Source organism: Pseudomonas sp. TH15 (assembly GCF_016651105.1).
Taxonomy (GTDB): Bacteria; Pseudomonadota; Gammaproteobacteria; order Pseudomonadales; family Pseudomonadaceae; genus Aquipseudomonas.
In genome coordinates this window covers 2,763,350-2,878,692 of the sequence record NZ_JAEKEL010000001.1, presented here as the reverse complement: position 1 = coordinate 2,878,692, position 115,343 = coordinate 2,763,350, and the positions used below count along the sequence as shown (strand labels likewise).

The 115,343-nt window shown below is 59.5% G+C and carries 111 protein-coding genes and 3 pseudogenes (2 of these 114 running past the window's edge); 26 read left to right on the top strand and 88 right to left on the bottom strand.

The window, feature by feature from the left end; genetic code table 11:
* Positions 1-230, bottom strand: the 5' portion of a protein-coding gene (locus tag JFT87_RS13100; protein WP_201201862.1) for an efflux RND transporter periplasmic adaptor subunit. 898 nt of this gene lie to the left of the window's left edge; only the first 230 of its 1,128 coding nucleotides appear in the window; its start codon is at positions 228-230; its stop codon lies beyond the left edge, outside the window.
* 193 nt (positions 231-423) lie between these two features.
* Between JFT87_RS13100 and JFT87_RS13095 the strand changes: the two genes are divergently transcribed.
* On the top strand, positions 424-1,029 hold the full coding sequence (locus JFT87_RS13095; RefSeq protein ID WP_201201861.1) for a TetR/AcrR family transcriptional regulator: 606 nt from the start codon (positions 424-426) through the stop codon (positions 1,027-1,029).
* A 116-nt stretch (positions 1,030-1,145) separates the two neighbouring features.
* Here the strand turns inward: JFT87_RS13095 and JFT87_RS13090 are convergent, their stop codons facing one another.
* From JFT87_RS13090 to JFT87_RS13080, 3 genes are all read right to left on the bottom strand, one after another.
* A complete protein-coding gene (locus JFT87_RS13090) occupies positions 1,146-1,604 on the bottom strand; it encodes an REP-associated tyrosine transposase (protein WP_201201859.1) in 459 nt (152 codons plus the stop codon).
* A gap of 269 nt (positions 1,605-1,873) precedes the next feature.
* Entirely contained in the window at positions 1,874-2,944 is a 1,071-nt protein-coding gene (locus tag JFT87_RS13085; protein WP_201201853.1) for a hypothetical protein, read from the bottom strand.
* A 99-nt stretch (positions 2,945-3,043) separates the two neighbouring features.
* Positions 3,044-3,484: a GlcG/HbpS family heme-binding protein gene (locus JFT87_RS13080; protein WP_201201852.1), complete on the bottom strand. Its 441-nt coding sequence runs from the start codon at positions 3,482-3,484 to the stop codon at positions 3,044-3,046.
* Positions 3,485-3,752: 268 nt separating this feature from the next.
* On the opposite strand from JFT87_RS13080, the gene gcl reads away from it, so the two are divergent.
* The 8 genes from gcl (at position 3,753) to JFT87_RS13040 (ending at position 13,574) form a co-directional block, all read left to right on the top strand.
* Positions 3,753-5,528, top strand: coding sequence for a glyoxylate carboligase (gene gcl / locus JFT87_RS13075; RefSeq protein WP_201201851.1), 1,776 nt, complete (start codon positions 3,753-3,755; stop codon positions 5,526-5,528).
* Between the two features lie 177 nt (positions 5,529-5,705).
* On the top strand, positions 5,706-6,488 hold the full coding sequence (hyi, locus tag JFT87_RS13070; protein WP_054049422.1) for a hydroxypyruvate isomerase: 783 nt from the start codon (positions 5,706-5,708) through the stop codon (positions 6,486-6,488).
* Between the two features lie 210 nt (positions 6,489-6,698).
* Positions 6,699-7,592 (top strand): 2-hydroxy-3-oxopropionate reductase, encoded by an 894-nt coding sequence (locus tag JFT87_RS13065; protein WP_201201850.1) that lies wholly within the window; start codon positions 6,699-6,701, stop codon positions 7,590-7,592.
* A 221-nt stretch (positions 7,593-7,813) separates the two neighbouring features.
* On the top strand, positions 7,814-9,094 hold the full coding sequence (locus tag JFT87_RS13060; protein ID WP_201201845.1) for a glycerate kinase type-2 family protein: 1,281 nt from the start codon (positions 7,814-7,816) through the stop codon (positions 9,092-9,094).
* Positions 9,084-10,499, top strand: coding sequence for a pyruvate kinase (pyk, locus tag JFT87_RS13055; protein WP_201201844.1), 1,416 nt, complete (start codon positions 9,084-9,086; stop codon positions 10,497-10,499). The genes JFT87_RS13060 and pyk overlap by 11 nt, the downstream gene beginning before the upstream one ends.
* A 175-nt stretch (positions 10,500-10,674) precedes the next feature.
* Complete coding sequence (locus JFT87_RS13050; protein ID WP_201201843.1) at positions 10,675-11,589, top strand: urea transporter; 915 nt, start codon at positions 10,675-10,677, stop codon at positions 11,587-11,589.
* 23 nt (positions 11,590-11,612) lie between these two features.
* Positions 11,613-12,437, top strand: a complete 825-nt coding sequence (locus JFT87_RS13045; RefSeq protein ID WP_201201842.1) for an ion transporter — start codon at positions 11,613-11,615, stop codon at positions 12,435-12,437.
* Positions 12,438-12,578: 141 nt separating this feature from the next.
* Complete coding sequence (locus JFT87_RS13040) at positions 12,579-13,574, top strand: sulfate ABC transporter substrate-binding protein (RefSeq protein ID WP_201194961.1); 996 nt, start codon at positions 12,579-12,581, stop codon at positions 13,572-13,574.
* A gap of 192 nt (positions 13,575-13,766) precedes the next feature.
* On the opposite strand, the gene JFT87_RS13035 is transcribed toward JFT87_RS13040, so the two are convergent.
* Positions 13,767-14,396 carry a DUF5666 domain-containing protein gene (locus tag JFT87_RS13035; protein WP_201201841.1) on the bottom strand — a complete coding sequence of 210 codons (630 nt, stop codon included), beginning with the start codon at positions 14,394-14,396 and terminating at the stop codon, positions 13,767-13,769.
* 233 nt (positions 14,397-14,629) lie between these two features.
* Here JFT87_RS13035 and JFT87_RS13030 point away from each other — a divergent pair, with 233 nt between their 5' ends.
* On the top strand, positions 14,630-15,835 hold the full coding sequence (locus tag JFT87_RS13030; protein ID WP_201201839.1) for an MFS transporter: 1,206 nt from the start codon (positions 14,630-14,632) through the stop codon (positions 15,833-15,835).
* A gap of 78 nt (positions 15,836-15,913) precedes the next feature.
* Here JFT87_RS13030 and JFT87_RS13025 read toward each other — a convergent pair whose 3' ends face one another.
* A complete protein-coding gene (locus tag JFT87_RS13025; protein WP_201201838.1) occupies positions 15,914-16,318 on the bottom strand; it encodes a type II toxin-antitoxin system HicB family antitoxin in 405 nt (134 codons plus the stop codon).
* Positions 16,319-16,679: 361 nt separating this feature from the next.
* Between JFT87_RS13025 and JFT87_RS13020 the strand changes: the two genes are divergently transcribed.
* From JFT87_RS13020 to JFT87_RS13000, 5 genes are all read left to right on the top strand, one after another.
* Positions 16,680-17,336 carry a peroxiredoxin-like family protein gene (locus tag JFT87_RS13020; protein WP_201201836.1) on the top strand — a complete coding sequence of 219 codons (657 nt, stop codon included), beginning with the start codon at positions 16,680-16,682 and terminating at the stop codon, positions 17,334-17,336.
* A gap of 49 nt (positions 17,337-17,385) precedes the next feature.
* Positions 17,386-18,105 carry an SDR family oxidoreductase gene (locus JFT87_RS13015; RefSeq protein ID WP_201201834.1) on the top strand — a complete coding sequence of 240 codons (720 nt, stop codon included), beginning with the start codon at positions 17,386-17,388 and terminating at the stop codon, positions 18,103-18,105.
* A gap of 141 nt (positions 18,106-18,246) precedes the next feature.
* Positions 18,247-19,134 carry a LysR family transcriptional regulator gene (locus JFT87_RS13010; protein ID WP_201201832.1) on the top strand — a complete coding sequence of 296 codons (888 nt, stop codon included), beginning with the start codon at positions 18,247-18,249 and terminating at the stop codon, positions 19,132-19,134.
* A gap of 84 nt (positions 19,135-19,218) precedes the next feature.
* The gene (locus tag JFT87_RS13005; RefSeq protein ID WP_201201831.1) at positions 19,219-19,686 is read left to right on the top strand and encodes a helix-turn-helix domain-containing protein; all 468 of its coding nucleotides are present in this window, start codon (positions 19,219-19,221) and stop codon (positions 19,684-19,686) included.
* Positions 19,683-20,237 carry a PIN domain-containing protein gene (locus JFT87_RS13000; RefSeq protein WP_201201829.1) on the top strand — a complete coding sequence of 185 codons (555 nt, stop codon included), beginning with the start codon at positions 19,683-19,685 and terminating at the stop codon, positions 20,235-20,237. The genes JFT87_RS13005 and JFT87_RS13000 overlap by 4 nt, the downstream gene beginning before the upstream one ends.
* A 71-nt stretch (positions 20,238-20,308) precedes the next feature.
* Here the strand turns inward: JFT87_RS13000 and JFT87_RS12995 are convergent, their stop codons facing one another.
* From JFT87_RS12995 to ccmA, 10 genes are all read right to left on the bottom strand, one after another.
* Positions 20,309-20,713 (bottom strand): hypothetical protein, encoded by a 405-nt coding sequence (locus JFT87_RS12995; RefSeq protein WP_201201827.1) that lies wholly within the window; start codon positions 20,711-20,713, stop codon positions 20,309-20,311.
* 14 nt (positions 20,714-20,727) lie between these two features.
* Complete coding sequence (gene ccmI, locus JFT87_RS12990; protein ID WP_201201825.1) at positions 20,728-21,930, bottom strand: c-type cytochrome biogenesis protein CcmI; 1,203 nt, start codon at positions 21,928-21,930, stop codon at positions 20,728-20,730.
* Positions 21,927-22,397, bottom strand: coding sequence for a cytochrome c-type biogenesis protein (locus tag JFT87_RS12985; RefSeq protein WP_201201819.1), 471 nt, complete (start codon positions 22,395-22,397; stop codon positions 21,927-21,929). Before JFT87_RS12985 ends, ccmI begins: the two co-directional genes overlap by 4 nt.
* Positions 22,394-22,930: a DsbE family thiol:disulfide interchange protein gene (locus JFT87_RS12980; RefSeq protein ID WP_201201817.1), complete on the bottom strand. Its 537-nt coding sequence runs from the start codon at positions 22,928-22,930 to the stop codon at positions 22,394-22,396. Before JFT87_RS12980 ends, JFT87_RS12985 begins: the two co-directional genes overlap by 4 nt.
* On the bottom strand, positions 22,927-24,930 hold the full coding sequence (locus JFT87_RS12975) for a heme lyase CcmF/NrfE family subunit (RefSeq protein ID WP_201201815.1): 2,004 nt from the start codon (positions 24,928-24,930) through the stop codon (positions 22,927-22,929). The genes JFT87_RS12980 and JFT87_RS12975 overlap by 4 nt, the downstream gene beginning before the upstream one ends.
* Before the next feature lie 4 nt (positions 24,931-24,934).
* Entirely contained in the window at positions 24,935-25,390 is a 456-nt protein-coding gene (ccmE, locus tag JFT87_RS12970) for a cytochrome c maturation protein CcmE (RefSeq protein ID WP_201201813.1), read from the bottom strand.
* Positions 25,387-25,563, bottom strand: a complete 177-nt coding sequence (ccmD, locus tag JFT87_RS12965) for a heme exporter protein CcmD (protein WP_008145547.1) — start codon at positions 25,561-25,563, stop codon at positions 25,387-25,389. The genes ccmE and ccmD overlap by 4 nt, the downstream gene beginning before the upstream one ends.
* The gene (locus JFT87_RS12960; protein ID WP_201201812.1) at positions 25,560-26,315 is read right to left on the bottom strand and encodes a heme ABC transporter permease; all 756 of its coding nucleotides are present in this window, start codon (positions 26,313-26,315) and stop codon (positions 25,560-25,562) included. The genes ccmD and JFT87_RS12960 overlap by 4 nt, the downstream gene beginning before the upstream one ends.
* Positions 26,316-26,391: 76 nt before the next feature.
* Positions 26,392-27,060 carry a heme exporter protein CcmB gene (ccmB, locus tag JFT87_RS12955; protein ID WP_201194979.1) on the bottom strand — a complete coding sequence of 223 codons (669 nt, stop codon included), beginning with the start codon at positions 27,058-27,060 and terminating at the stop codon, positions 26,392-26,394.
* Complete coding sequence (gene ccmA, locus JFT87_RS12950) at positions 27,057-27,692, bottom strand: cytochrome c biogenesis heme-transporting ATPase CcmA (RefSeq protein WP_201201811.1); 636 nt, start codon at positions 27,690-27,692, stop codon at positions 27,057-27,059. The genes ccmB and ccmA overlap by 4 nt, the downstream gene beginning before the upstream one ends.
* Positions 27,693-27,915: 223 nt before the next feature.
* Here ccmA and fliK point away from each other — a divergent pair, with 223 nt between their 5' ends.
* Positions 27,916-29,481, top strand: coding sequence for a flagellar hook-length control protein FliK (fliK, locus tag JFT87_RS12945; RefSeq protein WP_201201810.1), 1,566 nt, complete (start codon positions 27,916-27,918; stop codon positions 29,479-29,481).
* On the top strand, positions 29,478-29,807 hold the full coding sequence (locus JFT87_RS12940) for an EscU/YscU/HrcU family type III secretion system export apparatus switch protein (protein ID WP_201201809.1): 330 nt from the start codon (positions 29,478-29,480) through the stop codon (positions 29,805-29,807). The genes fliK and JFT87_RS12940 overlap by 4 nt, the downstream gene beginning before the upstream one ends.
* An 87-nt stretch (positions 29,808-29,894) precedes the next feature.
* Here JFT87_RS12940 and JFT87_RS12935 read toward each other — a convergent pair whose 3' ends face one another.
* The 14 genes from JFT87_RS12935 to flhA all read right to left on the bottom strand — a co-directional run bounded on the left by JFT87_RS12935 (position 29,895) and on the right by flhA (position 44,350).
* On the bottom strand, positions 29,895-30,287 hold the full coding sequence (locus JFT87_RS12935) for a DUF2802 domain-containing protein (RefSeq protein ID WP_201201808.1): 393 nt from the start codon (positions 30,285-30,287) through the stop codon (positions 29,895-29,897).
* On the bottom strand, positions 30,288-30,773 hold the full coding sequence (locus JFT87_RS12930; RefSeq protein WP_010456928.1) for a chemotaxis protein CheW: 486 nt from the start codon (positions 30,771-30,773) through the stop codon (positions 30,288-30,290).
* A gap of 86 nt (positions 30,774-30,859) precedes the next feature.
* Positions 30,860-31,747: a CheW domain-containing protein gene (locus JFT87_RS12925; RefSeq protein WP_201201807.1), complete on the bottom strand. Its 888-nt coding sequence runs from the start codon at positions 31,745-31,747 to the stop codon at positions 30,860-30,862.
* Positions 31,748-31,864: 117 nt separating this feature from the next.
* Positions 31,865-32,653 (bottom strand): ParA family protein, encoded by a 789-nt coding sequence (locus JFT87_RS12920; protein ID WP_201201806.1) that lies wholly within the window; start codon positions 32,651-32,653, stop codon positions 31,865-31,867.
* A 42-nt stretch (positions 32,654-32,695) separates the two neighbouring features.
* Positions 32,696-33,586, bottom strand: a complete 891-nt coding sequence (gene motD, locus JFT87_RS12915; RefSeq protein WP_201201804.1) for a flagellar motor protein MotD — start codon at positions 33,584-33,586, stop codon at positions 32,696-32,698.
* Between the two features lie 15 nt (positions 33,587-33,601).
* The gene (locus JFT87_RS12910; protein ID WP_201201803.1) at positions 33,602-34,342 is read right to left on the bottom strand and encodes a flagellar motor protein; all 741 of its coding nucleotides are present in this window, start codon (positions 34,340-34,342) and stop codon (positions 33,602-33,604) included.
* Positions 34,342-35,481: a protein-glutamate methylesterase/protein-glutamine glutaminase gene (locus JFT87_RS12905; RefSeq protein WP_201201802.1), complete on the bottom strand. Its 1,140-nt coding sequence runs from the start codon at positions 35,479-35,481 to the stop codon at positions 34,342-34,344. Before JFT87_RS12905 ends, JFT87_RS12910 begins: the two co-directional genes overlap by 1 nt.
* Before the next feature lie 49 nt (positions 35,482-35,530).
* Entirely contained in the window at positions 35,531-37,786 is a 2,256-nt protein-coding gene (locus tag JFT87_RS12900) for a chemotaxis protein CheA (RefSeq protein WP_201201801.1), read from the bottom strand.
* Positions 37,787-37,839: 53 nt separating this feature from the next.
* Positions 37,840-38,628 (bottom strand): protein phosphatase CheZ, encoded by a 789-nt coding sequence (locus JFT87_RS12895; protein WP_201201800.1) that lies wholly within the window; start codon positions 38,626-38,628, stop codon positions 37,840-37,842.
* Positions 38,629-38,650: 22 nt separating this feature from the next.
* Positions 38,651-39,022: a chemotaxis response regulator CheY gene (locus tag JFT87_RS12890; RefSeq protein ID WP_201194993.1), complete on the bottom strand. Its 372-nt coding sequence runs from the start codon at positions 39,020-39,022 to the stop codon at positions 38,651-38,653.
* A 168-nt stretch (positions 39,023-39,190) separates the two neighbouring features.
* A complete protein-coding gene (gene fliA / locus JFT87_RS12885; RefSeq protein WP_085716996.1) occupies positions 39,191-39,931 on the bottom strand; it encodes an RNA polymerase sigma factor FliA in 741 nt (246 codons plus the stop codon).
* On the bottom strand, positions 39,928-40,758 hold the full coding sequence (gene fleN, locus JFT87_RS12880; protein ID WP_003222917.1) for a flagellar synthesis regulator FleN: 831 nt from the start codon (positions 40,756-40,758) through the stop codon (positions 39,928-39,930). The genes fliA and fleN overlap by 4 nt, the downstream gene beginning before the upstream one ends.
* 116 nt (positions 40,759-40,874) lie before the next feature.
* Complete coding sequence (flhF, locus tag JFT87_RS12875) at positions 40,875-42,209, bottom strand: flagellar biosynthesis protein FlhF (protein WP_201201799.1); 1,335 nt, start codon at positions 42,207-42,209, stop codon at positions 40,875-40,877.
* 11 nt (positions 42,210-42,220) lie between these two features.
* Entirely contained in the window at positions 42,221-44,350 is a 2,130-nt protein-coding gene (flhA, locus tag JFT87_RS12870) for a flagellar biosynthesis protein FlhA (RefSeq protein WP_201201798.1), read from the bottom strand.
* A 675-nt stretch (positions 44,351-45,025) separates the two neighbouring features.
* Here flhA and JFT87_RS12865 point away from each other — a divergent pair.
* Positions 45,026-45,391, top strand: a complete 366-nt coding sequence (locus tag JFT87_RS12865) for a DUF6124 family protein (protein WP_201201796.1) — start codon at positions 45,026-45,028, stop codon at positions 45,389-45,391.
* 273 nt (positions 45,392-45,664) lie between these two features.
* Here JFT87_RS12865 and flhB read toward each other — a convergent pair whose 3' ends face one another.
* The 54 genes and pseudogenes from flhB to JFT87_RS12595 all read right to left on the bottom strand — a co-directional run bounded on the left by flhB (position 45,665) and on the right by JFT87_RS12595 (position 104,535).
* Positions 45,665-46,804 carry a flagellar biosynthesis protein FlhB gene (gene flhB, locus JFT87_RS12860; protein ID WP_201201795.1) on the bottom strand — a complete coding sequence of 380 codons (1,140 nt, stop codon included), beginning with the start codon at positions 46,802-46,804 and terminating at the stop codon, positions 45,665-45,667.
* Positions 46,805-46,807: 3 nt separating this feature from the next.
* Positions 46,808-47,590 carry a flagellar biosynthetic protein FliR gene (gene fliR, locus JFT87_RS12855; RefSeq protein WP_201201793.1) on the bottom strand — a complete coding sequence of 261 codons (783 nt, stop codon included), beginning with the start codon at positions 47,588-47,590 and terminating at the stop codon, positions 46,808-46,810.
* A 3-nt stretch (positions 47,591-47,593) separates the two neighbouring features.
* Positions 47,594-47,863, bottom strand: a complete 270-nt coding sequence (gene fliQ, locus JFT87_RS12850; protein ID WP_201201791.1) for a flagellar biosynthesis protein FliQ — start codon at positions 47,861-47,863, stop codon at positions 47,594-47,596.
* The gene (gene fliP, locus JFT87_RS12845; RefSeq protein WP_201201789.1) at positions 47,860-48,618 is read right to left on the bottom strand and encodes a flagellar type III secretion system pore protein FliP; all 759 of its coding nucleotides are present in this window, start codon (positions 48,616-48,618) and stop codon (positions 47,860-47,862) included. Before fliP ends, fliQ begins: the two co-directional genes overlap by 4 nt.
* Positions 48,618-49,097 carry a flagellar biosynthetic protein FliO gene (gene fliO, locus JFT87_RS12840; RefSeq protein WP_201201782.1) on the bottom strand — a complete coding sequence of 160 codons (480 nt, stop codon included), beginning with the start codon at positions 49,095-49,097 and terminating at the stop codon, positions 48,618-48,620. Before fliO ends, fliP begins: the two co-directional genes overlap by 1 nt.
* Complete coding sequence (gene fliN / locus JFT87_RS12835) at positions 49,098-49,556, bottom strand: flagellar motor switch protein FliN (RefSeq protein ID WP_416195329.1); 459 nt, start codon at positions 49,554-49,556, stop codon at positions 49,098-49,100.
* A 68-nt stretch (positions 49,557-49,624) separates the two neighbouring features.
* Positions 49,625-50,593 carry a flagellar motor switch protein FliM gene (gene fliM, locus JFT87_RS12830; protein ID WP_201201780.1) on the bottom strand — a complete coding sequence of 323 codons (969 nt, stop codon included), beginning with the start codon at positions 50,591-50,593 and terminating at the stop codon, positions 49,625-49,627.
* Between the two features lie 9 nt (positions 50,594-50,602).
* Positions 50,603-51,109, bottom strand: coding sequence for a flagellar basal body-associated protein FliL (fliL, locus tag JFT87_RS12825; protein ID WP_201201779.1), 507 nt, complete (start codon positions 51,107-51,109; stop codon positions 50,603-50,605).
* A gap of 219 nt (positions 51,110-51,328) precedes the next feature.
* A complete protein-coding gene (locus JFT87_RS12820; protein ID WP_201201777.1) occupies positions 51,329-52,702 on the bottom strand; it encodes a flagellar hook-length control protein FliK in 1,374 nt (457 codons plus the stop codon).
* A gap of 106 nt (positions 52,703-52,808) precedes the next feature.
* Positions 52,809-53,156 carry an Hpt domain-containing protein gene (locus JFT87_RS12815; RefSeq protein ID WP_201201775.1) on the bottom strand — a complete coding sequence of 116 codons (348 nt, stop codon included), beginning with the start codon at positions 53,154-53,156 and terminating at the stop codon, positions 52,809-52,811.
* Between the two features lie 30 nt (positions 53,157-53,186).
* The gene (locus tag JFT87_RS12810; RefSeq protein WP_201201773.1) at positions 53,187-54,893 is read right to left on the bottom strand and encodes a fused response regulator/phosphatase; all 1,707 of its coding nucleotides are present in this window, start codon (positions 54,891-54,893) and stop codon (positions 53,187-53,189) included.
* A gap of 5 nt (positions 54,894-54,898) precedes the next feature.
* The gene (locus JFT87_RS12805) at positions 54,899-55,204 is read right to left on the bottom strand and encodes an STAS domain-containing protein (protein ID WP_201195011.1); all 306 of its coding nucleotides are present in this window, start codon (positions 55,202-55,204) and stop codon (positions 54,899-54,901) included.
* 231 nt (positions 55,205-55,435) lie between these two features.
* On the bottom strand, positions 55,436-55,885 hold the full coding sequence (fliJ, locus tag JFT87_RS12800) for a flagellar export protein FliJ (RefSeq protein ID WP_201201772.1): 450 nt from the start codon (positions 55,883-55,885) through the stop codon (positions 55,436-55,438).
* 6 nt (positions 55,886-55,891) lie between these two features.
* Entirely contained in the window at positions 55,892-57,250 is a 1,359-nt protein-coding gene (gene fliI, locus JFT87_RS12795) for a flagellar protein export ATPase FliI (protein ID WP_201195013.1), read from the bottom strand.
* On the bottom strand, positions 57,240-58,061 hold the full coding sequence (gene fliH / locus JFT87_RS12790; RefSeq protein ID WP_201201771.1) for a flagellar assembly protein FliH: 822 nt from the start codon (positions 58,059-58,061) through the stop codon (positions 57,240-57,242). The genes fliI and fliH overlap by 11 nt, the downstream gene beginning before the upstream one ends.
* A 4-nt stretch (positions 58,062-58,065) precedes the next feature.
* Complete coding sequence (gene fliG, locus JFT87_RS12785) at positions 58,066-59,085, bottom strand: flagellar motor switch protein FliG (protein WP_003184041.1); 1,020 nt, start codon at positions 59,083-59,085, stop codon at positions 58,066-58,068.
* Entirely contained in the window at positions 59,078-60,865 is a 1,788-nt protein-coding gene (fliF, locus tag JFT87_RS12780) for a flagellar basal-body MS-ring/collar protein FliF (RefSeq protein WP_201201770.1), read from the bottom strand. The genes fliG and fliF overlap by 8 nt, the downstream gene beginning before the upstream one ends.
* Positions 60,866-60,880: 15 nt before the next feature.
* On the bottom strand, positions 60,881-61,210 hold the full coding sequence (gene fliE / locus JFT87_RS12775; RefSeq protein WP_201201769.1) for a flagellar hook-basal body complex protein FliE: 330 nt from the start codon (positions 61,208-61,210) through the stop codon (positions 60,881-60,883).
* Between the two features lie 128 nt (positions 61,211-61,338).
* The gene (locus JFT87_RS12770; protein ID WP_201201768.1) at positions 61,339-62,730 is read right to left on the bottom strand and encodes a sigma-54-dependent transcriptional regulator; all 1,392 of its coding nucleotides are present in this window, start codon (positions 62,728-62,730) and stop codon (positions 61,339-61,341) included.
* A 5-nt stretch (positions 62,731-62,735) separates the two neighbouring features.
* Positions 62,736-63,929: a sensor histidine kinase gene (locus tag JFT87_RS12765; protein WP_201201767.1), complete on the bottom strand. Its 1,194-nt coding sequence runs from the start codon at positions 63,927-63,929 to the stop codon at positions 62,736-62,738.
* A gap of 128 nt (positions 63,930-64,057) precedes the next feature.
* Positions 64,058-65,533 (bottom strand): sigma-54 dependent transcriptional regulator, encoded by a 1,476-nt coding sequence (locus JFT87_RS12760; RefSeq protein ID WP_201201766.1) that lies wholly within the window; start codon positions 65,531-65,533, stop codon positions 64,058-64,060.
* A 169-nt stretch (positions 65,534-65,702) separates the two neighbouring features.
* Complete coding sequence (locus JFT87_RS12755) at positions 65,703-65,999, bottom strand: flagellar protein FliT (protein ID WP_201201764.1); 297 nt, start codon at positions 65,997-65,999, stop codon at positions 65,703-65,705.
* A gap of 10 nt (positions 66,000-66,009) precedes the next feature.
* Positions 66,010-66,405: a flagellar export chaperone FliS gene (gene fliS / locus JFT87_RS12750; protein ID WP_201201763.1), complete on the bottom strand. Its 396-nt coding sequence runs from the start codon at positions 66,403-66,405 to the stop codon at positions 66,010-66,012.
* Positions 66,406-66,534: 129 nt separating this feature from the next.
* Positions 66,535-67,985: pseudogene (gene fliD, locus JFT87_RS12745) on the bottom strand (flagellar filament capping protein FliD).
* A gap of 82 nt (positions 67,986-68,067) precedes the next feature.
* Positions 68,068-68,430 (bottom strand): flagellar protein FlaG, encoded by a 363-nt coding sequence (locus JFT87_RS12740; RefSeq protein WP_201201761.1) that lies wholly within the window; start codon positions 68,428-68,430, stop codon positions 68,068-68,070.
* A 73-nt stretch (positions 68,431-68,503) separates the two neighbouring features.
* Entirely contained in the window at positions 68,504-69,355 is an 852-nt protein-coding gene (locus tag JFT87_RS12735; protein ID WP_201201759.1) for a flagellin domain-containing protein, read from the bottom strand.
* 232 nt (positions 69,356-69,587) lie between these two features.
* Positions 69,588-69,863, bottom strand: a complete 276-nt coding sequence (locus JFT87_RS12730; RefSeq protein ID WP_201201757.1) for a hypothetical protein — start codon at positions 69,861-69,863, stop codon at positions 69,588-69,590.
* Positions 69,860-71,152, bottom strand: coding sequence for a motility associated factor glycosyltransferase family protein (locus JFT87_RS12725; protein ID WP_201201755.1), 1,293 nt, complete (start codon positions 71,150-71,152; stop codon positions 69,860-69,862). The genes JFT87_RS12730 and JFT87_RS12725 overlap by 4 nt, the downstream gene beginning before the upstream one ends.
* 94 nt (positions 71,153-71,246) lie before the next feature.
* Positions 71,247-72,173 (bottom strand): ketoacyl-ACP synthase III, encoded by a 927-nt coding sequence (locus JFT87_RS12720; protein ID WP_201201753.1) that lies wholly within the window; start codon positions 72,171-72,173, stop codon positions 71,247-71,249.
* Positions 72,174-72,402: 229 nt separating this feature from the next.
* Positions 72,403-73,455 carry a pseudaminic acid synthase gene (pseI, locus tag JFT87_RS12715; RefSeq protein WP_201201751.1) on the bottom strand — a complete coding sequence of 351 codons (1,053 nt, stop codon included), beginning with the start codon at positions 73,453-73,455 and terminating at the stop codon, positions 72,403-72,405.
* Entirely contained in the window at positions 73,448-74,881 is a 1,434-nt protein-coding gene (gene pseG, locus JFT87_RS12710; protein ID WP_201201749.1) for a UDP-2,4-diacetamido-2,4,6-trideoxy-beta-L-altropyranose hydrolase, read from the bottom strand. The genes pseI and pseG overlap by 8 nt, the downstream gene beginning before the upstream one ends.
* Complete coding sequence (gene pseF / locus JFT87_RS12705) at positions 74,878-75,585, bottom strand: pseudaminic acid cytidylyltransferase (RefSeq protein ID WP_201201746.1); 708 nt, start codon at positions 75,583-75,585, stop codon at positions 74,878-74,880. The genes pseG and pseF overlap by 4 nt, the downstream gene beginning before the upstream one ends.
* Entirely contained in the window at positions 75,582-76,202 is a 621-nt protein-coding gene (locus JFT87_RS12700) for a pseudaminic acid biosynthesis-associated methylase (protein WP_201201745.1), read from the bottom strand. Before JFT87_RS12700 ends, pseF begins: the two co-directional genes overlap by 4 nt.
* A gap of 28 nt (positions 76,203-76,230) precedes the next feature.
* Positions 76,231-77,388, bottom strand: a complete 1,158-nt coding sequence (gene pseC / locus JFT87_RS12695) for a UDP-4-amino-4,6-dideoxy-N-acetyl-beta-L-altrosamine transaminase (protein WP_201201744.1) — start codon at positions 77,386-77,388, stop codon at positions 76,231-76,233.
* Complete coding sequence (gene pseB, locus JFT87_RS12690) at positions 77,385-78,386, bottom strand: UDP-N-acetylglucosamine 4,6-dehydratase (inverting) (protein WP_201201737.1); 1,002 nt, start codon at positions 78,384-78,386, stop codon at positions 77,385-77,387. Before pseB ends, pseC begins: the two co-directional genes overlap by 4 nt.
* 13 nt (positions 78,387-78,399) lie before the next feature.
* Positions 78,400-81,315 carry a TIGR00180 family glycosyltransferase gene (locus JFT87_RS12685; protein WP_201201729.1) on the bottom strand — a complete coding sequence of 972 codons (2,916 nt, stop codon included), beginning with the start codon at positions 81,313-81,315 and terminating at the stop codon, positions 78,400-78,402.
* Positions 81,316-81,371: 56 nt separating this feature from the next.
* Positions 81,372-82,109 (bottom strand): cephalosporin hydroxylase family protein, encoded by a 738-nt coding sequence (locus JFT87_RS12680; protein WP_201201727.1) that lies wholly within the window; start codon positions 82,107-82,109, stop codon positions 81,372-81,374.
* Between the two features lie 17 nt (positions 82,110-82,126).
* Positions 82,127-83,197, bottom strand: a complete 1,071-nt coding sequence (locus JFT87_RS12675; RefSeq protein ID WP_201201725.1) for a class I SAM-dependent methyltransferase — start codon at positions 83,195-83,197, stop codon at positions 82,127-82,129.
* On the bottom strand, positions 83,187-84,044 hold the full coding sequence (locus JFT87_RS12670; RefSeq protein ID WP_201201724.1) for an NAD-dependent epimerase/dehydratase family protein: 858 nt from the start codon (positions 84,042-84,044) through the stop codon (positions 83,187-83,189). The genes JFT87_RS12675 and JFT87_RS12670 overlap by 11 nt, the downstream gene beginning before the upstream one ends.
* Positions 84,041-85,267 carry a class I SAM-dependent methyltransferase gene (locus tag JFT87_RS12665; RefSeq protein WP_201201722.1) on the bottom strand — a complete coding sequence of 409 codons (1,227 nt, stop codon included), beginning with the start codon at positions 85,265-85,267 and terminating at the stop codon, positions 84,041-84,043. The genes JFT87_RS12670 and JFT87_RS12665 overlap by 4 nt, the downstream gene beginning before the upstream one ends.
* On the bottom strand, positions 85,264-85,824 hold the full coding sequence (locus tag JFT87_RS12660; protein ID WP_201201720.1) for a dTDP-4-dehydrorhamnose 3,5-epimerase family protein: 561 nt from the start codon (positions 85,822-85,824) through the stop codon (positions 85,264-85,266). The genes JFT87_RS12665 and JFT87_RS12660 overlap by 4 nt, the downstream gene beginning before the upstream one ends.
* Positions 85,821-86,903 carry a CDP-glucose 4,6-dehydratase gene (gene rfbG / locus JFT87_RS12655; protein WP_201201718.1) on the bottom strand — a complete coding sequence of 361 codons (1,083 nt, stop codon included), beginning with the start codon at positions 86,901-86,903 and terminating at the stop codon, positions 85,821-85,823. Before rfbG ends, JFT87_RS12660 begins: the two co-directional genes overlap by 4 nt.
* A complete protein-coding gene (gene rfbF, locus JFT87_RS12650; RefSeq protein ID WP_201201716.1) occupies positions 86,885-87,658 on the bottom strand; it encodes a glucose-1-phosphate cytidylyltransferase in 774 nt (257 codons plus the stop codon). Before rfbF ends, rfbG begins: the two co-directional genes overlap by 19 nt.
* 260 nt (positions 87,659-87,918) lie before the next feature.
* Positions 87,919-89,904: a calcium-binding protein gene (locus tag JFT87_RS12645; RefSeq protein ID WP_201201715.1), complete on the bottom strand. Its 1,986-nt coding sequence runs from the start codon at positions 89,902-89,904 to the stop codon at positions 87,919-87,921.
* A gap of 270 nt (positions 89,905-90,174) precedes the next feature.
* Positions 90,175-90,342: a hypothetical protein gene (locus JFT87_RS12640; protein ID WP_201201714.1), complete on the bottom strand. Its 168-nt coding sequence runs from the start codon at positions 90,340-90,342 to the stop codon at positions 90,175-90,177.
* Between the two features lie 160 nt (positions 90,343-90,502).
* Positions 90,503-94,095: pseudogene (locus tag JFT87_RS12635) on the bottom strand (glycosyltransferase).
* A gap of 116 nt (positions 94,096-94,211) precedes the next feature.
* Complete coding sequence (locus tag JFT87_RS12630) at positions 94,212-95,786, bottom strand: flagellar hook-associated protein 3 (RefSeq protein ID WP_201201713.1); 1,575 nt, start codon at positions 95,784-95,786, stop codon at positions 94,212-94,214.
* Positions 95,787-95,799: 13 nt separating this feature from the next.
* Entirely contained in the window at positions 95,800-97,845 is a 2,046-nt protein-coding gene (gene flgK, locus JFT87_RS12625; RefSeq protein ID WP_201201712.1) for a flagellar hook-associated protein FlgK, read from the bottom strand.
* A gap of 23 nt (positions 97,846-97,868) precedes the next feature.
* Positions 97,869-99,158 (bottom strand): flagellar assembly peptidoglycan hydrolase FlgJ, encoded by a 1,290-nt coding sequence (flgJ, locus tag JFT87_RS12620; RefSeq protein ID WP_446739731.1) that lies wholly within the window; start codon positions 99,156-99,158, stop codon positions 97,869-97,871.
* A 20-nt stretch (positions 99,159-99,178) separates the two neighbouring features.
* Positions 99,179-100,267, bottom strand: coding sequence for a flagellar basal body P-ring protein FlgI (locus tag JFT87_RS12615; RefSeq protein WP_201205176.1), 1,089 nt, complete (start codon positions 100,265-100,267; stop codon positions 99,179-99,181).
* 27 nt (positions 100,268-100,294) lie between these two features.
* Positions 100,295-100,990, bottom strand: coding sequence for a flagellar basal body L-ring protein FlgH (flgH, locus tag JFT87_RS12610; protein ID WP_201201710.1), 696 nt, complete (start codon positions 100,988-100,990; stop codon positions 100,295-100,297).
* Positions 100,991-101,041: 51 nt separating this feature from the next.
* Positions 101,042-101,827 (bottom strand): flagellar basal-body rod protein FlgG, encoded by a 786-nt coding sequence (flgG, locus tag JFT87_RS12605; protein WP_201201708.1) that lies wholly within the window; start codon positions 101,825-101,827, stop codon positions 101,042-101,044.
* Positions 101,828-101,873: 46 nt separating this feature from the next.
* Positions 101,874-102,614 carry a flagellar basal body rod protein FlgF gene (locus tag JFT87_RS12600; RefSeq protein WP_201201706.1) on the bottom strand — a complete coding sequence of 247 codons (741 nt, stop codon included), beginning with the start codon at positions 102,612-102,614 and terminating at the stop codon, positions 101,874-101,876.
* 358 nt (positions 102,615-102,972) lie between these two features.
* Positions 102,973-104,535, bottom strand: a complete 1,563-nt coding sequence (locus JFT87_RS12595; RefSeq protein WP_201201705.1) for a sigma-54-dependent transcriptional regulator — start codon at positions 104,533-104,535, stop codon at positions 102,973-102,975.
* Between the two features lie 402 nt (positions 104,536-104,937).
* Here JFT87_RS12595 and phhA point away from each other — a divergent pair, with 402 nt between their 5' ends.
* The 6 genes from phhA to JFT87_RS12570 all read left to right on the top strand — a co-directional run bounded on the left by phhA (position 104,938) and on the right by JFT87_RS12570 (position 109,295).
* Positions 104,938-105,729 carry a phenylalanine 4-monooxygenase gene (gene phhA, locus JFT87_RS12590; RefSeq protein ID WP_201201703.1) on the top strand — a complete coding sequence of 264 codons (792 nt, stop codon included), beginning with the start codon at positions 104,938-104,940 and terminating at the stop codon, positions 105,727-105,729.
* Between the two features lie 70 nt (positions 105,730-105,799).
* A complete protein-coding gene (locus JFT87_RS12585; protein WP_123509107.1) occupies positions 105,800-106,156 on the top strand; it encodes a 4a-hydroxytetrahydrobiopterin dehydratase in 357 nt (118 codons plus the stop codon).
* Positions 106,156-107,349, top strand: a complete 1,194-nt coding sequence (locus tag JFT87_RS12580) for an amino acid aminotransferase (protein ID WP_207202559.1) — start codon at positions 106,156-106,158, stop codon at positions 107,347-107,349. Before JFT87_RS12585 ends, JFT87_RS12580 begins: the two co-directional genes overlap by 1 nt.
* Before the next feature lie 252 nt (positions 107,350-107,601).
* Positions 107,602-107,733: a hypothetical protein gene (locus tag JFT87_RS28605; RefSeq protein WP_274610064.1), complete on the top strand. Its 132-nt coding sequence runs from the start codon at positions 107,602-107,604 to the stop codon at positions 107,731-107,733.
* 76 nt (positions 107,734-107,809) lie between these two features.
* The gene (locus JFT87_RS12575) at positions 107,810-107,992 is read left to right on the top strand and encodes a hypothetical protein (RefSeq protein ID WP_201205171.1); all 183 of its coding nucleotides are present in this window, start codon (positions 107,810-107,812) and stop codon (positions 107,990-107,992) included.
* A 103-nt stretch (positions 107,993-108,095) separates the two neighbouring features.
* Positions 108,096-109,295: an MFS transporter gene (locus JFT87_RS12570; RefSeq protein WP_201201701.1), complete on the top strand. Its 1,200-nt coding sequence runs from the start codon at positions 108,096-108,098 to the stop codon at positions 109,293-109,295.
* Here the strand turns inward: JFT87_RS12570 and arfB are convergent.
* The gene (arfB, locus tag JFT87_RS12565; RefSeq protein ID WP_201201699.1) at positions 109,292-109,705 is read right to left on the bottom strand and encodes an alternative ribosome rescue aminoacyl-tRNA hydrolase ArfB; all 414 of its coding nucleotides are present in this window, start codon (positions 109,703-109,705) and stop codon (positions 109,292-109,294) included. The genes JFT87_RS12570 and arfB overlap by 4 nt on opposite strands.
* A 170-nt stretch (positions 109,706-109,875) precedes the next feature.
* Between arfB and queC the strand changes: the two genes are divergently transcribed.
* Positions 109,876-110,574, top strand: coding sequence for a 7-cyano-7-deazaguanine synthase QueC (queC, locus tag JFT87_RS12560; protein ID WP_201201697.1), 699 nt, complete (start codon positions 109,876-109,878; stop codon positions 110,572-110,574).
* A gap of 65 nt (positions 110,575-110,639) precedes the next feature.
* Here queC and JFT87_RS12555 read toward each other — a convergent pair whose 3' ends face one another.
* Both JFT87_RS12555 and JFT87_RS12550 read right to left on the bottom strand, forming a co-directional pair.
* Positions 110,640-111,518 (bottom strand): queuosine precursor transporter, encoded by an 879-nt coding sequence (locus tag JFT87_RS12555; RefSeq protein WP_201201690.1) that lies wholly within the window; start codon positions 111,516-111,518, stop codon positions 110,640-110,642.
* On the bottom strand, positions 111,502-112,107 hold the full coding sequence (locus JFT87_RS12550; RefSeq protein WP_201201688.1) for a helix-turn-helix transcriptional regulator: 606 nt from the start codon (positions 112,105-112,107) through the stop codon (positions 111,502-111,504). Before JFT87_RS12550 ends, JFT87_RS12555 begins: the two co-directional genes overlap by 17 nt.
* A 548-nt stretch (positions 112,108-112,655) precedes the next feature.
* On the opposite strand from JFT87_RS12550, the pseudogene JFT87_RS12545 reads away from it, so the two are divergent.
* A pseudogene (locus JFT87_RS12545) lies at positions 112,656-114,001 on the top strand (serine hydroxymethyltransferase).
* 69 nt (positions 114,002-114,070) lie between these two features.
* Here JFT87_RS12545 and JFT87_RS12540 read toward each other — a convergent pair.
* Positions 114,071-115,343, bottom strand: partial view of an amino acid permease gene (locus JFT87_RS12540; protein ID WP_201201686.1) — the 3' portion only. 146 nt of this gene lie beyond the right edge of the window; 1,273 of the gene's 1,419 nt are visible here — the last part of the coding sequence; the start codon falls outside the window, past its right edge; its stop codon occupies positions 114,071-114,073.

Below are 115,343 nucleotides of genomic sequence, written 5' to 3'. Positions count from 1 at the left end.
CCATCGACCTGAGTGATCACCGTCACACTGCGGGTCGGCGTGACCGTGCCCAAGGCATCGATGTACACCGGCACGTCCTGCAACTTGACGGCCGCCGCCGCAACGGGCTCGGCGGGGGGCGGCGGTTTGCTGCGGTGTTGTCCCTGGCTCAGGTAAAACCACAGGGCAAGCGCCAGCAACAGCCCGATGCCAAACATCAGCACGAATTTGCCTCGCCTGCGTTTTTCCATGGTCGCCGCCTCGCGCACTTGATCGCTGCCTAGACTCTAGCAGCGCCGCCGCAGTGGGCCTGGCGGATGGAGCATTTGTTCAGGCGGGCGACAGACTGACGCGACGAACGCCCCGGCCGTGCATTCTTGAGCGCCGCGCGAGGCCGGTGCTACCATGCGCAACCGCCAGAACAGGCAAGGAACCCCCTGGTTTATGAGCACTATCCGCGAGCGCAACAAAGAACTGATCCTGCGTGCCGCCAGTGAAGAATTTGCCGACAAGGGCTTCGCTGCGACCAAAACCAGTGATATCGCAGCCAAGGCCGGATTGCCCAAGCCCAACGTCTACTACTACTTCAAATCCAAGGAAAACCTCTACCGCGAGGTCCTGGAAAGCATCATCGAGCCGATCCTGCAGGCCTCGACGCCCTTCAACGCCGATGGCGTGCCCAGCGAAGTGCTGAGCGGCTACATCCGCTCCAAGATCCGCATCTCCCGCGATCTGCCCTTCGCCTCCAAGGTGTTCGCCAGCGAAATCATGCACGGCGCCCCACACCTGAGCGCCGACCTGGTCGAACGACTCAACGGCCAGGCCAAACACAACATCGACTGCATCCAGACCTGGATCGACCGCGGCCAGATCGCCGCCATCGACCCCAACCACCTGATGTTCAGCATCTGGGCCGCGACCCAGACCTATGCCGACTTTGACTGGCAGATCTCGGCGGTGACCGGTAAAGCGAAGCTGGACGAGGCGGATTACGAAGCGGCGGCGCAGACGATTATTCGGTTGGTGTTGAAGGGGTGTGAGCCGGACTGAAAGACCGCGGCGCGGCTATTCGCGAGCAAGCCCGCTCCCACACTCGATCTGCGACACACTGGAGATCCAATGTGGGAGCGGGCTTGCTCGCGAATGGGGCAACTCGGGTCCCGAGACTAAAGCCAAATGGCATCCCACAACGGATAGTCGCCAAGCTTCTCAACCAGTCCCGCCCGCAGCGGGTTAGCCACGACGTACCTCGCCAATTTCACCAGATCCTCTTCCTTGCGAAGTGCGCGGTCATGAAAGCCTTGCTGCCAGAGCCCAACCTTACGGCCGGTGACACGGCTCACAGCCTTGGTGCTGAGTGATTTGGTTCGCTGCATCAATTCACCCAGCGATCCCCTTTTGAGCTCAACCAACCAGTGAAAATGATCAGGCATGACAACCCACGCCAGTGAATCGGCAAATCCCTCTTGTTCTGCGGCTCGAAATTGGCTGACGACCAACCGGCCAAGGATGAAGTCGCTGAACAACGGCTCCCTGCGCAAAGTATTGGTGGTCAGCAGATAGATGCGGTCAGGTTCGGAGTAGCGACCGATACGCAAGCGATGTGAAGCTGATAAATCCGGCATTCCTTTGCCTTTCTCATGTTCAGTTCATGGAAAGGCTAGTCTTGTGAGCGGCATAAGGTGAGGCTAGCTTTTAGCCAAATGTGTATTCAAGTCAGAATTCGCGAGCAGGCTCGCTCCCACAAAGGCCAAAGACATTCAGGCATTTTGTGTCTGCCTGCTACACCTATGGGGGCGAGCCTGCTCGCGAAAGCTACTAGTCAGGCGCCACGATCAAACCGTTCCCAACATCCGAAGCATTGAAGGACATGTGAAAAGCCAGCAATCGTGCTTCACCCCTCTTCCCGCATCACCCAGCGCAGCGCTTGCGGGAACGAAATTTTCCAGTCATCCGGGTAGAAATGCCCACCTTCATGGGTACGGGATTTCACTTCGTTACCTTCACTGAACAGTTGGCGGAAATCGACCGTCATCTGCTGATTGCCCGGCCCTTCTTTTTTGCCGTTGATCACAAACACCCTTTTGCCGTGGGCCTTGCTCACCGTCGGAGTCGGCTGCATGCCGCCGGGGGATACCAGCAGCGCACCCGCGTAATCCTCCGGATGCTGGGCCAGCAAGGCGCCCGCGTGTTGCGAACCTTGAGAGAAGCCCATCAGGTAGACGCGTTTGCGGTCGATGCATTGCTGCGCTTCCAGCTCTTTCAAGCCTTTCTGTACAACCTTGTGCGTGCCTTCGAAACCCGGGCCGATCCAGCGGAAACTGTTGGTGGCATTGATCATTTCCGTGCCATTGATGCCGAGAATGATTGCGCCGGTGTCTGCCAGCGGCTGATCACTTTCATCAAGCTCACCGTTGATGCCGTAACCGTGCAGCCACACCACGACCGGACGGCAGGCTTTGGGCGCGGGAATACTGGCAGACGGGTTGAGGACCGAAATCGCACCGACCTTGCCGACGGCGATTTTCTTGTAGCGCTCCTGAGCATTGGCCAGAACGGTTTTATAGGTCGCCGTGTCGCGCAGCTCGGAGAAATCCTCGTCACCCGCCAGCAAAGGGCCGAACCACAAGCCGCGATCATCGGCCTCTTGAAGAAAGCGCAGAGCCAGCTTGTCATCGCCACGGCGGGCAAACAGTGCAGCGACCTGATAAGGCGCCTTCAGTTGCTTGGGATCTTCACGGCTCGCTGCCAGGTAAACAGCGATCGCCTGCAGGGTATCGGTGTCTTCGAGCTTCTCGGCCCGCTCCATCAGTTCGTCTACATCATCAGCATTGATCAATGCAGAGACCACCGGGCTCAGCGCGTGGAACGCGATCTCTTCGGCGTCGGGTGTTTCCGTCGCGTGCAGGATGGGAGTACAGAGGGTCATGGCCGTGGCCAGAGTCATGGCGAATAGCGTCTTCACGCAGATCTTCCTTGATACATAAACGAGAGGGGCGGCAGTCTATAGACCCCACCCCTCTTCGTCATCATCACGCCTTCAGACGTGCTGATTTATTTCCACTCAGGCCGCCACCCCCGCATCCGCCCGCAACCCCTGCGCCTCAATCGCGCTGATCGCGCACTGTTCATCCACATCCGACAGATCGCCGCTGATCCCCACCGCTCCCAGCACATTCCCGTCCTGATCCCGAATCAATACACCGCCCGGTGCCGGCACGACGCTGCCCTGCCCCAGGCTATTCAATGCAGCAATAAACGCCGGGCGTTGCTGGGCATCCAGTGCCAGCAGCCGCGAGCCTTTGCCCAGCGCAATCGCACCCCAGGCTTTGCCGATGGCGATTTGCGGGCGCAGCAGGCTGGCGCCGTCTTCTCGCTGTAGAGAAAGAAGATGCCCGCCGGCATCCAATACAGCGATGGTCAGCGGAGCTGCGCAGATTGCACGCCCTGCGGCGATGGCCTGACTGGTCAGGCTGACTGCGACTTTCAAGGTTAAAGCGCTCATGGTGCCGTCCTCATTTTGTTTTTGGGAAAGCCGTTGGACTGCTTCGTAATGCCGCAGTCCGATGCAACAAATAGAACACAATAGATTATTTATTTGTATACAATAATTCTCGAAAAGCGCCGCATGCGACGAAAAGCCACAGCAGAACGGGCTTCCGACGAATGAAACAGTCGCTTGAGAAAATGGATTGACCTGCGCCGTCCGCCGTGAATACACTCTGCGCAAAGCCACTTGTATACAATTACAAAACGTAAGAGGCACCAAAACCATGAGCAAAATGAGAGCAATCGAAGCCGCCGTTCTGGTGATGCGCCGCGAAGGGGTTGATACCGCTTTTGGCATCCCGGGCGCCGCGATCAACCCGCTGTACTCCGCCTTGCAGAAGGTCGGTGGCATCGATCACGTCCTCGCACGCCATGTTGAAGGCGCTTCGCACATGGCCGAGGGCTACACCCGCACCAAGGCTGGCAACATCGGCGTGTGCATCGGCACTTCCGGCCCGGCGGGCACTGACATGGTCACCGGGCTTTACAGCGCCTCGGCCGACTCGATCCCGATTCTGTGCATCACCGGCCAGGCACCACGGGCCCGTATGCATAAGGAAGACTTCCAGGCCGTCGACATCACGGCCATCGTCAAGCCAGTGACCAAGTGGTCGACCACCGTCATGGAACCGGGCCAAGTGCCTTACGCGTTCCAGAAAGCTTTCTACGAAATGCGCTCCGGTCGTCCAGGCCCAGTGCTGATCGACCTGCCGTTCGACGTGCAGATGGCTGAAATCGAATTCGACATCGATGCCTACGAACCACTGCCACTGGCCAAGCCCACCGCTAACCGCGTGCAAATCGAGAAGGCCCTGGCCATGCTCGATCAGGCTGAGCGCCCATTGCTGGTCGCCGGTGGCGGCATCATCAACGCCGACGCCAGCGAGTTGCTGGTGGAGTTTGCCGAGTTGACCGGCATTCCAGTGATCCCGACCCTGATGGGCTGGGGCACCATCCCGGACGATCACCCATTGATGGTCGGCATGGTTGGCTTGCAAACTTCGCACCGTTACGGCAACGCAACAATGCTGAAATCGGACGTGGTATTGGGCGTCGGTAACCGTTGGGCCAACCGCCACACCGGCTCGATCGACGTTTACACCGAAGGCCGCAAGTTCATTCACGTTGACATCGAACCGACGCAAATCGGCCGCGTGTTCACCCCGGACCTGGGCATCGTTTCCGACGCCGCTGCCGCGCTGACCGTGTTCATCGAAGTCGCTCGTGAATGGCAAGCTGCTGGCAAGCTGAAAAACCGCAGCGCCTGGCTGCAAGATTGCCAGCAGCGCAAAGCCAGCCTGCATCGCAAGACTCACTTCGACAACGTGCCGGTCAAGCCGCAGCGCGTGTATGAAGAGATGAACCAGGTGTTCGGCAAAGACACCTGCTACGTCAGCACCATCGGTCTGTCGCAGATTGCCGGCGCGCAGTTCCTGCACGTCTACAAACCGCGTCACTGGATCAACTGCGGCCAGGCCGGCCCGTTGGGCTGGACCATTCCGGCAGCGCTGGGCGTGGTCAAGGCTGATCCGACCCGCAAGGTTGTGGCATTGTCGGGCGACTACGACTTCCAGTTCATGATCGAAGAATTGGCGGTGGGCGCGCAGTTCAAACTGCCGTACATCCACGTGGTGGTGAACAACTCGTACCTGGGGCTGATCCGTCAGGCCCAGCGCGGTTTCGACATGGACTACTGCGTGCAGCTGTCCTTCGATAACCTCAACGCTCCGGAACTCAACGGTTACGGTGTTGACCACGTCGCAGTTGCCGAAGGCCTCGGTTGCAAGGCACTGCGCGTGTTCGAGCCGGCTCAGATCCAGCCTGCCCTGCGCAAGGCTCAGGAACTGATGGAAGAGTTCAAGGTGCCGGTGATCGTCGAGATTATCCTGGAGCGCGTGACCAACATTTCCATGGGCACCGAGATCAACGCGGTCAACGAATTCGAAGACCTGGCGTTGGTCGGTAACGATGCGCCAACCGCGATTTCGCTGCTCGATTGATCGTAACTAGCCCCCTCTCCCCTCGGGAGAGGGCTGGGGTGAGGGAAAGGTTTTGCGGTGTTCGCACAATCGGGATCAGACTCAGGATCCCCCTCACCCTAACCCTCTCCCCCAGGAGAGGGGACTGATCGCGTTCAGTCTGACCAACCGTGTCAAATCCGCTTTTAGGAGACCACCATGCCGCGTTTCGCAGCCAACCTGTCCATGCTGTTCACCGAACAGGATTTTCTTGCCCGTTTTGAAGCGGCCGCCAAGGCCGGTTTCAGTGGTGTCGAATACCTGTTCCCTTACGACTTCAGCTCCGCCGAGATCAAGGCCAAGCTCGACGCCAACGGTCTGACTCAGGTGCTGTTCAACCTGCCGGCCGGTGACTGGGCCAAGGGCGAACGCGGTATCGCGTGCCTGCCGGATCGGGTCGAAGAGTTCCGCGCCGGGGTCGACCTGGCAATCGCTTACGCCAAAGTGCTGGGCAACACCCAGATCAACTGCCTGGCCGGGATTCGTCCACAAAACGTCGATGACGCCACCGTGGAAAAAACCTTCGTCAGCAACCTCAAGTACGCGGCCGACAAGCTGCAAGCGGCGGGTATCAAACTGGTGATGGAAGCGATCAACACTCGCGACATCCCGGGTTTCTACCTGAACAACACCGCGCAAGCCCTGTCGATTCGCGAACAGGTCGGCAGCGCCAACCTGTTCCTGCAATACGACATCTACCACATGCAAATCATGGAAGGCGACCTGGCCCGCACCCTGCAATCGCACCTGGGCGAGATCAACCACGTGCAGTTGGCGGACAACCCGGGGCGCAACGAACCGGGCACCGGTGAAATCAACTACCGCTTCCTGTTCGAACACCTGGACCGCATTGGTTATCAGGGTTGGGTTGGCTGCGAATACAAGCCGCTGACCACCACTGAAGCGGGTCTGGGCTGGTTGAAAACCCATAACGCAATTTGACACGAAACCTGTGGGAGCGAGCTTGTGTGGCGAGGGGGCTTGCCCCCGTTCGGCTGCGAAGCAGTCGCAAAACCTGCACATGTGTTCTATCTGACTGACCGCAAAAACACATTTGGGGCCGCTTCGCGACCCAACGGGGGCAAGCCCCCTCGTCACAAAGAGCTCATCGGTCCAGAGCCGGGAGCCAAACAAAAACAAGAGGATTTTCTCATGGCTAAAATCGGATTTATCGGCACCGGCATCATGGGCCACCCAATGGCGTTGAACCTGCAGAAAGCCGGTCACAGCCTGTTCCTGTCGGCGCACCACGACCCCGCCCCGGCTGACCTGGTTGCCGGTGGCGCCATCGCCTTGGCCAACCCGAAAGAAGTCGCCCAGGAAGCCGAATTCATCATCATCATGGTGCCGGATACCCCGCAGGTCGAAGACGTGCTGTTCCGCGCTGACGGCATCGCCACCGGTGTTGGCAAAGGCAAAGTGGTGATCGACATGAGCTCGATCTCGCCAACCGCTACCAAAGCTTTCGCCGCCAAGATCAACGAAAAAGGCGCCCAGTACCTCGACGCGCCAGTGTCCGGCGGTGAAGTGGGCGCCAAGGCTGCGAGCCTGAGCATCATGATCGGCGGCGATGCCGATGCCTTCGAACGCGCCTTGCCGCTGTTCCAGGCCATGGGCAAGAACATCACCCTGGTCGGTGGCAATGGCGACGGTCAAACCGCGAAAGTGGCGAACCAGATCATCGTTGCGCTGAACATCCAGGCTGTCGCTGAAGCCCTGCTGTTCGCCTCGAAAAACGGTGCCGATCCAGCCAAGGTTCGTGAAGCGCTGATGGGCGGTTTTGCTTCGTCGAAGATCCTCGAAGTGCACGGTGATCGCATGATCAAAGGCACCTTCGACCCAGGCTTCCGCATCAGCCTGCACCAGAAGGACCTGAACCTGGCCCTGCAAGGTGCCCGCGAACTGAACATCAACCTGCCGAACACCGCCAACGCCCAGCAAGTGTTCAGCACCTGCGCGGCCATCGGTGGCAGCAACTGGGATCACTCGGCGCTGATCAAAGGCCTGGAACACATGGCGAATTTCTCGATTCGCGATAAGAAGTAAGCCTTACCCCCCCGCTCCCCTGTAGGAGCGACCTGTGGTGAGGGGGCTTGTCGGAATGCCGCACCACCCCGTTGGGCTGCGAAGCTGCCCCGAAATCTCTGACGCATTAAAGATTTTGTGAGTGCTACGCACTCAAACGGGGGCAAGCCCCCTCGCCACAGGGCCCGCTCCCACAGGGGGCCGAGTTACCCTTCAAATAACAAGAATTCCGGGAGCCCGCCATGTCGGTCGATCCGCAACATCTGCTGCGCGAGCTGTTTGCCACAGCCATCGACGCGGCCCATCCGCAACAAGTCCTCGAAGCCCATTTACCCAAAGATCGTAGCGGTCGCGTGATCGTCATCGGCGCCGGCAAAGCCGCAGCGGCCATGGCCCAAGTGGTCGAGCGTTGCTGGCAGGGTGAAGTCTCAGGCTTAGTGGTGACCCGCTACGGCCACGGCGCCCCGTGCGAAAAAATCGAAGTGGTCGAAGCCGCGCACCCGGTGCCGGATGCGGCCGGTCTGGCCGTGGCCAAACGCGTGCTGGAACTGGTCAGCAACCTGACCGAAGACGACCGCGTGATCTTCCTGCTCTCCGGCGGCGGCTCTGCGCTACTCGCACTTCCGGCGGCGGGAATTACCCTCGCCGACAAGCAATCCATCAACAAAGCCCTGCTCAAATCCGGCGCGACCATCGGCGAGATGAACTGCGTGCGCAAGCACCTCTCGGCGATCAAGGGCGGCCGTCTCGGCAAAGCCTGCTGGCCCGCCACTGTTTATACCTACGCGATTTCCGATGTACCGGGCGACCTCGCCACCGTCATCGCCTCCGGCCCGACCGTGGCCGACCCGAGTACCTCGGCCGAAGCCCTGGCGATCCTAAAGCGCTACAGCATCGAAGTCCCGGCCTCGGTGCGCACCTGGCTGCAAAGCCCGGAATCGGAAACCGTCAAACCAGGCGACCCGAGCCTGGCCCGCAGTCATTTCCAATTGATCGCCCGTCCGCAGCAATCCCTGGAAGCGGCGGCGGTGAAGTGCCGTCAGGCCGGTTTCAGTCCGCTGATCCTCGGCGACCTGGAAGGCGAATCCCGGGAAGTGGCGAAAGTCCACGCCGGCATCGCGCGGCAGATCGTCCTGCATGGCCAGCCATTGGCGGCGCCGTGCGTGATTCTTTCCGGCGGCGAAACCACGGTCACCGTGCGCGGCAATGGTCGCGGCGGGCGCAACGCCGAATTCCTGCTGAGCCTGACCGACAGCCTCAAAGGCCTGCCCGGCGTCTACGCCCTGGCCGGTGACACTGACGGCATTGACGGCTCCGAAGACAACGCCGGCGCGATCATGACCCCGGACAGCTACGCCCGCGCCGCCGCCCTCGGTTTGAGCGCCAGCGACGAGTTGGACAACAACAATGGCTACGGCTATTTCGAGGCGCTGGACGCCCTGATCGTCACCGAACCGACGCGCACCAACGTCAACGACTTCCGCGCCATCCTGATTCTCGAGAGCACACACCATGACGCCTGATAAAAAGGTCAAAATCCTCGCCACCCTCGGCCCTGCCACCGACGGGATCGATGACATCCGCGAACTGGTGCAGGCCGGGGTCAATATCTTCCGGCTGAATTTCAGCCACGGCGATCACGCTGACCATGCCCAGCGCTATCAGTGGATTCGTGAAGTCGAGCGCCAACTGAATTACCCGCTCGGGATTCTGATGGACCTGCAAGGCCCGAAACTGCGGGTCGGCAAGTTTGCCGGCGGCAAGGTGCAACTGCATCGCGGCCAGGCCCTGCGCCTGGACCTCGACCCGACCCCGGGCGACGAACGCCGGGTCAACCTGCCGCACCCGGAAATCATCGCTGCGCTGGAGCCGGGCATGGACCTGCTGCTGGACGACGGCAAGTTGCGTCTGCGCGTAGTCACCAAGTACTCCGACGCGATCGACACCACCGTGCTCAATGGCGGAGAACTGTCAGATCGTAAAGGCGTGAACGTGCCGCAAGCGGTGCTCGACCTCAGCCCGCTGACCGCCAAGGATCGTCGCGATTTGAGCTTCGGTCTGGAGCTGGGCGTGGACTGGGTCGCGCTGTCGTTCGTGCAGCGTCCGGAAGACATTCAAGAAGCCCGCGCGTTGATCGGTGACAAAGCGTTTTTGATGGCCAAGATCGAGAAGCCTTCAGCCGTTGAGCAACTGCGTGAAATCGCTGAACTGAGCGACGCGATCATGGTGGCCCGTGGCGACCTTGGCGTGGAAGTACCGGCCGAGAGCGTGCCGCAGATCCAGAAAAACATCATCACCACTTGCCGCGAACTGGGTAAACCGGTGGTGGTAGCGACGCAGATGCTCGAGTCGATGCGCTTCTCCCCGGCGCCGACTCGCGCCGAGGTGACTGACGTTGCCAACGCCGTGGCTGAAGGTGCGGATGCGGTGATGCTGTCGGCAGAAACCGCATCCGGCGAATACCCGCTGGAAGCCGTGCAGATGATGAGCAAGATCATTCGCCAGGTGGAAAATGGTCCGGACTATCAGGCGCAACTGGACGTGAGCCGACCTAAGGCTGAAGCGACTGTTTCCGATGCGATCAGCTGCGCGATCCGGCGCATCAGTAACGTGCTGCCGGTGGCGGTGCTGGTGAACTACAGCGAGTCCGGGACGTCGAGCCTGCGTGCCGCGCGGGAACGGCCGACCGTGCCGATCCTGAACCTGACGCCCAACCTGCAAACCGCTCGCCGCCTGACCGTGGCGTGGGGCGTGCACTCGGTGGTCAATGATCGGCTGCGCCAAGTGGATGAAGTCTGCTCGACGGCGCTGGAGATTGCGCAGGCGCAAGGCATGGCCAAGCGTGGCGACACGTTGTTGATCACCGCGGGCGTGCCGTTTGGGCAGCCGGGGTCGACTAACTCTTTGCGCATCGAGACTCTGATCTAAAAAACAACCTTTGTGGCGAGGGAGCTTGCTCCCGCTCGGCTGCGCAGCAGTCGTCTGTTTGGCATGATGGTTTTCACAGAGAAACCGCATTCGCCGATTTGGGGCCGCTTCGCAGCCCAACGGGGGTAAACCCCCTCGCCACAGGGTTTTGTGCAAGTCCCTGGTATTTACTTTCATGCCTGCCAACCACTTCAACACCCACTGCCCCGACTGGGCCACTGCCCTGCTCAACGGTTTCAGTCAGATCTTCCTCCAGCGCCATCCGCTGTGTGGCCTGCTGTGCCTGTTGGCGATTCTTTTTACCGCGCCGCTCCTGCTCGGCGGTGCGCTGCTGGGCGGGGTCGCGGGGTTGCTGACCGCGCAACGTCGCGGCTACGCCAAGGCTGATCGTCAGGCCGGGCTGTTCAGCTATAACGGCGTGTTGCTCGGCCTGTTGCTGAGCCTGTATTTCCCCTGGTCCGCCATGTTGCCGCCGCTGATCATCGCCTGCGGTGGCCTGAGTGCGATGCTCACCGAGCAATGGCTCAAGCGCTGCCGTGATCATCAGTGCCTGCCGGCCTACACCGCACCGTTCGTTGGCCTGAGCTGGATGCTGCTCGCGTTTGCTGCGCCCCAGCACCCGGCGCCGCTGATTGAAATGAACACCCTCAACGTGATCGCCGCTTCATTAAAAGGCTTGGGTCAGGTGATGTTTCTCGGGCATCCGCTGGCGGGTGCGCTGATTGCCGCAGGTTTGCTGATCGCCGACCGGCGTGGGTTTTGCTGGGCGTTGCTGGGGTCGCTGGCGGGTCTGGGCTTCGCTCTGTTGCATCACGAAACTTCCAGCGCATTGTCAGGCTTGAGCAGCTATAACCCGGTGCTCGCCGCCCTCGCCTTCAGCCAGGTCCGCCGCCAACCCTGGCTGCCGCTGCTGGGCATTGTGCTGGCGATGCTGCTGACGCCGGGTTTCGCCGCGATAGGCCTGGCCACGCTGACCGCGCCGTTCATCCTCGCTTGCTGGCTGATCCGTGCCGGCATTCGCGTACTGCGTGGGGCCGCCAAAGACACTGCGCCTTGCGCTACCGGGGAGAATAACCCTAGGCTGCGCTGATTTTCATGCTCAGGGCGATTCGAATGAACGGCAACGACACGTGGCGCAATCGCCTGTACGTGATGATTTTCCAGACCGACACGGTAGCTGGCCGGCGCTTTGACAGCACGTTGCTGCTGATCATCCTCGCCAGCCTGGTGATCGTGATCCTCGACAGCATTGACGCGGTTCATCAGAACTACGCCGACGTACTGGCGTGCATCGAGTGGGGGTTCACGGTCATCTTTCTGGGTGAGTACATCCTGCGCCTCTACTGCTCGCCCAAGCCGCTGCGTTACGCGTTCAGCTTTTACGGGCTGGTGGATTTGCTGGCGATCGTGCCCGGCATCCTCGCGTTGTACTACAGCGATGCACAGTACCTGCTGATCATCCGGATCATTCGGATGCTGCGGATTTTCCGGGTGCTCAAGCTCAGCCCCTACCTGAAACAGGCCCATTACCTGCTCGATGCCCTGCGTGGCAGCAAGCAGAAAATCCTCGTCTTCCTGCTCGGCGTCTGCACCTTGGTGACCGTGTTCGGCACCTTGATGTATGTGGTCGAAGGCCCGGAACATGGCTTCACCAGCATCCCGAAAGGCATCTACTGGGCTATCGTGACCTTGACCACCGTCGGCTACGGCGACATCGTGCCGAAAACCGTGCTGGGGCAAATCATCTCGTCGATGGTGATGATCACCGGTTACTCGATCATCGCGGTCCCGACCGGGATCTTTACCGCTGAACTGGCCAGTGCGATGCGCGGCGAACAACAGCAACACGACTGTCCGGTGTGCAAGAAAAACAGCCACGAACCCAGTGCCGCGTTTTGCTCGCGGTGTGGTAATGCGTTGTTTACAAAACTGGAATAAGCAAAGAGCTTTTTAATCTTTAAAGGACTATGCGTGCCCGGCTATAGTCGCTGGCAAAACGGTGGCAACACCTCTTCAATGACTGAAAAATAACCTGTAGGAGCTGCCGAAGGCTGCGCCTACCAGAACAAGGAATGCGCAGTGAAAAAACTCTTTGGCGCCTCACTTCTGGCCGCTGGCCTGGCATTGACCAGCGTGGCTCAGGCCGCACCGACCCTGCTCAACGTTTCCTACGACGTGATGCGCGATTTCTACAAGGACTACAACACTGCGTTCCAGAAACACTGGCAAGCCGAGCACAACGAAAACATCACCCTGCAGATGTCTTTCGGCGGCTCGAGCAAACAGGCACGTTCGGTCATCGATGGCCTGCCGGCTGACGTCATCACCATGAACATGGCCACCGACATCAACGCCCTGGCGGACAACGGCAAACTGGTCCCGGACAACTGGGTCACCCGCCTGCCAAACAACAGCGCGCCGTTCACCTCGGCCACCGTGTTTATCGTCCGCAAAGGCAACCCGAAAGCCCTGAAAGACTGGCCCGACCTGCTCAAGGACGGTGTGCAAGTGATCGTGCCGAACCCGAAAACCTCGGGCAACGGCCGCTACACCTACCTCTCGGCCTGGGGTTACGTGCTGAAGAATGGCGGCGATGACGAAAAGGCCAAAGCCTTTGTCGGCAAACTGTTCAAACAGGCACCAGTGCTGGACACCGGCGGCCGTGCAGCCACAACGACCTTCATGACCAACCAGATCGGCGACGTGCTGGTGACCTTCGAAAACGAAGCGGAAATGATTGCCCGCGAGTTTGGCCGTGACCAGTTTGAAGTGATCTACCCGAGTGTTTCCGCCGAGGCTGAGCCGCCGGTATCTGTCGTCGATAAAGTCGTCGACAAAAAAGGCACTCGCGCCGCTGCTGACGAATACCTGAAGTACTTGTGGTCGCCGGAAGGTCAGGAGATTGCAGCGGCAAACTACCTGCGTCCGCGAGACCCGGCGGTTTTGGCCAAGTACACCGATCGTTTCCCGAAGGTTGATTTCCTTTCGGTAGAGAAGACCTTTGGTGACTGGCGTACCGTGCAGAAGACCCACTTCAATGATGGTGGGATTTTTGATCAGATTTATGCGCAGTAAAGGCTAAGGCTCAATGAAAAGGCGACCTGCGGAGGTCGCCTTTTTTTGTGGCCAAACAGTAAATTTGTGTTCACCGAAGATCCCCTGTGGGAGCGGGCTTGCTCGCGAAAGCGGTGTCTCAGTAGACATCTCTGTTGAATGTGAAGCCGCCTTCGCGAGCAAGCCCGCTCCCACAGGGATTTCGGCAAGTCGTTACATCGGCGGTGTAACGCCATCCTTACCCGCAGAGATGGATTGAGCCGTCAGCGTCCCGTCCGCACCCTGGGTCACAAACGTCACGATCTTCACGCCAACCTTCAACAAAGTGCGATCCCCCGGCATCAGGTTGACGATCGGCACGTCTTCCGGCACCAGAATCTTCTGCTGGCCGCCCTTGTAGTTAACGGTCAAGGTGCGGCCATTGCTGACCACCAGATCGCCAACGCTGCCATTGGTCATGCTGCTGCCCTTGGCCAGGTCGAAGGGCCGATGGCCGTCGCCGCTGCCCGCCAGTTCCGGTGGGAAAACGTGGACTTCCAGTGCCTTGAGGGTGCCGTCATCCTGGGGGATGGCGGCCGAGCCGATGTAGCTACCGGGTTTGATGTCTTCGATATTGGCCAGGGTCACGGCGCGGACTTTGGTGTCCTTGGTCAGGGTGATGACCACGTTTTCGCCGCTCTTGGTGTGAACCTTCAGGGTATCGGCATTGACGCCGGTAATCTCGCCGCGCACGCCTATGCGCAGGCCCGGAGCGTCGTCCGCCTGAGCCAGTCCTGCCGAGAATAAGGTGACCAGCGTAATCGCTGAGGCGCTGCGAATCAGGTGACGGAACATCGCATTCATGGAAGTGGCTTCCGGTTATGAAACGTGAAGAGAGAACATAAGCACGCTATCGAACAAGATGTAAGTGAATGTATCATCAGCCTCACTGTTTTGACGCAAGGTTCATCGATGGACATCACAGTCGTCCGTCACTCATTCCGCAACGGAATGATTACTATCACTCCAATCCCTCTTCCGCCGTTTCGGTCAGCCCCTTAGCCTTCGCGCATTCCTCCTGTTTAGCGAGACACGTTATGAACCCAGCGACTCAGGCGCCCCACAGCGCCGTGACAATGACCAAAGGCATGGTGATGTTGTTCGCCTTCTGCTGCGGCGCCATCGTTGCCAACATCTATTACGCCCAACCAATCATCGGCCTGATCGCACCGGACATCGGCCTGACCAGCACCATGGCCAGTTTCATCGTGTCACTGACCCAGATTGGTTATGCGCTGGGCCTGTTCTTTCTGGTGCCGCTGGGTGATCTGCTGGAAAACCGCAAGTTGATGATCATCACCACGCTGGTGGCGATTGCCAGCCTGCTGGGTGCAGCGTTCACCGATCAACCGAATGTGTTTCTGCTGATATCGTTGCTGGTGGGCTTCAGTTCGGTGTCGGTGCAGATCCTGATTCCGTTGGCCGCACACCTGGCGCCGGAAGAGTCTCGCGGTCGAGTGGTCGGCGGGATCATGGGCGGTTTGCTGCTGGGTATTTTGTTGGCGCGTCCGGTGTCGAGCTTGGTGGCTGACCACTTCGGCTGGCGGGCGATGTTCATCATTGCGGCAGCGTTGATGGCGGCGATCAGTATCGTGCTGGCGTTGACCATTCCCAAGCGCCAGCCTGATCACAGCGCTTCTTATGGTCAGTTGCTCGGCTCGCTGTGGACGCTGTTGCGTCAACAACCGGTCTTGCGCCAGCGGGCGTTTTACCAGGGTTGCATGTTCGCCACCTTCAGCCTGTTCTGGACCGCGGTGCCGCTGGAACTGGCGCGTAACCACGGTTTGAGCCAAACCCAGATCGCGATCTTCGCCCTGGTCGGCGCCATCGGTGCCATCGCCGCACCGATTGCCGGTCGACTGGCCGACGCCGGGCACACCCGCAAAGCCTCACTGCTGGCCCTGATATTCGCCAGCCTGAGCTTCCTGCCGGCCTTCATCCACCCGCTCTACAGCGTCATCGGCCTGGCCGTCACCGGCGTGGTGCTCGACTTCTGCGTGCAGATGAACATGGTCCTGGGCCAACGCGCGGTCTACGCCCTCGACGCCAAAAGCCGCAGCCGCTTGAATGCGCTGTACATGACCAGCATCTTCATCGGCGGCGCCTTCGGTTCGTCGGTGGCCAGTGCGGTGTATGAACACGGCGGCTGGTTGTGGATCGTGATTGTCGGCAGCGCGTTTCCGCTGTTGGCGTTGTTGCGATTCTTGAGCGTTTCAAAAGAACCTTCCCTGGCAACGGCATAAATCGCTAGAAGCTTCGCGGGCAAGCCTCGCTCCTACGGGAGTGGGGCTTGCCCGCGAATACGATGTGACTGTCGGCTCTCAGTGACGAACCAACTTCTCCATCGCCGCATCCGCCAGAAAGGAGGAGCGGCTTTTGACGTTGTGCTCACGCACATAACGGTCAATGCGTTGAATCACGTACCCTGGCAGCGTCACATTGACCTTCTCGGTTTTGCCCATGTACGGCGCGATGTCCAACTCCAGCATTCCCCAGCCCATGTTGGCAAACTCGGGATTGCCGCGGTGCGCGGCCGCGGAAGTCGGCATTGGAATCGGCTCCCCATCAGCCGCCATCTCCTGCAGCATGATGTGGGCTATCTCGACTGCCGCGTTATAGGCGTCTTCAAACGTATCCCCGGCGGTTACCGCGCCTGGAATATCGGGGATCTGAATACCGATGGCGGTGTTCTCGTCGCCCCACTCGATACAGATGGGATATTGCATTATGGATCTCCTGCGTAGCTGGCTGGCTGGATGAGCAATGATCAAAGCCACCCGCTGAAGAGCTTCCTGAACAACGAGATCCCTGTAGGAGTGAGCCTGCTCGCGATAGCGGCGTGTCAGTCAAATCAATGTCGGCTGGAAGGACGCAATCGCGAGCAGGCTCACTCCTACAGGGGATTAACTTCGTGCATAACAGCACAGAAAATAAAAAGAACGATGCCCGGTTGTTTTACAGCATGTGATGAGCCAGCCCATTCCCCCTGAGCATGAATGCTATGCCGCGCACCTGCGTTCCCCTGCGCGTACCTGAAGGTCACTCTTGAACCGAGCCACTACCGGCGCTTCCTCAGGACTTTCGATCATGACCCTGCAAGCAAAACTCGATGCCTTCAAAGCCGATTTCAAGGCCGGGAAACCGCCCTACAACGCTCCGGCCGAAATCCATCCGATCATGGAGCGTGCCACCGCTGAACTGATTGCGTCCGGCGCGGCGGACAAAGCGCTGAAAGTCGGGGACAAAGCGCCGTTGTTTACCCTCAAGGATCCCGACGGCAAACCCGTGTCCTCTGCCGATCTGCTGGCCAAGGGTCCGTTGGTGCTGACGTTTTACCGTGGCGTCTGGTGCCCGTACTGCAACATGGAGCTGCAAGCCCTTCAGGCCTTCCTGCCGACCTTGCAGGAGGCCGGGGCTAACCTTGTGGCAATCTCGCCGCAAATCGCCGCCAACAGCCGCAAATCGCTGCGCACCAATGGCCTGGCGTTTCCGATTCTGAGCGACACCCACAACGACGTGGCGGAGGCCTTTGGCCTGCGCTTCGAATTGCCTGATTATTTGATCGAGTTGTACAAGAACCTGCGCAATGACCTGCCGACGTTTAACGACGATCCGTCCTGGACCCTGCCGATGCCGGCGCGTTATGTGATCGGTCGGGATGGCGTGATTCGTTACGCCGAGGTCAACCCGGATTACACTCAGCGACCAGAGCCGGAAGCGATGCTGGATGCGATTCGCGGCTGAACCGATCACGTGCCGCCTGACCCGCGGCATGTTCTTCAAAGGAGTTTCCATGACCCGACGTACCTTTCTCATCACCGGCGCCAGCAAAGGCATCGGTCGTGCGGTGGCCGAGCACCTGGACCGTGCGGGTCATCGTGTGGTCGGGATTGCCCGCACGCCGGACCTGACATTCCCCGGCATTCTGTTTCCACTGGACCTGAGCGACCGAGTACTGACCCAGGAAGTGTTGGCGGATCTGGCCAGGACGTATGAGTTCGATGGACTAGTGAACAACGTCGGTCTGGTTCGCCCGCAGGTGTTGGGCGAAATCGACCTCGACACCTTCGATGACGTGATGCGGGTCAACCTGCATTCAGCCCTGCAAGCGACGCAGGCACTGCTGCCAAACATACGCGCCAAAGGCTGGGGTCGGGTGGTGAACATTTCCAGTCTGACGGTGCTCGGGATTACCCAGCGCACGGCGTATGCGGCGGCGAAAGCGGCGCTGATCAGTTTCACCCGCTCCTGGGCGCTGGAACTGGCGCAAACCGGGATCACGGTCAACGCCGTGGCCCCGGGCCCTACCGAAACCGAACTGTTCCGCGCCAACAACCCGATCGGCAGCGAAGGTGAAGCCCGCTATCTGGCCGGCGTGCCGATGGGCCGGCTGGGGCAACCGGAAGAGATCGCCGCTGCGATTGCCTTTTTGTTGTCCGAACAGAGTGGGTTCATCACCGGGCAAACGCTGTTTGTCGATGGTGGCGCTTCGATCGGCAAAGCCGCGTTCTGATGAGTTTTTTCAGACAACATCAATCCACTGTGGGAGCGAGCTTGCTCGCGATGAGACCATAACAGTCAGTATCAATGCTGAATGTCAGACCGCTATCGCGAGCAAGCTCGCCCCCACATTTGATCTTCACAAGGACTCAAGATGGACCGCCTCGGCGCAATGGAAACCTTCGTCTACGTGGTCGAAACCGGCTCGTTTTCCGCGGCAGCCCGGCGCCTGAATATCGGCCAGCCCGCCGTCTCGAAAACCATCGCGCAACTGGAAACCCGACTCGCCGTACGACTGCTGTTGCGCTCGACCCGCGGCCTGACCCCGACCGAAGCCGGGCTGGCGTTTTTCGACAGGGCCAAACGCGCCATCGAAGAAGCCGACGAGGCCGACAACGCCGCTCGCGGCGCCGCCAGGGGGCTGACCGGCAATCTGCGGATCTGCGCTGCCGTCACCTTCGGCCGGCAACACATCGTGCCGCACCTGGGGCCGTTTCTTGATCAGAACCCGGAGTTGAACATCGACCTGATGCTCGACGACCGCAACATCAATCTGGTGGAAGAAGGCGTCGACGTTGCCCTGCGCATGGGCACCTTGAGCGATTCCGGCTTGACCGCCCGCAAGATCGCCGAATGCCGGCGCGTGGTGCTGGGCACACCGGCGTACTTCAAAAAACACGGCGAACCCACCTGCCCTGTCGACCTGACCAAACACCAAGCCGTCGTTTACAGCCAGGGCGGCGGCGCCAATTGGCAGTTCAAGAAAGCCGGCGAAGAACAACCGGTGATCATCAGTGGCCGAATCCGCGTCAACGCCGCCGAAGGGTTGCGTGAATCAGTGCTGGCGCATCTAGGGCTGACCATGGCGTCGGAATGGATGTTTGCGCCGGAGTTGGCCAATGGTGCGGTCGTGGAAGTGATGAGCGATTGGGTTTTGCCGAATCAGGACCTATGGGCGGTGTTTCCGACGGGGAGGATGGCCAGTGCCAAGGCTCGGGCGTTTGTGGATTACGTCCAGGTCTTGCTGGCAAAAGAGTCTTAAACAGGGCCTTTTTTCGTTTATTGCGATTTTCGTTTGATTCGAATAGCCTTTCAGCATCGCTTGCTCAGAATGTTGGAAACCATCATGTCCTTAGTCATCCATCCACCGATCAACCTGCCCATAGCCCGCGAAGTTCAGGCCGCTATTGAAGGCCAGCGCGCCCTCGCCGCCTATCTCGCGACTCAATTCGAAACCCAGCGCATCCAGATTTTCGACGAGCAGAACGAAGCTCACAGCGTCGAATTGCCCACATCAGCCCTTCGGTTACTGCTCGACATCCTGGCCGCATTGGCCGAGGGCAATGCGGTCAAGGTTGTCCCGGTTCACGCGGAACTGACCACCCAGGAAGCCGCCGACCTGCTCAACGTCTCACGTCCGCACCTGATCAAACTACTGGAGTCCGGCGAGTTGTCCTACCACAAAACCGGCAAGCACCGACGTGTGCGCTTTGCCGATTTGATGGATTATAAAAACCGGCGCGACACCGCCAGCGAGCAAGCAATGACGCTTCTCGCCGAGCAAGCACAAGCGTTAAGGACAGGATACGAGTGAGGCACTCCCCTTTTACCGCTGTATATGACGCATGTGTTTTGTACCCCGCTCCCTTGAGAGACTTCCTGATGTGGCTTGCGCTATCAGGACGTTTTCGGGCGCGATGGTCACTGGAGATACATAACGAATGGAAACGAAGCCTGCTGAAAAACCGTCCGGACCTGACGCCGGAGCAACTCGATCGCACATCAGAGCTGATGGACCAGGCGATTCCTGATGCCTGTGTCTGCGACTATTCGGATTTGATCAGCGGACTGACGCTACCCGACGAGAACGACCGCCATGTTCTGGCTGCAGCCATACGGTGCGGAGCAGGTGTAATCGTGACCTTCAACCTCAAGGACTTTCCCGATGCCTACCTCGCCCCGTTCGGTATCGAGGCGCAACACCCTGATGAGTTTGTTGAAAACCTGTTCCATCTGGATGCGGCAGTGGTTATCGCAGCCGCCCAACGCCAGCGCCAGCAACTGAAAATGCCACCAATGGAAGTCGAGCCATTTCTGAACCTACTGCAGCGTCAGGGACTGTCTAAGTCAGTTGGGGCGCTCTAGGGCTATCGTGCAATGCTCTGAAGGTTGAACCTCAGACAGTAAAACGGCGATTCAGGATCGCCGTTTTTCATTCATTGCCCGAATTGCTTGCCCAACCCCGGCGGTACGCCGTGGATGTCGGTGTCTTCCCATGGCCCGTTCGGGCTGATCGAGCGGCTCCAGCCGTTGTTCCAGCGGTAGTAGGTGCGCTGGCGGTAGAAGGTGTTGGGCTGGTCTTCGAGGACGTAGACGCCGAGCTTCGCATCCCAATGGCTGTTGCCCCCCGGTGGCGGGGCGAAGCTGGCGGAGGTGCGGGGCATGGGTTTGGCGGGTTTGGCCGGGATGCCCGGTTTACTTGGCGTCGGTGTGGGTGACGGCGTCGGGCTGGGCTGCGATGGCGGAATCGGCGGCAATGTATGTTCAGGAGGCCGATGGACCGCACAAGCACTTAACCCCAGAACCAGACTGAGCAGGGTGATACGAGCGATGGCGGTCATGGCGTTGCTTCCTGTTATTTATCCGGACTGTCGATGGTCAGTTTTTGTGGCGCGGTGGTGCTGCTGGCCAGAGGCTGGCTGCGACCGACCCATTCGCCGGCAGTCGGTTGGCCGGCGCGGGAGATGCGTGCAACCAGTTGGACTTCAGGGAAGTTCGACAGTTTCAACTGCGGCATCATTGCGTCGGCATCGCCCAGCTCGACGGTCGCCGGCAGGTCAGCCACGGTCAGGCGTTTGGCTGCCAGCGGTGCCGGAGGGCCGGAGGTGGCGCGGGCGAAGATGAACACGCTGTCGCCCGGTTGAACCTTGCCTTTGAGTTCGCTGGCGAGGTCGACGCTGACTTTCAACAGCGCGGTTTTCGCGGCTACAGGTGCCTGAGCGACCTTGCCGCCGCTGGCTTCGAGTTTCTCGGTAGCCCGGGTAATCCCGCCTTGCAGTGCGGCCCGGGAGTTGTCTTCCGGTGGCAGTTGCGCCAGCAGGCGACTCCAGTAGTCGATGGCGTCCTGATAACGCTCGCCTTCAAACGCGGCGATGCCGAGCAAGCCAAGGCTGGTGACTTCTTTCGGATCGGCTTTCAGCGCTTCGTCGGTCAGGGCCTGAATCTTGTCGGACCACTTCTTGCCATCAGCAAAGTACTGAGCCTGCGCCCATTGCCCGAGCAGTTCCGGCTGGCGACCAGCGAGGTTCACGGTGCGCTCGAAAATCTTCGCGGCATCGGCCGGACGATCCTGAGCCATGTAGGTGCGACCGAGGAAGTACAAGCCTTCCGCCGAATCCGGTTGAGCAGCGACCGCGCGTTCCAGGCGACGGGTCATTTCTTCCATCGACTGCGGCGCCTGGGCGAATTCACGGGTCAGCTCGACCTTATCGCTGGCGCCGAAATGCAGGTAGAGCCCAAGGCCCAGCACCGGCACCATGATCGCCGCCAGCAACGGCAGCGATTTACCCAGACGAGACACTCGCGGCGCCGCGACGCCTTCAGTGTCGGCCAGCAACTCACGCGCCGCTTCGGCGCGACCGCTATCCATTTGCGCTGCATCGAGCACACCCTCTTCCTGCTGAGTCTGCAACTCAGCCACGCGCTCTTGATACAGCGCGACGTTCAGGGCGGTACGATCCTCTTCGAGCTGGGCGCGACGGACACGCAAAACCGGGATCAACAGAAAACTCAGGGCAACCAGAAGTAGCAGACCTGCAGCGAGCCAGAAATCAATCATTCTTGGTTTTTATCCAACAGGTGGTCGAGGCGCTCGCGCTCCTCGGCGGAAAGCGCGTCCGGGGTGTCAGCGCGTTGCACGCGACGACGGCGGACGATCACGGCGATAACCACGAAGCCGCCCAGCAACAGGCCGGCAGGGCCGAACCAGAGCAAGGCAGTCTTGGCGTTCAGAGCGGGTTTGTAGCGGACGAAATCACCGTAGCGATCCACCATGAAGTCGATGATCTGCTGGTTGTCCTTGCCCTCGCCGAGCATGCGGAAAATTTCTTTGCGCAGGTCAGCGGCAATCGGTGCATTGGAATCGGCAATGTCCTGATTCTGGCACTTGGGGCAACGCAGCTCTTTGGTCAACTCGCGGAAACGCTCGCGATCGCCTTCTTTGGCGAACTCGTAAGTGTCGATGGCCGCGTGTGCCACGCCGGCCATGCTCAACCCCAATACAACGGCGGCTATCCAGCGCTTCATGGCTTGGCCTCGTCGACCAGCGCCTGATACTTGGCCGCCAGTTTTTCGCGCCAGACCTGTTCGTCGATCACGCCGACGTACTTGTCGCGGATGATGCCCTTGGCGTCGATGAAGAAGGTTTCCGGAGCGCCATACACACCGAGGTTCAGGCCCAGGGTGCCTTCGTCGTCGCGGACATTGAGTTGGTACGGGTTGTGGAATTCCACCAGCCACTTCAAGGCGTCGGCGTTGACGTCCTTGTAGTTGATCCCGTAGATCAGCACGCCCTTCTCGGCCAGTTTATTCAGCACCGGGTGCTCAACCCGGCAGGAAATGCACCAGGTGCCCCAGACGTTGACCAGCGCCGGTTTGCCGACGATGTCAGCCTTGGTCAGGGTCTTGCCGTCCTGCACCGCTGGCAGGGAAAACTCCGGGAACGGCTTGTTGATCATGGCCGAGGGCAACTCGGCCGGGTCCAGGTACAGACCGCGATACAGGAAAACAGCCACCACCAGGAAAATCGCCAGTGGCAACAGCATCAACCAACGTCTCATGCAGTGGCTCCCGTCATGCCCAGCGCTTCACGCACGCGGCTTTTCACCTTGACCCGATAACGGCGATCCAGCGCCGCCAGCAACCCGCCGAAACCTGTCAGCAGGCCGCCGAACCAGATCCAGCGCACGAACGGTTTGACGTGCACGCGCACGGCCCAGGCGCCATCGCCCAGCGGTTCGCCGAGGGCAACATAGAGGTCACGGGTGAAACCGGCGTCGATCCCGGCTTCGGTCATCATCGAGTTCTGCACGGTATAGAGGCGTTTTTCCGGGTGCAGCACAGCGACTTCCTGACCGCTGCGGATCACCCGGATGGTGCCCTTGTCGGACGTGAAGTTCGGCCCTTCGAAGTGCTTGGCGCCTTCGAAGACGAAGTGGTAACCGGCCAGGTCCATGGACTCGCCAGGCGCCAGGCGCAAATCACGCTCGGCACTGTTCTGGCTCGACAGCACGACACCGAGCGCACAAACGGCGATGCCCAAATGCGCGACCTGCATGCCCCAATAGCTGCGGGTCAAGGTCGGCAGGCCTTTGATCAACCCCTTGTGGCGAGTCTTGTCGAGGATGTCCCGCACGCCGGCCAGCAATACCCACGCGGCGAGCATGAACGTCGCGATCACCGCCCAGTTGAAGTCGCCGTAAGCGACGCCGGCCACCACGGCCAATGCGGCGCTGCCGAGCAACACCGGGGTCAACATGCCCACCAGCCATTTGACCGGGGTGTCTTTCCAGCGCACCAGCATACCGACGGCCATTACCACCATCAGCAACGCCATCAACGGAATGAACAACGCGTTGAAGTACGGCGGACCGACCGACAACTTGGCGCCGGTCATCGCATCGAGAATCAGCGGATACAAGGTGCCGAGCAGGATCATCGAAGCGGCAACCACCAGCACCAGGTTGTTACCCAGCAGCAGGGTTTCCCGGGACCAGAGGTTGAAGCCTACATGGCTTTTCACGACCGGAGCGCGCAGGGCGAACAACGTCAGCGAACCACCGACCACAAACAGCAGGAAGATCAGGATAAACACGCCGCGCTCAGGGTCGGACGCAAAGGCGTGAACCGAGGTCAGTACGCCGGAACGCACCAGGAAGGTCCCCAGCAAACTCAGTGAGAATGCCGCAATAGCCAGCAACACGGTCCAGCTCTTGAACACGCCACGTTTTTCCGTGACCGCCAACGAATGAATCAGCGCCGTACCGACCAGCCAAGGCATGAAGGAAGCGTTTTCCACCGGGTCCCAGAACCACCAGCCGCCCCAGCCGAGTTCGTAGTAGGCCCACCAGGAACCCAACGTGATGCCGATACCGAGGAAGGCCCAGGCGACGATGGTCCATGGACGCGACCAGCGCGCCCACGCCGCATCAAGTCGGCCACCCAGCAGCGCGGCGATGGCGAAAGCGAACGCCACGGAGAAACCGACGTACCCCATGTACAGCATCGGCGGGTGAACGATCAGGCCAATGTCTTGCAGCAACGGGTTGAGGTCGTGACCGTCCGCCGGAATCTGCGGCAGGATCCGCGCGAACGGGTTCGAGGTCAGGATCAGGAACAGCAGGAAACCAACGCTGATCATGCCCATCACCGCCAGGACGCGGGCGAGCATGACTTGCGGCAACTGCCGGGAGAACACCGACACCGCGAAGGTCCAGCCGCCGAGAATCAAGGCCCACAGCAGCAACGACCCTTCGTGGGCGCCCCACACCGCGCTGAACTTGTAGTACCACGGCAACGCACTGTTGGAGTTGTTGGCCACATACGCGACGGAGAAGTCGTCGGTCATGAAGGCATAGGTCAGGCTACCGAAGGCGAAGACCAGGAAGGCGAACTGGCCCCAGGCCGCAGGCTGAGCGAGGCTCATCCACAGGCGGTCACCGCGCCAGGCGCCGAGCAACGGCACGGTGGCTTGAACCAGCGCGAAACACAGCGCCAGGATCATCGCCAACTGGCCCAGCTCTGGTATTAAAAGCCCTGGGATAAAGTTTGCAGACGTCATCAAATCAACCCTCTTTGGCTTGGGTAGGCGCCGACTGACCGCTGTCTTTCAGGGCCTTGGTCACTTCTGGCGGCATGTACTTCTCATCGTGCTTGGCCAGCACTTCGTCGGCCACCACCACGCCATCGGCGTTGATTTTGCCCAGGGCCACAATGCCCTGCCCTTCGCGGAACAGGTCCGGAAGGATGCCACGATAGGTGATGGTCACGGACTTGTTGAAGTCAGTGACGATGAATCTCACGTCCAGGGAATCGCCGGAACGTTGCAGCGAACCTTTCTCGACCATGCCGCCAGCGCGGATGCGCGTGTCTTGCGGGGCTTCGCCGTTGGCGATCTGGGTCGGGGTGTAAAACAGATTGATGTTCTCTTTCAGGGCGCTCAGCGCCAGGCCAACGGCAGCGCCGACACCGACCAGGATCGCGAGAATGATGATAAGACGCTTTTTGCGCAGCGGATTCACTTGCCGTTCTCCCGGCGCAAACGACGCGCCTCTTGTTGCAGATACCGCTTGCGGGCCAGGATTGGCGCCGCCACGTTGAGGGCCAGTACCGCCAGGCAGATGCCATAGGCCGACCAGACATACAGGGCATGATGGCCCATGGCGAGGAAGTCGCCGAATGAAGCAAAACTCATCGAGCCGCCTCCAGACTGTTCTGCACTTCGGCTTTCACCCAGCTCGCCCGGGCTTCGCGCTTGAGCACTTCAAGACGCATGCGCAGCAACAGCACCGCGCCGAAGAAACAGTAGAAGCCCAGCACCGTCAGCAGCAGTGGCAGCCACATCTCGGCAGGCATCGCCGGTTTTTCGGTGAGGCTGAACGTCGCGCCCTGGTGCAGGGTGTTCCACCACTCCACCGAGTATTTGATGATCGGGATGTTGATCACGCCGACAATCGCCAGCACCGCGCAAGCCTTGGCCGCGCTGTCACGATTGCTGATGGCGTTGCCCAGCGCAATGAGACCGAAGTACAGAAACAGCAGAATCAGCATGGACGTCAGTCGTGCATCCCAGACCCACCACGAGCCCCAGGTCGGTTTGCCCCAGATCGCCCCGGTGACCAGCGCCACGGCGGTCATCCAGGCGCCAATCGGTGCCGCGCATTGCAGGGCGACATCGGCCAGTTTCATCTTCCAGACCAGCCCGACCACGCCGCACACCGCCAGCATCACATAGCAGGACTGCGCCAACATGGCGGCCGGAACGTGGATATAGATGATGCGAAAGCTGTTGCCTTGCTGGTAGTCCGGTGGCGCGAAGGCCAGGCCCCAGACCACGCCGACACCAATCAGCAGCAACGCCGCGACGCTCAGCCACGGCAGCAGTTTGCCACTGATGCCGTAAAACCATTTGGGCGAGCCGAGCTTATGAAACCAGGTCCAGGTCATTACTGTTTCCATCACGGTTGCTCTTCGCTATAGAAGAGCCAAGGGTCTTTACTGGCTAAAAAACAACCAGACCTCATTATTCGCCGACGCTGATCTTCAGGCCAGCGGCTATTGCAAAAGGTGTCAGGGTTATCGCCAGGGCGGTCAGGCTACCAAGCCACAGGAGATAACCGGTCGCCGGCATGCCTTGGAGTGCGGCCTGCAAGGCGCCACTGCCAAGAATCAACACCGGGATGTACAGCGGCAGAATCAGCAACGCCAGCAACAGGCCGCCGCGCTTCAATCCAACCGTCAGCGCCGCGCCCACCGCACCGAGCAGGCTCAGTACCGGTGTACCGAGCAATAAAGAAAGCAGCAACACCGGCAGACAAGCGGCAGGCAAACCGAGCATCAACGCCAACAGTGGAGCGAGCAAAACCAGTGCCAGGCCAGAGAAGGCCCAGTGTGCCAGTACCTTGGCCAAAACCAGAAGAGCCAGGGGGTGCGGCGAAAGGACCCACTGTTCAAGCGATCCGTCTTCGAAATCACTGCGGAAAAGCCCGTCCAGCGAGAGTAAAACCGATAAAAGGGCCGCTACCCAGACCAGTCCCGGAGACAAGGTTTGCAACAATTGAGACTCGGGGCCGACCGCCAGCGGGAACATCGACACCACGATGGCGAAGAATACCAGCGGATTGGCCAGCTCCGCAGGACGGCGGAACAACAGACGAGCCTCACGGGCGACCAACAGGCCGAAAACACTCATACGGCCCAGTTCCCCAGATCAATATCGCGATAGCCGGCCGGCATCCGGGTCAGCGTGTGGTGGGTGGTCAACACCACCATGCCGCCGCGTTCGCAGTGGCCGGCCAGGTGTTCTTCGAGTTGCGCCACGCCCTGTTTATCGAGCGCGGTGAAGGGTTCATCGAGAATCCACAACGGCGGGCTGTCGAGGTAAAGCCGTGCCAGGGCTACACGGCGTTGCTGGCCGGCGGACAAGCTGTGGCAGGGAACATCCTCGAAACCGCGCAGTCCGACAGCAGCCAGCGCTTGCCAGATGGCCTCGTGGGTCGCCGGTTGATGCAGGGCGCAGAGCCAGCTGAGATTTTCCTCCGGCGTCAGCAAATCCTTGATCCCAGCGGCATGGCCGATCCACAGCAGGTTGCGCGCCAGTTCGCTGCGTTGTTCATTCAGCGGCTGGCCATTGAGCAGCACCTGACCGGCGGTCGGCTGCATCAGCCCGGACAGTAAACGCAACAAACTGGTCTTGCCGCTGCCGTTCGGACCGCTGACCTGCACCATTTCGCCACTGGACAGTCTCAATTCGAGATTTTCGAAGAGCAGCCGAAGGTCTCGCTCACAGGCGAGGTCGACGGTTTGCAGGAGTGGACTGTTCAAGAGATCACGGGCCTTTTCGTTTCAAATCGGCGGTTCAAATCGGCGGTTCAAGTCGGCAGTGGCGCGGCCGCTAAAGTGATGCAGCATAGATGCATTGGCGGCCTGTTTTAGAGAGCTGCGTCAAAACAATTGCAATGTTTTCACCGCTCCCTGAAAGACGGCCGGCATTATACATGCCATGCCTTACTCTAAAGAGCGCATTTTCCCAAGGTTGTGACCGCGTATGACAGGCGAAATGAACATCCTCCCGCTGCCCCAGACCACGCCGGCCGTCACCCGCCCGCTGGTGGTCAGTGGCGACTTGCTCAAGCTGCTGACGCCGATGGAGGGCCTGATCACGCCCGGCCAGACTGCCAACGCTGAAGTGCTGTCGCTCAAGCAAGCGGATCAGTCCTTTCAATTGCTGCTCAAAGTCACCCTCGACAGCGGCCGCCAGACCACGGTCCAGGCCACCAGCACACAACCGCTACCAACAGGCACCAACCTGGCGATCACCCAGCCGTCCGCCAGCAACCTGGCGATTACGGTGCAACAGGCGATTGCCTCCAGCGTGGCCACCCTCACCCGCATCGACACCGCGCAACTGCCGGTCGGCACGTTGCTGCAAGGCAAAGTACTGACTTCTCAGGTGTTGCCGCAGACGCCGGGCCAGCCGACTGTGTTTCGCTCGCTGGTGAGTCTGCTCAACACCGCACTGAGCGGCAGCACGCTGACCATCGACAGCCCGCAACCGCTGCGCATCGGCACCTTGCTCAGCGCGTTGGTACAGGACACGCAAACCTTGAAATTCCTGCCGCTGAGCAATCGCCAGGACCAGTTGGCGGTGTCGCAGCAGTTGAACACCCAGCAGAGTCGCCAGGGTTCGCTCGATGGTCTGCTCAGCGCTTTGCAGAACCTGCCGCAGTCCGATGAAACGTCCGACGACCTGCAAGCCGCCGTGAACAAGTTGCTCGCCAGCCTGCCGGACGTTCAGCAACTGAGCACGCCCAAAGGCCTGGCTCAGGCGTTGCTCAGCAGTGGACTGTTCCTCGAAACGAAATTGCTCACCGGCCAAAACCCGACACAGGCCCCGGACCTGAAAGCCGATCTGCTCAAGCTGATCGCGCAACTGACCCCGGCCAACACCAACCTCACCGCGATCATCGCCGCCAATACCCTGGCCCAGGCAATGCCAAGCTTTGTGCGCAGCGCGCTGGGCATGCTCGGTCAGGTCAGCGCCAAACCGCTGCCGACCAGTTTTCCGCTGCCCGAACGCTTGTTGCAAAGCCAGGAGGGTGAAGGCGACCTTGAACTCTTGCTGCGCCTGGCGGCTGCGGCGGTTTCGCGCCTGCAAAGCCACCAACTGTCGAGCCTGGAACAGACCGGTGTCACCGACGATGGGCGGCTGCTGAGCACCTGGCAGCTTGAAATTCCGATGCGCAATATGCAGAACATCGTCCCGTTGCAGGTCAAGTTCCAGCGCGAAGAAGCCCCGGAAAAAGAGCAGCAAAACGAACGCCGTGAAGAACGCGAGCCAAAACAACAGTTATGGCGGGTAGAGTTGGCATTCGACCTCGAACCGCTTGGCCCGCTGCAGATTCAGGCACAGTTGATCGAGGGCAGCCTGTCCAGCCAGCTATGGGCCGAACGGCCATACACCGCAAGCCTGATCGAAAGTAACCTGGCAGCGCTGCGTGAGCGTTTGCTGGCATCCGGCCTGAACGTCGGCGATCTGGATTGCCACCTCGGCACGCCGCCCCAGGGCAGCCAAACCCGCCTCGAACAACGCTGGGTCGACGAAACCGCATGAACAACCCCAACACCCCACGCCAGGCCATCGCCCTCAAATACGACGGCAGCCACGCCCCGACCCTCACTGCCAAGGGTGACGAAGAACTGGCCGAAGCTATTCTGAAGATTGCCCGCGAATACGAAGTGCCGATCTATGAGAACCCCGAACTGGTGAGGCTGCTGGCGCGGATGGAACTGGGGGACAGTATTCCGCAGGAGTTATATCGCACGATTGCCGAGATTATTGCGTTTGCGTGGAATCTGAAGGGGAAATTCCCGGAGGGGCAGGATCCGAACGCGCCGGTGGTCGAGAAGGATGTGACCGAGCGTGGGGATGATTACTGAGGATTTGAGGGCCCCATCGCGAGCAGGCTCACTCCTACATTGGAACGCATTTCAAATGTAGGAGTGAGCCTGCTCGCGATAGCGATTTCAGTTCTTGTGAAGTTTACGCATCAACTCCGCCTCAGCCTGGGTCAAGCCACACGACTGAGTCAGTTCATCAACGCTTGCGCCCATCCCCACCAGTTTCGCTGCTTGGGCGAACGACAGGCTCGATGGATCGCGCTGTTCCAGTTGAACAATTTTGTCCGGCAATGGGCCGACCACCGCACGCAGTTCGTGCAGGTCTTCACCCATGCGCACGTTGCCGTTCTGGTAGTTGTCGACGCGCTTGGCCAGGTCCTTGATGCGCTGATCGCGCAGCGCATCGCCCTCGGCCTGTTGCGCGGCGATCAGCCGCTGACCGCGAATGTACGCCAGGAACATCGCCAGCGTGCCTGCCCAAAACAGGAACAGGACAATGACCGCAACCTCAAGAATCAATCAGATGTTCTCCAGATCCGACCATTCTTCTTCGCTCATCATCTTGTCGAGTTCGACCAGGATCAGCAGTTCGTTGTTCTTGTTGCACACGCCTTGGATGAACTTGGCGGATTCTTCGTTACCGACGTTCGGCGCCGTCTCGATTTCCGACTGACGCAGGTAAACCACTTCGGCGACGCTGTCGACCATGATCCCGACCACTTGCTTGTCGGCTTCGATGATGACGATACGGGTGTTGTCGCTGATCTCGGCGTTCATCAGGCCAAAGCGCTGACGGGTGTCGATCACGGTGACCACGTTACCGCGCAGGTTGATGATGCCCAGCACGTAGCTCGGGGCACCCGGGACCGGGGCGATTTCGGTGTAACGCAGGACTTCCTGAACGCGCATCACGTTGATGCCGTAGGTTTCATTGTCCAGTTTGAAGGTTACCCATTGCAGGATCGGATCTTCAGAACCTTTTGCATTCGTCGCTTGACTGCTCATACCTGACCCCTAGAAAACCGCGCTTGGCGGTGTGTGTCTGTGTGGCGGCATTCAACAATGCCGTCGCCTACTTGTTATGTCGGCTGCTATGTCGGTTTATGTAGCGGCTTACTGCCGCCCATGTGCTTTGCCCCACCGCTGGCGATCAATTCGGCCAGTGCGGAAACGTCCAGCAATGCACACATGTGCTCAATCACCGTGCCGGCGAGCCATGGCCGCTGACCTCGATGACTTCTCCATTTGATTTCGTTCGGGTCCAGGCGCAACGAGCGGCTGACTTGATGCACCGCCAACCCCCACTCGTAGCCCTGCACCGAAATAACGTATTGCAGGCCTTGGCGGAAGTCATCGCGGTAACGGTCCGGCATGACCCAGCGTGCGGTATCCAGCACTTTCAGGTTGCCGGCCTGGCTCGGCAGGATCCCGAGGAACCATTCCGGCTGACCAAACAGGGGCGTCAGTTCGTGGCCGGCCAGGGAATAAATCGAGCCCAGGCACACCAGCGGCACAGCCAGGGTCAGCCCGGCGACATCGAACAACAGGCATTCGAACGGCTCGGCAGCCCAAGACGGGCGGCCATCGGTTTCCACCGGTGGCGGCGTGTTGCTCGGCGGCAAGTGGACTTCGACCACCGGCGGCACCAAGGCTTGTAGCAGCGGTGCGATGGTCGATACCGGCGCCAGGATCGGTGCCGGGGCTTCGATCACGGCAACCGGTGCTTTTTCAACGACGGGCGCAACGGCTGGCGCGGCAACGGTCGCCGGTGGCCGCGCATCACGGGCCTGTTCTTCGAGCACCGCCAACTGGAACTCGTCCAGTGCGGCCTCGGCCTCGACGACTGCGACAACCTCAACGACTTCAGAAACCGCCTCGACTTCCGGCAGCAACTCTTCAGTCGCCTCCATCAGCAAGCTGTCCAGATAAGACTGGAGCGCCAGTTGCGGACGCGAGGTGACCTTCACCGGCCGGTTCATGCGCGCACCTGTGTAGGAGCTGCCGAAGGCTGCGATCTTTTGGCGGATTCGAAGGTGTCACAAAGCAGGATCAAAAGATCGCAGCCTGCGGCAGCTCCTACGCGAATTGGGTTCATGTCAGGCCACCGCCGGAACGAGTTGTGCGGTCAGCAGATGCTTGAGCAGTGCGCGGTAAGCCAGAACGCCACGGCTCTTGCCGTCGAATTGCGAAGGCGTGACCCCGGCCCGGCTGGCATCGCGCAGACGGGTATCGACCGGGATGTAACCTTGCCAAATTTCTTCCGGGTATTTGTCGCGCAACACGCGCAGGGTCCCGAGGGACGCCTGGGTCCGGCGATCGAACAGGGTCGGGACGATGGTGAACGGCAACGCTTGTTTGCGCGAACGGTTGATCATCGCCAGGGTGTTGACCATGCGCTCAAGGCCTTTGACGGCCAGATGCTCGGTCTGCACCGGGATCACCAACTGCTGGCTCGCGGCCAAGGCGTTGACCATCAACACACCGAGCAACGGCGGGCTGTCGATCACGGCGTAATCAAAGTCTTGCCACAATTGCGCCAGACTCTTGGCGATCACCAGGCCCAGGCCACTTTGGCCTGGCGACTGACGCTCAAGGGTCGCCAGTGCGGTGCTCGACGGCAACAGCGAAATATTTTCGTGACTGGTGGGCATCAACAACTGACCGGGCAAGCCCTGAGGCACGCTGCCCTTGTGCAGGAACAGGTCGTAGCTGCTGTGTTCCAGGCTGTCGGGGTCGTAGCCGAAATAGCTGGTCATCGAGCCGTGTGGGTCGAGATCAACCATGACCACACGTTTCCCCGCCTCGGCCAGCAAACCGGCTAAAGCGATAGAGGAAGTGGTTTTACCAACACCACCCTTTTGATTGGCAACTGCCCAGACTCTCATTCGGATATTCCTCCCGGTCGATAACGCCGACCGAGAAATAGCTCAACGTATTAATGCGGGTGACGGAGAATTGACGGCGCTCTCTCGTCCCGGCGACTTGACCGGGGTCGGTGCAGTTTGTGTGCCAGCACGCTTCAACGCGGCATCCGGTTTCGCATTGGCGGTTCCGGTACCGGTGAGGCTGCGGCGTACATCGAGATTTCGCGACACCACCAGCACCACCCGACGGTTGCGCGCCCGGCCTTCTGCCGTGGCGTTGTTGGCCACAGGCTGGAATTCGCCGTAACCCACCGACGCCAGGCGGCCAGGGTTGACACCTTGCATCGCCAGCATGCGCACGATGCTCGCCGAACGAGCCGAGGACAGCTCCCAGTTGGTCGGGTACTGCGAGGTGCGGATCGGTTGATCGTCGGTAAAGCCTTCAACGTGGATCGGGTTGTCAAACGGCTTCAGGATCGCCGCGACCTTGTCGATGATGTTGAAGGCGATGTCGCTGGGCATCGCGTCGCCGCTGCCGAACAACAGGCTGGAATTGAGTTCGATCTCGACCCACAGTTCGTTGCCACGCACGGTCATCTGGTTGGAGCTGATCAGGTCGCCAAACGCAGCGCTGATGTCATCGGCAATGCTTTTGAGCGGATCGCTGGCACCGGCGATGCCGGCATCAATCTGTTCGGCGTCTTTGACCAACGGCTTGGCCGGGGTCACCGTCATCGGCCGCTCTTCACCCACCGGGATCGGCTTGACGGCGCGATCCGAGTCGGTGAACACGCCGATCAACGCTTCCGAAATGACTTTGTACTTGCCTTCGTTGATCGAAGAGATCGAGTACATCACCACGAAGAACGCAAACAGCAAGGTGATGAAGTCCGCATAGGACACCAGCCAGCGTTCGTGATTGACGTGTTCTTCAGGTTGGCGACGACGTGCCATGGTCCATGTCTCCCATCAATCCATGAAGCCCTGAAGCTTCAACTCAATAGAGCGAGGGTTTTCACCTTCGGCGATCGACAGAATCCCTTCCAACAACATTTCGCGATAACGCGACTGACGCAATGCGATGGACTTGAGCTTGGACGCGACCGGCAGCAACACCAGGTTGGCACTGGCCACGCCGTAGATGGTGGCGACGAAGGCGACGGCGATGCCGCTGCCCAGTTGCGATGGATCGCCCAGGTTGCCCATGACGTGGATCAAGCCCATCACCGCACCGATGATGCCGATGGTCGGCGCGTAGCCGCCCATGCTTTCAAAGACTTTGGCGGCTTCAATGTCGCGGCTTTCCTGGGTGTAGAAATCCACTTCCAGGATGCTGCGAATCGCTTCCGGCTCCGCGCCGTCCACCAGCAATTGAAGGCCTTTGCGCGAGTAGTTATCCGGTTCGGCGTCCGCCACTCCTTCCAACCCCAGCAAACCTTCCTTGCGGGCGGTCAAGCTCCAGTTCACGACGCGATCGATGCCACCGGCCAGATCCACACGCGGTGGAAACAGGATCCAGGCAAGGATCTGCATGGCGCGCTTGAAAGCGCTCATCGGCGATTGCAACAACGCCGCACCGATGGTCCCACCGATGACGATCAACGCCGCCGGGCCGTTGGCCAGTGCGCCGAGGTGACCGCCTTCAAGGTAGTTGCCGCCGATGATGGCGACAAACGCCATGATGATCCCGATCAGGCTGAGTACATCCATCAGATACAGGCCTCAACCAGGTGCTTGCCAATGTCGTCCAGGCTGTAAATCGCGTCCGCCAGATCAGCTTTGACGATGGCCATCGGCATGCCGTAGATCACGCAGCTCGCTTCGTCCTGGGCCCAGATTGCACTGCCGCCCTGTTTGAGCAGGCGTGCGCCTTCGCGACCATCGGCGCCCATGCCGGTCAATACGACCGCCAGAACTTTGTCGCCGTAGGACTTGGCTGCCGAACCGAACGTGATGTCCACGCACGGCTTGTAGTTCAGACGTTCGTCACCCGGCAGGATTTTCACCGCGCCACGGCCATCGATCATCATTTGCTTGCCACCGGGCGCCAGCAACGCCAGGCCAGGACGCAGGATGTCGCCATCCTCGGCTTCCTTGACGCTGATGCGGCAGAGCTTGTCCAAACGCTCGGCGAAGGCCTTGGTGAAGGCCGCCGGCATGTGCTGGATCAACACGATCGGCGCCGGGAAGTTGGCCGGCAACTGGGTCAAGACCCGTTGCAGGGCAACCGGGCCGCCGGTGGACGTGCCGATGGCCACCAGTTTGTAGGCTTTGCGTTTCGGCGCAGGTGACGACGGGCTGGACGACGCAGGCGCATAGCTGCGAGTTGGCATCGGTGCCGGTGCCGGACGCACAGGCGCGCTGCTGCCATAACTGCTGGCGCTCGAAGGCGCAGGCGTCGGGGCTGGCGCGGCGACCGGGGCCGGGGCGGTGTAGGTGTTGGCGCGACGGTTACTGCGCGAAATGCTGAGAATCTTCTCGCACAGCAGTTGCTTGACCTTCTCCGGGTTGCGGGAGATGTCTTCGAAATTCTTCGGCAGGAAATCCACCGCACCAGCGTCCAGCGCATCCAGGGTGACCCGGGCGCCTTCGTGCGTCAGCGAGGAGAACATCAATACCGGGGTCGGACAGCGCTGCATGATGTGCCGCACCGCCGTGATGCCATCCATCATCGGCATCTCGTAGTCCATGGTGATCACGTCTGGCTTGAGGGCCAGCGCCTGATCGATCGCCTCTTTTCCGTTGGTCGCCGTACCGACAACCTGGATGTTCGAATCCGCTGAAAGAATTTCCGAGACGCGGCGGCGGAAAAACCCCGAATCGTCCACCACCAGGACTTTGACTACCATAAACACTCCATTAGACGGAGCGAGGCTCAGTCGCCCCGCCCCGCCAGAATCAAATACGCCGTGCGGCGTAACGCTTGAGCATGCTCGGGACATCGAGAATCAGCGCGATGCGGCCGTCACCAGTGATGGTGGCGCCGGACATGCCCGGGGTTCCCTGAAGCATTTTGCCCAATGGCTTGATGACCACTTCTTCCTGGCCCACCAGTTGATCGACGACAAAGCCGATCCGCTGCGTGCCCACCGACAGGATCACCACATGGCCCTCGCGCTGCTCTTCGTGAGCGGCGGAGCTGACCAGCCAGCGTTTGAGGTAGAACAAGGGCAGGGCCTTGTCCCGCACGATCACCACTTCCTGGCCGTCCACCACGTTGGTGCGCGACAGGTCGAGGTGGAAGATCTCGTTGACGTTCACCAGCGGGAACGCAAACGCCTGGTTGCCGAGCATGACCATCAGCGTCGGCATGATCGCCAGGGTCAACGGCACCTTGATGACGATCTTCGAGCCCAGGCCCTTGGTCGAGTAGATGTTGATCGAACCGTTGAGCTGGGAAATCTTGGTTTTCACCACGTCCATGCCCACGCCACGACCCGACACGTCGGAGATCTCGGTTTTGGTCGAGAATCCTGGTGCGAAAATCAGGTTGTAGCACTCGGTTTCGCTCAAGCGATCGGCCGCGTCCTTGTCCATCACACCGCGTTTTACCGCGATGGCACGCAGGACGTTCGGGTCCATACCTTTGCCGTCATCGGAGATCGACAGCAGGATGTGGTCGCCTTCCTGTTCAGCGGCCAGGATCACGCCACCGCCGCGGGCCTTGCCCGACGCTTCGCGCTCTTCCGGCGACTCGATGCCGTGGTCGACCGCGTTGCGCACCAAGTGGACCAGCGGGTCAGCCAGGGCCTCGACGAGGTTCTTGTCGAGGTCGGTTTCTTCGCCGACCAGTTCCAGGTTGATCTCTTTCTTGAGCTGGCGAGCCAGGTCTCGAACCAGGCGCGGGAAGCGCCCGAAGACTTTCTTGATCGGTTGCATCCGGGTCTTCATGACCGCGGTTTGCAGGTCAGCCGTCACCACGTCGAGGTTCGACACAGCTTTGGACATGGCCTCGTCGGCACTGTTGGCGCCCAGGCGAACCAAGCGGTTACGCACCAGTACCAATTCGCCGACCATGTTCATGATTTCGTCGAGCCGCGCGGTATCAACCCGCACGGTGGTCTCGGCTTCGCTGGCCGGCTTTTCCGGAGGCGGAGTCGCGGGAGCACGGGCCGGAGCCGGTGCCGCCGCGGCAGCCGGTTTTGGCGCCTCGGCTTTTGGCTCGGGCTTGGCTGCAGGTTTTGGCGCAGCAGCAGCCGGCGCTTTGGCGGCTGGCGTCGCCACGGCAGAGGTACTGCCCACGGCGGCGGTGCCCACTTCAGTGAACTTGCCTTTGCCGTGCAATTCGTCGAGCAGCGATTCGAATTCGTGATCGCTGATCAGATCGCTGCCGGCCGCCGCTGCAACCGGTGCGGCTGGCGCAGGCGCCGAGGCAATGGCCGACTCCAGCGCATCAACGGCAAAGTTGCCCTTGCCATGCAACTGATCGAGCAGTGCTTCGAATTCGTCGTCGGTGATGTCGGAGCTGTCACCCTTGGCCGGTGCCGCAGGTGCTGGCGCGGCTGGCGCAACAGCGTCCACCGCGAACTGGCCTTTGCCATGCAACTGGTCGAGCAACGACTCGAACTCGGCGTCGGTGATTTCGTCGCTGGCCGATGCATCGGCGGCCGGTGCAGGAGCAGCCGCCGGGGCCTCGGCCTGAGCCTTGACGGCATTCAGCGAGTCCAGCAGTTGTTCGAATTCGTTATCGGTAATGTCGCCCGACTCGCTTTCAGCGACCGGTTCTTCCACCGCGTCAGCAACCGGAGCCGCTGCATCGGCGCTTTGCGGCTCGGCCAGACGGGCCAGTGCCGCAAGCAATTCTGGAGTGGCAGCCGTGATCGGACTGCGTTCGCGGACTTCGGTGAACATGCCGTTCACTGCGTCCAGCGCTTCGAGAACCACGTCCATCAGTTCCGAGTCGACGCGTCGTTCACCCTTGCGCAGGATGTCGAACACGTTCTCGGCGATGTGACAGCACTCCACCAGCTCATTGAGCTGGAGGAAGCCGGCGCCCCCTTTTACAGTGTGGAAACCGCGAAAAATTGCATTGAGCAAGTCCGCATCATCCGGTCGGCTTTCCAGCTCAACCAGTTGTTCGGACAGCTGCTCTAGAATCTCGCCGGCCTCAACCAGGAAATCCTGAAGGATCTCTTCATCGGCGCCGAAGCTCATTAAGGGGGTGCTCCTAAGGTCTAAAAACCTAAAAAACCTGAAATTCTAAAACTCTAAAATCCTAGGCTGGATAACAAATCGTCCACATCGTCCTGACCGGACACAACATCTTCTCTTTTATCGGCATGAATCTGCGGACCTTCACCCTGAGAGAGATGTTTTTGCGGATCTTTTTCAGCAAGCATCGCTTCACGGTCATGTTCGATACCCGCAAAGCGGTCTACCTGACTGGCCATGAGCACGAGCTTGAGCAGGTTACTTTCAACTTCGGTGACCAATTGGGTCACGCGCTTGATCACTTGACCGGTGAGGTCCTGGTAATCCTGAGCCAGCAGAATGTCGTTCAGGTTGCTCGACACCACGCGATTGTCTTCGCTGCTGCGTGTCAGGAAACCGTCGACCCGCCGCGCCAGCTCACGGAACTCTTCAGCCCCGACTTCGCGACGCATGAACCGTCCCCAGTCGGTGCTCAACGCCTGGGCTTCATTGCTCAGGCTGTTGACCAGCGGCGTGGCGTTTTCCACCAGGTCCATGGTGCGGTTGGCAGCGGCCTCGGTCAGCTTGACCACATAACCCAGACGCTCAGTGGCGTCCGTGATCTGCGAAACTTCCTCGGCTTGCGGCATGTGCGGGTCAATCTGAAAATTGACGATCGCGCTATGCAGCTCACGAGTGAGCTTGCCCACTTCCTGGTACAGGCCGCGGTCACGGGTCTGATTGAGCTCATGGATCAGTTGCACAGCGTCGCCAAACTTGCCTTTTTCAAGGCTGTCGACCAGTTCGCGGGCATGTTTTTTCAGGGTCGACTCAAAGTCGCCCTGTGAAGATTCGTTATGGTCCATAGCTCCCCCGTGGCGCAGTTTCTCAACCGATGCGTTCGAAAATCTTCTCGATTTTGTCTTTCAACGCCTGGGCCGTGAAGGGTTTGACCACATAGCCGTTTACACCGGCCTGGGCCGCTTCGATGATTTGCTCGCGCTTGGCTTCAGCAGTCACCATCAGCACCGGCAGGTGCTTGAGTCTTTCATCGGCGCGCACGTGGCGCAGCAGATCGATACCGGTCATGCCAGGCATGTTCCAGTCCGTTACCAGAAAGTCGATGCTGCCGCTGTTGAGAACCGGAATGGCAGTGATGCCATCGTCAGCCTCGACCGTGTTGGTGAACCCAAGGTCACGCAACAGGTTTTTAATGATCCGCCGCATCGTTGAGAAGTCATCAACGATGAGGATTTTCATGTTCTTGTCCAATTCGACCTCCAAGCAGTCTTAAACGCGCCCAGCACCTGGACACGCCACTTCAATCAATCCGGCAAAGCACTCAAATGACTGTCTGGAGCACAACAGATCGAGACCGCTGCAGTTCAACACCACACCAGCCTCGTTCGCAGTGTCCCCACACTGCCTTCAGCGCGCTCGCCACTCCCCCAAACGCCCCCGCAAACGGGCCGCGCACTGGCTGTGTAACTGGCTGACACGCGATTCGCTGACCCCCAGGACCTCACCGATTTCCTTGAGGTTCAGCTCTTCGTCGTAGTACAGCGCCAACACCAGTCGCTCACGCTCCGGCAAATTGGCAATCGCGTCCGCCAACGCAGCCTGGAAACGTTCATCTTCCAGATCGCGTGACGGCTCCAGATGAGCACTGGCGCCGTCCTCATGCAGCCCTTCGTGTTCGCCGTCCTGCAACAGGTCGTCGAAACTGAACAGGCGGCTGCCCAAGGTGTCGTTCAAAATCCCGTAATAATCGTCGAGACTCAATTGGAGTTCGGCCGCAACCTCGTGATCTTTAGCGTCACGGCCGGTTTTAGCTTCAATCGAGCGAATTGCGTCGCTGACCATGCGGGTATTGCGGTGGACCGAACGTGGCGCCCAGTCCCCTTTGCGTACTTCATCGAGCATCGCGCCGCGGATTCGAATGCCCGCGTACGTCTCGAAACTCGCGCCTTTGCTGGCGTCGTATTTGGTCGATACTTCAAGCAGGCCGATCATCCCGGCCTGGATCAGGTCTTCCACCTGAACACTGGCCGGCAAACGTGCCAGCAAGTGGTAAGCAATGCGTTTAACCAGTGGCGCGTAACGCTCGATCAGCTCGTACTGCGAGTCACGTGCCGACTTCTTGTAGAGGTTGTAGCCACTGGCTGTCATAGGACGGGTCCTGCGGTCTGTTGCACGAGACGCTCGACGAAAAATTCCAGATGCCCGCGCGGGTTGGCCGGCAGTGGCCAGGTGTCGACCTTCTGTGCAATCGCCTTGAACGCCAGGGCGCACTTGGAGCGCGGGAAGGCTTCGTAGACGGCACGTTGCTTCTGCACGGCCTTGCGCACGCTTTCGTCGTAAGGCACGGCGCCGACGTATTGTAAGGCGACGTCGAGGAAGCGGTCCGTGACCTTGGTCAACTTGGCGAACAGGTTGCGACCTTCTTGCGGGCTCTGGGCCATATTGGCCAGGACGCGGAAGCGGTTCATGCCGTAATCGCGATTCAGCAGTTTGATCAGCGCGTAGGCGTCGGTGATGGAGGTCGGCTCATCGCAGACCACCAGCAACACTTCCTGGGCGGCGCGGACAAAACTGACTACCGAGTCACCAATACCGGCAGCTGTGTCGATCACGAGTACGTCGAGGTTGTCGCCGATATCGCTGAAGGCCTGGATCAGGCCGGCATGTTGGGCCGGGCTCAGATGAACCATGCTCTGGGTACCGGAAGCGGCCGGGACGATGCGAATACCGCCCGGGCCTTGCAACAGAACGTCGCGCAGCTCGCAGCGGCCTTCGATCACGTCGGCCAGGGTACGTTTTGGCGTCAGTCCCAACAGAACGTCGACGTTCGCCAGCCCCAGATCGGCATCCAGCAGCATGACGCGCCGGCCGAGCTCAGCTAGAGCCAGGGACAAGTTCACTGACACGTTAGTCTTCCCGACGCCACCTTTGCCGCCGGTCACCGCGATCACCTGTACGGGATGCATGCTGCCCATGTTATTTCTTTACCTTGTCTTGCATAGACGGAGGCCACATTACTGGCTGCGCGTTCATCAACTGAACAATGCATGGCAGACCATCGATGTAGGTACAAAAACTGTTCATTAGTACCTCAGCCAACCTGCTTGGTCGGGCTGTGGTAAATATCAGCGAACATGTCAGCCATGGCTTCTTCGCTGGGTTCTTCCTGCATTTGCACGCTGACCGCGCGACTGACCAACTGATGACGTCGCGGCAGATGCAAATCATCCGGGATACGCGGACCATCGGTGAGGTAAGCCACCGGCAATTCATGACTGATAGCCAGGCTCAACACCTCGCCCAGACTCGCCGTTTCATCCAGTTTAGTCAGGATGCAGCCAGCGAGCCCGCAACGCTTGTAACTGTGATAAGCGGCGGTTAGAACCTGTTTCTGGCTGGTGGTTGCCAGGACCAGATAATTTTTTGATTTGATGCCACGACCGGCCAGGCTTTCGAGCTGCATGCGCAATGCCGGATCGCTGGCCTGAAGGCCGGCAGTATCGATCAGCACCACGCGTTTACGCAGCAGCGGGTCCAGCGCCTGAACCAGCGACTGGCCCGGATCGACGTGGGTCACCGACACATTAAGAATCCGGCCCAATGTCTTGAGTTGTTCCTGAGCACCGATACGGTAGCTGTCCATGCTCACCAGCGCGATGTTTTGCGCGCCGTACTTGAGCACGTAACGGGCGGCGAGCTTGGCCAGCGTGGTGGTCTTGCCCATGCCGGCAGGGCCGACCATGGCAATCACACCGCCCTCTTCCAGTGGCTCGACTTCCGGTGTGGCGATCATCCGCGCCAGGTGCGCCAGCAACATGCGCCAGGCCTGACGAGGTTCTTCAATATCGGTAATCAGCGCTAGCAGATCGCGCGACAACGGGCCGGACAAGCCGATGCGTTGCAGGCGACGCCACAGGTTCGCCTGGGCCGGACGGCTGCCTTGCAACTGATTCCAGGCCAGGGAGCCGAGTTGCACTTCCATCAGTTCGCGCAGGCTGTTGAGCTCGAAACGCATCGAATCGAAGGCCCGTGGGTCAACGCCGCCGGAGGCTTGCGCAGGCGCCGGTGCCTGACGACGCGGCGCGGCGTAAGTCGGCTCAACCAATGGCTCGGCAGCGGTCAACGGCAAGCCGGCGAACAACTGGCGATTGGTGGTCTTGTCACCGTCGGTCTCGCCATCGCCGCGCAGGCTCAGTTCGGCCTGGGCAGTCACGATGCGCGACTGGGTCTTGCGCAGCTCATCCTCGAGTTCCATGTTCGGAACGCGCGGGGCCAGCGCCGACAATTTGTAATCCAGGGCTGCCGTCAGCTCGACACCACCGGCGATCCGGCGGTTGCCAATAATGGCCGCATCAGCGCCCAGCTCATCACGAACCAGTTTCATGGCCTGACGCATATCGGCGGCGAAAAAACGCTTAACTTGCATAAACCACTACCTCAGCCGTTGGGCCCTACTGTCGCAACGATGGTCACTTGCTTGTTGTCAGGAATTTCCTGGTAAGCCAACACATGCAAACCCGGGACTGCCAGTCGGCCGAATCGCGAAAGCATCGCGCGAACCGGACCGGCTACCAGCAGAATCACCGGTTGACCTTGCATCTCTTGACGCTGCGCGGCATCGATCAACGAACGCTGCAGCTTCTCTGCCATGCTTGGCTCCAGCAGAACGCCCTCTTCCGAGCCTTGTCCTGCCTTCTGAAGACTATTGAGCAATATCTGTTCCAACCTTGGCTCCAGAGTGATAACTGGTAGCTCCGACTCAGTCCCTACAATGCTTTGGACGATAGCGCGGGATACGCCGACGCGCACTGCGGCCACCAGCGCGGCAGTATCTTGACTCTTGGCGGCATTGTTGGCGATGGCCTCGGCAATGCTGCGAATGTCCCGTACCGGCACTTGTTCGGCGAGCAACGCCTGCAAGACTTTGAGCAACTGCGACAGCGAAACAACGCCCGGCACCAACTCTTCTGCCAGTTTTGGCGAGCTTTTGGCCAGCAATTGCATGAGTTGCTGCACTTCCTCGTGGCCAATCAGCTCACTGGAGTGTTTGTACAGAATCTGGTTCAAGTGGGTCGCCACTACCGTACTGGCATCGACCACGGTGTAACCGAGGGACTGGGCTTGGGCGCGCTGGCTGACTTCAATCCAGACCGCCTCCAGACCAAAAGCCGGATCTTTGGCGGTAATGCCATTCAGCGTGCCGTAGACCTGCCCCGGATTGATCGCCAGCTCGCGATCCGGGTAAATCTCGGCTTCTGCGAGGATCACGCCCATGAGGGTCAGGCGATAAGCGCTTGGCGCCAGGTCGAGGTTGTCACGGATATGCACAGTCGGCATCAGGAAGCCCAAATCCTGGGAGAGCTTCTTACGAACGCCTTTAATCCGCGCGAGCAACTGACCACCCTGATTGCGATCCACCAGCGGAATCAGGCGATAGCCGACTTCCAGGCCGATCATGTCGATCGGGGTCACGTCATCCCAGCCCAGTTCCTTGGTTTCCTGGGCGCGGGCCGGGGATGGCAGCAGCTCTTGCTGACGCTTGACCTCTTGCAAGGCCTGAACCTTGACCACGTTCTGCTTTTTCCAGAACAGGTACGCAGCGCCGGCCGCCAGGGCCGCCATGCTGAGAAAGGAGAAGTGCGGCATGCCGGGCACCAGGCCCATCACTGCCATCAGGCCGGCTGCCACCGCCAACGCTTTCGGCGAGGCGAACATCTGGCGACCGATCTGCTTGCCCATGTCTTCCGAGCCGGAAGCACGGGTCACCATGATCGCAGCCGCTGTCGATAACAACAGTGATGGCAATTGCGCCACCAAACCGTCACCGATGGTCAACAGCGCGTAAACCTTGCCAGCGTCGCCGAAGCTCATGCCGTGCTGGAAAATACCGACTGCCATGCCGCCGATCAGGTTAATGAACAGGATCAGCAGGCCGGCGATGGCGTCACCGCGCACGAACTTGCTGGCACCGTCCATGGACCCGTAGAACTCGGCTTCCTGGGCGACTTCCATCCGGCGCAGTTTGGCCTGGTTCTGATCGATCAGGCCGGCGTTCAGGTCGGCGTCGATGGCCATCTGTTTGCCGGGCATCGCGTCGAGGGTGAAGCGCGCGCTCACCTCGGAAATCCGCCCGGCACCCTTGGTCACTACGACGAAGTTGATGATCATCAAAATCGCGAAGACCACGATACCGACCACGTAGTTACCGCCGATCACCACCTCACCGAAGGCCTGGATCACCTTACCCGCGGCGGCATGCCCTTCCTGACCGTGGAGCATCACCACTCGCGTGGAGGCCACGTTCAGCGCCAGGCGCATCAGCGTCGCCACCAGCAAAATGGTCGGGAACACTGCGAAATCCAGCGGCCGCAAGGCGTAGACGCAGACCAGCAACACGACGATGGACAACGCAATGTTGAACGTGAAAAACACGTCCAGCAGGAACGGCGGCACCGGCAACATCATCATGGCCAGCATGACCAGCAGCAACAGCGGCACACCCAGATTGCCCCGACTCAAGTCGGCGACGTTAGCGCGAGCACTGTTGATTAACTGAGAGCGATCCACCGGTTTTCCCCGTTCCTTTAAAGCAAACTTTTGACGCCTGAAACAGACGCAGAGCGGCTACTGCAAGAAGCCTTCCAACTTTTGCCAACGGATGAAACAGAGAGGGTTGATCGGGGAATTTCTGCTGATCGGACCGCCGCCTTCGCGAGCAAGCTTTGCTCCTACAGATCCTGGATACGTCATAGAACTCGTAGGAGCAGAGCTTGCTCGCGAAGAGGCCAGCGAATTCGGCGAAAACCTCAGAAAATCCCGGCACCGCCCTAGCCGGAGAAGAACACCGTCGTTTCACGAGGACCTCCAACCGAGATTTTGCTTTTTAAACGCTGCTGTTTAAAAGACACCTCCAGACACGTCTCGCAGGCTACGCAACCTTGCGCCTTTGCCTACAAGTACGCCAGAATCGGCCGGCTTGTGCGCTTTGGGGCCGGGTTCTATCGTTTCCGGGTCGCTGACAAATCAGCGATCGGGTTTAGCGACCTGGACCAACTCAGTGCATCAGCGTTCGTGGCTTCGTTGTGGGACTTTTCGCCCGCAATTACGTTATGGCGGCTGTATGCGGGAGACCTTTGGGTCTACCGGTGTGCCTGAGACCGGTTCGCTAACCTGCGTACAGCTGCCACCTTCATCTGTTTAGCGACAGGTAAAGAGTGGCTCCATAAATTCAGGAGCTTCACCATGATCAAACCAACACCCAACCCACCCGAAACCGAAACCGACCTCACCTCCCCCTACGAATCCCTCGATTCAAAAAAACTCCACGAAGCCGCCGAGCGCGCCCTCGATCACTACCTCTGCCCGCCCGGGTCTGCTCCCATTCAACGCAAAACCCGCTCTATGTTCGCCGTCACCGCAGACTTCAAAAACGAAGAACTGTTGGCCAACGCCTGCGAAACCCTCGCCTCAGCCAGAACCATCGCCAATGACTTCGCCAACCTCATACCCGCATCACAACGCAGGACGCTGCTGGGCATTGCGCAATTGATCATGCTGGGGGAGTTGGCGGTGAATCGGGCGCTGGATAATCTCGAGCTGCCCGCCTGAGAAGTCAGACAAAAATCCGTGGCGAGGGGATTTATCCCCGTTCGGCTGCGCAGCAGTCGTGAAACCTGACACTCGGTATTCCCGAACGATAGAAGTCACAGGTTTTGGGGCTGCTGCGCAGCCCAGCGGGGATGAATCCCCTCGCCACAAGGATCTCGCAGGGGCTGGATTATCATTCGGACAGAAAAAGATCGCAGCCTTCGGCAGCTTCTACAGGTGGAATGCAATCCCGGTAGGAGCTGCCGAAGGCTGCGATCTTTTGCTTTTGATCGATCAGGAATCGCGGCGCAAATCCGGTGGGATCGGCAGGTCGTCCTTGAGCGGGTCCGGGCGCTTGCCCTTGCCGGCGCGGTGCTGGCGGATCTGGTAGACGTAGGCCAGTACCTGAGCAACCGCCAGGTACAAGCCGCCAGGGATTTCCTGGTCGAGTTCTGTGGAGTAGTAAATCGAACGCGCCAGGGCCGGCGATTCGAGCAGCAGTACTTCGTTGGCCACGGCAATTTCACGCATCTTCAACGCCAGGAAGTCACTGCCCTTGGCGATCAACATCGGCGCCCCGCCCTTCTCCGGGTCGTACTTGAGCGCGACGGCGTAGTGGGTCGGGTTGGTGATGACCACGTCGGCATTGGGGATCGCCGCCATCATGCGGCGCTGGGACATCTCGCGCTGCAGCTGACGAATTCGCTGTTTGACCTCTGGCCGCCCTTCCGAATCCTTGTGCTCGTCGCGCACTTCCTGCTTGGTCATCAGCAGCTTCTTGTGGCTTTCCCACAACTGCACCGGCACGTCGACCGCCGCGATGATGATCAACCCGCAAGCCATCCACAACGTACTCCAACCCACCACCTGAATGCTGTGGATGATCGCCGTCTCCAAGGGTTCGTGGGCGATGCGCTGCAAGTCAGCGATGTCCGAGGACAACACCGCCAGCGCCACAAACAAGACGATGGTGAACTTGGCAAACGCTTTGAGCAGCTCGACCAGGGCCTTGGTGGAAAACATCCGTTTGAGGCCGCTGAGCGGGTTCATCCGGCTGAATTTCGGCGCCATGCTGCTCGCGGAGAACAACCAGCCGCCCAGAGAAATCGGGCCGATGAGCGCTGCCAGAAGCAGGGAGATCATGATCGGCTGAATGGCCCACAAGGCAACCTGACCCGAGTGCATCAGGTAGTTGCCCATGGATTTCTGATCGAGGATCACCTCCCGCGGCAACGAGAAGTTAAGGCGCATCAACTCCATCATGTCTTGGGCCAGGACTCCGCCGAAAATCAGCAGTGCGCCAGCGCCGACGAGCATGATCGCCAGGGTATTGAGTTCCTTGGAGCGCGCCACCTCGCCTTTGTCGCGGGAGTCTTTCTTGCGCTTGTCCGTGGGGTCTTCTGTTTTGTCTTGACCGCTTTCGCTCTCAGCCATGGCTCAGTGCACCCGTGCCAGTTCGCGCAGAAACTGCAAGGCCTCCACGGCCATCGGCTGGTACTGGTTGAGAATGTCACCCAGGCTGATCCAGAGGATGAACATCCCGAGTACCAGGGTCAGCGGAAAACCAATGGAGAAGATGTTCAGTTGCGGCGCCGCCCGGGTCATCACGCCAAACGCGATGTTGACCACCAGCAACGCGGTGATCGCCGGCAAAACCAACACCAGTGCCGCCCCCAGCACCCAGCCGAGCTTGCCCGCCAGTTGCCAGAAGTTATCGACCATAAACCCGCTGCCGACCGGCAACGTGGTGAAGCTTTCGGTGAGGACTTCGAAGACCACCAGGTGGCCGTTCATCGACAGAAACAACAGCGTCACCAGCATGGTGAAGAACTGCCCGATCACCGCCACCGATACGCCGTTGGTGGGGTCGACCATGGACGCGAAGCCCATGCCCATCTGGATCGCAACGATCTGCCCCGCCACCACGAACGCCTGGAAGAACAACTGCAAGGAGAAGCCCAACACGGCGCCAATGATGATCTGCTCACCGATCAGCAGCAGCCCGCTCAAGTCCAGCGGATTGACCGGCGGCATGGGCGGCAACGCCGGCGTGATGACCACCGTGATCGCCAGCGCGAAATACGCCCGCACGCGCCTGGGCACCAGGGTTGTGCCGAAAATCGGCATGACCATCAGCAAAGTGCCGACGCGAAACAGCGGCAACATGAACGTCGCCACCCAGGTGCTGATCTGGGTATCGGTCAGTTGCAGCAGAGACATGACTTAGCCAATGACCATTGGAATATTGCCGTACAACCGCAGGATGTAGTCCATGAACGTCTGTACCAGCCACGGGCCGGCCACGATCAACGTCACCAGCATCACCAGCAGGCGCGGCAGGAAGCTCAAGGTCTGTTCGTTGATCTGGGTCGCGGCCTGGAACATCGCGACCAAAAGGCCCACGAGCAGGCTCGGAATCACCAGCACCGCAACCATCATGGTGGTCAGCCACAACGCATCCCGAAAGATATCTACGGCGACTTCTGGCGTCATGGCGAAACACCCCCAAAGCTGCTGGCCAACGTACCGATAATCAACGCCCAACCATCCACCAGCACGAACAGCATGATTTTGAACGGCAGGGAAATGATCAGCGGCGAGAGCATCATCATACCCATCGCCATCAGCACACTGGCCACAACCAGGTCGATGATCAGGAACGGAATGAAGATCATGAAGCCGATCTGGAACGCGGTTTTTAGCTCCGACGTCACGAACGCCGGCACCAGAATGGTCAACGGCGCCTGATCCGGCGTGGCGATGTCAGTGCGCTTGGACAAACGCATGAACAGCTCCAGATCGCTGGTGCGGGTCTGGGCCAGCATGAAGTCCTTGATTGGCACTTGAGCCTTGAGCACGGCATCCTGGGCGGTCATTTTCTCCGCCAGGTACGGCTGCAAGGCATCGTTGTTCACCCGGTCGAACACCGGCGCCATGATGAACATGGTCAGGAACAGCGCCATGCCGGTGAGGATCTGATTCGACGGCGTCTGCTGCAAGCCAAGAGCCTGACGCAGGATCGAGAACACGATGATGATCCGGGTGAAGCTGGTCATCAGCATGACGAACGCCGGAATGAAACTCAGCGCGGTCATGATCAGCAGAATCTGCAGGCTGACCGAGTATTCCTGAGCCCCGTTGGCGTTGGTGCCCAAGGTGATTGCCGGAATCGACAACGGATCGGCGGCGAGCGCCAGCGGCGCAACCAGCATCAGGGCCAGCGTCAAGACGATGCGTAGCGCACCCATTACTTCTTATCCTTCTGATCCTTGCCCAACAACTCCATCAGGCGCTGGGCAAACTCCGGGGTCGATTTTTCAGTCCCGCTCGGCACCTGCACTGGCTCCTTGAGCACATGCAACGCGGTGATGGTGCCGGGGCTCAGGCCAAGCAGGATCTGCTCGTTGCCGACCTGGATCAGCATCAAGCGATCACGCGGGCCCAGGGCACGGGAACCGATGATGTCGATCACCTGCCCCTTGCCGGCCGGCCCGGCCTGCTGGACCCGACGCAACAGCCAGGCGAGGAAGAAGATCAACCCCAGCACCAACAACAGGCCGAACACCAATTGCGTCAATTGCCCCGCCACGCCGCTGCTGACCGCCGGCGCAACGGCAGCCGTCGCGGTATTCACCGCGGCAGTGGCCGTCGCAATCGGCTCGGCCGCCATCACGCTGAACGGCAACGCCAGCAGCATTCCCGGCAAAGAACCCAGAACCTTTTTCACTTAGCGCAGCTTCTTGATGCGTTCGCTTGGGCTGATCACGTCAGTCAGGCGGATGCCGAACTTCTCGTTGACCACAACCACTTCGCCGTGAGCGATCAGCGTGCCGTTGACCAGCACGTCCAGCGGCTCACCGGCCAGGCGATCCAGCTCGATGACCGAACCCTGGTTGAGTTGCAGCAGGTTACGGATGTTGATGTCGGTGCTACCGACTTCCATGGAAATCGACACCGGGATGTCGAGGATCACGTCCAGGTTCGGACCGTCGAGGGTCACCGGCTCGTTGTTCTTCGGCACGCTGCCGAACTCTTCCATCTGCAGACGGTTGGACGCCGAGCCACCGGTATCCGCGGCCAGCAAGGCATCGATATCGTCCTGGCCGGCGTCACCGGTTTCTTCCAGCGCAGCAGCCCATTCATCAGCCAGTGCCTGGTCGTCCTGGGCGTTCATATCGTCGTTCATCATGTGTCCTCGGCGGACCGCTCTTCAACTCGAAGCGGCCAGTGTTAAATGGGGGAGTTAAGCGCCGATCAACGGCGCTCGATCGGCTCGATCACTTGCAACGCGAGGTTGCCTTTGTGCGAACCCATCTTGACCTTGAACGCAGGCACGCCGTTGGCGCGCATGATCATTTCTTCCGGCATCTCGACCGGGATAATGTCCCCCGGCTGCATGTGCAGGATGTCGCGCAGACGCAACTGACGACGGGCCACGGTGGCGCCAATCGGCACGTCGACATCGAGCACGTCCTGGCGCAGGGCGTTGACCCAGCGCTCGTCCTGGTCATCGAGGTCCGACTGGAAGCCGGCGTCGAGCATTTCACGCACCGGCTCGATCATCGAGTACGGCATGGTCACGTGCAGGTCGCCGCCACCGCCATCGAGTTCGATGTGGAACGTCGAGACCACAATCGCTTCGCTCGGGCCGACGATGTTGGCCATGGCCGGGTTCACTTCCGAGTTGATGTACTCGAAGTTCACTTCCATGATCGCCTGCCAGGCTTCTTTCAAATCGACGAACGCCTGCTCCAGCACCATGCGCACCACACGCAGCTCGGTCGGGGTGAATTCACGCCCTTCGATCTTCGCGTGACGGCCATCGCCGCCGAAGAAGTTGTCCACCAGTTTGAACACCAGTTTGGCGTCGAGGATAAACAGAGCAGTGCCGCGCAACGGTTTGATCTTGACCAGGTTGAGGCTGGTCGGCACGTACAGCGAGTGCACGTATTCGCCGAACTTCATCACCTGCACGCCACCGACGGCAACGTCTGCCGAGCGACGCAGCATGTTGAACATGCTGATGCGGGTGTAGCGGGCGAAACGCTCGTTGATCATTTCCAGGGTCGGCATGCGTCCGCGGACGATCCGATCCTGGCTGGTCAGGTCGTAACTTTTGACGCTGCCGGGTTCAGCAGCGTTATCGGTCTGTACCAGACCATCGTCGACGCCATGCAACAGCGCATCGATCTCATCCTGGGACAGCAGGTCCTGCACGGCCATGTCGTGTTCCTACTGCAGTACGAAATTAGTGAAAAGCAACTGTTCGATGACCACTTTGCCGAGCTCTTTCTGCGCCACTTCCTGGACGCTGGCGGTGGCCTTCTGACGCAGCATTTCTTGGCCGACCGGGGTCGCGAGTGTGGCGAAGTCCTGGCCGGAGAACAGCATGACGAGGTTATTGCGGATGACCGGCATGTGCACTTTAAGCGCGTCCAGATCGGCCTGGTTGCGACCCTGCATGGTGATGCTCACCTGCATGTAGCGCTGACGACCGTTCTGGTTGTAGTTGGCGACGAAGGCCGGCGCCATGGGTTCGAAGACCGCCGGTTGTTTGCCAGCCGGGGCGGTGTCTGCCACGACGGCAGGTTTACTGGCGGCGCTGTGCATGAAGTACCAGGTCGCCCCCACGGACAAGCCGATCGCCAGCAGCACCGCCACCACGATCGCAATGATCAGCTTGAGTTTGCCTTTGGTTGCAGGGTCTTTTACCGCTGCTGCTGCTTCGCTCTTCGCCATGCCAATAATCCGTCACTATTCAGGTTTTCACAGTCGCACGGCAAGGCAAGAGCAAGTGTTATGCCAGAAGTGTCGGAGGGGGAATTTGAGGTGCTGGGGAATCAATGTAGGAGCGAGCGGTGCGGCGATCCGACTTGCCCGCGAAGAAAGCATTGCGGTTTATCAGTTAAACCGCATCATCGTTCTTCGCGGGCAAGCCTCGCTCCTACAGGGGAGGGATCAGGCGTAGTAGTCGACGGCGCTGGAGCCGATGACGCTGGTGGTGCTGGCCGCCACTTCTGCAACCGTCGGCACGATTTCATCGTCCATGCCATCAACGCGACCGCCGCTGGCATTGGTGCGACCGCTTTGCCCTTGCTGCGCCTGCTGATCCTGCCCCTGGCCCTGCCAGCCACGGGACTGATCGGACACGTTGACGTCGACCTGGCCCATGCCCTGCTCCGCAAACATGTCACGCAGGCGATGCATTTGACCGTCCAGCGCTTCGCGAACCGCTGGGTGAGCGCTCATGAAGGTTACTTGGGTCTGCTGGTCCGGCGCCATGTTCACCCGAATATCCAGGCGCCCCAGTTCAGCCGGCTGCAACTGGATGTCGGCCGCCTTGAGATTGGCGCTGGACAGATACATGACGCGGTTTACCACTTCGTCAGTCCAGCCGCTCTGATGCATGGCAATCGGCTGATTGACCTGTACTGGCAATGCATTGGCGGTTTTCGGTGTGGCGGCCTGGGTTAATGCCGCCAGACGGCTGGCAAAATCATCGACACGGGTATCGCTGCTGGAAGACGTCAGGTCCTTGAGACCTTCGTTGATCAAACCACTGAACGCCTTGTCGCCGCCCTGACTGGTGCTGTCCTTGTCGGTTTGCACCTCAAGCATGGTCGCCATGCCGGCGGCGAAGCTTTGCGCCGAGGTCAGGTCGCCATCGCCTTGCGTCTGGGTCGGCGCCGCTTTGGGTTGTGCCTGGCTGGAAGCGGACACGTGGCCGCTCTGCTCCATGGCCATGCGCAAGGCCGGCATCGCATCGAGCGGGTCGGCCGCTGGATCGAAATCGCTGTCGGTGCTCGCCGCCGGATCTTTGACCACACCTGGCAACACGGCCACGGCCGGGGTTTCGGTTTTCGCCGGAGTGGTCGCTTCGGCCACCGGAGCCGCCACGACGGGTGGCGTCACTACCGGTTGGACGACGGCAACCAATGCAGGATCCAGCGTCGGGTCGACTGGAGCGGCATCCGTCACCGGAGTCTGCGTGGTATCAGTGGCATCGTCGCTGCTGGCGGTCTTGTCGTCGGCCGCCACCGGCTTGTCGGCAGGCAAGGCATTGCCGCTATCGGCAACCGCTGGCTTCGCAGGGGCAGATTGATCCTTGCTGACGTCCTTCTTGCCGCTGGTGTCGGCGACCTTGTCGCGCGCCGACTTCATCGGGGCGTCAGTCGTCATGGCAGGCTTGTTCTGGGCTTGATTGGCGAAGACCTTGGCGAAGCTGGACGCCTTATCCACAGGCACCGCAGCCACCAGCGGGGTGTTGGCGGAGGCGGCTTGAGGCTTGGCCTTTGCGGCGGCCTGAAGAAGCGAGTTGGGGGTAACGGGCATAACGCGGTCTCCGCTGCACTGGGATCGTAGGTACAGTCAATGGAGATAGCTGCAAGGGTCGAGCCAGTTTTGTCCGGCGCCGTGGAAAAGCGCCGGACGGCTAGTTTTATTGGGTTAGCGCGTGCTGGCGCTCATGCTCATAATCAGGCCGCACTTGAGCGAATTCGCTACTGATCTCGGCGACCAGTTTGGCGATTTGCGCAGGGCTTTTGTCTTTGGCGTCCGACTCCAGCTCCTGGCAGAGCTCTGCCAAGCGGACAGCACCCATGTTGCTGGCGCTGCCCTTGAAGCTATGGGCAACTTCCGACAAGACCTTGGCGTCTGCAGTCTTGCGCAGCTCAACCAAGCGACTTTCGGAATCGGCGATGAAGGTATCCAGCAAGGTCGGATACTCATCCTCCATGACTTCCTGCAACGCGCTCAGCACGTCGCGATCCAGATGTGTGTCAGCCACTTGTTCACTCCTTGATCAAGAATTCGCGGATTATGCCAGAGCCTCCCAGTAAAACTCCACGTGCGCACTACGACCATCGTCTGACCAACTCGCCTTGCGGCTCAGTTGACGAACCAGACTGACGCCCCGTCCCGACAGGCGGACGCCATCCAGGGGACGGTCCATCACCTGCGCCACATCGAAACCCTTGCCACTGTCGTCGACGCGGATCACCAGGCATCCGCCATTGCTCACGGGTTTAACCTGGAGGTGGATACGCACATAACCGTCCTGTAAACCATCGAGGCGCGCATTGCGCTCCTGATAATAGCGCGCAAAACCCGAGGCATCGCGCTTGAGACTCGAATCCAGGCCCAGCACGCCGTGCTCCAGAGCATTGGAATACAGCTCGGCCAGAACACTGTACAAGGCGCCACTTTGCGCCCTAAGGCCATGGACCTCCAGCAGCAATTGCAATAGAAACGGCAGCGGATTGAAACGTTTAAGGGTGGCGGCGCGGAACTCGAAGCTCACCGACCAGTCCAGCGGACAGGACTGACCACTGTCGGAATACACCGGCGCCGTCGGGCTGACATGTGCGAGGTCCAGCATAGCGACTTCGACCATGCTCACATCATCCCGGGCCTCGCCACGGAAGTCGCGCAGGGCCTGTTCGATCTCTTCGAACAACACCTCGGGCTGACGATTGGCCGCAAACACTCGCTCTAATCGCTCGATGCCGAACAACTGCTCGTTGGCGTCACAGGTGTCGATCACCCCATCGGACAGCAGGAATACCCGATCGCCAACTGCCATCGGAAACACTTCTGTGCGGTCATCGAAGGTTTGCGGGCTCAGCACCCCCAGTGGCAGGTGCCGCGCCGTCAGCGCTGTACGTTCGCCGCTGGCGGAGCTGTGCAGGTAACCGTCCGGCATCCCGCCATTCCAGACCTCAACCGAACGTCGCTGGAAACTCAGGCACATCAGGGTCGCGCAACAGAACATGTCCACCGGCAGGATGCGCTTGAGCTTGGCATTCATCTCCCGCAGGGTTTCCGGCAAGCCGAAGCCCTTGGCGGTCATGCCATAAAACACTTCCGCCAGAGGCATGGCGCCAACCGCAGCCGGCAGGCCATGACCGGTGAAATCGCCGAGTAGCACGTGCATGTCGCCAGCCGGGGTAAACGCGGCCAGCAGCAGATCGCCATTGAACAGCGCGTAGGGCGATTGCAGGTAGCGAATATTCGGTGCATTCAGGCAGCCGGAGTGGGCAATTTTGTCGAATACCGCCTTCGCCACCCGCTGCTCATTGAGCAAATAGTCGTGGTGCCGGGCGATTTGGTCACGCTGTTCAAGCACGGTGGCCTGCAAGCGGCGCAAGCGGTCCATCGCCTTGATCTTGGCTCCGAGGATCACTTGGTTGTAGGGCTTCGCCAGAAAGTCGTCACCGCCAGCCTCCAGGCAGCGGGCCAGGGCTTCGCTTTCAGTCAGCGAGGTCAGAAAGATGATCGGCACCAGGGTTTCCCCCGCCAGCGCCTTGATCTGCCGCGCCGCCTCGAAACCGTCCATCACCGGCATCATGGCGTCCATCAATACCAGTTGTGGCTGCTGCTGACGGAACGCTTCGACCGCCTCGGCCCCGTTGGCTGCGGTCAACACTTGATGACCCTGGCGCCGGACGATGCTCGACAGCAGCATGCGATCAGCCGCGCTGTCTTCAGCGATCAGGATCGTCAGGGGCTCGAACAACGACTGCATGGCGATCACGCCACGTCGAAGATTTGTTCGAAGTTGGAAATGGCCAGAATCTTGCGCACATCGGCGTTGGCGTGGGTCAACGTGATCTCGGCGTTTTCGCCACCGGCGTGATCACGCAACAGCAACAACATGCCGAGCGCAGAACTGTCGAGGTAGGTGGCGTCCTTCAGGTTCACTTCAAAGGACTCGGGCTTTGGCTCACGATTTTCGTAGGACTCGCGAAATTCCTGGTGCTTGGCAAAATCGAATCGCCCCTTGATCGAAATCGTCAGTTTTTGCCCATTTTGGGAGACTTCTGTAACGACTGACATTTAACGGCTTCCTTGTCATTGAACAACGTGTGTACAAGGTTTAGCACCTGCCGAGGATAGGGGCAAGGCGGGAAGTATCAGCGGTTCGTCAATCCTCTGTGAATCTGGCGCCCCCTTCGCGAGCAAGCTCGCTCCCACAGGTAACCGAGTTGAATCACAATTTTGCGACCAACACAGATCCCCTGTGGGAGCGAGCTTGCTCGCGATGAACGATAACGCGGTCTATCAGCCTTAATACGGATCCTGACGCGGCAACCGCTGGGACAACTCATCCAGCAACTTCTGCTCGCGCCGGTCTTCGAGCTTGCGCGCCTCTTCCATGTAGCGTTGAACCAGTTTGCGCAGGCCTTCAACCCGGGCGAACGCCTTCTGCCAAGCCTCGCGCGCCTTGTTCAGATTGTTTTGATGCCAGACCAGGCTTTGGCGCTGCTGATCGATGGCCGTGCCCAGTTGCGCCAGAAAGCCCTGATAACCCAGCAACCACTGGCCGGAAACGCCACTGCTGCCGCGGATGATCCATTGTTCCTGGTAATCGAGGCGAAAGGCTTCAAGGTCGGCGAGCTTGCTTTCGGCTAGCCGAACCTGCCCCTGAAAGTGCCCCAAGCGCTGGACAGCGGTTTTCTCAACCTTTTCGGCCATTTCGACCACCGGTGCCAGACGCCCTGCTCGACTCTGGGCCATGGCCGGTTAACCGCCGGCCGCAGGGGCGAAGATCGTGCCGAGGTAGGCTTCGCTTTCGCCCAGGCTGATGCTGTCGTTCAGGCCCTGGCGCAGATACTTGACCAGCTGCGGCTGCAAGGAAATCGCCAGGTCGGTTTCCCGATCACCACCGGCTACATAGGCGCCGACGCTGATCAAGTCTCGACTCTGCTGATAACGCGACCACAACTGCTTGAAATACTGGGCGCGCATCATGTGTTCAGGCGTGACCACTGACGGCATGACCCGGCTGATGGACGCTTCGATGTCGATGGCCGGGTAATGACCTTCTTCAGCCAGGCGCCGGGACAGCACGATGTGCCCGTCGAGCACACCTCGCGCGGCGTCGGCGATCGGGTCCTGCTGGTCATCGCCTTCGGACAGAACGGTGTAGAACGCGGTGATCGAACCGCCGCCCTTCTCGGCGTTGCCGGCCCGCTCCACCAGTTTTGGCAATTTGGCGAACACCGACGGCGGATAACCCTTGGTCGCCGGCGGTTCGCCGATGGCCAGGGCGATTTCCCGCTGGGCCTGGGCGAAACGGGTCAGCGAATCCATGAGCAACAGGACATTCTTGCCCTTGTCGCGGAAATACTCGGCGATGCGCGTGCAGTACATCGCGGCGCGCAGGCGCATCAGCGGCGCATCGTCCGCCGGCGAGGCAACGACCACCGAACGCTTGAGGCCTTCTTCACCGAGGATGTGCTCGATGAATTCCTTAACTTCACGACCCCGCTCGCCGATCAGCCCAACGACGATAATGTCGGCCTCGGTGAAGCGGGTCATCATGCCCAGCAGCACAGACTTACCCACGCCGGTACCGGCAAACAGCCCGAGACGCTGACCGCGACCGACCGTCAACAAACCGTTGATGCAGCGAATGCCCACGTCCAGCGGCTGGCTGATCGGGTCACGCTTGAGTGGGTTGATCGTCGGGCCGTCCATCGGCACCCAGTCTTCGGCTTTCATCCCGCCCTTGCCGTCCAGCGCGCGACCGGCGCCATCTAGCACTCGACCGAGCATGCTCATGCCCATCGGCAAACGACCGGTATCGGCCATTGGCACCACGCGCGCTCCCGGCGCGATGCCGGCAACGCTGCCAACCGGCATCAGAAAGACTTTGCTGCCGGAGAAGCCCATGACTTCGGCTTCAACCTGCACCGGGTGGTAACTGTCGTCGTTGATGACCATGCAGCGGCTGCCCATGGCGGCGCGCAAGCCTTCAGCTTCGAGGGTCAGGCCGACCATGCGCAGCAGGCGGCCTTCAAGGATTGGCGCGCCGGCCAGTTCCGTGGCCTCGGTGTAACCACCAAGGCGCTTGGCGAAACTGGTGCGATCAAGGCGCATCGGGGATTTCCGGCTCTGGCTCCAGACCTGGCTCGGTCGGCTCGACCGCAGGCTTGGCGGCGTCGACCGGCAGTTCAAGGCTCATGTCTGGCTCGGCCGGGTGCAGCGCTTGTTCATGCAACTGATCGAACAGCTTGTCCATGACCCGGGCGACGCGGGTTTCGACAGTAGCGTCGATCCGGCTGTGCTCGGTTTCAACCCGGCAACCGCCAGGCAACAATGCCTCGTCCTCGACGATGCGCCAGGTTTCTTCATGGCGCTCGCGCAGGGCTTTGACCTGTTCGAAATCCTGCGGATTGATGTACAGCCGCACATTGCCCACGCCCAGCGGCAACAGCTTGAGGGCCTCGCGCATGACGTGTTCGATGTGCGTCGAGTCGATCGCCAGCTCGCGCTGAATCACCTGTTTGGTAATGTGCTGCACGAGGTCAACCAACGACTTTTCGATCTGGGTGTCCTGCTCGGCGATTGGCTCGAACAGATGACTCATCAGCTGCTCAAGGCCAGCAATCTTGGCGGCCAGGGCCACCTCGGCTTCCTGACGGACCCTGAGCGTGGTGCTGTGGAAACCTTCTTTTTCACCCGTGGCGAAGCCTTCGTTGTAGGCCTCCTGACGGATGCTTTCGAGTTCTTCCAAGGTCAGCGGCTGGACTTCGTCCAGGGGCACTTCTTCCATTTCCGGCGGTTCGGGCTCCGGTTCCGGCTCAGGCTCCGGTTTCGGCGGATCGAAGCTGGGCAACGCCCAGGATTCGAAACCGCGAACATCGCGGGCACGGATCAGATCCGTCACATCGTCGTCGTGCTTGTCCATGGGCTTAGATCATCTCTTCGCCACCCTTCCCGCCGAGAACGATTTCTCCGGCTTCGGCCATACGGCGGGCAATGGTGAGGATTTCTTTCTGCGCGGTTTCCACGTCGCTGACACGCACCGGGCCTTTGGCCTCGAGGTCGTCGCGCAACAGTTCGGCCGCTCGTTTGGACATGTTCTTGAAGATCTTTTCCTTGACGCCTTCGTCCGAGCCCTTGAGGGCCAGCACCAGTACGTCGGAGGACACTTCGCGCAGCAACGCCTGAATCCCGCGGTCGTCGACATCGGACAGGTTGTTGAACACGAACATGAGGTCTTCGATCTGACCGGACAGGTCTTCGTCGACTTCGCGGATCGAGTCCATCAACTGACCTTCGATCGAGCTGTCGAGGAAGTTCATGATGTCGGCCGCACGCTTGATACCACCCAAAGTGGTGCGCGAGGCGTTCGAGTTGCCGGAGAACTGCTTCTCGAGAATCTGGTTGAGTTCTTTCAGGGCTGCTGGCTGCACGGTGTTCAGCGAGGAAACTCGCAGAATGATGTCCAAGCGTACTTTGTGGTCGAAGTTGCCGAGTACTTCACCGGCCTGGTCCGGGTCGAGGTACGCCACGACGATCGCCTGGATCTGTGGGTGCTCGTAACGGATCACGTCGGCGACGGCGCGCGGTTCCATCCACTTCAGGCTGTCGAGGCCACTGGTGTTGCCACCCAGCAGGATGCGGTCGATCAGGCCGTTGGCCTTGTCTTCGCCCAGGGCTTGGGTGAGCATTTTGCGCACGTAGTCGTCGGAGCCGACGCCCAGGCTGGTCTGGTCGCCGACGATGTCGACGAACTCGCTCATCACCTGCTCGACTTGCTCGCGGTGCACGTTACCCATTTGCGCCATGGCCACACCCACACGCTGGACCTCTTTAGGCCCCATGTGGCGCAGCACTTGGGCGGCGTCGGTCGAACCCAGGGACAGCAGCAGAATCGCGGCTTTATCGACCCGGGACAGTTTGGCGACAGCGGCTCGGTTATCACTCATCTGCGTTAATCCACTCTTTCACGACCTGGGCCACACGACCCGGATCTTCTGCCACCAAACTCTTGATTGCGTTCAGCTGTGCGTCATAGCCTTCGCTCGGGCTCGGCAACAGGATGCTTTGCGGGCCGCCGAGGCTGACGCGGTCGTTGGACAGTTCGCCGTCCAGGCCGCCCATGCCACCCAACTCTACGTCGCTACCCAGACCGGCCAGTTGCTTGCCTTTGCCGCCACCGGTGATGTTGTTGAGCACCGGACGCAGCACACCGAACACCAGCACCAGGATGAACAACACACCCAGCACTTGCTTGACGACGTCCCAGAACCAGGGCTGGGAGTAGAACGGAATATCGGCAATCACTTCACCGCGCTCAGCGGAGAACGGCATGTTGATCACGCTGACACTGTCACCACGGCTGGCGTCGAAACCGACGGCGTCCTGCACCAGGCGAGTGAAGCGCGCCAATTCATCGGCGCTCCATGGCGCGCGGGTGGTTTCACCGTTGGCCGCGTTGATCTTGATCTGGTCATCCACCACCACCGACACCGACAGGCGATTCAAACGGCCCTGTTGCTGTTTGGTGTGACTGATGGAGCGATCAAGCTCGAAGTTTTTGGTGGATTGTTGACGCTTGTCCGCCGGGTAAGGTGCAAGCATCGGCTGGCCGGTGGTCGGGTCCATGATTTGCTGACCATTGGCATCCAGCAACGGCTGGCCTGGCTGCACCATGGCCGCCGCCGCGGGAGCGCCACCGGTTTTTTGCGGCGCCGAGGCTGGCGACGGCGGCTGGTTGCTCAGGGCACCCGGCACGCCTTGCGGGCCATTGCTGGCGGTGCGTTGTTCAGAAGTCGACTGCTCGCTGCGCAACGCCGGTTGGTCCGGGTTGAACTGCTCGGAGGTCGATTCAACGGCGCTGAAATCCACGTCGGCCGAGACTTCGGCTTTATAGCGGTCATTGCCCAGCACCGGCTGCAGGATGTTGTGCACGCGCTGGGTCAGCATGCTTTCCATGCGGCGGCTGTAATCGAATTGCTTGCCGGCCATGGTCAGTTCGGAGTTCTCCGCCTGATCGGACAGCAGGTTGCCCTTCTGGTCGACGACGGTGATCTGCGACTTGCTCAGTTCGGGAACGGCAGTGGCAACAAGGTTAATGATCGCCAACACCTGGCCTGGCTCCAGGGAGCGGCCGGAATACAGTTCAACCAGAATCGACGCACTTGGCTTGCGCTCATCGCGCACGAAGACCGAGCTTTTCGGAATCGCCAAGTGCACGCGGGCACCCTTGACGTTGTTCAGGCTGGAGATAGTGCGAGCCAATTCACCTTCGAGGCCGCGACGATAACGGGTCGCTTCCATGAACTGGCTGGTCCCCAAGCCCTGGTCCTTGTCGAGGATTTCAAAACCGATGTTGCCGTCGCTGGGAGTGACACCAGCCGCCGCGAGCTTGAGCCGCGCACGGGACACATCATCGGCCTTGACCAGCAAGGCACCGGAGTTGGGTTCAACGGTATAAGGGATGTCAGCGGCGGCCAGGGTTTCCATAACCTGTTTGGCGTCCATACCGGCAAGACTGCCGTACAAAGGCCGGTAGTCCGGCTGCTGCGACCACAACACCACGGCAAAGCCAATCGCCACGCTCGCAGCCAGACCGACCAACAGGCCCACCTGACGCAACATGGTCATCTCGGAGAGGTTTTCCAGGAAGGACAACCCGAACAGCGGCGGTTTACCGTCTATCGGAGTGGCCTTGGCCGGAACATTATCGGCGACTGCTTCTGCCATGACTCAATCTCGTCCTTAAACCGGCATCTGCATGATGTCTTGGTAGGCCTGAACCAGCTTGTTACGCACTTGGGTCAACGCTTGAAAAGACACGCTGGCCTTCTGCGAGGAAATCATTACATCCGTCAGATCAACGCCGCTTTTGCCAATTTCAAAGGCACTGGACAGCTGATTTGACGCCTGCTGGGTGTCGTTCACTTTATTGACGGCCTGACCGAGCATGTCGGCAAAGCTGCTGCCACCCAATTCAGGGACTGCGGCAGTCGATTTTGACGCAGACATGGCATCCATTTGCATGGAGCGCATGTCCAACATCAATCGATTAAATTCAATACCTTGGCTCATGGTCTACTCTCTCTGGCGACCCGCAATTTTTTGACACTCACTCGGCGGGTAGTGAGGTGTTAGCAACAAGGGTGCCAGCTCATGGGCAGCCCTTTCAGAAAAGCATTTTCAAGTCTTTGCGCCACGACTCACGTAGCGAACAGGTAGCCTTCCACGTCCATTCCGGCGTCGCGCATTTGCGCCAGTTTGTAGCGCAACGTGCGCGGGCTGATGCCCAGGCGCTCGGCGGCCTCTTTGCGGCGGCCACGCTCGGAACGCAAGGTGTCGATGATCATCTGGAACTCATGACGGCGCAGGTCGTCGCCCAAGGCTCCGGCCGAATCCGCTTCGATTTCCACCTCACGAATCACGGCGGGCACCGGCGCTGCCACTGGCAACGTGGCGAACATCACGGGACCGGCGAGACAGAAATCCTGCGGCTGAATCAACCCGCCCTGCTGCAAAATCAGCGCGCGCTGGATGGCGTTATCCAGCTCGCGAACATTGCCCGGCCACGGATAACCGATCAGACACGCCTGAGCCTCGGGCGACAACCTGGCCGCCGCATGCTTCATTTTATTGACGTGTTTGGCCAACAAGCGCTCGGCCAGCGGCAGGATGTCGGCGGTGCGCTCGCGCAACGGACGCCAGGCCAGCGGAAAAACCGACAGCCGATAATAAAGATCCTCACGAAAACGCCCCGCCGCCACTTCACCGGCCAGATCACGGTTAGTGGTCGCCACGACACGAATGTCCAGGCTGATCGGCTTGCGCGCGCCGACCCGCTCGACTTCGCGCTCTTGCAATACACGCAGCAGCTTGGCCTGCAGGCCCATGGGCATTTCAGAAATTTCGTCGAGCAGGATGGTCCCGCCGTCAGCTTGTTCGAACTTACCGGCCTGAGCTGCGATGGCGCCAGTGAACGAGCCTTTCTCGTGGCCGAACAGCGTGGCCTCGAGCATGTTGTCGGGGATCGCCGCGCAGTTGATGGCAATGAACGGCTGGCTGGCACGATGGGAATGCTGGTGAATGTAACGCGCCAACACTTCCTTGCCGGTGCCGGACTCGCCGGAGATCAATACCGTGGAATCACTGCGCGCCACTCGCGCGGCCAGCTCCAGCAGTTGCGCACTGGCCGGCTCGAACGCGATCGGCCCTTCGCCGTCAGTGGCACCGAGACTGCCCAGCGCGTGGCGCGCCACCAGATCGAGCAAAGCCTTGGGCTCGAACGGCTTGACCAGATAATCCGCCGCGCCCTGACGCATGGCATCGACCGCCCGCTCCACTGCGCCGTGCGCCGTCATCAATAGCACCGGCAATTGTGGCTGGCGAGCGCGCAGCAAGCCGAGCAATTGGTGGCCGTCCATGCCCGGCATATTGACGTCGCTGACGACAAGATTGAACGCCTCGCCACCGACCGCCGCCAGCGCTTCTTCCGCGGAACCGACAGCCTTGAAATCGTGCCCCGCGAGCAACAGCGTATCGGCCAGCGCTTCGCGCAGCGCACGGTCATCCTCGACCAGTAAAACCTTGATTGCCATGTCCTTCACTCCGCATCCGATGCGCTGGAAAACAACGGCAGGGTCACCAGCGCACACGTGCCGCGACCGAGCCGCGAGCGCAAGTGCAATTCTCCCTGATGAGCACGGGCCACTGCCTTGACCACGGTCAGACCCAGGCCAGTGCCGGTGGTTTTGGTGGTGAAAAAAGGTTCGCCCAGACGCGCCAGCACCGCCTCATCGATCCCGCTGCCGCTGTCGCTGATGCACAGGCGCAGGTTGTTGCCACGGGTATACAGGTGGACCTTGAGGCGCACAGCACCGTTACTGGCCTGGATCGCATTCTCGATCAAATTCAGAATCGCACCGACCAAGGTGTCGCGATTGCACAGCAACTCCCCGGCATGGCTGTCGCACTGCCAGCGGATTGGCAGTTCCTGAACATGAGTCAGGGCTGCGGCTTGCAGCGATTGCATCAGCTCCTTTGGCGTCACGCGATTGGTCAGCGGCAACTCGCCACGAGCAAACACCAGCATGTCGCGCACCTGATGCTCCAACTCGTGCAGGCGCTCTTTCAAGCGACCGGCGAATCGTTGCTGGGTGGCGACCGGCAATTCCTGCTCAGTCAAATGACTGGCGTAGAGCAAAGCGGCCGAGAGCGGTGTACGAATCTGATGGGCCAGCGAGGCAACCATTCGTCCCAGGGAAGACAAGCGTTCATGGCGAGCCAGTTGACCTTGCAGGTGACGGGTTTCAGTCAGGTCGTTGAGCAACACCAACTGACCGGGCTCGGCATCCAGCGAGCGAGTGGCGATCGACAGGCGCCGGCCGTCCTTCAGGGAGATTTCATGACCGTCGTCCTCACGGGGCGCAAAGCAACGAGCAATGACGTGACGCCACAGCTCACCTTCGAGCGGCAGGCCGAGCAACTCGCAGGCCGCCGGATTGGCTTCGCGCACCATGCCCTGGGCATCAATGACGATGACCCCACCGGGTAACAGGTCGAGGAGGTTTTGCAGGCGGTTGGCCAGGCGTTCTTTTTCCGCCAGTTCCTGCATGCGTTGAGCGCTGACCACCGCCAACTCGCCCTTGAGCTCGGTGACCCGGGCTTCGAGCATGCTGTAGGAGTCAGTCAATTGGCTCGACATCTGGTTGAACAGGGCGAACGCCTGCTCAAGGCCAAGCCGGCTTGCCTGCTCTACGGACGACGGTTGCCCCGAAGCGTCAGGGACAGGAGACATCTGGGCGGCTTGGGGCATCGTGCTCTCTCGCTTGGCTGACCGTCAGTGAAACGGAACGTTGCAAGAGATGTAGCAATACCCGTGCCTAAAAAAAACCGCCTACAAATGAAGGACTTGAAAAACAGGCGTCAATCATCCGCCTGTTCATCACCCTCACGACGACTCATACCGTACTTGCGCATCTTCTCCACCAGGGTGGTACGACGAATGCGCAGACGTTCGGCGGCACGCGCCACGATGCCATTGGCATCATCCAGCGCCTGCTGAATCAGCCCTTGCTCCAGACCACCGAGGTAGTCCTTCAGGTCCAGGCCTTCCGGTGGCAGCAGCGCATTGGCGCTGAAGTCCGGGGCATGACCGTTGATGGCCACCCGCTCTTCAAGATCGCTGCGCAGGCTGTCGACCAGTTGTTCGTCTTCGTCATCGACATAGCGGAATTTCTTCGGCAACTCGACCACACCGATCACCCCGTACGGATGCATGATCGCCATGCGCTCCACCAGGTTGGCCAGCTCACGAACGTTGCCCGGCCAGCCGTGACGGCACAGGGACATGATCGCCGCCGAATTGAATCGGATCGAACCGCGCTTCTCGTGCTCCATGCGCGAGATCAACTCGTTCATCAGCAACGGAATGTCTTCAACGCGCTCGCGCAGTGGCGCCATCTCGATCGGGAACACGTTCAGGCGATAGTACAAGTCTTCGCGGAAGGTGCCGATCTCGATCATGCTTTCGAGATTCTTGTGGGTCGCTGCGATGATCCGCACATCGACGCTCTGGGTCTTGTTGCTGCCCACGCGCTCGAAGGTGCGCTCCTGCAGGACGCGCAGCAGCTTGACCTGCATCGGCAACGGCATGTCGCCGATTTCGTCGAGGAACAGCGTGCCGCCGTTGGCCAGTTCGAAACGCCCGGCGCGACTGGTGATCGCCCCGGTGAACGCGCCCTTCTCATGGCCGAACAGTTCGCTTTCCAGCAACTCGGCCGGGATCGCCCCGCAGTTGACTGGAACGAACGGCGCATCACGACGCTTGGAATGGTAGTGCAGGTTGCGCGCGACCACTTCCTTGCCGGTGCCGGACTCGCCGAGGATCAGCACGCTGGCATCGGTGTCGGCCACTTGCTGCATCATCTGACGGACGTGTTGAATCGCCCGGCTGGTGCCGACAAGGCTGCGAAACAGATTGGGTTCACGATGACGACCGCGCTCGCGGGCCTGGTCATACATCTCGCGATAGACCTGGGCACGGTGCAGGGAGTCGAGCAACTTGCTGTAGCTGGGCGGCATTTCGAGGGTCGAAAGCACCCGGCGACGCTGGTCATCCGGCAGGTCAACGGAAGAATTATCGCCCATTAACAAAACCGGAAGGAACTCATCCCAGGTCGAGAGTGTCTTTAACAAGCCCAGAAGTGCACCAGGAGCACTAACCGTCCCGATCAGCACACAAATGACTTCACGACTTGATGACAACGAGCCGACCGCCTGCTGCCAGTCATGGCTACCGCAGGGTAAATTTTCTTCACCGAGAAAATTTAAAATCACCGCTAAATCGCGGCGACGGACGCTATCGTCATCAATCAGCAGAATTTTGGTTTCACGCCACATGCAATAGCAACTTCCCTAGTCAACTCAATGCCCGAAATGAAGGGGCAAGCTAGACGCTTGCAGGCACGTTATGCCTGTAGACGCCTGAAATCTGGAACCAGCCACTAGTTAAGTCAAAAAACCGTGCACAGTCAAATTTATGGCGCACTATGTTTGGATTAACCGGGGATTAACCAAACAGATGGTAAACCTTTGCGGCACTTCGTGCTTGCTGGATCTGAGACATCTCGTCGACTATCGCCTGCCTCTCCCCCATCGCCACCTCAAGCAGCTGCTTGTAAACATGCAGCAGCTCCTCAAGATTATCGCGCAACGCCACCTCGTCCAGCGAAGCCTCACTCAAGACGTCTTCCATGCAGGAACGGCAATCCAGATCCAATTGACCGATCACCTCCCAGTTGCGCTCGGCCAGGGCACCGACCAGCGCTTCACGGGTTTGTTCGATTCGCTGCAATACAAGACTCATGGTGATCTCCTTAAAACTGCGGACCTGGCGCGGCGATGGCATCCCAGCCTTCTTTTACCGTGCGCAGCAAACCAGCGACTTCATCGAGAATCCGCGGGTCGCTCTTGATGTTCGCCTCGGCGAGGCGCTTCATCATGTACGAGTACAGACGGTCGAGTTCGCCAACGGTTTCGGCGGACTTTTCCAGATCCAGACCTTCACGCAAGCCACCGATGATGCCGATAGCCTTGCTGATCGACGCTCCCTTGCCGGGAATGTCCTTGCGCTCCATGGCGCCTTTGGCCTGGGCGATGCGATCCAGGCCGCCTTCCATCAGCATCTGCACCAGACGATGCGGGCTGGCTTCGGATGTCTGGGCTTGCGCCCCCACCTTCTGATATTGCCGAAGGGCTAACATTGGATTCATGTTTTACCTCATTACCACAATGACTCGTATGACCAGTGTATCGCCCGCGAGCCCGAAAACTTTAGATCAGAAGACAAAAACCCGGCGCACGCCGAAAAGCGTAGCCGGGTTTTTGTCGTCAGCCCATTATCAGCCGCTGGACTTCTGAGCGTTCAGAGACGCAAAGAAGCTCGTGATGCTGCTGGCGGTGGCCTTCATCTGGCCGACCAACAAGTCCATCGCGTTGTATTTGGCGGTCAAAGTCGCCGTCAGGCTCGCCACGTGTATATCGAGCGCGGCCTGCTGTTTTTTCAGACTTGCAGCGGCATTGGTCAGATTGGTGCTGCGTTGATCGAGCAGACCGGTACCCGACTTGACGTAAGGATCGACGGCCGCCTTCATACGCGACAGCAGACCATTGGTCGAAGTGGTGCCAGAGAACATCTGCTGAACCTGGCCAGCCATGCCCGGTGTGGCCATACGATCGTTGAACACCTTGGTGTCCAGCGTCAGCTCACCGGTTTCCTTGTCGGTCAGCACGCCCATCTGCGACAACACAGCCAATTGCCCTGTCCCCGCCGAGGACTGGGTCAGCTGCGAACGGATATCGGCCATCAGCGAGCGCGGCAGCGAGTCACCGGTAAACGCGGCCGAAACCGTCAGATTGCCATCCTCATCCGCTGTCGCATTGGACAGGGTGTCGATGGTTCGCTTCAGCGTGTTGTAGGAATCCATGAACGTCTGTAGAGAAGTCTGGATGCCTGCGGTGTTCGTGGCGACGGTGACATTCGCGCCTATCTGCTTCCCAACGGCGTCTTTAGGGCTCACGGCAACGAGGTTCAACGTCATGCCGCTGATTGCGCCGGTTACCGTGTTGCTTTTGCTGGTAACGTTCAGACCGTCGATGCTGATCGTGGCATCGCCGGCCAAATCACCAACAGCGCCGGAAGTGCCAGCCGCCGGGTTCTCCCCATTTTCTGGGTACCATCGATTTCCAGCCCGGCAATACCGCTGACCTTCAGGTCCATGCCTGTACCGGTCTTGCTCGAGTTGATCACCAATCGCGACGCGCCGCTGGCGTCGGTCACGATGTTGGCGGAAATACCATTGCTCGCCTGCGCACTGTTGATCGCGTCACGAGTGCTCTGCAAGGTGGCATTGGCCGGAATCGCGACATTGTAATCAATGCCATTCTGACTGATTTTCAGAGTACCACTCGGAATAGCACTGGTGGCGCCACCAGCAAAAGCAGCACTGGCTATCTTCGACCCGGTTGCCAAAGTCTTCACGACAACGTTGTAACTGCCAGGCACAGCCGTACTGTCAGAAGTTGCACCGAGAACCGTCGGAGTATCCGAAGTCGCGGAATAACCGGCGAACGCAGGGTTGGTTGCCTTGTCCAGATCAGTCATCGACTTCTGGAATGCCGCCAGCGCGCTTTTCAGCGAACCTACACCGGAAATTTTCAGCGAGTTGGTTTTGGTCTGAGTATCGATCTGGGTCTGCTTCGCCGACTTGTCAGCATTGACCAGCGCCGTGACAATCGATCCGATGTCGAGGCCGGAACCCAGACCCGAACCCGGTAAAATTGGACTTGCCATGTGCATCTCCCTTTCTGTGTGTCGCCGGTCTTTTGACCACTATCAGCGATCAATGATCGTACAAACACGTTTCATGCCAGTCTCAGGCTTTGGCATCGAACAAAACGTTACTGGCATTGTGCAGGCTTTCCGCCAGTTTCAAGGCTTCTGCCGACGGAATCTGTCGAACGACTTCACCAGACTCGCTGGCGATGACTTTGACGACGACCTGGCCAGACGTTTCATCAATGGAAAACTCCAGATTACGCTTGACCGACTGAACGAACTTTTCGATCTCCTGAACGGCCATCTTCAACTTATCCGAGTTATCCGAATCTGAACCATCACTTGTCTTAGAGGCTGCCTTGGCATCTTGCACGCTAGGCACGTCGGTCGGCGCATCGGTAGTACTGACCGCCGGCTTTGCGGCCGGGTAAGACAAATTCAGCTTAACGCTCATGTCCATGACCATCACCTCTTAGAAAGTAAAAAGCGAGAGAGCACGCAAGCGCACCCCCCCGCCAAAACCCGATCCGAAATTACTGAAGCAGTTTCAGTACAGCGGATGGCAGCTGGTTAGCCTGGGCCAGAACAGCGGTGGAAGCTTGTTGCAGAGTTTGCTGTTTGGTCAGGTTAGCGGTTTCTGCGGCGAAGTCGGTATCTTGTACGCGACCTTGGGCAGCAGTAACGTTTTCAGTGATGTTTTGCAGGTTGGAGATGGTGCTGGTCAGACGGTTTTGCGAAGCACCCAGGTTTGCACGGGTAGCGCCGATCTGAGCGATTGCAGCGTCGATCGCGGTGATCGCGTTGTCGATGTTAGCTTGAGCGCCAGTAACGGTTGCACCGGTCAGAGCCAGAGTAGCTTTGTCTACCGACATGCTGACGGCGTCGAACTTGGAGCTCAGCACCAAGTCGATGTGGTTAGCAGTACCGGTGTTGGAGCCTACTTGCAGCTGTACAGTACCAGCCGAACCGTCCAGCAGGTTCTTGCCGTTCAACTGAGTCGAAGCAGCGATACGAGTCAATTCGTCAGACATCTGAGCGAATTCAGCGTTGGTTGCGGTCTGGTCAGCAGTACCGTTGGTACCGTTTCGTGCTTGAACAGCCAGTTCACGCATACGCTGCAGAATGTTGGTCGATTCTTGCAGAGCGCCTTCAGCAGTCTGAGCCAAGGAGATACCGTCGTTGGCGTTTTTAACCGCAACGTTCTGACCACGGATCTGGCTGCTCATACGAGTAGCGATCTGCAGGCCGGCAGCGTCGTCTTTAGCGCTGTTGATTTTCAGGCCGGAAGACAGACGGTTCATCGAGGTGGAGAGCGCATCAGCAGCAGTGTTCAGGTTTTTCTGAACAGCCAGAGACGTTACGTTAGTGTTTACTGTTAAAGCCATGACGAATTCCTCGTTGGTTGGGTACTGCGGCTTCCGGCCCTGGCAACCGCCGGGTATGGCCTAGAGAACCTTCGTAATAGTTATCGTCGGGTTAGCAGGTTGCTTGAGGGCTTTTTTAAAAAAAATTGCCATCACCCTGCCATCCCCCAGAAAACAAGGGCTTAGCGCCCTGACCTAACCGAAAAATGACGCCATAAAACCGACCGCCATCCAAACACCCCAACCAGAGCGGTTATTCGCCCTCGGGCTGAACGTTTTCCAGCAACTCAATCAGCTCGTATTCCATAAAATCGGCAAGCCCCAGCCAATCCTGACGCTCCTGACAGGCCAGCATGTGCGTGAGTACCTGTGTCCATTTGAGCTGCACGTCTTGAGGCGCCGTCAATAACAGCCGCTGCGCTTCATCGAACACATCCACCATGGTCAACGCGGCTTCTACGTCCCGGCCCAGACGGAACAACCCGGCACACTGCCGGCATTCGTTGACGCATTGCAAAAGCGCACTCACTGCACAAACTCCTGATTGAACTGCGCACCAACGATCATCGCGCCCGCCCGACTGCTGTTAAAGAAACGCACCTCGGGATGCCCGGCGATATAACGCTCCAGCTCACACAAGTAGCTGCGAAAATTCAGCTGCGTCCGGACCCGCTCGCCATGCCCGTCACGCACCCAGTGCCGCGCCAGACTTACACCAGGCCCCAGATCACCATCACCCCAGCCGGCATGGGTCTTGTTCATCGGGAAGGCAAAATCGGCGCCGAACAAGGTAATGCGCTCAGCCCCCATCTTCACGGCCAGGTCCACCGCGGGATGAATCACGCTGCCGCCCACGTACAGCTCCGCCCTGGCGTGCTGACGACGTAACGAGGCGTAGATCGGGCTTGCCGAGTAACCGCCGTAGCGCTTGCCCTTCCAGGCCTTCAGCACCTGTGGATCGCTCATGGGCAGGTACACCAGCGGGATACCGTCGGATTCCTCGAAGGGCAAATGCCGGAAGCTGATGCGCTGATCGATGCTCACCACCAGATCAGGCTTGATCCCGTGCTCACGCAGCGGTCGATAAGCGGTGTCGACACAAATGAACAGAGGCCGCTGCGCCTGCTTGCGCACCGCCGCCAACTGCTCGAAATGGCTTTCGAGGCTAGGCCCGGTGCCGATGACATAGATTTCCCGGCCTGCGTGAGTTCCGAAGAGCTTCGCGACATCGTCATCGGCGAGCAGCACTTCAAGGCTGTCCTGTAAACGCTGCAGAATGGTCGGCGACTGCGGATCGAAATCGCGGTTGTTGAAATTCAAGTGCACTTCGCTGACCAGCCGATCGCGAATCTTTGCGTTGAAGTCGTCCGCCAGCACCATTTCGGAGGGCAGCGCAAAAAATGGCGTGTAAATATCCGTTTGATCACCGGCATACGACAGTTCCACGCGCGGGTCGTCGAGCCAATGCCGCTGATCGAGCAATTGCAGCACTAGCGCAAACAGCGCGCCGTTGAGGATATGCACGTACAGCCGCTCAAGCCCGGCACGCTCCAGCAAGACCGTTGGCAGATCCCCAAGACCGGTGCCGTAGACATGCAACTGCGCCTTATCGACCGGCAGGCTGGCCGCCTGCACACGGGCCTCAAGGACACGATCATGGCGGCTGGTGAGTTGAATGCCGCCAATGCTCAGCGTCGAACCCAGCCCCTCGGACAACTCGGCCTGGACCGATGCGCTGTCCTCCAGCATCAACCGAGTGTGCAGCGCCGGCCAGCGGCGCTCTATCACCTGAGCATTGTCTTCAAAGCATTCGCTCATGCTGCCTCGCTTTCATACAGGCAAAAAAATAGCGTTCAAGGTAAACCCTTGAACGCTTTTTTTGTATGGGCTTCTTCTGATCAAAGAGCCTGGTTCAAGGACGATAGATAATCGCCGAGCCCCACGACAGCCCCACACCAAAACCGCTCAACGCGACACGCTTCCAGCTGGAATCCAGCACGTGTTTTTCCAACAGCAGCGGAATACTCGACGACACGGTATTACCGGTTTCGACCATGTCCTTGATGAACTTCTCCGGCTCGCCTTCGAACCGACGGGCCACCGCATCGACAATCGCCGCACTGCCCTGGTGGATGCAGAAGGCATCGATATCGTCGGCCTTCAGGCCAGACTCATCGAGCAACTCATGCAAATGCGCCGGGACTTTGAGCAGCGCGAAGTTGAAGACCTGACGACCGTTCATGTAGAACACGCCATCGGTGACCTTCAAGTGCGGCGCGCCGGAACCGTCGGTGCCGAACTTGGCTTTGCCCAATTGCCATGGCGCGTCTTCGCCCATCCACGTCGCGGTGGCGGCGTCGCCGAACAGCATGGTGGTGTTGCGGTCTTCCGGATCGACGATCTTGGAGTATGGGTCGGCAGTCACCAACAAGCCGTTCTTCAGGCCTGTGGCTTCCATGAAGCCCTTGATCGCGTAGATGCCGTAGACGTAGCCCGAGCAGCCCAGGGAGATATCGAACGCTGCCACGGTGGTCGGCAGGCCCAGTTTGTCCTGAACGATCGCAGCGGTGTGCGGCAGGCCTTCTTCGTCACCGTTCTGGGTGACGACGATCAGCACATCGATAGATTCACGTTTCAAAGCCGGGTTGTTGGCGAACAGCGCGTTGACTGCTTCGACACACAGGTCCGAAGTTTCTTGCCCGGCGTCTTTGCGCGGCAGGAAGGCCGAACCGATCTTGCCCAGGATGAATTCTTCATCCTTTTCGAATTTTGCACCTTGTGCGTAATTGTCCACGCCGGCTACAGGAACGTAGCTCGCAATGCTTTTTATGCCAATCATTACGGCTTCCCAATAATAAACAGCCCAATACCACCGCTCGCAAGGATTCGAGGGGCGCCGACAAACAGAGATTTTCAGCCGCCCGCAACGGGCGACAGCGGGAAGCGTAAAGGACTATCACTGGACCCGATAAAGGGTCAGGCGCCATCTTCCCGGTCAATACAATACAGTGAAGATGCGCGTTATGACTCACAGGTCACGCTATTTTGCCGAATCAGCCCTACAAGGGTTATTCGACCAACGACCAGTCCAGCGCTGTTCCGCGCTTGATGGCCTGGCGAGCGCGGCGGCCCAGCAGGGTTTCAGCGTGCTTGGGGGCCAAGCCCAGACCCGGGCGGATGGCCCGCAGATTGGCAGCGGTGAAGGGTTCACCGGCGGCCATGTCCTGGGTGACGTAAAGCGATCGCCGGTACACCAGCGACTTGCGCTCGGCCTCGGTCACGCCGTAATGCACCTGCCCCATCGCCTGCCAGGCGCGCTCGGTTTCGATCACCAGGCTGGCCAGTTCTGCCGGTTCCAGGGAGAAACTGGCGTCGACGCCACCAGCGGCACGGTCGAGGGTGAAATGTTTTTCCACTACCGTTGCGCCGAGTGCCACTGCAGCGACAGAAACGCCAACGCCCATGGAGTGATCAGACAGCCCGACTTCACAGCCAAACAATTCGCGCAAATGCGGGATGGTCCGCACATTGCTGTTGGTCGGCGTCGCCGGGTAAGTGCTGGTGCACTTGAGCAGCACCAGATCCTTGCAACCAGCCTCGCGGGCGGCGCGCACGGTTTCGTCGAGTTCGGCGATGCTGGCCATGCCAGTGGAGATGATCAGCGGCTTGCCGGTGGCGGCGACCCGGCGAATCAGCGGCAGGTCGGTGTTTTCAAAACTGGCGATCTTGTAGGCCGGTACGTCGAGGCTTTCGAGAAAGTCCACGGCGGTGTCGTCGAACGGCGTGGAGAACGCCAACATGCCCAACTCTTTGGCCCGAGCGAAAATCGGCGCATGCCATTCCCACGGTGTGTGGGCCTTCTCGTACAACGCGTACAACGAAGATCCGGCCCAGAGACTGTTGGGGTCCTTAATGAAAAACGCGCCTTCATCGAGGTCCAGGGTCATGGTCTCGGCGGTATAGGTTTGCAGCTTCAAGGCGTGGGCGCCGGCCTTGGCGGCGGCTTCGACGATTTGCAGGGCCACTTCCAGCGACTGGTTATGGTTGCCGCTCATTTCGGCAATGATGAACGGTGGCGCATCAGCACCGATCAAACGCTCGCCTATCTTGAAGCTAGTCATTGCTGTGATCCTTTAAAACGCGGGTGAACGCGCAAGCACTCTGGGTGAAACCGGCGTCGCGAAATACCTTCAATGAGGCACGATTGTCCGGCAACACCCGCGCCGTAATGGCGGTCAGTTGCGGCCAGTGCGCACGGACAAACAACTCGCCACGCGCCAGTAGCGCCCTGCCCCAGCCGAGACCGATTCGCTGATCAAGCAGGGACAGCGAGACTTCGGCCTCGAGGCCGCGCAAGTCATAGCGCAACACGCCGACCGGGCCGTCATCGGCCTCGGCGATCAACAACAAGTGCTGCGGATTGCGCAGACTGGCGCTCATCCCGTCGAGCAACAGTGGCGCATCGTCCAGCGGCGCCGGACGCAATTTGAGCACTGCACCGGCCAACGCCGCGGCGACCCGCAATGCGCCACGCCCGTCGACCAGTTGCCGCGAACGTTCGGCCAAGCTTTGACGCAAACCCTGATTGGCCGCGACAAAGCCAATGGCATCACGCAACTGCTCGACGCTGACCTGCTCACGCGCCCCGAGGAACACATGAGCGCCCGAAGTCGCCATGACCTCGCCGTTGGCCTGCTGATTATTCGACACCGCAATGCAGATTGTCGGCAGGCCCATGGCAGCCCGCTCCCAACTCGTACCGCCACCTGCGCCGATAAACAGGTCGGCCTCGGTCATCAATCGGTAAAAGTCGCTGACAAAACTGTGCAAACGCCAATTCGGACGATTGACCGCCAGCGCCTGCATCTTGTCCCAGGCAGGATTGTCGGTGCCGGCGACGAAGTCGACTTCCAGCGCATCAAAATCCGCCAGCGCCAACATCGCGTGATGGGTTTGCATCGCCGCATCAAAGCCGCCGAAATTCACCAGCACACGTTTGGCCTGAGGCTTGATTTCAATCGCTGGGCAGCAGAATTCATCGCGCAACATGGCGAAGCGTGGTCCGAGCAAGGTCTGGCAATCCGGTGTAAGCAACGAAGCGTAAGCCGCTGACGTGCCCGACAGATTCTGATTGAGTAGCAAGTCGACGCTGTAAGTGCGCGTCGCCAGATCATCCACCGCCGCGATCCGTGGCGCCCAGCGGCGAGCCGCCGTCTGCCAGTGATGATCGAGGCCGTAGTGGTCGACGATGATCCAGTCGAAGGCCGGATGCTGTTCCAGCGCCTGGCCTAACGCAGCAATATCTGCCTGCCATGGCAGCATGGCTTCGATGGCCTGTTGCGGGTCTTCATCGGGGTAACGCTCCGGCAGCGCGAAGGTTTCAAAACCCTCGGCGACGAGACTGTCGAGCCGATGGCCCGGCAAACGGCGACAGGCAAACGCCACGTGCACGCCCTGCAGGCGCAACACCCTGGCCAGGGTCAGGCAGCGAGCGATGTGACCACTGCCGATGATCGGCGAGGCGTCAGCACGGATCAGCACTCTCATTGCAACTCACCACCAGCCTTCAACGCGGCGTAAAGATATTCGGCGCGTTTCCAGTCTTCGAGCGTATCGATGTCCTGCACCAGGTAACGTGGCAGGATCACCGGCAGGCTTTGGCTTGAATACAACACCTCGCCACGCAACCAGGCACTGCTACGGCCCCAGTAAAACTGCCCGGCGTCCTGATAAGCCGGCGGCAGATCCTGGGAACGCGTCTGACGAAACTCTGGATACAAAGCGGTCAATGCACCCTGATCATCAAGGATCAACGCACGCTGCACCGGGAAACCGAAATCACACACCGAGAATGCAAACGACCTGTCCGGATGCTGCTGCAACAGGCTCAAACCCTCTTGCAAAAATCGCGCTTGCAGCAGCGGCGCCGTGGCATAGATACAACAGGCGAAATCAAAGTCGCGGCCCTGTCGTTGCAGTTCTTCCAGGGCATGTGCAATCACCGCCGCCGTGCCGGTGAAATCATCCGCCAACGCTGCTGGGCGCATGAATGGCACTTGCGCACCGCAAGCCCGAGCCAACTCGGCGATTTCCTCGTCATCGGTGCTGACCACCACCTGAGCGAACAGTCCCGAATCAAGGGCGGTTTTAATTGAACGGGCAATCATCGGCACGCCGTCGAACGGCTTGAGGTTCTTGCGCGGTATACGTTTGCTGCCACCGCGGGCCGGGATGATTGCGACGTTGTTCAAGGGCGTTTTTCCAACAGGAACCAGGTGATGTCGTCCACCGGGAATTGCGGGTCACGGTGGTAACCGAAACCGTAATCCAGCAGTTGCAGGTCAGCATAACGATCGAGCATTTCACCGGCAAAATCACGCTTGAACAACTTGCCGCTGTTGCCGCGATACGACACCTCGACCGGCGCCGGGTTGTAGTACTCGGCGATCAGGATGTAACGCTGGCTCAACGCATACAACTGTTCATACGCGGCCGCCAGCAACTCCGGCGCCAGATGAATCAGCACGCCTTTGCTCAGGGTCAGGTCGAAGGTGCGCTCGCGGGGAAAATCGAACAGCGAGCCGTGCCAGATCTGGGCAATCTCCAGTCCCTGGGCCTGGGCGCAAGCGCTTTCGTTGATCTCCACGCCGAACAGTTCACATTGCGGCAACAGCTGACGCAGCGCCTGCAAATTGTTGCCGGCATTGGTGCCCAGCTCCACCAGGCTTTCGATTCGCCCGGCGCGGGTCAAGGCCTTGGCAAACAACGCCAGGTTGGCCGCTACCAGCGGTTGCCCGACGTTGCGGTCGACGTACTGGTTACCGAAGTCGCCCTGCCAGAATTTTTCCTGTTCACTCAGTTCACGCATTGCGGATACCCATCCACCGCCGCAGCGGCTACTCGGTCAGCCGTCGCAGTTGCTCGACCACGTAGTCCTGTTGCTCGTCGCTGAGCAACGGAAACAGCGGCAGGCTGATCGCCTCGGCGTAATAACGTTCAGCTTCCGGGAAATCGCCTTCAGCGAAACCCAGGTCACGATAGTACGGCTGCAAATGCACCGGAATGTAGTGCAGATTCACCCCGATCCCGGCCGCTCGCAAGCCTTCGAACACCTGCCGATGGCTGATGCTGATGCGATCAAGCTGCAAGCGCACCACATACAGGTGCCACGCCGACTCGGCCTCGGGCTGAGCGCTCGGCAAAGTCAGCGGCAAGTACGCCAGCAAGCGGTCGTAGCGGGCCACCAGTTCACGTCGGCGTGCGATAAAGTCATCGAGCTTGTTCAGTTGCGACAGCCCGAGGGCCGCTTGCAAATCGGTGATGCGGTAATTGAAGCCCAGTTCCACTTGCTGGTAATACCACGGGCCGTGGCTGGGTTCGGTCATCTGCGCGGGATCGCGGGTCATCCCATGGCTGCGCAAGCGTTGCAGGCGCTCGGCCAAGTCCCGGCGATTGGTCAGCACCATGCCACCTTCGGCGCTGGTGATGATTTTCACCGGATGAAAGCTAAACACCGTCATCGCCGCGAAATCACCGCAGCCCACCGGCCGGCCGGCATAGGACGCGCCGACCGCGTGAGAGGCATCTTCAATGATCGTGAAACCGTAGCGCTCGGCCAGTTCGGCGAGCATGCGCATGTCGCAACTCTGCCCGGCGAAGGCCACCGCCACCAACACTTTGGGCAGCGTGCCGTTGTCTTCCGCCGCTTCCAGCTTGGCCTTCAGCGCGTAGGCATCGAGGTTCCAGGTCAGCGGATCGATGTCGACGAAGTCCACCTCGGCGCCGCAGTAACGACCGCAATTGGCCGAGGCCAAAAAGGTGTTCGGCGTGGTCCACAACCGATCGCCCGGCCCGAGCCCTGCGGCCAGGCAAGCGATGTGCAGCGCCGCCGTGGCGTTACACACCGCCACTGCGAAATCAGCCTGGCAACGTTCGACCATGGCCTGTTCGAAACGCTCGATGGTCGGCCCCTGAGTCAGCCAGTCAGACTGCAACACGGCAACCACCGCATCGATGTCGACCTGATCGACGCTCTGCCGACCATAGGGAATCATGCCGACAGCTCCGCGTGTAGATCAGCGATCTGGCCAACCGAGAGGAAATGCGGGTTGGTGTCGGAGCGGTACTCGAAGTCTTCGCTGACCGGCCTGCCCTGCTCGCCCAACTTGTCCACGGCAAAATCCACGTCGACGCTGGTAAAGCGGATCGACGGCTGGATGGTGTAGTGATCGGCGAATTCCAGGGTCATGCGCGCATCGTCCAGCGGCACCATCAGTTCATGGAGCTTTTCCCCCGGACGAATCCCGACCGTTTTGTGCGGCAAGTGCTCGGCCATGCCCAGCGCCAGATCGACGATGCGAATCGACGGGATCTTCGGTACGAACACTTCACCGCCGTGCATCCGGGCAAAACTGTCGAGCACGAACTGCACACCGTGATCGAGGGTGATCCAGAAGCGCGTCATGCGTTCATCGGTGATCGGCAGTTCGGTCGCGCCTTCGTTGATCAACTTGCTGAAGAACGGCACCACCGAGCCTCGCGAACCGGCGACGTTGCCGTAGCGCACCACAGCAAAGCGGGTTTGTTGTTCACCGGCAATGTTGTTGGCGGCCACGAACAGTTTGTCCGACAGCAACTTGGTCGCGCCGTACAAGTTAATCGGGCTGGCCGCCTTATCGGTGGACAGAGCGACGACTTGCTTGACGCCATTGTCGATGGCGGCAGCGATGATGTTTTCCGCGCCGTTGACGTTGGTCCGAATGCATTCGGTCGGGTTGTATTCGGCGGCCGGCACTTGTTTGAGGGCCGCGGCATGCACCACGTAATCGATGCCGCGCATGGCCTGGCGCAAACGCTCGGCATCGCGCACATCACCCAAGAAGTAGCGCATGCACGGTGCGTTGAACGTCTGCTGCATCTCGTACTGTTTGAGCTCATCGCGGGAGAACACTACCACCCGCTTGGGCTGGTACTGCTCCAGCAAACGACGGATGAAATTGCGCCCGAACGAACCGGTGCCGCCGGAGATGAAAATCGATTTACCGTTGAACATGCCGTGAATCCTTTTAGGCGAGCAACTGTGCCCAGTTGATCGGAGTGCTTTCGCCTAGCGTAAAACCTTTACCGGTCAGGGCCAGGTTGGCGTTGTAGGCAGAGTCCTGAGCGAAGGCTGCGGACCATTTTTCCCGCAGTGCGGCGAGGCTCTGTGGCGCCTGTGGCAGTTCGCCGTTGTGAAGAACCTGAACCAGCGGCGTCCACACGACGAGATAGCCGGCCTGACCGGCCTTCAGGCACAGATCGACGTCACTGAAACCGTCGGCGAAGGTCTCTTCGTCCAGCCCACCCAAGGCGTCGAACAACTCTTTGCGTACCATCAGGCAGACTTTCGATACGGCGGAGTAATTCTGCTCCACGGCCAGGCGCTGCATGTATGCGCGGGCACCGTGTTTTTCCCCGACGAAAGCCGAACCGACTCCGCCGTTCAAGCCCAGAATCAGACCGGCCTGAGAGATTTTGCCGTCGCGGTCGACCAGCTTCGCGCCGACAATGCCGACTTCCGGGCGCTGGGCATGGTTGAGCAACGACTCGATCCAGTTCGGGTTGACCACTTCAGCATCCGCGGCCAACAACACCAGGTACTCGCCCTGCGTCTCTTGACTGGCGGCGTTGCACAGAGCCGCGTCGCTCAACGGTTGATCGGCATACAGCACCCGCACCTTGGCGTTCTGCAGTGTACCCAGCCAGTCATTGACGGCAGCCGACTGAGTCGGATTTGCCGCGATCAGCACTTCGTAGCGGGTGTAGCGGGTTCTGAGCAGCACGCCGTCCAGGCAACGTTGCAGCGCAGGCAGATCATCCCCGGCAGGCACGATGACCGACACCATCGGGCGCTCAGTGTGACGGTAATCGACCTGATAGGTGCCCGGCACCTCAGAGGTGATTTTGGCCTTGTAGCCACGGTTGCCCAAGTGACGCAGCAACGCCTGACGCTCATGGGCGTTTTCTTCCAACACTGGTGCCTGAGTGATCAGCAACGGTTCGTCCAGGTGCGCCAGACCGGCAAGGCCGCCCTGCTCGATGATGCGCAGCAGCAGGTCGAATTCCAGCGCCTTGCTGAAGTCCGACTGATAACCACCGACCTCAAGCAACACGTCCCGACGAATCAACCAGTGCCGGGCCATCAGGCTCGGCAGGCTTTGCAACAGATCGAGGTTGAAGCCCGGACGGAACACATCGACCATCGCGCCTTCGGCGGTACGCTGTATCTCGTCGGTGGCGACAGCGCGAATATCAGCGGCAGACATCAGCTCCAGACTGGCGCGCAACAGACCGCCAGCAGTGAACTCATCACCGGCTTGCGCCAGCAGCAGCCACTCGCATGGCGACTGGCGGGCGCTCTGGTTGAGCTTGTCGACAACGTTGTTTTGTGTGACCCGAACAAAGTGCAGGGTGTTTTGCGCGGAGGTCGCCGCCGGTGGTTCGCCGGTGGTGAAGACGACAATTTTGAAGGCCTTGCTGTGACCTTCGACCAAGCTGTCGAGGGTGACCTGCAACTTGTCGATGTCGTTGTCCAGGTCGAGCAGGAAGATGCCGAACTGCGGGCCGCCGTCGTTGGCCGCCAGGTGCCTGGCAATCAACTCGGTCTGTTGTGCATCGGGCTGGCGCGGCGCCAGCCACTTGAGCAAACGACCAGACGGCATGTTGTCGAAGGTGGCGTGATGATCCACAACCGACAACGCCTCAAGGCGCGCGATCCAGTCACGCATGGTCTGCGCTTCTTCGTCCTCGCCCAGCAGTTCCAGTTGGGCCGCCAGGCGCTTGACCACGGTGCGGTTGAACGCATTGCGGTCGTGGGCCTGCCACAAACGGTCGACCACACTTTCCGCGGTGTCGTTGTTGCGCGCGCGCAGCAAGTGCTCCTGCCGGGTCCACACACCTTCCAGGCGTTGCAACTGAACACGCCCGGCAGGCATGGCGTGCAGCATGAATTCCAACTCGGTCAACAGGTCGAAAAACACCTGATTGTAGAACGGCATTTCGACGTACTGCTTGGGGCCGAAACGACGGTCCGGGGCCTTCAGGGACTGGTTCCAGGTGGACTCGAAGATCAGCTCTGCGGTCAGCGCCCGCCCCGTGACCAGGCTGTCGGTCATGGCCGCGAAACTCTCCAGGGCAAACGCCTTGCCCTGCTCTGCATCGAGGTCCTTGATGCCGGTGGGCAACGAGGCCAGGAACTCGGCAAACGCTTCGCGCTCGGCCACCGATTTGGCATCGGTATAGGCCAGCGTGTGATACACCTCGGTGCTGTGCTCAGAGTCACCGTAGTTGATCTCACGCACCACGTAAGGGATCGGCAGGATGCGTGCCTTGGCGCTCGCCAACATGAAGTAAACATGGCCGATTTCCTGCCACTGGAAACTGGTGCCCGGCGGCAACAGCGCATACCAGGATTTCATCAGCGCGGTACGGGTCACCGCATAGAACGGCGGCACGTACTGATGCATGTAATCCAGGACCCGTTCCTGAGCACACTCGGACGAATAGTCTTCCTGTACTTTCTTGTCGCGACGGTAGTAGCTGACGCTGCCGCCGAGGGTCAGGTACATCAGGCAATAGCCGTGGCACATGCCGTAGTCGCGGTTTTCTTCGAGGAAGTCCACCGACTCGAACAGCGCTTCATGCACGATGAAGTCATCGTCGGCGGCCAACACCATGTAAGGCGTGGTGACTTGCTCCACGCCATAGGCCAGCTTCGCCTGGAAGCCACTGTAGGCAAATTGCGGCACGTGCCGGTAATCGACTTCAGGGATTTCGCCCTTGAAGTGCTCGGTAGCGGAGTCGAGCACCAGGACTTTGCAAGGCAAGGCACCGTAAAACTTCATCGCCCTGCGCAAAAAAGCCGGACGGTTGTGAGAAATCAACACCACCGTCAGCAGCTCATTGAGTGGCAACGTGTGCTCAGAAACGGACTTGCCTTGCATAACTTCTCCCCACAACCGGCGAAACGCCTGATTAACGCTTAAATGATGGTGCCCAATTAACGAACGCGACGCAGGTAGCCGTCCGGTGCAACGGTGAGCAGCAGTTTGTTCTGCATCTGCTGGTCGATTTCGAAGTTCTGGTTCTCTTCCAGGTACTTCCACACGGCGGTTTTCGGGTTATCGCCCGGGCCCCATGGACGGTCCGGGAAGAAGTCGGCCGGCATGTCTTCAACCACGGTGTCCATCACCACGCAGTAGCTGTCGACCGACACCAGTGGTGCGTAGAGGCGCAGTTCTTCCAGTACGTGATCGTGGGTGTGGTTGGAATCGAGCACCAGAATGACTTTCTTGCCTTCGGCCGCAGCACGAACCTGAGAGGCGATCGCCGGATCGATGCTCGAACCTTCGATCATCTTGATGCGCTTGCTCATCGGGTGGCTTTCGATGGCTTCGCGGTTGTGCGGGCGGATGTCCAGGTCGATGCCCAGTACTTCGCCGTGGCCTTGCAGTTCCAGCAGGGACGCGTAGTAGATGATCGAGCCGCCGTGGGCGATGCCGCATTCGATCACCAGGTCTGGCTTGACCTGCCAGATGATCTCTTGCATCGCCATCATGTCTTGCGGCAACTGGATGATCGGGCGGCCCATCCACGAGAAGTGGTAGCTGTACTTGTGCTTGGCCGATTCGTTGAAGAAATCCCGGGCCAGACCGGTCAGTTTCTGGTCATCGCCCTGACGCGCGATTTCTGTCTGGCACTCGGCTTCGAAGGCTTTATTGATGGTGTTGTCGGTCATGTTAAAAGTCTCAATAGTCACTGGAACGAAGCGCTGTCTACGGCGTGATAGACGTAGCGTCCACCGGTCATCCGCTTGATTTCTTCGAGGTAATTGGAGTTCATCACAAACAGGTTGGCGCCTTCGGGCAACGCATCCATGGCCTCTTGCGGCGAGGACACCCGCACGCCACTCAGAGGCAGATAACGCCCCTGCTTGGCCGGGTTGATGTCTACCACGCGATCCACCGCTACCCCGGCGCGTTGCAGGAACAGCGAATAGATCACGCCTTTGGACGACGCGCCCCAGATCGCCGAGCCCTGCTCTGGATTCGCCTGAATAATCTGCACCGCACGTTCAAGGCTGCTGGTGAAGTTCTGTGGCAGTTCCAGGCGTGGTACCGGTTGTTCCGGGCTCAGGCGCAAGGTCGACAGGTCGGCGACGATGTACAGGTATTGGCCACCGAACAGGTGACCGGCCTCATGCACGGTGCCGAACATCCGGCGCAGGTCATCGAGGCGGAAATAATTGACGTGCTCGTAGAACAGGTCGAACCAGGCGCGGTGTTCCAGAATCCAGTCGAAGCACGGCACTTCGATGTAGATCTGCCCGCCCTGATTGGCGTTGGCCATTTCGGTGAGAAAGCTCACCGGGTCCTGAATATGCTCCAGCACATGGCGCAGCACGATGGCGTCCGCCGCCAGGCCCAGGCCGCGAGTGAACGGGGCCTTGATCACATCGGCATTGCTGCCTTCGTAGGCCGGGTCGATGCCGGTGATGGCATAGCCCAGACCTTTCAGAAGTTCCAGGAAGTAACCTTTGCCACAGCCGACTTCGATCAGCTCCTGGCCCTTGAAGTGGCGGGCAATGATCCCTTCCACATCGCTCAGGTGCTGCTGGAACTGACCGGAATGGGCCTGCTCGTTCTGGTAATCGGCGTCGTAGCTGAGCTTGTCGGCATCGAAGGCCTGGTTGAAGATCAACCCGCTCTGCTCATCCTGCACCAGCACCATGTCGGCACTGGCGGAGGCCCGCGCCGATTCCGGGTCGGCGAAGGTGCGGTTTTGCAGCACCGGCAGGTCAGCGACCCGATACAACTCATGCTTCATGATTGCCTCCCAGCAGCTGTTGCAAACGGTCCGCCACGCCCCAGAACGCCATCGGTTCGTGGGTCGGATATGGGTAGTGGCCAAGGTTCAAACCGATGGAAGCGCCGCGTTCGCGCAATCGCTGTTCCACCAGCGTCCTGACCGATATCGGCTGGCCGCTGGAACAATTGACCAGTCCATCGAAATCCCGCTGTTGCAGGATCGCCGCCAAGTACCCGGCGGCGGTGTCGATGGCCAGGTAATCGCGCAGCTGTTCGCCGGCCGACATGTTGAACGTGTCGGCCCCGGCATCGATCGCCCGGTCCAGCGCCGCCAGCAAACTGTTGGGGTTCTGGCCCTCGCCATGCAGGTAAAACAGCCGCGCCCATTGCAGAGTGAACGGCTGAAGCCGCTGCAAATTTTCCAGAAACAGTCGCAGGGTATTTTTCGCCAAGCCGTATGGATTGCTCGGCTGCGGCGACGTCTGCTCGGTGAGCGGACCGCTTTGCATGCCATATTCGAAGCATGTGCCGGTGACCAGCACCTGCGACACGCCCGCCTCGACCGCACCCTTGATGAACCGGTAGTCGGCCATCAGGTTGTGCTCGAAATGGAACAGCGCCTGATAGTTCGGCAAACCGGGCCACGCCAGATGCGCCAAGGCGTCGACGCCAGCGGTCATCGCTGCGATGTCCAGGTCAGCGGCGTGAATATCCGCCGCGATGAACTCCACGTCATTGATCCACGGCAACGTTGCAGCGGTCTCGGCATTGCGCGCCACGGCGCGGACTTCGCAGCCACGGGCGAGCAACGCGGCAACCAGATGCCGGCCGACAAACCCGGTCGCTCCGGTGACCAGCACCTTCACAGGACGGTCAACTCGGGCACGGCAATCACGAAGCGGCCATCCCACTCGCGCACCTGTGCCAGTTGCTGACTGACTTCGTGTAACAGGTTCCATGGCAGGACCAGCACGTAATCCGGTTTTTCAAGATCGATCTGCGCCGGCGAGACAATCGGAATGCGGCTGCCCGGCAGGTACTTGCCCTGCTTGTGCGGGTTGGCATCAGCGACCCAGGCCAACAGGTCTGGCTTGACCCCGGCGTAGTTGAGCAAGGTGTTGCCCTTGGCGGCGGCGCCGTAACCGACCACGCGTTTGCCGTCGGCCTTGGCCTGCAACAGGAAGCGCAGCAGTTGGTGCTTGATGCGTTCGGCGGCCGGCGCCAGGGTCGCGTAGTACTCGACGGTTTTCACGCCTGCGGCCAGTTCGGCTTGCAACTGTTGCGGAACGGCTGGCTGCACGTCGCGACGTTCGCCATCGGCACGCTGAACGAACACCCGCAGCGAACCGCCGTGGGTCGACAACTGACTGACATCGAACACTTCCAGGCCATTGCGCGCGCACAACGTCTGCACAGCGGTCAGGGACAGGTAGGAATAGTGCTCGTGATACAGCGTGTCGAACTGCTGGCCAGCCATCAGCGTCAGCAGTTGCGGAAACTCGAAGGTCGCCACGCCGGTCGGTTTGAGCAGGGTCGCAAAACCGCCGAGGAAATCATTGATGTCCGGGACGTGGGCCAGCACATTGTTGGCGGCCATCAGGTCGGCGGACCAGCCGTCACTGACCAGTTGCAACGCAGTCTCGCGACCGAAGAACAGTTCACGAATCTCCAGGCCTTTTTCCCGGGCCGCTTGCGCGGTGCTGCGGGTTGGCTCGACGCCCAGGCAAGGAATGCCGCGCCCGGCGACGTACTGCAACAGGTAACCGTCATTGGCGGCGATTTCCACCACACGGCTGTCGGCTGTCAGGCCGAAGCGCTCGACCATCTCGGCCACATAGCGCTCGGCATGGGCCAGCCAGGTGCTGGAGAACGAACTGAAGTAGGCGTACTCGGCGTCGAACAGGCTGTCGGCGCTGGTGTAGTCCTCGGTCTGCACCAGCCAGCACCGCTGACACACCGCCACTTTCAACGGCACCCACTGCTCGGCTTGTTCTAGCTGATCAGCGCGCACGTAAGCGTTGGACGGCGGCGAGGTGCCGAGGTCGATCAGCGGCAAGGCCAGCGGCGTAGCGCAACCACGGCAGTTCATAGACGCACTCCAGCGAAGTGTTCGTCGAGCAAGGGATGGCTGGCGTCCCGGGCTGACAGATTATTGACAGGCAACGGCCAGGCAATCGCCAGCCGTGGATCGTTCACCGACAAACCACCTTCATGCGCAGGCGCGTAATCGGCGCTGTGCAGGTAGAGCAACTCGGCGTCATCGGTGAGGGTCTGGAAACCGTGGGCGAACCCGGCCGGGATCAGCAAGCTGCGCCCGTCGCCGGCCCGCAGGTGTTCGGCGTGCCAGTGCAGGAACGTCTCGGAGTCGGGGCGCAAATCCACCGCTACATCCCAGACTTCACCGCGCAGGCAAGTGATCAACTTGGCTTCCGGCGCATCGGCGTTTTGATAATGCAAACCGCGCACACTGCCGCGTGCACGGGTGCAGGAATGGTTGATCTGGCGAATATGAAACGCCTGGCCGAACGCGCTCAGGCTGCCTTCGCAGAACAGCCGGGCGAAGTGCCCGCGATCGTCTTCGAAGCGTTTGTGCTGCACGCTGAACAAGCCGTTCAGCGGCAACGCTGTTACTAAAAACTCGCTCACAGCGCGCCTCGGTACAGGTTCAATTGACCGAGGGTGACGGCGCGCATATCGGCGCCGTTTTGCCACGCCAAGTGCCAGTCGAGGGTCTGGGTCAGGCATTGCTGCAACGACCAGCGCGGCTGCCAGCCGAGCAATTGACGGGCGCGGCTGCTGTCCAGACGCAACAGACCGGCCTCATGCAACTCGCTCGGCTCGATGCGCAAACCACGGGCTTGCGGCCAGCGGCTGGCGAGCAGTTCGACCACTTCACCGACGCTGCACATGTCGGCTTCGCTCGGGCCGAAGTTCCATGCCCCGGCGTATTCCGGGCCTTGTTCGTAGAGGCCCGCAGCCAGTTGCAGATAGCCGGCCAGCGGCTCCAGCGCGTGCTGCCAAGGGCGCACGGCTTGCGGGTAACGCAGGGTCACTGGCTCGTCTGCCGACCAGGCCTTGAGCACGTCCGGGATCAGACGTTCCGGAGCAAAGTCGCCACCGCCCAGCACGTTGCCGGCGCGGGCCGTGGCCAAGGCCAGGCCATGTTCGTCATGCTTGGCGGCCGGGAAGAACGAGGCGGCGTAAGACTGCGCCAGCAATTCGCAGCAGGCCTTGCTGCTGCTGTAAGGGTCGTGGCCACCTAAGGCTTCGTCTTCGCGGTACGGCCACAGCCATTCCTTGTTGGCGTAGACCTTGTCGGTGGTCACCAGCACACAGGCACGGACGCAGCCAACCTGACGGATCGCTTCCAGCAGATTCAGGGTGCCCATGACGTTGCTGGAGTAGGTGCCCAGCGGATCGCGATAACCTTCACGCACCAGCGGTTGCGCCGCCAGGTGGAGGACGATCTCCGGCTCGGTGTCGGCGATGACTTCAAGCAAGGCGCCCAGGTCACGCAGGTCGCCGCGCTGATCGTTGATGCCTTCGTGCACCCGCGCCAGTTCAAACAGGCTCGGCTCGGTGGACGGATCAAGCGCGAACCCGCTGACTTCAGCGCCCAGGCTTTGCAGCCACAACGTCAGCCAACTGCCCTTGAAACCGGTGTGCCCGGTGACCAGAACCCGCTTGCCGCGCCAGAATTCCGGACTCAGTCCCATTGTTTCCATGGGGCCTCCCCGCTCAGCCACAGTGCTTCGAGGTGATTCTTGTCACGCAGGGTGTCCATCGGATGCCAGAAGCCGTCGTGCTGATAGGCCTGCAATTGCTCTTCGCTGGCCAGCGCCGCCAAGGGCTCGGACTCCCAGGAAGTTTGATCGTCGGCAATGTAGGGCAGCACTTTGGGCGACAGCACGAAGAAGCCGCCATTGATCCAGCCGCCATCACCGCGTGGTTTCTCGATAAAGCCTTTGACGCTGTCACCGTCGCGCTCCAGGGCGCCGTAGCGTCCCGGTGGTTGCACCGCAGTCACGGTAGCGAGCTTGCCGTGGGCCAGGTGAAAGTCCACCAGCGCGCCGATGTTGAGGTCTGAAACGCCATCACCGTAGGTGAAGCAGAAAGCCTGTTCGCCCTCCAGATAACGCGCGGCGCGGCGCAAGCGGCCACCGGTCATGGTGTCTTCGCCGGTGTCGATCAACGTGACGCGCCACGGCTCGCTGTAGTTCTGGTGAACGTCCATGCGGTTGTTGCACATGTCGAAGGTGACGTCGGAGGTGTGCAGGAAGTAGTTGGCGAAGAAGTCCTTGATCGCATAGCCCTTGTAGCCCAGGCAGATCACGAAATCATGAATTCCGTGCGCGGAGTACTGCTTCATGATGTGCCAGAGAATTGGCTTGCCGCCGATCTCGATCATCGGCTTGGGCTTGAGGTGCGACTCTTCACTGATGCGCGTGCCCAGGCCACCCGCCAAAATAACTGCCTTCATCCACTTTCCCTCTTGTTCGTCACAGGGCTCAGCCAAGCTGTATCAAGCTTTTGCAGGCCTTCTGGATAAAACGCTCAGCGCCGCTGCGAGCACTGCCGGCTATGCCGCCAATGCTCGTTTTATGGCGATATGGAGGGGTCTTGCAGGAAACGCGCCAGCTCCACAAGCCCCGCGTCAGCTGCGCGATGAGCCATGAAAAAAGGGATGAGTCCATCAGTGGATTCATCCCTTTCCTTGCGTCAGGTCAACGGGTTGAACGATTAGCCAAACATGGCGAACGCATCACTGCTGGCCGGCAACTCAAAGGCCTGACCATCGGCGGTCTGGATGTGCTCGATGGTGTTGGACCCCGCGTACCAACCTGCCAGTTTCACGCCGTTATCCGGCACACCGTTGTTGCCGTCGTTGGCGCTGTGCAAATAGGCATCGTTGCCGATGCGAGTCACGCTCAGCTGGCTGGCGTTGGCAATCGTGTTGAGGATCAGCGTGTCATTCTGGTCCAGGCCCACATCCTGAATCGTCACCAGCCCGGTCGTGTTCACCACGTAGGTGTCATCGCCCTGACCGCCATAAGCTCTGCCGCCAGAGGTCGACTGACCGGCTAGATTGAGGATCAACAGATCATTGCCCTCGTCACCGAACAGCATGTAGTTGCGCCCCGTGCCGGTGAGGATATCGTTGCCTTCACCGCCCCTGGCCTGACCGCCGACCATGGTGATGGTGTCGTTGCCTTCGTCACCGCTGGCGGAACTGGTCACATCAAAGGCATCGCTGACGATGACGTCGTCACCCGCGCCTCCCGACAGTCGGTCGCTGGCATAGCCTTGAGTATCGAGTCCGGACGCCAGCCCGCCATAAATGTGGTCGTTGCCGTCACCGCCGTAAAGCATGTCGAAGCCAGCCCCACCCTCGAGAATGTTGTCGCCCGAATCGCCATACAATTGGTCGTCGAACTGACTGCCGCGCAGGCCTTCGATATCAATGTAGGTGTGGTAAACCGCGTCACCGCTGCGAGGGGCCCAGCCGAGAGAAGCTGTCAGTCCTTCCTTGCTGTCTGCGTAACTGACGATGTCGATGCCGGCACCGCCATTCAAGACATCCCACCCCTTACCACCGGACAACACGTCATTGCCGGCACCCGAAATGATGATGTTGCTCTCATCATTGCCGTAGCCAGTGAAGTCGCCAGTGCCGGTGTAGGTGAGGTTTTCAACGAACGCACCCAGATGCAATTCCGACAGGTTGGTATAGACCTGATCGGTACCGCCCATGTAACCCTCGATTTCCTCGACGGTCACGCCCACACTGTTAATCGTGTAGACGTCATCACCCATGCCACCGGCCAAGGTCAGGCCACCTGAATTGGCGGTGAAATGGTCGGCGCCTGACGAGCCGATCACCTTCTCCACATTCAGCAGGCTGGAGCCCGCGCCGACCTCAACAGTGACCGCGTCGAACGAGTTCTGATAGCTCACCGTGTCGTAGCCACCGGCACCATCAATGATCATCGCCTGTTCGGCGGGTTGATTGAGATAGATCAGATCATCAAAGCTAGAACCCTCAATGGCTTCAATACCGGTGAAGGTGTCGCCGTAGGCAATGGTCAGCCAGTCGTAGTTGGAGTAGTCATTGACCCTCACCCCTTCAAGACTGTCGCTGTAGCTGACCGTGTCGTAGCCATCACCGCCAACGAAGTGATCGGCTCCATCACCGCCCCACAGCCAGTCGTTACCGGCGCCACCGATGATCTCGTTGTCGGTGGCGCTGCCGTAAGCCTTGAAGTCACCGATGCCGGTGAACGTCAGCTTCTCGACGTACGCGCTCATTTTGATGCTGTTGAGGTTGGTGCGCAGCTCGTCGTAGCCACCCCGGTTTTCTTCGATGACGGTCACGTCCTCGGCACTGACGATGTAGACATCATCACCGCTACTGCCCTCCAGGGTCACGCCACCCACCGAACTGGCGAATGTGTCGTTGGCAAAGGTCCCGACGATCTTCTCTACGCCCACCAGCGTATCGACCTTGCCGTCAGGTCCGGCGACGGTAGTCGCGCCATTGGCCAGTTCGACATTGATCCCCGCAGCTATTGCGTAATAGTTCACGGTGTCGAAGCCTTCCCCGCCATCGAGCAGGTCCGATCCCGCACTTGCCAGCAGGACATCATCCGACTCCAGTCCATAGAGTTGGTCATTGCCATCGGTGCCCAACAGCACGTCCGCTTCACTTGTTCCATTCACTACTGCCATTTACGTCTTCCTTGCGTTGTTGTTGAAAGCGGATCTGTCGGCAGAGAGCGACCGTTCAATCGTGCAATCCCTGCCTGATAAATAAACGAATGAAATGCTATCGACCGCAAAAATCCAAACCTTGAGCCTGCACAGGAAAATGTTGCGACGGGTGTGTAAGAAATTTTCTCCAGATACAAGAAAGGGCGAACCCGGAGATCGGGTTCGCCCTCGGCAGCATTTCCTGCCCCCTCGATCCCGTTGCAGGAACGAGGGTGTTTGATTCTGCGATCAGCCAAACATGGCAAGCGCGTCACTGTTGTCCGGCAGGTTGATGATTTCTCCATTCGCCGTCTGGATTTGCTCGAGGGTATCGGAACCGGCAAACCAGTCTTTAAGCTGCACACCTTCCTGCGGCGCTTCCCCCGGGTTGAAACTCGATCGGTGGCGATCAGACATCCTCGCGGCCAGCGCTCTAAACCCACGAATGTGTTGATATGCGCGAAGCTTGAGCCTCGGCAAAAAATGTATCGAGACCGATGCAAATACGATTTTCAAAGCAAAAAAAACAGGCGACTGCAAGAGTCGCCGGTTTTTCAGAGGAGCACGCGAGGTTCGGTCAATCTGCCAACCAGCCATACTCCCAGTAACGCAGGTTATCGCCACGCAACACGAAATCGCGCAGAACCACCTCTCGCAGTTCATCGCCCATGCGGTAGCTGGCATCCGGGTCAGCCAGGTGCATGCGGATAGCTTGCAGCCATTCATCGGTGGTGTTGGTCTTGATCCGGGTGGCAGGCAAATAACCCTGATAAGCCTTGGTATCGGTGCAGATCACCGGGTAGCCGCAAGCCCCGTATTCGAGCAGGCGCAGGTTGCTCTTGCAGTCGTTGAAGATGTGGAACTCAAGCGGCGCCAGTGCCAGGTCCAGGTTCAAACTGGCCAGTTTTGCCGGGTAGATATCCAGCCCGATCACACCGTGGAATTCATGCATATAAGGGCGCAATTCTTCAGGACACATACCGAAGAACACCCAATCGACTTCATTGGCCAGTTCGCGGACCACATCGGCAATCACCGCCAGATCTCCGTGGTGACTGGTACCGCCGCCCCAGCCGACCCGGGGTTTTTTCGAGGTGCGGCGCTGGCTGTTCATGTTGGTCCACAGATGTTTGGCCAGCATGTTAGGCACGACGCGAATGTCGTGGTGCATGTCTGACAATGCATCAGCCAGCGGCTGGGTCGACACCACCACACGGTCGCACAGACCAATCCCCCGACGGACCAGGCGCTCCATCTCATCCCTGGTCGGCATATTGCGGATGTGCTCATTCTTACGGGGAATATTGATGACATAGTCATCCAGCTCGTAGATTCGCCGAGCATTGGAGTAGGTTTTCAAGGGCGGAATATCCGCAACAGAGGTTTCGAAATATCGCCCCTGCAGAACGATAACGTCAGGTGACTGGCGCTCGACTTCAATAATCGACGGCATGCTGTAGCAAATACGCCCTTCGATTCTGTTGGCCGCCTCCAGCTCGATCAGCGGCTGGCTCATGCGGTAATGGCCTATGGCAGAGGCATTGATCGGCACAGCCAGGACATTCGGCAACTGCGCCTTGGAAAATGCCCTCCAACCGGTACGCAAGCCCGGCTCAAGACTGAAACAGGTTGCCCCGATACCGTGCAACGCCAGGTTAACGTTGTAAGCCGGGTCATGCGCAATGAGTGGCAGCCAGCGCTGGTAAAACGTGTCTTGCTCCTGAATGTTCTGCGCCAGGTCTTCTGCTGTGCCCTCAATGCTTGGTCGCTCACCGACTGCCAACGCGGCATAGGGATTCCACACCACCAGGTAGCCTTCCTGACCGACGCGCAGGCATAGATCCGCAATATTGAGCGCTTGTTTGAGGTCCTGCTCGTCGAGTCTGCCAACGGCCTCGAAGACCGACTTGCGAATCATCAGGCAATCGCCGCCTACTGCGCTGAGGTCATGCACTGCCTGCAGACGAAACATGTACCCGTCCGCCTGCATCGGCTGACCATAGAACGGCAAACCGACCGGTCCCTGCAAACCGAGAATCAGGCCAGCGTGCAGCAAACAACCGTCCGGATTGAACAACTTGGCACCGACCACACCGACTTCCGGACGCTGCGCGTGATTAAGCAGTTCGTCCAGCCAATCGGCCTGGGTGATCACCGCGAAGGAGTTGAGCATCAACACGTACTCGCCGCGCGCCTGCCCTACCGCAAAGTTGTGCAAAGCCGCAGCGTTGCCCTTTTGCGGGTAGCTCACCACGCGAATCCGGTCACTGCCCAACTGCGCCATGCCTTCCAGCCAGGCCTGCGCTTCGGCGCTTTCGCTGGCGTTGTCGACCAAGAGCAATTCGTACTCGGTGTAAGCGGTCTTCTCCAGTAGCGTCTCGACACAGCGCTGCAAAGCGGCGGTCTGATCCTGAGTGACAATGATCACCGACACCAGCGGGCGTCGAGCGTGATGATAGTCAACCCGATTGAGCAACTCGCAGTTGCCGCGGCGAATTTCATGAGCAATTCCCAGACGCTGCAGATGCGCTTCGAGCAGCCGCGGGTTTTGCTTCATTACACCGGGTTCGGCAAGCCATTTGGAGAAATCGAACTTCGACTCCAGCAACACTTCGGCGATATGACCGACGACTTGTATGCCGTCGCTCTCAACCATCCGCCACAACACATCATGGGGGCCAACTCGACGAACGTCGGTTCAAACCCGCCAAGCGCCAGAAACCGTTCACGCTGGAACGCCAGGGCACGCCCAACGTACGGATAACTGCGCATCAGGTCCAGGTTGAAGTCAGGTTTGAAAGCAGGCTCCGCCGGCTCGCCACTGCGCAGACTGCCTTCGTCGCTGTACAGACAGGTCAGCGTCGGGGTGTGAGCGATCCGGTCGGCCATGACCAACAACGCTGGCATTACCGGGCGATCCCCCGCCTGCAGCAGGTAGAACCAGTCGGCGCCATCCAGTTGCGCCAACAATGTGTTGATCTGCTCAAGGCCCTCGCCCTGCAACGGCATGCGAAACACTCGCCCGTCCAGCTCTGCCTCGGTACAGGAAGCAGACAGCACCAGAATCAGTTCTGGCAGGTAGTCCTGTGCGGCGAGTGCCTCCAGCGTGCGCTCAAGGCCATCGCGACTGCCCTTGGCATCGACGATGATCGGTACTATGCGGGGTTGCTGCGGCCAGCCGGCGAGCGTTTCCGGCAACAACTTGCGCTGCCCCTCGGTGAGCACCCGGCATTGCAACCACTGCGCGTAGAGTTCGCCAAAACTATTGCTGTCGACACCGACGCTCCACTCCTGACGGCTCTGCTTGGTGCCGAGTGTGCGACTCAGGGGCAGCTCCTCCCAGACCCGAGGATTCTCATCGGCTTTGGTCAAGGGAATGTAGCGAACCCAGCCCTGCGCAGGTGCCGACTCGCCGCTACGCACCTTGAGCATTTGCGTGAGCCATTCACGCTCTACTTCAACCGCATCCTTCATCGATTGTGTCGCGCTCAAACGCTCCGGATAGAGTCGCTCGGCACTGAGTACATTATTGGATACCGCCAGATTGCCGCGCCGCAGCAGGCAGACGTACAGGGCAAAATCCAGAGTCGCGACGAAGCAGCAGTCTTCTTGAGTCAATGCCGGCAACAGCTCGACAACATCGGCGCGCCGGAACAATGCATTACTGAATCCGCCGAGGACGTTGACCGGGAATTTCTCAAATATCCCCAATACGTCATCCCCATTGAGCAATCCGCTGGACGGCGACAACGAGGTATTTTCCAGACGCGTCGGCAGGATGATGTCGTTTGCATCCCAGAGCAGTCGCTGAGCGGTGACCAGACTGACTTCGTCGCGCAACATTTCATGCGCCTGCTGCTCGATGCAGTTCGAATATAGAAGATCGTCGTCACACAAAAACTTGATGAATTCGCCCTGCGCCTCTTCCAGGCACGCTTGCAGATTACCGACCATCCCCAGTGTCCGCGGGTTGCGCACGTAACGCACTGCACAACCGGTTTGCTCGACCACCGACACGACTACGTCTTCAATGCCGTTGCCACGGCTATCGTCGCAGACAATGATCTCGAAATTGCCATAACTCTGGCCGACGGCGCTGCGCAATGCCTGGTCGAAAAAACGCGGATTGAAGGCAGGGATGACAATACTGACAAGGGGAAGTGAATTCACGGCGGGCTCACAAGCGGCGGGAACCCGCCCAGGACAGCGAGCCCTCTGAAACCGCGAAAAAAGACGATAAGTACAGAAGGGTCAGGGCTAACGGGCGCTTGCGCGCCCGGTCACCTTTAGATCTTGTTGAACAGGCCCAGTGACGTGATCTTGCTGAAGGCCAGTTGCGCCGCTTGCAACATGGTTTGCTGCAAGGTCAGGCGGGTCATCACTTCAGCCGGATCGGAGTCGCGAATCGACGACTGGGTCGTGGTGTTCGCCAGGACCAGGCTCTGGTTAGTCGTGGATTGATCGTCCAGCGATTGCCCTCGCGAACCAATCGACGTAAGCGCCGAGCCCACCTGATTGCTGGCGCTGTCGATGTTGTTAAGCCCCGAGTCCATGGCCGCCTGAAACTGTTGTTTGGCAACCGGATTGCCGTCAACTGGCGTATTCATTGCCGTGACCATCTTGCCCAGGGTATCGAGCACGTTCTGGGTCTGGTGATCGTTGGACTGGATCGAGAACTGGTCACCGCTCGCCGGTGGTGTGGCGCCACCCAAAGTGAAGGTCACACCCGCAGCCGTCGCCGTGCTGCCCGTCACGGTGCCGGACGACACTGGCCTGCTATCGGTGGTCACCGGTGCCGCATACAGGTCAAAGGCTGTGGCGCTGGTGAACTTGAGGACCGCCCCACCCGCCGGGAATGCGTTGTTGTAGTCCGTCGTGTTGGTCACGCTGGAGCCGGTGATGACCGCCGTCGAGGGGTTGCCAGCGCTACGCGTAGTGTTGAAGGTATCCGGCGTGGCCGACAACTGGAACGTGTGGCCGGCAATCACCGCATCCGGGTTGGTATCACCGGTTTTGAGGTTGATGTTCAGGCTCAGGTCAACGCCACGGAAGCTTACGGTCTGGTTGGCGCCGTTGCTGTTGCTGAACGCACCGTTCGCGCTGGCTTCAGTGGTGACGTCGTTGCCCAGCGAATCGGTAATCTTCAGTTGGGTACTGCTCAGGAAGCTGACGGTGTACGGCTCTCCGCTGGCAAACTTGGCGTTGTACGTTGTGCTGCTGCTCACCTGACCATTGGACAAAACCACTCGACCATCATCCACCGCTGGAGCGGTCATGGAGGTCTGGGTACGACTAGTATTGATAGTCTGCTGGAACGCATCCCAACCGGTGGTGTTGGTGGCCACCGTCAAACCATCGCCAACGGTCAGGTTGATGCTGCTCTGGTCACCGTTGTAGGTGTAGGTGCCATCAGAATTCTGGGAGTACGGCGGGGTGTCGGTTTTCGAACCGGAAAACAGGTAGTTGCCGTTCGAATCCTTGGAATTCATCAGTCCGGCGACTTGCTGCTGGATTTGGCTCATTTCCGCTGCATAGGCCTTACGGTCGGCGTCGGTGGCGTTGCCACTCGCCGCGCTGAGACCCAACTCCTTGGCGCGCTGCAAAGCCGTGCTGATGGAATCCAGCGTGGTTTCCTGCAGGCTCAACGAGCTCTTGGTACTGTCGATGTTGGTGCTGTACTGATCAAGCGCCGCACTCTGCTGGCCGAGCTTGAGCAGACGCCCGGCACCGATCGGATCATCGGCGGCGGTGTTGATGCGCGTCAGGCTGCTGGCTTCGGCGCTGGTTGCGATCGCCTGGTTGAAGTTACGCTGATAGTTGGCAGCGGTTGTATCGTAATACTGGCTTGTAGAAATGCGCATGAATTACGACTCCTTAAAGGGCATTGATCAGCGTGCTGAAGGTTTCTTGCGCAGCCTTGATGATCTGCGAAGACGCGGTGTAGTACTGCTGGTATTTGACCAGGTTGCCGGTTTCCTCATCCAGGTTGACCCCCGAGTTCGAATCACGGGCGCTTTTGGCCTGGGTCAGGATCGCCGTGGTGGCGTCGCTGTCCGATTTGCCCTGCGCAGCCTTCGCGCCGACATTGGTCACCAGTGTGCCGTAAGCGTCGACCAGGCTGATGCCCTTGCTCGCCGTGCCGGTATCCACTGTCTGCTTGGTTTGCAGCGCCGTCAGCGCTTGTGCGTTACGGTTATCCGAGGACGCGGCACCCGTCAGCGAAATGCTGAAGCTTTCGTTCTTGGCTGGCGAGCCACCGACTGTGGTCTGCATCGTGAACGATTGCTGGACCGGTGGGGTGCCGCCGTCGGTGATCGGGTTACCACTGGCATCGACCATCGGCACTGTAAGGTTCAGGGTATTGCTCTGGCCCGGGACAATATTCCCGGAACTCAGCAGGCCACCCTTGGCATCAACCAGGGTATAGGGCTGGCTGCCACCGGCAGCGTCACCGAAAATGATCTTGACCGGCGTCGAGTACTTGAGCCCGGTCTGCATTTGCGCCTGGGAAGCCGGGTTATAGATGTCGATGGTGCTGGTCAGCGTTGGCTGGGTGTAGGTACCGGTGTTGTTGGCACTGGTCACGCCGGTCAACGGCGCGGCGGCGGCGACTTTCTTCGGGTCGGAGAGTACGGTCTGAATGTTCTCTGCCGCGCCACGGGTCGGGGTCACCTTGAAGCTGTCGCCGGCGCTCATCGCGCCGCCGCCATTCAGGGCCATGGTGAAACCGTCGATCACCGGCGGCGGTGTCGTTGTGGTGCTGAACGAGCCCATGTCAGTGCCGTCGGAGCGCTTGACGCTGTAGTCGGTCGGGCTGCTGAACGTCACCTGATAATCACTGGTGGTCAGCTGGCCTGTGTCCTTGATGGTGACGTTCAGGTTGCCGGAACCGGTGCTGTTGCCCGCGTTGGCAATGCTGCGCTGACTGATCAGGGCGGCACTGTTGATGTTGTTGAAAATCGCCGCGCCGAAATCACCGTTCTTGTCGATGCCCTGGGCCTGTTGGCTGTTCACTTGGTCAGCCATGACCAGCGCCACACGCCCCAGCTCATTGAGCGAAGGGTCGAGCACATCTTTGCGATAGTTCAGCAAACCACCGATCGAGCCGCCGCTGACCACCGAGGTAATGTCGATAGTGCTGGAGCCACGATCCAACTGCAGCGCCATGCGCGACGGATCGTCTTTGCTCGGCACAGTGCCCAGGGTGTTGGTGGTGTTGCCGATCACCAACGGCTGGCCGCTGCCGACGTAGATGTCATAGCTGGAGCCGCGCTCGACCACTTGAGCGCCGACCAGTTGGGACAACTGACGCACCGCTTCGTTACGGGAGTCGAGCATGTCGTTTGGTTGGCCACCGCTGGTGGAGACCTCACCAATTTTCTGGTTGAGGTTGGCAATCGTGGTGGCCAGTTTATTCACCTGGGACGCCATGTCGCCAAGGCTGCCGTTGAGCGTGGTGTTCTGATCGTTCAACTGCTGGGCGATGGTGTTGAAGCGGCTGGTCAGCGCCTGGGCACCGGTCAGCACTCCTTGACGCGAAGTGTCGTCAGTTGCCGAGGTCGAAACGCCCTGCATCGAGGTGAAAAATTTCTGCAACACGCCGGTCAAACCGGTGTTGGTGTCGGACAGCGTAGCGTCAAGCGGCGTAGCCTGAGCCAGGTACGACGAAGCTTCACTGTCAAGCGAAGTGGCGGTGCGCAACTGTGCATCGAGGTAGGAGTTGTACACCCGGCGCACATCGGCCAGGGTCGTCCCGGTGCCGATAAACACGTTACCGACCTGCTGTGAGGAGTTGGTGGTCTGCACCGTTTGCTGACGTGAATAACCGGCGGTGTCGACGTTGGCAATGTTGTTGCCCGTCACAGCCAAAGAGGATGAGCTAGCCGCTAGCCCCGACATCCCGATATTGAGCAAACTCATGGTTCAGACCTTATGCCTTGTGCCTATAGAGGCGTGGTGGAAACGCCCGCCGCAGCGTAGTTTTGGTAACTCGTCATCTGCTTGGCTATTTGCGAAATCTTGTTCGCGTAGTTCGGGTCGGTTGCATAACCGGCCTTTTGCAACTCGCGTACAAACTGTTCTGGGTTATCGGCCGACTTCACCACATCTTGATAGCGATTATTGGTTTGCAGCAAAGTTACAAGGTCGTGGAAGCTGTCCTTGTAAGAGGCATAGGAACGGAACTCAGCCGTCTCCTTGACCATTGCGCCATCCTTGAACTCGCTGGTGATTGCCCGCGCCGAATCGCCGGTCCAACTGCTGCCGGCCTTGATGCCAAACAAGTTGTGACTGCTGCTGCCATCCTGGGCGCGCATGACCGATTTTCCCCAGCCGGTTTCCAGTGCCGCTTGCGCCACGAGGTAACGCGGATCGACACCGATGCGAGCGGCGGCTTCTTTGGCCATCGGCAGCATGGTGTTGACGAATTCGTCGGCGGAACTGAAAGCTTTCTTCGCCGGCGCCAGAGGAATCTGCGCCATGGCGCGACCGTAAATCTGCATCTGCCCGCCGGAAGCTTTGTCGCTTTCAGCGCGAGCCAGCCAATCGCCGTTGTACAGGGCGCCAGAACCGGTCGCAGCGGTGGTAGCTGTGGTGGTGGCGCGTTGCGGCAGCTGCGTGTTGGTCGCCGTTGTCGTGGCGGATGGCACCAGCCCGGCGAGCAAACGATCGGCCAGTTTCGGCGGCAAGGCCAGACGACGCTGGTTGATCATTGCCATGTCGTTGCTGTGCGCCAGCTGCGTGTTCGGCGCCTTCACCGAGCGCGACGCCCACAACGGACGCTGGCCATTGAGGCGCGACAACGGACCATTGGTGGCCGTCGTGCCAGCGGCTATCGGGGTTGGCACGGCCGCTTTCGCCGCTTCCTGCTTGGCCGCAGATGCAGCCGCAGCCTCACCCGGTGCCAGCGGTTTGTTCTTCGACATCTGGCGCATCAACACGTCGGCCAGACCGATACCACCGCCCTGGCGAGACATGGAAACGGCCAACTGCTGGTCGTACATTTCCTGGTACTGCTTGGCAGCTGGCGTGTTGAGCGGATTGTCCTTGCCTAGCGTTTCGGTGGCCGAGCGCATGGACTTGAGCATTTCACCGAGGAACAGCGACTCGAACTCCTGCGCCACCTTGCGCATGTTGGCGTCGCTGTTCTTGTCACCGACCTTGAGCTGGTTCAGGCGATTGAGGTCCGAGTAAGAACCCGAATCACTGGTGCCGACGGTATTGCCATTGCGCATATCCACCATGGTCGCCGTCCTCAGATCACGATCAGGTCGGCTTGCAGCGCGCCGGCCTGTTTCAGTGCTTCGAGGATGGCCATCAAGTCTCCCGGCGCCGCGCCGACCTGGTTCACCGCACGCACGATTTCGTCGAGGGTGGTGCCCGGGCCGAATTTAAACATCGGCTTGGCCTCTTGCTGGGCGTTGATCCGCGAGCGCGGCACGACCGCCGTCTGCCCGTTGGACAAAGGGCCGGGCTGACTGACGATCGGGTCTTCGGTGATGGTCACGGTCAGGCTGCCGTGGGTTACGGCGGCCGGGGAAACCTTGACGTTTTGGCCGATCACGATGGTGCCGGTACGGGAGTTGATGATGACTTTCGCCACCGCTTGACCCGGATCGACTTCAAGGTTTTCAAGGATCGACAAGTAGTCGACACGCTGGCTCGGGTCCAAAGGTGCCGAGACGCGAATCGAACCGCCGTCGATAGCCTGGGCAACGCCAGGGCCGAGCATGTCGTTGATCTTGTCGACCACGCGCTTGGCGGTGGTGAAGTCCGAACGGTTGAGGTTCAGGGTCAGGCTGTTGCCCTGGTTGAAGCCGCTCGGCACCGAACGTTCAACCGACGCACCACCCGGGATACGACCGGCCGACGGAACGTTAACGGTGATCTTGGAACCGTCACGACCTTCAGCATCGAAACCACCGACCACCAGGTTGCCCTGGGCGATGGCGTAGACGTTGCCGTCGATACCTTTGAGTGGCGTCAGCAGCAAGGTGCCGCCGCGCAGGCTCTTGGAGTTACCGATGGACGAAACCGTGATATCCACCAACTGACCCGGCTTGGCGAACGCCGGCAAATCGGCACTGATCGACACCGCCGCGACGTTCTTCAACTGCACGTTGCCCGAACCCGCCGGCACCTTGATGCCGAACTGCGAGAGCATGTTGTTGAAGGTCTGCAGGGTGAACGGGGTCTGCGTCGTCTGGTCACCGGTGCCGTTAAGCCCGACCACCAGGCCGTAACCGATCAATTGGTTGGTCCGCACGCCGGAAATGCTGGCGATGTCTTTCAGCCGCTCGGCTTGAGCGTTGAAGGCTGCGGACAGCAACAGGGCGGCCACCATCAGGTGTTTAAGATTCAACGTAGCCACCTAGAAAGGGAACAGCGGGCTGAGGAAGAAACGGTCGAACCAGCCAGGCTGACTCGCATCGGCAAACGCACCGGTGCCCGAATAGGTGATACGTGCATCGGCGACGCGGGTCGACGACACGGTATTGTCAGTGGCGATGTCATCGGCGCGAACCAGGCCGGCAATCCGCACCAGCTCATCACCCGAGTTGAGGGTCATCCACTTCTCGCCACGCACGGCAATGATGCCGTTGGGCAATACATCGGCGACGGTCACGGTGATCGAACCGGTCAGGCTGTTGCTCTGCCCGGACTTGCTGGCCCCGTTGGTGGCACGGTCGCCGCTGTAACCGGCGTTGAGGCTCAGGTCACCACTGCCCACCGGGTTATTGGTGGTCAGGCCGCCACCGAACAGCGACGTCAGACCGATGCTGGTCTTGCTGGTCTTGTCGATCTGCGAGTTGGCACCCTTGCTGGCCTGAGTCTTCTCGTTCAGGGTGATGGTAATGATGTCACCGACCCGGAACGCCTTGCGGTCGCCGTACAGGTTTTGTTCGAAACCGGCCTGGTAGATCGAGCCATTGTTGGCGGCAGCCGGCAGCGGCGTTCGCGGCAACACCGGGGCGTAATAAGGGTCATTGGGCTTGGGCGTCGGTGCGACGCAGCCCGCGAGCGAGACCACCCCACTCAGTGCCAGAACAGATACAAAGCGATTCATGACCCTACCTCACGGTGTTGCAGGCGGCTTCATGCCGCCTCATAGACTTGATTACAGATTCTGCGTTACGAACGAGAGCATCTGGTCGGCGGTGGAGATCACCTTGGAGTTCATCTCGTAAGCGCGCTGAGTGGTGATCATGTTGACCATCTCTTCAACGGTGCTGACGTTGGACCCTTCCAGGGTGTTCTGCAGCGTGGTGCCAAAACCGTTCAGGCCCGGGGTGCCGACTTGCGGCGCGCCGCTGGCGGCAGTTTCCAGGAACAGGTTGTTACCCACGGCTTGCAGACCGGCCGGGTTGATGAAGTCGGCGGTTTGCAGGTTGCCGATCACTTGAGAGGCAGCGTTGCCGGGAACGGTGATGGACACCGTGCCGTCCGTACCGACCGTGAAGCTCTGGGCGTTGTTCGGGATGACGATCGCAGGTTCCAGAGCGAAACCGCTGGCGTTCACGATCTGGCCGTTGGAGTCGAGGTGGAAGGTGCCGTCACGGGTGTAAGACGTGGTGCCGTCCGGCTGCAGAATCTGGAAGAAACCGCGGCCGTCGACGGCCAGGTCCAACGGCTGCTCGGTGGTTTGCAGGCTGCCGGCGGTGAAGTTTTTCTGGGTGCCGACGATGCGCACACCCGTACCCAATTGCAGACCGGACGGCAGCGCGCTGTCCTGGGTCGACTGGGCGCCAGGCTGGCGTTTGATCTGGTACAGCAAGTCCTGGAACTCGGCGCGGTCACGTTTGAAACCCGTGGTCGATACGTTCGCCAGGTTGTTGGAGATGGTGGTCAGGTTGGTGTCCTGAGCGGACAGACCTGTTTTGGCAACCCATAGAGCCGGAAGCATTTCGATTCTCCTCGTGCGCCTGTTTTACGGCGCGACGTTCTGATAATTAGCTGATCTGCAAGACCTGAGCCATGGCCTGGTCATCGTCTTTGGCGGTGTTCATCATCTTGATGTGCAGCTCGAATTGCTTCGACAACGCCAGCACCGAGGTCATTTCTTCCACGGCATTGACGTTGCTCGACTGAAGGAACCCAGACACCAGTTTGACGCCCGCATCGGCTTGCGCCGGCTTGCCGTCCATGGTGTGGATCGAACCATCCAGGCCTTTGGTCATGTTCTTCAGGTCAGGGTTGACCAGTTTGATACGGTCGATTTGAGCAATCACCCGCGGGCCTTCACCCATCGAACGAATGCTGATGGTGCCGTCCTCACCTACTTCGATTTTCTGCTCGGGCGGCACGGCAATCGGCCCGCCATTGCCCATCACCGGCATACCATTGCCGGCGCGCAACACGCCCAAGGCGTCAACGTTCAGGCTGCCGGTGCGCACGTAACTTTCGCTGCCGTCGGGGCTTTGCACGGCAATCCAGCCGTCGCCGGTCACCGCCACATCGAGATCACGGCCGGTTTCCACCATCGATCCTGGCGAGAAGTCGGTGGCCGGACGCTCGGTCATGGCATAGGCACGCGCCGGAAAGCTGTCACCAAACACCGGCATCGAACGGGCCTGCTCCAGGTCCTTCTGAAAACCGTTGGTGGAGATGTTCGCCAGGTTGTTCGCATGAGCCTTCTGCGCCAGTGCATTCTGGCTGGCGCCGGTCATTGCCACATAAAGGTACTTGTCCACACTCTTTCCTCTGCATGCCGGACGTTTGCCGCCCACCGCTGTACTGCTGAGCCTCAAGCAATTTGCAGACCAACTTTTTTCTGGCGGCCCGAGGCCCGGCAAACAAAGGACTTGAAGGATTTAGAGGGGATGAGGGAATTGTGTCGAAGTCGAAAAACCGGCGGTGTTATGCCGGTAAGTGGCAATCCCGATCTCTGAGGCAGATGCAAAACCTCGTGGCGAGGGGATTTATCCCCGTTGGGCTGCGAAGCCGCCCCAATACCGATGAAAGCGGCCCACCGGATACAACGCATTGGATGGCCTTGGGGGCTGCTTCGCAGCCCATCGGGGATAAATCCCCTCGCCACAGGAGTTTTACTTAGCTTTCGGGGTCTTTGCCGACATCGTATTCGCGCAGTTTGTTGGCGATGGTGGTGTGCGAAACCCCCAACCGCTTACCCAACTGCCGACTGCTCGGGTGCTCGGAATACAAGCGCTCCAGCACCGCTTTCTCGAAGCGCCCGACAATCGCATCCAGCCCGCCCTCCAGCGAGAAATCGCCAAGGGGCTGACGCACGCCGTAATCCGGCAGGCGAATGTGTTCAGCCTTGACTGTCCCGCCCTCGCACAGGGAAACCGCCTGGAACAACACGTTTTCCAACTGCCGGACATTGCCCGGCCAATGGTAATGACTGAGCCGCTCCATCGCTGCTGGCGCCAGTTTCGGCAGCGGGCAACCGATCTGCCGACTGGCCTGATCGAGGAAATGCTCCACCAGCGGCGTCAGCCCGTCGAGGCATTCGCGCAGCGGCGGGATGTGCAATGACAGCACATTCAAGCGGTGATACAGATCCTGGCGAAACTCGCCGCGGGCACACAACTCGGACAGGTCCACCTGCGTCGCGCAGATCACCCGCACATCCAGATAGACCTCTTCATCACTGCCTACACGCCGGAAGCAGCCGTCCTGCAGAAAGCGCAGCAACTTCACCTGCAAGCGCGGGCTCATTTCGCCGACACCATCGAGAAACAGCGTACCGCCGGCCGTCAACTCCAGCAGCCCGAGCTTGCCTTCGGCCCGCGCGCCTGCGAACGCGCCAGGGCCGTAGCCAAACAATTCGGTCTCGGCCATGGATTCCGGCAGGCCGGCGCAGTTGAGCGCCATCAGTGGCGACTGCCCTCGCGGACTGGCCAAGTGACAAGCCCGCGCCAGCAGCTCTTTGCCAGTGCCGGTTTCACCTTCTATCAATAACGGCGCATCCAGCGGCGCCATGCGTCGAGCCTCACGCACCACCGCTGCCATGACTTTCGAGCTCTGGAAGATACTGTCGAAGCCGCGCAATTCCTGTTTGCGCACGTTATAGATCCGCTCACCGACCCGGTCCGCACGGTGCAACGTCAACACGGCACCGGCCATGGCCTCGCTGTCGTCATGCTCCGATTGCAGCGGCGCGATATCGGCAAGAAACACGTCACCCTTCACCTTCACCCGCAAGCCGTTGATCCGCGACTTATTGGCGCGCACCAACTCCGGCAAATCGAAATCCTCGGCATACCGCGACAACGGAATCCCCGGCACCTCGTCCACCCGCACCCCGAGCAACTGCGCCGCCGCACGGTTGGCCGCGACGATGGAGCCACCCATGTCGATCGACAGCACCGGAAACTCCAGGGCGCCGAGCAAGGCATTGAGCTCCATGTGCCGACGCTCGCTGGGCATCAGCCCTACACGCTTGACGCCAAATACCCCACCAATCGCCTCGAATTTCGGACGCAGCGCCTGGAACTGAATGTTGATCAGGTTCGGGCAGTGCAGGTAAATCGCGTTGCCATGCTCACCGCCTACCTCGCCGCGAGCGACGTTGATCCCGTATTCCACCAGCAGGTTGAGAATGTCGCGCAGGATGCCGATGCGGTTTTGGCAGTGGACTTTGATACGCATATAAAAGGCCCAAAAAGCGGTGAGTGGGGTAGATGCCTGGCGCGCAACCTATGGGAGCGGGCTTGCTCGCGAAAGCGTCGGTTCATCCAACATCAATGTGTCAGACAGACCGCCTTCGCGAACAAGTCCGCTCCCACATGGGTATTGCAGTGCCTTCGGACGGATTTTTCTGCGGAGGCGCAAAGTTAGTCGTCAAGATTATGTGACAGCTGGAAGGCTTTTCAAACCGGGAAATCTCAATACCTGCGCCATATCGCCGATTCCGTAACGAAAACTTTACGAAAACCGCAGATTTTTCCTACGCACGACCCGAACCACCTGCTGCATCAACCCACACCTTGGGGTATTTCTAGGTCCATAGCTGGACATAACAAGAACGAATTCCCCTAGCAGGAGAGCAGCATGAAGCAGACGCAATACGTGGCTCGCGAGCCCGATGCGCAAGGTTTTATCGACTACCCCGCCGAAGAACACGCGGTGTGGAACACGCTGATCACTCGCCAACTGAAAGTGATCGAAGGTCGTGCGTGCCAGGAATACCTGGACGGTATCGAAAAACTCGGTCTGCCCCACGACCGCATTCCGCAACTCGGCGAGATCAACAAGGTCCTCGGTGAAACCACTGGTTGGCAAGTGGCCCGTGTCCCGGCACTGATCCCCTTCCAGACCTTTTTTGAATTGCTCGCCAACAAGCAGTTTCCAGTGGCAACGTTTATTCGTACCCGCGAAGAACTGGATTACCTGCAAGAGCCGGACATTTTCCACGAGATCTTTGGCCACTGTCCGCTGCTGACCAACCCCTGGTTTGCCGAATTTACCCATACCTACGGCAAACTTGGGCTACAGGCCACCAAGGAAGAACGCGTCTACCTCGCACGCCTGTACTGGATGACCATCGAGTTCGGCATGGTCGACACCCCGCAGGGCCGGCGCATCTACGGCGGCGGCATTCTGTCCTCGCCTAAAGAAACCGTTTATTGCATGTCGGACGAGCCGGAACACCAGGCCTTCGATCCGCTGGAATGCATGCGCACGCCGTATCGCATCGACATCCTGCAACCGCTGTACTTTGTGCTGCCCAACCTCAAGCGCCTGTTCGACGTCGCTCATGAAGACATCATGGGCATGGTCAAGCAAGGCATGCAGTTGGGCTTGCACGCACCGAAATTTGCGCCAAAGCCAAAAGCGGCCTGAGTGCACCGGCAGTCGCGGTACGCGCTGAAAAATAGTAACGTCTAACAAGAATCGAATCGGGAAACAGACCATGTCCACATTGAACCAAGCCCACTGCGAAGCCTGCCAAGCCGGTGCCCCTCAGGTCAGCGACGAAGAACTGCCGGTACTGATCAAGCAGATTCCTGACTGGAACATCGAAGTGCGCGACAGCGTGATGCAGTTGGAAAAGGTTTTCCTGTTCAAGAATTTCAAGCACGCCCTGGCGTTCACCAACGCTGTCGGTGAAATCTCCGAGGCCGAAGGTCACCACCCGGGCCTGCTGACCGAGTGGGGCAAAGTCACCGTGACCTGGTGGAGCCACTCCATCAAAGGCCTGCACCGCAACGATTTCATCATGGCCGCGCGCACTGACGACGTAGCCAAAGACGCCGAGGGCCGCAAATAATGCATTTCGACGCCATCGGCCGAGTCCCCGGCGATCCGATTCTCGGCCTGATGGAGGCCTATGCGCAGGACCCTAACCCGCGCAAGTTCGATCTGGGCGTGGGTGTCTACAAAGACGCCCAGGGCCTGACGCCGATTCCTCAGTCGGTGAAACTCGCCGAGGCGCGCCTGGTAGATCGCCAGACCACCAAGACCTACATCGGTGGTCACGGCGAACCGGCGTTCGGCAAGGTCATGAACGAATTGGTGCTCGGCGCCGATTCCGTGCTGATCACCGAGCAACGGGCCGGCGTCACCCAAACTCCGGGCGGCACTGGCGCACTGCGTTTGAGCGCCGATTTTATTGCCCAAATGTTGCCGGGCCGTGGCGTCTGGCTGAGCAACCCGACCTGGCCGATTCACGAAACGATTTTCGCCGCGGCCGGGGTCAAGGTCAGTCACTACCCGTATGTGGGCAGCGACAACCGTCTCGATGTCGAAGCGATGCTGGCGGTGCTGAATGAAGCCCCCAAGGGCGACGTCGTATTGCTGCACGCCTGCTGCCACAACCCGACCGGTTTCGATTTGTCCCATGACGATTGGCGCCGGGTGCTGGATGTGGTTCGCCGCCGTGAGCTGTTGCCGCTGATCGACTTCGCCTATCAAGGTTTTGGCGATGGCCTGGAACAGGACGCCTGGTCGACCCGGTTGTTCGCCGATGCGCTGCCGGAAGTGTTGATCACCAGCTCCTGCTCGAAGAACTTCGGCCTGTACCGCGACCGCACTGGCGCGCTGATTGTCTGCGCGAAAACTGCCGAGAAGCTGGTGGATATCCGCAGTCAACTGGCGAACATCGCCCGCAACCTGTGGTCGACGCCGCCAGATCACGGCGCCGCCGTGGTCGCGACCATCCTTGGCGACCCGGAGCTGAAAAGCCTTTGGGCCGACGAAGTAGAAGCCATGCGCTTGCGCATCGCCCAGCTGCGCAGCGGTCTGGTGGAAGCCCTTGAGCCGCACGGCTTGCGCGAGCGATTTGCGCACGTTGGCGTGCAACGCGGGATGTTCTCCTACACCGGTTTGACGCCGGAACAGGTTAAACAGCTGCGTGATCACCACAGCGTGTACATGGTCAGCTCGGGCCGGGCGAACGTGGCGGGGATTGATGCGACGCGTCTGGACCTGTTGGCCGAGGCCATCGCCAGCGTCAGCAAGTAACACCGCAATACCAATGTAGGAGCTGCCGCAGGCTGCGATCTTTTGATCTTGTCGTTAAAAACAAAAGCAAAAGATCGCAGCCTGCGGCAGCTCCTACATTTTTTCTGCTGTTTTAGCCCTCCCCTGCGGCCATTGGTCGCAGAAATCCCAGATAAAAGTCTTTTTGTCATTTCTCCTGCTGTATCCTGCCCAAGCTTTGAAAAAGCGCGGATCTACCAGATCTATCACCAGACTTTGCGAGGAGCGCGAAACATGCACGAGATTCCTAATCTCCCCTTCCCAAGCCTGCACGAAACTGAGCAGACAACCCCGCAACAAGCCAGTGCCCAACAGCCTGTGCCGAAAGAAGCCACTGACAGTCGCAAGGCTGACAGCGAAGACTGAAACACCTGCAATGCCAGACCGTGTGGAAAGCGCTAACATGCGCTTTCCACACCGCCTGAAACCCGAGCCTCCCTCCATGACCGACGACTTCAGCGACACCCAGGCCAGCGTCCTGATCGGCACTGCCGAGAAAATGATCGAGATCTGGAATCGCCTCTCCCCCGAAAAACAAGCCGCCCTGCTCGCCCGTTTCGGCAGCGAAGAAAACGCGCTGGCCGCCCTGGTCACCACGCAATTGGTCGCCCCGACCAAATCCTGACTCATCCCGCCGAACAATTAGTTTTACTTTTTCACGACCGCCAGCCCGTTGCGCCGTTATCATAAGCAGCCTATCTATCCTGCTGCCCCGTGGACCTTTACCCATGTCAGAAAACCAGCGCCCCTTGGCGGTCACGCTGCAAGTTGTGTCCATCGTCCTGTTCACCTTCATCGGCTACCTGAATATCGGCATTCCCCTGGCCGTACTACCGGGCTACGTCCACAGCGACCTGGGCTTCGGCGCGGTGATCGCCGGGTTGGTGATCAGCGTGCAATACCTGGCCACCCTGCTCAGCCGCCCGTACGCCGGGCGAATCATCGACAACAAGGGCAGCAAACTGGCGGTGATGTACGGCCTCGCCGGCTGCGGTTTGAGTGGTGTGTTCATGCTGATTTCGGCCTGGACCCAAAGCCTGCCGATGCTCAGCCTGATCAGCTTGTTGATCGGCCGACTGGTACTCGGTAGCGCGGAAAGTCTGGTGGGCTCGGGCTCGATCGGCTGGGGCATCGGCCGGGTCGGCGCGGCGAACACCGCCAAAGTCATCTCTTGGAACGGCATCGCCAGTTACGGCGCGCTGGCAATCGGCGCGCCGCTGGGCGTGTTGCTAGTCAATGAATTGGGCTTGTGGAGCATGGGCGTCAGTATCGTGCTGCTGGCCGTGCTGGGCCTGGCGCTGGCCTGGCCGAAAACCGCCGCACCAATTGTCGTCGGTGAACGGCTGCCATTCATGCACGTGCTGGGTCGGGTGCTGCCGCACGGTTGCGGCCTGGCATTGGGCTCCATCGGTTTTGGCACCATTGCCACCTTCATCACCCTGTATTACGCCACGCAGCATTGGTCGAACGCGGTGCTCTGTTTGAGCCTGTTCGGTGCCAGTTTCATTGGCGCTCGGCTGCTATTCGGCAACCTGATCAACCGCCTCGGCGGGTTTCGCGTGGCGATTGCCTGCCTGTCGGTAGAAACCTTGGGGTTGCTGCTGTTGTGGCTGGCTCCGGATGCCCATTGGGCACTGGCTGGTGCGGCGCTGAGCGGCTTCGGCTTCTCGCTGGTGTTCCCGGCGCTGGGCGTGGAAGCGGTCAACCTGGTGCCGGCCTCAAGCCGTGGCGCGGCGGTCGGGGCTTATTCGCTGTTCATCGATTTGTCGCTGGGGATTACCGGGCCATTGGCCGGTGCGATTGCGGCGGGGTTTGGTTTTGCTTCGATCTTCCTGTTTGCCGCCCTCGCTGCCCTGAGCGGTTTGGCTTTGAGCGTTTACTTGTACCGCCAGGCGCCAAAGTATCGCGAAGAACGCAACGCCCGCTAAAAGTCGATCTTGCCGCGCCCAGCCTTGATGCTGCCGCGCTTGGTCTTGGATTCGAGCCGACGCTTCTTCGAACCGAGGGTCGGCTTGGTCGGGCGGCGCTTCTTTTCCACTTTGGTGGCGCTAAGAATCAGCTCGGTCAGCCGTTCCAGCGCATCAGCACGGTTGGCTTCCTGCGTGCGGTATTGCTGGGCCTTGATGATCAGCACGCCTTCGCTGGTGATGCGACTGTCACGCAGCGCCAGCAACCGTTCCTTGTAGAACTCGGGCAAGGACGAGGCCGGAATGTCGAAGCGCAGGTGCATCGCGCTGGAGACCTTGTTGACGTTCTGCCCACCCGCGCCTTGCGCACGAATGGCGGTCAATTCGATCTCGGCATCCGGCAGATGCACGTTGTTGGAAATCACCAGCATGGAAAAAAGCGTCCGTATTCAGAGTCGCCAGAATACCGCGAAACCGCTCCCGAACCTGCCGAAGATCCACTGTGCAAGCGAGCCTGCTCGCCATTTGAATCGGACCCTCACCGTGTTTGGGTTACCATTCAGGCTTTTGCACTCACTACATCAATGCAGGAAGCATAAGCATGACCAACAAAGCAGTTATCGTTTTCAGCGGCGGACAGGACTCGACCACCTGTTTGATCCACGCCCTGACTCATTACGATGAAATTCACTGCATCACGTTCGACTATGGTCAGCGTCATCACGCGGAAATTGAAGTTGCGCAGCAACTCTCCAAAAAGCTCGGCGTGACCGTACATAAAACGCTGGACGTGTCACTGCTCAATGAACTGGCCATCAGCAGCCTGACACGCGATAACATACCGGTCCCGACCGTGAACAGCTCCGGCGAAACGCTGCCAAGCACCTTTGTACCGGGGAGGAACATTCTGTTTCTGACCCTCGCCTCTATCTATGCTTATCAAATTCAAGCCAAAACAGTCATTACCGGTGTTTGTGAAACGGATTTCTCGGGCTACCCTGATTGCCGGGACGAGTTCGTCAAAGCACTGAATAAAGCCCTTGAACTGGGCATGGATTATAAGCTGCAACTGGATACGCCATTGATGTGGCTGAACAAGGCTGAGACTTGGGCGTTGGCTGATTACCACCATCAATTGGATCTGGTTCGCGAAGAAACACTGACTTGTTATAACGGCATCAAAGGTGTCGGCTGCTCCGATTGCGATGCCTGCAATCTTCGCGCAAAAGGTTTGAATGAGTTCCTGAACAATAAAGAGCAGGTTAGTCACAGCCTGAAAGCAAAACTAAACCTGAAATAAACCACAGCAAGAAGCGCTCACTCGGCATGACAACAACAACCTGCCGAGTGAGCGCTATCGCTTCTTTATTGCGTCTGAGCACCCGTCAGATATTTCTTGAACAAAGACCTTGCGCCGTAAGCAGGCAAGATATTGAAGAATGCGAAGCCTACCTTGATTGCGATCTGAACGTAGATCATGCCCAGAATCGCGCTATTCTCCATCGTTCCGTAAAAAGCGATGTAGCAGAAAAGAAAACTGTCGATGATCACCGCAAACAACGTACTTAAAAACACCCGCAAAAACAGGAATCTTGAATTTGTCAGCTCTTTGATTTTGCACAACAAATAAGAATTTATATTCTCCGAAACCAGAAACGATACAGAAGACGCTACCAGGACGGCGGACAACTGACTGATCACATCATTGTAGGCGCCATCGAGCTTCCAACCCGGCAGCCCTGGAAGATGCGTCGTAATGGCCAACAGAATGATAATGGCGGCGTTGCTGATGAATGCGAACAGTATCGCCTTTCGAGCAAGCCTTAGGCCAAACGTCTCATTGAGCAAATCCACGATCAGAAACGTCAGCGGATAAAGGAAGGTACCCGGCGTTACGACGATATCAAAATATTCCAGATAAATAGGCTTCGTCGCGGCAATACTGGTGAAGATATAGAGCGTGAACAACATCAGGTTCAGGATGATGTAGATCATCCAGGAACCCTCATGGCGGTCATTGATTTCGTAGGCGGTAAGTGCCCCGCCCTGGGAGTAGAATTTCTTGTAGAGGTTTTTCACTTCTATTTTATTCAGATTATCCATAATCTCACTATTCAACACTTCACTGAGCTTTATTTTAATTATCTTGCCTGTCGCAATCACCATGATAACGGCCAGGCTTTTTCCGTTTTCGAATCCCAGCAACTTGTACTTGCTGTTTTCCATTTCAACACTGCAATCCATTAAATCGTTCCTCGATTATATCCCCGATCACACACACCCGATCTGTATCAACGCCGCCCTCATGATTGATCGAAAACCTCCCTGTGATTTTGTCATACACCAGCTTTTCCCTGTCACTGTTCGAAGTTCCTTTCTGCACGATCAATAGATCGCCCACCTCGTGCAAACCACTTATTTCATTTTCCAGCAGCACGCCAATCAGATTAAAAGAAGTACCGAAGTAATAGGTCAATGGATAGAGGGTCGCCAACTCACCAATTCTTTTATCGAGACTCTGGATGACCAGACTTTCCTTGATCACCGGCACGGCGGCCGGGTTCATATTGCCCTGCGGAGAGATGCTGCTTTCGATGATTTCCTTTTCTTCAAAATCAATCGTTTCTATTTCCTCGTAGGACACCCCGAAGAAATCAGAAATCTTGCGAACCGTGGAATGCTGTACGTTGACCACCTTGCCTTCGAGAATGTTATAGATGGTCGTTCGGGTCAAACCACTGGAACTGCACAATGACAACTGAGTTTCGCCACGACTCTTTATCAAGTACTTGATATTGTTTTTGAGATTCTCCGATCTTTCTTTTCTGTGCATACGAGGCCTGCCATCCTTTTTTAACTGCAATCAATGTCACGCCCTGAATGATCATTCCGGGCGTACACAAGTGAGGTGGGTAATTGCAGTCATATCCTTATCAGTATCGCGCGAGATCATAGCATCCTCCCTCCTTGGGTTCGGTACAAAAGTCCGGCTGTAAACAATCTGCGGTCGACATTGGCGGGATCACTTCATCGCCTGTACTGAATCGTTAGTTCTGATTGCCTTTCGCGCCAGTGCTCGCCACGCCTTTCAACCTGTCGTTTTACACCCTGAAGTCTTACAAAAAGAATCATTTTTTTGAATAATGTTCACTTTTTTGATTAATTTTGTGGTGTTCCTCCCTGAAAAACCTATGATGCGTCGGGCAACCGCCTTCTCATTCCAGTGAAAACCGGCATAGAAAACGGCTGATTGCACAGGCGTCAGTTTTGCGCGCACAGCCGCCAAAACAAGGACCCGCCTGGACGCACGCACTCGCCGCAAGACCAAGGAAGCCGCGCTGTTGACCGCAGCGCGCAACATACATGGAAGGAATACAAGCAATGGCAGTCAATACTGAACCGCTCAAGAACCAGGCTGACTTAGTGCAACGTGGCCTGACGGATCTTCGTGCCGAAGACGCTGAGCTGGCGGCAATTCTCGATGCCGAAGTCACACGTCAACAGCGAACGCTGTCACTGGTCTCCTCCTGCGCAGCCCAGCCTCGAACCTTGGTGGCATCCGCCTCAGCGCTGGTCAACGTGACCGCCGAAGGCATGCCCGGCAGGCGCCAGGGCGCAGGCTGCGAGAACGTCGACCTGGTCGAAACGCTGGCCATTCGCAGAGCGCGAGAGCTGTTCGGCGCCCAATACGCCAATGTGCAATCACACTCGTCCTCGAACGCCACTTACCAGGTGCTCACGGCCTTGCTGGAGCCTGGAGATACCCTTTGGGCATGGCCGTCGAACACGGCGGTGATCACACGCAGGGCAGCGCCGCGGCATTCTCCGGCGCTTACTACAAGGCGATTCAGTACGGCACGACGTCAGAAGGCCTGATCGATTACGACAAGGTACGCAGACTGGCGCTCGCTCATCGCCCGCGCGTCATCCTCTGCGGTGCGACCGCCTACTCGCGAGTCGTGGATTTCGAGCGGTTTCGCGAGATTGCCGATGAAGCCGGGGCGATCCTGCTGGCGGACATTTCGCAGATTGCCGGACTGGTCGCCACCGGGCGGCACCCGAGCCCGATCGACTTCGCACACGTCACCACGACGTGCACGCACACGCAACTCGCCGGGCCTCGCGGTGGCCTGATCCTTTCCGGTCGCGATGCCGATACCAAGATTCCCGGCTTGAGGACGACCTTCAGGCGCCTCCTCGATCAAGCCGTTTATCCACGCATGCAGGACGCGCCCGCCGCCAATATTATCGCGGCCAAAGCAGCTGCGCTGGGCTACGCGCAGTCCGCGCAGTTCGATGCCTGCATGGAGCGGATTCGACGCACGGCAGATGCAATGGCCAGCGCATTTCAGGCACAGGATTATGAAGTTGTCGGTGGCCGCAGTGAAAACCACACTGTGCTGATTCGCTTGCGTGGCGGCATCACTGGCGTCATCGCGCAGTCGGCGCTGGAGCAATGCGGGATCATCGTCAACAAATACCGCGTACCGGGTGAGACGCGATCTTCACTGATCACCAGTGGGCTGCGTATCGGCACCGCAGCCTTGGCGCAACGTTACCTTGATGGCGAAGAATGTCGCGCGGTCGTCGACTTGATTTGCCGGATCCTCGACAACGTGATGCCACTTGGCGAGCAGGATTACACGCTGGAATCTGCGCTAGCGGAACAGTTCCGATTGCAGGTCGAAGGATTGTGCACGAACTACCCCATCGCCGATTACGTGTAACCGCGCGATAGACTGGCGAACACAAAAAACCCGGCGCTCAGGCCGGGTTTCTTGTTTGTGCGTTAACGCTTACTTGGCAGCACCTGCCGCGTGCACGGCTTGCTGGGCACGGCGCTTGTTCTTGATGCCGTAGCAGATCCACATGAACGCGACCCACACCGGGATCGCATACACCGAGATCTGGATCCCCGGGATCAACAGCATCACACACAGGATGAACGCCACGAACGCCAGGCAGATGTAGTTCCCGTACGGGTACCACAGGGCCTTGAACAGCGGCGTCTGGTTAGTCTTGTTCATGTGCTGGCGGAACTTGAAGTGCGAGAAGCTGATCATCGCCCAGTTGATCACCAGGGTAGCCACCACCAGCGACATCAACAGTTCCAGCGCGTTTTGCGGGATTAGGTAGTTCAGCAACACAGCGATCAACGTCACCGCGGCCGACGCCAGGATCGAACGCACCGGCACGCCGCGCTTGTCGATCTTCGCCAAAGCCTTCGGCGCATCGCCTTGCTCGGCCATGCCCAGCAGCATGCGACTGTTGCAGTAGGTGCCGCTGTTGTACACCGACAATGCCGCCGTCAGGACCACAAAGTTGAGGATGTGCGCCGCGGTGCTGCTGCCGAGCATCGAGAACACTTGCACGAACGGGCTACCGCTGTAGGAATCGCCGGAAGCGTTCAGGGTGGCCAACAGGCTGTCCCATGGTGTCAGCGACAGCAGAATGATCAGGGCGCCGATGTAGAAAATCAGGATCCGGTAGATCACCTGGTTGATGGCTTTCGGGATCACGGTTTTCGGCTTGTCGGCTTCGGCTGCGGTGAAACCGAGCATTTCCAGGCCGCCGAAGGAGAACATGATGATCGCCATCGCCATGACCAAACCACTGACACCGTTCGGGAAGAAGCCGCCGTGGGACCACAGGTTGCTCACCGAGGCTTGCGGGCCGCCGTTACCGCTGACCAGCAAATAGCTGCCCAGGGCAATCATGCCGACAATCGCCACGACCTTGATGATCGCGAACCAGAACTCGGCCTCGCCAAACACTTTGACGTTGGCCAGGTTGATCAGGTTGATCAGCACGAAGAAACCGGCAGCCGAGACCCAGGTCGGGATGTCCGGCGCCCAATAGTGGATGTACTTGCCGACCGCGGTCAGCTCCGACATGCCCACCAGAATGTACAAAATCCAGCAGTTCCAGCCCGACAGAAAACCGGCAAACCCGCCCCAGTATTTGTGCGCGAAGTGGCTGAAGGAGCCGGCCACCGGCTCTTCGACGATCATTTCGCCCAACTGGCGCATGATCATGAAGGCAATGAAGCCGCAGATAGCGTAGCCGAGG

Coding starts and splice junctions, on each gene's coding strand:
- JFT87_RS13095 (WP_201201861.1), top strand. CDS start 424: ATGAGCACTATCCGCGAGCGCAACAAAGAACTGATCCTGCGTGCCGCC.
- JFT87_RS13090 (WP_201201859.1), bottom strand. CDS start 1,604: ATGCCGGATTTATCAGCTTCACATCGCTTGCGTATCGGTCGCTACTCC.
- JFT87_RS13080 (WP_201201852.1), bottom strand. CDS start 3,484: ATGAGCGCTTTAACCTTGAAAGTCGCAGTCAGCCTGACCAGTCAGGCC.
- gcl (WP_201201851.1), top strand. CDS start 3,753: ATGAGCAAAATGAGAGCAATCGAAGCCGCCGTTCTGGTGATGCGCCGC.
- hyi (WP_054049422.1), top strand. CDS start 5,706: ATGCCGCGTTTCGCAGCCAACCTGTCCATGCTGTTCACCGAACAGGAT.
- JFT87_RS13065 (WP_201201850.1), top strand. CDS start 6,699: ATGGCTAAAATCGGATTTATCGGCACCGGCATCATGGGCCACCCAATG.
- JFT87_RS13060 (WP_201201845.1), top strand. CDS start 7,814: ATGTCGGTCGATCCGCAACATCTGCTGCGCGAGCTGTTTGCCACAGCC.
- pyk (WP_201201844.1), top strand. CDS start 9,084: ATGACGCCTGATAAAAAGGTCAAAATCCTCGCCACCCTCGGCCCTGCC.
- JFT87_RS13050 (WP_201201843.1), top strand. CDS start 10,675: ATGCCTGCCAACCACTTCAACACCCACTGCCCCGACTGGGCCACTGCC.
- JFT87_RS13045 (WP_201201842.1), top strand. CDS start 11,613: ATGAACGGCAACGACACGTGGCGCAATCGCCTGTACGTGATGATTTTC.
- JFT87_RS13035 (WP_201201841.1), bottom strand. CDS start 14,396: ATGAATGCGATGTTCCGTCACCTGATTCGCAGCGCCTCAGCGATTACG.
- JFT87_RS13030 (WP_201201839.1), top strand. CDS start 14,630: ATGAACCCAGCGACTCAGGCGCCCCACAGCGCCGTGACAATGACCAAA.
- JFT87_RS13025 (WP_201201838.1), bottom strand. CDS start 16,318: ATGCAATATCCCATCTGTATCGAGTGGGGCGACGAGAACACCGCCATC.
- JFT87_RS13020 (WP_201201836.1), top strand. CDS start 16,680: ATGACCCTGCAAGCAAAACTCGATGCCTTCAAAGCCGATTTCAAGGCC.
- JFT87_RS13015 (WP_201201834.1), top strand. CDS start 17,386: ATGACCCGACGTACCTTTCTCATCACCGGCGCCAGCAAAGGCATCGGT.
- JFT87_RS13010 (WP_201201832.1), top strand. CDS start 18,247: ATGGACCGCCTCGGCGCAATGGAAACCTTCGTCTACGTGGTCGAAACC.
- JFT87_RS13005 (WP_201201831.1), top strand. CDS start 19,219: ATGTCCTTAGTCATCCATCCACCGATCAACCTGCCCATAGCCCGCGAA.
- JFT87_RS12995 (WP_201201827.1), bottom strand. CDS start 20,713: ATGACCGCCATCGCTCGTATCACCCTGCTCAGTCTGGTTCTGGGGTTA.
- ccmI (WP_201201825.1), bottom strand. CDS start 21,930: ATGATTGATTTCTGGCTCGCTGCAGGTCTGCTACTTCTGGTTGCCCTG.
- JFT87_RS12985 (WP_201201819.1), bottom strand. CDS start 22,397: ATGAAGCGCTGGATAGCCGCCGTTGTATTGGGGTTGAGCATGGCCGGC.
- JFT87_RS12980 (WP_201201817.1), bottom strand. CDS start 22,930: ATGAGACGTTGGTTGATGCTGTTGCCACTGGCGATTTTCCTGGTGGTG.
- JFT87_RS12975 (WP_201201815.1), bottom strand. CDS start 24,930: ATGACGTCTGCAAACTTTATCCCAGGGCTTTTAATACCAGAGCTGGGC.
- ccmD (WP_008145547.1), bottom strand. CDS start 25,563: ATGAGTTTTGCTTCATTCGGCGACTTCCTCGCCATGGGCCATCATGCC.
- JFT87_RS12960 (WP_201201812.1), bottom strand. CDS start 26,315: ATGACCTGGACCTGGTTTCATAAGCTCGGCTCGCCCAAATGGTTTTAC.
- ccmB (WP_201194979.1), bottom strand. CDS start 27,060: ATGAGTGTTTTCGGCCTGTTGGTCGCCCGTGAGGCTCGTCTGTTGTTC.
- fliK (WP_201201810.1), top strand. CDS start 27,916: ATGACAGGCGAAATGAACATCCTCCCGCTGCCCCAGACCACGCCGGCC.
- JFT87_RS12940 (WP_201201809.1), top strand. CDS start 29,478: ATGAACAACCCCAACACCCCACGCCAGGCCATCGCCCTCAAATACGAC.
- JFT87_RS12930 (WP_010456928.1), bottom strand. CDS start 30,773: ATGAGCAGTCAAGCGACGAATGCAAAAGGTTCTGAAGATCCGATCCTG.
- JFT87_RS12925 (WP_201201807.1), bottom strand. CDS start 31,747: ATGAACCGGCCGGTGAAGGTCACCTCGCGTCCGCAACTGGCGCTCCAG.
- JFT87_RS12920 (WP_201201806.1), bottom strand. CDS start 32,653: ATGAGAGTCTGGGCAGTTGCCAATCAAAAGGGTGGTGTTGGTAAAACC.
- motD (WP_201201804.1), bottom strand. CDS start 33,586: ATGGCACGTCGTCGCCAACCTGAAGAACACGTCAATCACGAACGCTGG.
- JFT87_RS12910 (WP_201201803.1), bottom strand. CDS start 34,342: ATGGATGTACTCAGCCTGATCGGGATCATCATGGCGTTTGTCGCCATC.
- JFT87_RS12905 (WP_201201802.1), bottom strand. CDS start 35,481: ATGGTAGTCAAAGTCCTGGTGGTGGACGATTCGGGGTTTTTCCGCCGC.
- JFT87_RS12900 (WP_201201801.1), bottom strand. CDS start 37,786: ATGAGCTTCGGCGCCGATGAAGAGATCCTTCAGGATTTCCTGGTTGAG.
- JFT87_RS12895 (WP_201201800.1), bottom strand. CDS start 38,628: ATGGACCATAACGAATCTTCACAGGGCGACTTTGAGTCGACCCTGAAA.
- JFT87_RS12890 (WP_201194993.1), bottom strand. CDS start 39,022: ATGAAAATCCTCATCGTTGATGACTTCTCAACGATGCGGCGGATCATT.
- fliA (WP_085716996.1), bottom strand. CDS start 39,931: ATGACAGCCAGTGGCTACAACCTCTACAAGAAGTCGGCACGTGACTCG.
- fleN (WP_003222917.1), bottom strand. CDS start 40,758: ATGGGCAGCATGCATCCCGTACAGGTGATCGCGGTGACCGGCGGCAAA.
- flhF (WP_201201799.1), bottom strand. CDS start 42,209: ATGCAAGTTAAGCGTTTTTTCGCCGCCGATATGCGTCAGGCCATGAAA.
- JFT87_RS12865 (WP_201201796.1), top strand. CDS start 45,026: ATGATCAAACCAACACCCAACCCACCCGAAACCGAAACCGACCTCACC.
- flhB (WP_201201795.1), bottom strand. CDS start 46,804: ATGGCTGAGAGCGAAAGCGGTCAAGACAAAACAGAAGACCCCACGGAC.
- fliR (WP_201201793.1), bottom strand. CDS start 47,590: ATGTCTCTGCTGCAACTGACCGATACCCAGATCAGCACCTGGGTGGCG.
- fliQ (WP_201201791.1), bottom strand. CDS start 47,863: ATGACGCCAGAAGTCGCCGTAGATATCTTTCGGGATGCGTTGTGGCTG.
- fliP (WP_201201789.1), bottom strand. CDS start 48,618: ATGGGTGCGCTACGCATCGTCTTGACGCTGGCCCTGATGCTGGTTGCG.
- fliN (WP_416195329.1), bottom strand. CDS start 49,556: ATGAACGACGATATGAACGCCCAGGACGACCAGGCACTGGCTGATGAA.
- fliM (WP_201201780.1), bottom strand. CDS start 50,593: ATGGCCGTGCAGGACCTGCTGTCCCAGGATGAGATCGATGCGCTGTTG.
- fliL (WP_201201779.1), bottom strand. CDS start 51,109: ATGGCGAAGAGCGAAGCAGCAGCAGCGGTAAAAGACCCTGCAACCAAA.
- JFT87_RS12820 (WP_201201777.1), bottom strand. CDS start 52,702: ATGCCCGTTACCCCCAACTCGCTTCTTCAGGCCGCCGCAAAGGCCAAG.
- JFT87_RS12810 (WP_201201773.1), bottom strand. CDS start 54,893: ATGCAGTCGTTGTTCGAGCCCCTGACGATCCTGATCGCTGAAGACAGC.
- JFT87_RS12805 (WP_201195011.1), bottom strand. CDS start 55,204: ATGTCAGTCGTTACAGAAGTCTCCCAAAATGGGCAAAAACTGACGATT.
- fliJ (WP_201201772.1), bottom strand. CDS start 55,885: ATGGCCCAGAGTCGAGCAGGGCGTCTGGCACCGGTGGTCGAAATGGCC.
- fliI (WP_201195013.1), bottom strand. CDS start 57,250: ATGCGCCTTGATCGCACCAGTTTCGCCAAGCGCCTTGGTGGTTACACC.
- fliH (WP_201201771.1), bottom strand. CDS start 58,061: ATGGACAAGCACGACGACGATGTGACGGATCTGATCCGTGCCCGCGAT.
- fliG (WP_003184041.1), bottom strand. CDS start 59,085: ATGAGTGATAACCGAGCCGCTGTCGCCAAACTGTCCCGGGTCGATAAA.
- fliF (WP_201201770.1), bottom strand. CDS start 60,865: ATGGCAGAAGCAGTCGCCGATAATGTTCCGGCCAAGGCCACTCCGATA.
- fliE (WP_201201769.1), bottom strand. CDS start 61,210: ATGAGCCAAGGTATTGAATTTAATCGATTGATGTTGGACATGCGCTCC.
- JFT87_RS12770 (WP_201201768.1), bottom strand. CDS start 62,730: ATGGCAATCAAGGTTTTACTGGTCGAGGATGACCGTGCGCTGCGCGAA.
- JFT87_RS12765 (WP_201201767.1), bottom strand. CDS start 63,929: ATGTCTCCTGTCCCTGACGCTTCGGGGCAACCGTCGTCCGTAGAGCAG.
- JFT87_RS12760 (WP_201201766.1), bottom strand. CDS start 65,533: ATGTGGCGTGAAACCAAAATTCTGCTGATTGATGACGATAGCGTCCGT.
- JFT87_RS12755 (WP_201201764.1), bottom strand. CDS start 65,999: ATGAGTCTTGTATTGCAGCGAATCGAACAAACCCGTGAAGCGCTGGTC.
- fliS (WP_201201763.1), bottom strand. CDS start 66,405: ATGAATCCAATGTTAGCCCTTCGGCAATATCAGAAGGTGGGGGCGCAA.
- JFT87_RS12740 (WP_201201761.1), bottom strand. CDS start 68,430: ATGGACATGAGCGTTAAGCTGAATTTGTCTTACCCGGCCGCAAAGCCG.
- JFT87_RS12735 (WP_201201759.1), bottom strand. CDS start 69,355: ATGGCTTTAACAGTAAACACTAACGTAACGTCTCTGGCTGTTCAGAAA.
- JFT87_RS12725 (WP_201201755.1), bottom strand. CDS start 71,152: ATGAGCGAATGCTTTGAAGACAATGCTCAGGTGATAGAGCGCCGCTGG.
- JFT87_RS12720 (WP_201201753.1), bottom strand. CDS start 72,173: ATGATTGGCATAAAAAGCATTGCGAGCTACGTTCCTGTAGCCGGCGTG.
- pseI (WP_201201751.1), bottom strand. CDS start 73,455: ATGACTAGCTTCAAGATAGGCGAGCGTTTGATCGGTGCTGATGCGCCA.
- pseG (WP_201201749.1), bottom strand. CDS start 74,881: ATGAGAGTGCTGATCCGTGCTGACGCCTCGCCGATCATCGGCAGTGGT.
- JFT87_RS12700 (WP_201201745.1), bottom strand. CDS start 76,202: ATGCGTGAACTGAGTGAACAGGAAAAATTCTGGCAGGGCGACTTCGGT.
- pseC (WP_201201744.1), bottom strand. CDS start 77,388: ATGATTCCCTATGGTCGGCAGAGCGTCGATCAGGTCGACATCGATGCG.
- pseB (WP_201201737.1), bottom strand. CDS start 78,386: ATGTTCAACGGTAAATCGATTTTCATCTCCGGCGGCACCGGTTCGTTC.
- JFT87_RS12685 (WP_201201729.1), bottom strand. CDS start 81,315: ATGCAAGGCAAGTCCGTTTCTGAGCACACGTTGCCACTCAATGAGCTG.
- JFT87_RS12680 (WP_201201727.1), bottom strand. CDS start 82,109: ATGACCGACAACACCATCAATAAAGCCTTCGAAGCCGAGTGCCAGACA.
- JFT87_RS12675 (WP_201201725.1), bottom strand. CDS start 83,197: ATGAAGCATGAGTTGTATCGGGTCGCTGACCTGCCGGTGCTGCAAAAC.
- JFT87_RS12665 (WP_201201722.1), bottom strand. CDS start 85,267: ATGAACTGCCGTGGTTGCGCTACGCCGCTGGCCTTGCCGCTGATCGAC.
- rfbG (WP_201201718.1), bottom strand. CDS start 86,903: ATGGAAACAATGGGACTGAGTCCGGAATTCTGGCGCGGCAAGCGGGTT.
- rfbF (WP_201201716.1), bottom strand. CDS start 87,658: ATGAAGGCAGTTATTTTGGCGGGTGGCCTGGGCACGCGCATCAGTGAA.
- JFT87_RS12645 (WP_201201715.1), bottom strand. CDS start 89,904: ATGGCAGTAGTGAATGGAACAAGTGAAGCGGACGTGCTGTTGGGCACC.
- JFT87_RS12640 (WP_201201714.1), bottom strand. CDS start 90,342: ATGTCTGATCGCCACCGATCGAGTTTCAACCCGGGGGAAGCGCCGCAG.
- JFT87_RS12630 (WP_201201713.1), bottom strand. CDS start 95,786: ATGCGCATTTCTACAAGCCAGTATTACGATACAACCGCTGCCAACTAT.
- flgK (WP_201201712.1), bottom strand. CDS start 97,845: ATGAGTTTGCTCAATATCGGGATGTCGGGGCTAGCGGCTAGCTCATCC.
- flgJ (WP_446739731.1), bottom strand. CDS start 99,158: ATGCGCAATGGCAATACCGTCGGCACCAGTGATTCGGGTTCTTACTCG.
- JFT87_RS12615 (WP_201205176.1), bottom strand. CDS start 100,267: ATGGTGGCCGCCCTGTTGCTGTCCGCAGCCTTCAACGCTCAAGCCGAG.
- flgH (WP_201201710.1), bottom strand. CDS start 100,990: ATGAATCGCTTTGTATCTGTTCTGGCACTGAGTGGGGTGGTCTCGCTC.
- flgG (WP_201201708.1), bottom strand. CDS start 101,827: ATGCTTCCGGCTCTATGGGTTGCCAAAACAGGTCTGTCCGCTCAGGAC.
- JFT87_RS12595 (WP_201201705.1), bottom strand. CDS start 104,535: ATGCGTATCAAAGTCCACTGCCAAAACCGCATCGGCATCCTGCGCGAC.
- phhA (WP_201201703.1), top strand. CDS start 104,938: ATGAAGCAGACGCAATACGTGGCTCGCGAGCCCGATGCGCAAGGTTTT.
- JFT87_RS12585 (WP_123509107.1), top strand. CDS start 105,800: ATGTCCACATTGAACCAAGCCCACTGCGAAGCCTGCCAAGCCGGTGCC.
- JFT87_RS12580 (WP_207202559.1), top strand. CDS start 106,156: ATGCATTTCGACGCCATCGGCCGAGTCCCCGGCGATCCGATTCTCGGC.
- JFT87_RS28605 (WP_274610064.1), top strand. CDS start 107,602: ATGCACGAGATTCCTAATCTCCCCTTCCCAAGCCTGCACGAAACTGAG.
- JFT87_RS12575 (WP_201205171.1), top strand. CDS start 107,810: ATGACCGACGACTTCAGCGACACCCAGGCCAGCGTCCTGATCGGCACT.
- JFT87_RS12570 (WP_201201701.1), top strand. CDS start 108,096: ATGTCAGAAAACCAGCGCCCCTTGGCGGTCACGCTGCAAGTTGTGTCC.
- arfB (WP_201201699.1), bottom strand. CDS start 109,705: ATGCTGGTGATTTCCAACAACGTGCATCTGCCGGATGCCGAGATCGAA.
- queC (WP_201201697.1), top strand. CDS start 109,876: ATGACCAACAAAGCAGTTATCGTTTTCAGCGGCGGACAGGACTCGACC.
- JFT87_RS12555 (WP_201201690.1), bottom strand. CDS start 111,518: ATGGATTGCAGTGTTGAAATGGAAAACAGCAAGTACAAGTTGCTGGGA.
- JFT87_RS12550 (WP_201201688.1), bottom strand. CDS start 112,107: ATGCACAGAAAAGAAAGATCGGAGAATCTCAAAAACAATATCAAGTAC.